This window comes from Butyrivibrio sp. NC2007 (genome assembly GCF_000421405.1).
Taxonomy (GTDB): domain Bacteria; phylum Bacillota; class Clostridia; order Lachnospirales; family Lachnospiraceae; genus Butyrivibrio.
Genome location: NZ_ATWY01000001.1, coordinates 57,672 through 173,014, shown reverse-complemented (window position 1 = coordinate 173,014; position 115,343 = coordinate 57,672). Strand labels below are relative to the sequence as shown.

Genomic DNA, 115,343 nt, shown 5'->3' with positions numbered 1-115,343 from the left:
TTGCATTCTGAATAATATCCTTTTGAAACACCTCCAAGTCTTGTGCTAAAGAGATGATCTACCATACCAAGTTCTTCGATTTTCGGAAAAACAAGGTATTTCAGTCCGTTGTGGTCTCGAAGTTCCAAGGTTTTTTCACCGCCACAGCGCTTTATCCTAATATTGTTTTCCATAGTAAATCCTTTCCAATACTCATTTTAAATATAATCAAATGCATTCTTGATCCATTTGAACGCAAATATATTGTCTTTCTGGGAAATTGCTATTACATCGTATCTGATGGGAATATCTAAAGACTTATACTTAGAATATAAATAGAATTGTGAGACTTTGCAAATATGCTTTTGCTTTTTTATATCAACGGCCTCTTGCGGAGCGCCGAACCTGTCGTCTGTCCTGAACTTGACTTCAATAAAACACAGGTAATTTTCGTCTTTTGCGATAATATCGACTTCTCCGAACCTGCATCTGAAATTGCGATGAAGGATTACCCCTCCGTTTTCGACAATATACTTGCAGGCAAGAAGCTCTCTTGTTTCGCCAACTACTCTTTTATTCAATTATTTAAACCTCTAATGTCTTGATTTATCTTTTGCTTTAATCTTGTCCATGGCATCGACAAATACCAGAATTTCTGCCACTACTTCGTAGAGCTCGGGAGGGATCATTTCGCCGATTTCAAGGCGCGATAATGTCTCTGCCAGTTTGTCATCCTCATGAACAGGGATTTTGTTGTCCTTTGCCTGTTCAATGATCTTTTCTGCCAGCGCACCTTTACCTGATGCTATGACCTTGGGGGCTCCGTCTTCATTTGGGTCATAAGCCAGAGCCACAGCGGTTTTTACTTTTTGCTTTTCATTATTATCCGGCATTTATAATCCCTACGCCCTCGCATCAAATGATGCTGTTGAAAGGAGCGGTGTTTTCATTACATCCAGCATTTCATCAACTGCCGCATCCTGTCCATCCATTTCATCGTGGAGCATCATCTTGACGCTCATGGTATAACCACGCTTTTCAAGCCTTTCATTAAGAATATGGATATTGTCATTGATAAGATCCAGTATACTCTCATCTGCCACGTAGAAATTGGTAGAAACCTTGGTATCCTTCATTTTGACATATACATCAAGAGGACCTAAATGCTCCATATCGAGGTGAAGAACGGCGCTTACTGATCCATCTTCACTGACTTTTTTGTGCTTGTTCTTATATACAAAAAGGTCTCCGTGGACATTTTGTCCGGCCATCTGCAGAGGAAGCTGAACATATTGGAACATCTGATTGAGCTGATCCATGAAATTCAAATTGTTCTGCAGGTTATTTGCTGTCTGACCAAGCTTGGACTCTGCTCCCAAATGTTGTTCAATTGCAGATGTCAGACCTTTTACCTGATTACCAAGTCTTTGATAGAGCTGTTCAACATTCTCCTTTTTCTCAACTTCACCGGGCTTTAAATGCCATTGCGCTGACATGTTGTCCTTGAGGAGCTTTGTATAGTCATTATTGGAAAAGACATTTTTCCAGGTTTGAGCAGTCTGATCAGAGGTGATATCTGATTTTTCAAAGGCTGTTGACAGCTCTTTTAAAATCTCTTTTTGCGCAGTCTCAAGTTTGGCCTGTGCTGCAGCATTATCGCCATCGGGATTTTGCTTAATCTCCTTAAGCGCATTTTCATAGTTTTTAATTGACTCTTCAGGAACTCCAAGATTCTTGAGATCTTTTATGAAACTATCAGATAGAACATTTCCATTTACTGCTGTATCAGTAGTCTGAGCTTGATTACCATCTGTTACAGCTTTCTCGCCTTGTACCTGTGCCTGTGCTGTTTCAGGATTTACAGCTTCGCCCTGCTGTGCTGTTTCAGCAGCATTTGGTAATAGAGCTTCCTCTGACGCTGCTAGAGTCTCTGAAGTAACCTGTCCTTCTTCCCCGGAAAAGAGCTTCAAAACCGACCCATAAAGGTCAAGGGCAGCCTTGTCATTCCCCGCAGCTGTAAGCTCTGAAAATGCGCCCGGAAGCTCATTCATAATGTCTTCCATGGCAGATGTAACCTGATGCTCGTAGTTTTTGTAGCTCTCAAACTGGACTAAATTGTTGTCATTGATTGGAATTCCCAGACTCTTCATCTCAACCAGGGTTGAAATTGAAGTATTTGGATAAGTAGACAGGTTTTTGTTCATTTCAAGAAGCGCATCCTTCCCAATGGGAAGTCCTGCTTCCATCATATCCTTAACCATCTGAACAGTGTCGTTATTTATTTCAATCCCGGCAGCTGTCAGAGCTTTTAAAGTACTCTGATCAATAGATGTATTCGCATAAAGAGGAGTTATTGTAACACCTGAAGAACCCGTGCTTCTAACAGAAAAATTAAGGGTTTGGCCTTCTCTAAGGCCCATTCCTTCTGAAAGCTTGGCATTTATAACATTATCACCAACGCTGATAGTGGCGATTTTCTCGCCACCTTCGCCGTCAGCTACAGACACAACCGTACCCTGGATGGTTCCACCTCTTTTTAACTCTAAAGGCTGCTCTTCAGCTTTTTGATTTCCGAAGTGTCTGCCATCAATTACGACGGTATTTTGTTGTGATACATTACTTATGACATTCATACGAAGTTTCCTATAAATGACCTTCTATGTATTTCACAGGGACCATATTCTTTTAAAGCTGCAATATGAGCTGCTGTTCCATAGCCTTTATTGGAATCAAAAGCGTACTGAGGGTACTTTTGAGCCATTTCTTTCATCAATCTGTCCCTTGTCACTTTGGCTATAATACTTGCAGCGGCTATTGATACGCTCTTTGCATCACCTTTTATAATGGATATCTGCTTATATTCCTCTAGCTGTGGTATATGAACAGCATCGATCAAAAGAGCTCCGGGCTTAACCTTTAGGCTATTTACAGCCATAGTCATGGCTTCAAAGGTTGCCTGAAGAATATTGATCTCATCAATGCGCTCGGGAGAAGAACATCCGATTCCAACAGCAAGAGCCTTCTCCATGATTTCATCATAGAGGGCCTCTCTCTTTTTTTCGGATAATTTCTTAGAATCATTTAGATATAAGATTTCTTTTTCCGGATCAAGGATAACGGCTGCAGCATAGACAGGACCGGCAAGAGGGCCTCTTCCCACCTCATCTATTCCACATAACAGGCCATAGCCTACGTTTTCTCTCTCATATTTGCTAAGTTCATAGATGCGCTCTCTCTCCTTGTTTAAGCGCTCTATTTTCTTTTGCTCAGAAGCTGAAGGCATCAGTCAACACCTCCGAAAGCAGAAAATGGATAGATCCTTATGAAAGCTTTTCCCAAAAACTCACTCTTTTTGATGCTTCCAACGGTGATATCTCTGCTGTCCATACTGTGATTTCTGTTATCTCCCATGACGAAATATTCATCGGGGCCTAGTTTTACACCGTCTATGGCCCTTCCGGGGTCTAATATAACCTCGGCACCATAATTCTCAGATAAAAGAGTATCATTAATGTAGATATTTCCATCGGTATCAACTCTAACGGTCTCACCGGGAAGTCCAATGACACGTTTGATGAAATATTGTCTGTTCCCGTATTTATAAGGGAAAATAACAATATCAAATCTTGCAGGATCAGAGAATCTGTAAGTAACCTTATCTACAAGCAGAGAATCTCCATCATGGAGAGTAGGCTCCATTGACTGTCCGCTAACTTCTGTTCTCTGAGCAACGAATGTGATAAACAGAAATGTTAGAGCAAAGATAACCAGCAGATACAAAACTGTACTTAGTATTTCTTTTAATACTTTATTCATGTCATCATCTCTTTTCCGTGCTTAGCACTTTTTATGGTCTTTCTATAGATAGTCTTCCAAGTCTTCCGTTTCTGAAATCATCTAAAATAAGTGCGGATGCTCTGTCTATATCCGGCATGGCACCTTGTTTTATCAGCTTTCTACTCTCGGCGATGGCTGAGAGATATGCGCTTAGAGGAGTTGCATACTGTTCCTCCTCAAATTTCCTTATTTGATCTTCGGTAATATTGTATTTGGACTCTATAACGCCGGGATAAAGCTCTTTTAATATCTTTATAAGTTCACATGCAAGTTCTGTTGTATCGAGGTTCTCGTCGTTCATTGAACCTATCAACGCAAGATGAAGTCCTACTGTTTCATCCTCGAACTTGGGCCAAAGGATACCGGGAGTATCAAGCAGCTGCATGTTCTTGCCAAGTGAAATCCACTGTTTACCCTTTGTAACACCGGGTTTATTACCGGTTTTGGCAGAGGATCTGCCTGATAACTTATTGATGAAAGTGGATTTTCCGACATTGGGGATTCCGGCAACCATAGCTCTTATGGGTCTGCCAACGATGCCTCTCTTTTTATCCCTCTCAATCTTCTCTGCACAGGCCTTTAAGATCAGATCTTTTACTTTACCTGCTTCGTTGCCGGTCTTGGAGTTCATTTCAAGGACAAACATGCCTTGTGACTGGTAGAGATCTCGCCACTTAGCTGTGATCTCAGGATCGGCAAGATCAGCTTTATTAAGAATGATAAGTCTGAATTTATTCTTGCCAAGCTCATCTATATCGGGATTTCTTCCTGAAGCAGGGATCCTCGCATCGGTAAGCTCAATTATTATATCGATCAGTTTGATGTTTTCCTGCATCATTCTGATGGCTTTTGTCATATGTCCGGGATACCACTGATAATTCATAAGTTAACCTTTCTTTAGTAGTGATTTAATATAGGACCACCTTGGGCATTTTCGCTTTTTAGCTTAAACCAGGCCTTTCCTACAATCATACCGGATTTAACAATACCAATATTAGCGCTTCTTGAATCTTCAGAGCTGTTTCTGTTATCGCCAAGGACAAAGTACTCTCCGCTCTGAAGCTTGATCGGATTTGCTGCTATCCCTTCATCTTCCATTTTATCATAGATATCGCTATCTTCCATCCTAATCTCATCGTTGACATAGAGATTGCCGTCTATGATCTGAACCTTTTCTCCGGGAGTTGCCACAACTCTTTTTACATAATAATGGGAATTAACATTGCCGTTTGGCAAAAACACGATAATATCGCCTGTCTTAGGACTAATTATCTTAGAAAGCGCTCTATCTACAAGTACTGCCTGTGAATTATACAGAGCAGGTTCCATGGAATCGCCGATTACCTTAACCTGCATTCCAAATGCAAAAACAAGCGCAAATGCAATGACTGTTGCAAGAATGGTTATAAACAGCCATGAAAAGATTTCACGTATAAGCTTTGAGGTTATTCTCTTTTTCTTCTGGTGAAATGTAAAAGTATTCCGTCTTGATCTCATATTTACCCCACTGCTTTATAACACGTAAAAGGGCAATTACTTAATAGTAACTGCCCTTCAAAAAACATATTATCTGGTAACAAGCTCTTTAACCTTAGCCTTCTTACCTGTAAGTCCCTTAAGGTAGTTCAGCTTAGCTCTTCTTACCTTACCTCTTCTAACAACCTCTACCTTCTCAACGATAGGTGAGTGAAGTGGCCATGTCTTCTCTACGCCAACACCGTAAGACTCTTTTCTTACTGTGAAGGTTGTACGGTTGCTACCGCCCTGGATCTTCTTGACAGTTCCCTCGAAAACCTGAACTCTTTCACGGTTTCCTTCTTTGATCTTAGCGTGTACTCTTACAGTATCACCTGTGTGGAACTGAGGCGCGTTAGCGTTCAGCTGCTCTTTCTCGAGCTCTTCGATAATAGTACTCATATCTTTTCTCCTATTCAATGGACGTTCTTAAATGTAACATTTGTACATCAGAGGACCGTCTGATTGTCACAACGCATTTTAATATAACATATAAAGCGCGTATTCGTCAACCCAAAAGATTATTTGGAGTGAATCTTTCAGGTACAAGCTCTGTAAGAGTATACTCTTTATATTCAGTTTCTGATTTTACAAGGTATATTTTAAAGTCATCCTTGCAGAATTCACTCATAACCTGTCTGCAGACTCCGCATGGCGGACAATAGTCCAGTTCTGTGGCATCCTCTTTTCCGCCTGCGATGGCAATTGCGGTAAAATCTCGTACTCCTTCACTTACTGCTTTGAAAAAAGCTGTTCTTTCGGCACAGTTTGTGGGTGTATATGAAGCATTCTCGATGTTACAACCGGTATATATCTTGCCATCAGCAGAAAGCAGTGCTGCTCCCACATTAAAATGCGAATATGGTGTGTAGCTCATTTTCCTCATGGAAAGAGCTGTTTTTACTAATTCCTGTAGCTGTGAATCCATAGTTTTTTCTTTCTTTATTACCTTGATCCCTTATCGTAAGGAATACCCTCTGCCTTAGGCGCTCTTGAGTTGGATGATGTAAATGCAAGAACGATAAGTGAGATGATATAAGGCATCATATTATATACGGAGCCCGGAATATTGAGGGCTGCCAGGAAGTCAAAGCCTGAGTAAACGTTTGACAGGGCTCTGAAGAAACCGAATAACAAAGCTGCAAGTCCAATGTTTAATGGTTTCCACTGTCCGAAGATCATAACTGCAAGTGCAAGGAATCCAAATCCGGCAACACCGACTTCGAACTTCCACTCACTTACGCCGGCTGTGATATAAACAATTCCACCGATACCTGCCAGCATACCTGAAATAAGTACGCCTGACCAGCGCATCTTGTAAACGTTGATACCAACAGAGTCAGCAGCCTGAGGATGCTCACCACAGGCCATGAGACGAAGGCCGAATCTTGTCTTGTAAAGAATGATATATGCCAGGATAAGCATTATCAAAGCAACAAGCATGAACCAGTTGAACTGGAATGATCCGAAATTAACAACAAGAGCTTTCTTACCTGCCATGTACTGTACTGTAGATGATACGTTGTCAGGGTTCTCTGCCATGTTGATGGACTTAACAATAACTGTTGCTGCTGCAGCTGCGAGCATGTTAAGAGCTGTACCTACAAGGGTCTGATCAGCCTTTAAGTTAATGCAGGCAACGGCAAGAAGTACCGAATATAAAACGCCGCAGACTATAGACGCGCCTAATACAGCAAAGAGAATAAGTGCCTTAGGGGTTGCGGGATTTATGTACTTAAGTGTCAGAGCACCACCAAGAGCTCCGATAACCATGATTCCCTCAAGTCCGAGGTTGATAACACCTGAGTGCTCAGAAAAGCATCCTCCCAGAGCTACCAGAATAAGAACTGATGCAAATAAAAGTGTGTATTGAAGAAGCAGTACCATTAGTTGTTACCTCCTTCCTCTTTATTTGCTTTAACACTTGGTTTTTGCTTTTCTCTCTCCTCTTTTGATCTCAAATAGCTGTTGAGATGAAGCTTGAAGAAAAGAACAAAACCGCAAAGGTAAATAATGATCGCAGAAATGAAATCTGAAATCTGTGAAGGATAAATATTCTTATCAAGATATGATCCTCCACTGGTAATATGCTGAATAAAGTATGATGCAAAAATGGTTCCGATAGGATCAAGTCCGCCAAGGAATGTAGCAGCGATTCCGTTAAAGCCCATGCTTGGAACGGATGACTGTGTTACTGACCACTGCTCGTATCCTGAAAGGAACAAAAATGCAGCACCAAGTCCTGCAAGAGCACCACCGATGAAAAGAGTTATGATAACGTTCTTTTTCTCTTTCATACCGCTGTATCTAGCAGCATCCTTTGCAATACCGGTTGCACGGATCTCATATCCGAATACAGTCTTGCTGAGAACGATCTTCAGCACGATTGCAATGATAACAGCTAAAGGAATGGCAATTGTTACATACTTATTGTTGGAAAAGAGCTTTTCCATTCCAAGTGATGGTAAAAGAGCGCTTGGATTGGTGCTTGCAAGCTGAACTGTATATGGGCTGGCTGTCTCTTTTACTCCTGAAAGAAGCATGTTGACTGAATAAAGTCCGATCCAGTTAAGCATGATTCCCGAAATAACTTCGTTAACGTTGAGGTAAGACTTAAGAAGTCCTACGATGATTCCGAATACACCGCCTGCTACAAATGCAGCAATGAGGCATACAATCCATGGAAGGTGAAGAGCAAGTGCACAGTAAAGAGCTGCTCCGGCGCCTGCTACATACTGTCCTGCTGCTCCGATATTGAAAAGACCGGCCTGATAGCAGAACTGGATTGAAAGAGCACACATAAGAAGTGGTGCTGCTTTAACAAGTGTATTTCCAAGGTACTTCATAGCTGCCTTGGGTGACGGATATGTAAAATAGTTTTTAAGGATTGTTATAATAGCTTCGGTTGCACCCTTTGGATTGATAATAAGAAGCGCGATATAACCTACCAAAAGACCTATTACAATGCACAATAAAGCTGCTAAAGTTGACTGAACAGCGGGCTTTGATAGGAAACTGGATTTAGTTTTGTTATTCATTATGCGCCCACCTCCTGTCTCTTAGCACCGGCCATGTAGAGACCAAGCTCTTCCGGTGTTGTCTTCTTAGGATCAAATTCTCCTACAATCTCACCCTCGTACATTACAAGGATTCTGTCTGAAACACTCATAACCTCTTCAAGCTCGAGAGAAACTAAAAGTACAGCATGTCCTTCATCTCTCTGCTTGATGAGCTGCTTGTGAATGTATTCAATAGCACCTACGTCAAGACCTCTTGTAGGCTGAACTGCTATAAGAAGATTAGGATTCTTATCAATCTCTCTGGCGATAATGGCTTTCTGCTGGTTACCACCGGACATTGAACGCGCAATTGTAGACGCACCCTGACCTGATCTGATATCATACTGCTCTATGAGCTTCTCGGCGTATTTATTGATTTCAGCTTTCTTAAGGAAACCTGCCTTGGTTGAGAACTGAGGCTCAAAGTATCTCTGAAGCACAAGGTTATATGCAAGAGAATAATCAAGAACAAGACCATGTTTATGTCTGTCCTCAGGAATATGACTCATTCCACTGGTTGATCTCTCTCTTATTGATGCATGAGTTATATCTTTGCCTGAGAGTGTGATTTTTCCGCTTGTGCAGTTCTCAAGACCTGAAAGTCCGTAAACAAGCTCAGTCTGACCGTTTCCGTCGATACCTGCTATGCAGACGATCTCTCCTGCTCTGACATCGAAAGATACGTTCTTAACTGCATTATTGTGATGGAGCTTGCTGGGAACAGTCATGTTCTCGACATGAAGAATTACATCTCCGGGTTCCTTGTCTTCCTTGGTTGCAACAAGCTGCACATCACGACCAACCATCATTCTTGAGAGTTCGTCCTGATTAGTATCAGCGATGTTAACTGTTCCGATATACTTACCTCTTCTGAGTACGCTGCATCTGTCAGCAACTGCCATGATCTCGGCAAGTTTATGAGAAATGAAAAGAATTGACTTTCCTTCCTTGGAGAGATTTCTCATGATTTCCATTAGCTCATCAATCTCTGCAGGTGTAAGAACAGCTGTAGGCTCATCAAAAATAAGAATCTCATTATCTCTGTAAAGCATCTTGAGAATCTCAGTTCTCTGCTGCATACCTACTGTGATGTCTTCTATCTTGGCATCAGGATCTACCTTAAGGCCATACTTATCAGAGAGTGCAAGAATTTTCTTTCTTGCCTCATCTTTCTGTAAAAATCCATATTTGGTTGTCTCATCTCCGAGGATGATATTGTCAAGTACAGTAAAGCACTGTACAAGTTTGAAATGCTGATGAACCATTCCGATTCCAAGGTCATTAGCATCATTGGGGTTATTGATCTTAACCTCAACGCCATCCTTTTTAATGATTCCCTCTTCTGCCTGGTACAAACCAAACAGAACACTCATAAGGGTTGACTTTCCTGCTCCGTTTTCCCCAAGGAGAGCATGGATTTCGCCTTTTTTGAGCTGCACTGTAACATTATCATTAGCGATGATTCCCGGGAATCTCTTGGTAATGTTCAGCATTTCGATAGCATATTCGCTGTTTCCTGCCACCTGTTTTCCCTCCACATTATATTTTCTTATTGTCAGAAAAAAGGCCGGAAGACTATGAATCATCCGGCCCTTATTAACTTAGGGAATTAATTACTTAATGTTACCCTGGAAGTTGATCTTAGCTGTTGTAGCTGAAGGCTGCTCAGCTGAAGAATCGTTAGATACTACAACCTTACCGTTTACCATATCAGCAACGAGCTGCTTGTAATCAGCCTCAGTAAATCCGTCAGTCCAGATTGTGCTGTCAGCAAGACCTACATAGTTGAGGCTCATGTCATCAGCAGATACAAGACCAAGGTTAAGGATCTTGCCAGCGTAAGAATCCCAGTTACCATCCTTGATTGCTGTAAGAAGTGTGTTAACTGTTGCCTGAAGGCCCTTCATAGCTGAAGTTACAGTCATGCCCTTCTCGAACATTCCATCGATTGTTGCAGCCTGGTCAACGTCTACACCGATAACCTTGCCACCAACCTTAGCAGCTGCCTCACCAGCAGATGTGAAGATACCACCACCGCAAGCGAATACAACTTCTGTGCCGCCCTGGTACCATGTATCCATAGCTGCTGTGATATCAGCATCGCCGTAGAACTGGTTACCATAAGCATAGTTGATCTCTACATCAGCGCCGAGCTCAGCTGCAGCTGCGTCAGCACCCTGTACGAAACCATAACCATAACGGATAACAGCAGGAACTGCCATTCCGCCAAGGAAACCGAGCTTTGTGTAGCCCATCTTTACTGCTGCGTAACCAGCCATGTATCCGGGAAGCTCTTCCTGGTAAACTGCTGAGAATACGTTAGCAAATGTCTCATTGTTGAAGTCTGAAGAATCACCTTCAAGGTCATACTCAGAAACGTCAAGAGCAACGAACTTAACATCAGGATAAGTATCAGCTGTATCCTTGATAGCGCCTGCGAAAGCGTAACCAGGCATAACGATTACGTTGTAGCCATCAGCTACAGCCTTATCGATCATAGCCTCTCTCTCAGCATCTGAATCACCTTCAGGCTTGTAGTATGTGAAGTCAACACCATTAGCCTCACCAAATGCCTTACAAGCTTCATAAGTTGACTGGTTGAATGACTGGTCTGTGATATCGCCGTAGTCAGTAACCATAGCAACTCTCATGTCAGTTGCCTCTGCAGCAGGTGCCTCAGCTGTCTGCTCTGCAGCAGGCTCAGCAGCAACTTCTGCTGTCTGCTCTGTTGTCTCTGCAGTATCTGTTGTTGCAGCAGGAGCTGTATCGCCACATGCTACTAATGAAGATACCATTGTTGCAGCCATAAGAACTGCGAAAAGTTTCTTTTTCATAATTTCCCTCCGTTTGTAATGAAATAATAGAAACATTTATAATAAAACCTTTTCAGGCTTTATCCAAAGCTATGAGGTTCTTGATACCCTCGATTGTGGTCTTGTAGACCGCATCCATATCATGAACCTGTGGATTTGAAAGACCTTTTTTAGCTCTTTCCTGATTGGCAACTACCAAAAGTACGGCTCCGGTACGAAGTCTTAAGTAGCTTCCGACGATGAAAAGTGTTGAGCTTTCCATCTCTGAGCAAAGGCATCCGCATTTGATCCAGGCATCCCACTTATAAAGGAGCTCCGGTCCTACTGGTTTGGTTTCAGGTTCGTGCTGTCCAAAGAATGAATCCTTGCACTGGGCAACCCCGACGTGATATTTAGCTCCTACGCTCTTAGCACCGTTTACCAGTGCATTGACCACATCAAAATTAGCTACAGCAGGATATTCTATAGGAGCATATTCCTTGGATGTTCCTTCTGCTCTGATGGCTCCGTTGGCAATAACAATATCGCCACCGATCACTTCTTCCTGCATTCCACCTGATGTACCCATGCGAATAAAAGTGTCAGCTCCACATTTGGCAAGCTCCTCAACGCAGATAGCTGTTGAAGCACCGCCGATTCCATGGGATATAACACTTACCTTCTCACCACAAAGTGTACCTGTATATGTAGTATATTCTCTATTCTGAGCGACAAATACGGGATTATCAAAGAGTTTTGAAATAGATTCACATCTTCCGGGATCTCCTGTCAAAAGGACATATCTTCCTATATCTCCCGGTTTAACATGTGTATGGTACTGGTATCCGGCACCTTCTGTATAATCTACCATAATTTTTTACCCCAACATCTTGTATGTGCAAAGTTATACATACTAAATATATTTAACTTATATTATAATCCAAATATTGATTTTTAACAACTCTTGCGACCTATTTTAAGGCAATAACTCAGCCAAGAAGCCCAGGCATCACATGAATAGTGATCTTTCCTGCATCAATATCGATTTCTTTTACACAGTCTTTTATCGCAGGAATATAAATCTTCTCTTCACTGCCTTTTAAAGTCATCTCGTAGACATCATTGGCACCTGTCTGAAGAATTTCTGTGAGTGTACCAAGTTCAGCACCTTCCTCATCTACAATTGTAAGTCCGATGAGATCTGCACAGTAATACTCGCCTTTCTCCAGCTTAATGGCATCTTTTCTGTCAATTGTCAGTTCACATCCCCTGAATTTCTCAACTTCGTTTATGTTGTTAAACTGCTTGAACTTAACAATAACAAACTTTTTAAAGAATCTTGCACTAACGACATCCAAAAGGATCTCCTCACCCTTCTTTGTATGGAGCGTAACTTTCTTTAACTTTTTAAATCTATCGGGGTCCTGTGTTGTGGGAAATACATTTACTTCCCCCGCAAGACCATGTGTTGATGCAATTACTCCAACCTGAAATGATTCTGTCATTTATTCTCCTTCTGTTTCCGGCTTAGGTTTTCTCTTGCGCTTCTTTTTCTCCGGTTTTGGCGGATTGTCGATCATATACTGCTCATAGAGATCAGGCCTTCGCTCTTTGGTTCTGATAAGGGACTGCTCAAGTCTCCACTCATCAACTTTCTTGTGATCACCCGATAAAAGAATCGGCGGTACTTTTTTACCCATCCATTCCTCAGGCCTTGAGTACTGAGGGTATTCCAAAAGACCGTTTCCAAAACTCTCTGTCAGTGCTGACTCATCGTTGTTTAAAACACCGGGTACCAGCCTTGATATTGCGTCTATCATGACCATGGCCGGAAGCTCTCCTCCGGTAAGGACATAGTCTCCGATTGAGACATAGTCTGTAACTATCTCTTCCAGAACTCTTTCATCTACGCCCTCATAATGTCCGCACAAAAACACAAGGTCTTTTTCCTGTGCAAACTCAGCAGCCATCTTCTGTGTAAATACCGAGCCCTGTGGAGTTACATATATAACTCTTGGTTTTGAATCTATTTTATCTTCAATTGCTTTATAACAGTCATATATAGGCTGAGCCTGCATAAGCATGCCTGCTCCGCCGCCATAGGTGTAATCATCCACCTTGTGGTGTTTGAGATCACCTGAATAGTCTCTTATATTTATAGCCTCAAAAGAAATGAAGCCCTTTTCTATTGCTCTTCCTATAATGCTTGTGGAGAGTCCCTGTTCTATCATTTCAGGGAAAAGAGTCATAATGTGGTAGTTCATTGTTCTCCTTAGAAAAAAAGCCGAATAAGAAATATATCTTATTCGGCTATCCTTAATTAAACAATTTCTACATCAACCTTAATGTTTTCTCTTGTTGATGCTGCCTTGACTACAGCGCGGATTGCCTTTGCAATACGGCCCTGTTTACCAATTACCTTGCCCATGTCTGAAGGTGCAACATGAAGCTCGATCATTATATTACGCCCGTCCTTTTTCTCGGTTACAACAACCTCATCGGGGTTATCAACAAGCGCTTTTGCGATAACTTCAACTAAATCTTTCATGATTAACCTCCGGCATATTTATGAAAAAGAAAAATATTATTTCTGAATGCCGGCCTGTCTGAATAACTTAGCTACAGACTCAGTTGGCTGTGCACCGTTTGAAAGCCACTTCTTAGCAAGCTCCTCGTTAACCTTAACTGTGCTGGGATCTGTGTTAGGATCGTATGTTCCGATCTCCTCGATGAACTTACCCTGTACAGGAGCCTTTGAATCTGAAACGATGATTCTGTAGAAAGGAACCTTCTTCTTACCAATTCTCTTTAATCTGATCTTTACTGCCATTTTAAATTTCCTCCATTTAAATAATTAAATTATTGTTGTCAGTTTTATATGTATCAAACAGCTATTGCTGCAATGACATATCGTTAGAATAATTTACCACCGCCGAAAGGATTACCGAATTTACCGAACTTACCAAATCCTCTCTTGCCGCCCATAAGGCCGGGCATCTGTTTCATCATCTTGTTCATCTGCTCGAACTGTTTGATGAATCTGTTAACAGCTGCAATGTCATTACCTGACCCCTTGGCAATCCTGTATTTCCTCTGAGGGCTCATAAGTTTGGGATTCTTGCGCTCCTGTGGTGTCATTGAAAGAACAATGGCCTCTAACCTTGCGAGTTCTTTCTCATCGGGAAGCTGATCATCACCGATCTTGCCCATTCCGGGAAGCATTCCCATGATAGCTCCAAGTCCGCCCATGTTTCTCATCTGTTTCATGCTCTCAAGATACATCTCGAAATCGAGCTTGCCCTTTTTCATCTTCTGGGCCATCTCTTTTTCTTTTTCAGCATCCATCTGAGCGTTGGCTTCAACAGCCTTGTCGATGAGACTTAGTACATCACCCATTCCAAGGATTCTGCTGGCCATTCTGTCAGGATAGAACTGCTCAAGATCTGAGAGCTTCTCACCCATACCAACATAGAGAATAGGCTTACCCGTAACTGCTTTTGTCGAAAGAGCCGCACCACCTCTTGAGTCGCCGTCCATCTTGGAGAGGATAATTCCGTCAACTCCAACCTTCTCGTTGAACTCAGATGCAACATTTACTGCATCCTGACCGGTCATTGCATCAACTACCAGGAGGGTCTGATGAACAGTTACCGCTTCCTTGATGTCAATGAGCTCCTTCATCATTGCTTCATCTATCTGAAGTCGACCAGCTGTATCGATGATAACAACGTTATTGTTGTTCTTCTTAGCGTGATCGATTGAAGCCTTAGCTATTTCAACAGGACTTATGTCAGTTCCCATTGAAAAGAAATCTACCTGCTGTTTGTCAGCATTGATTTTCAGCTGATCTATAGCTGCAGGCCTGTAAACGTCGCAGGCAACCAGAAGTGGTTTTCTGCCTTTAAGTTTGATCTTACCGGCTATCTTGGCAGCTGTAGTTGTTTTACCAGCACCCTGAAGACCGCACATCATGAGAACTGTTATCTCATTTACAGGCTGAAACTGAATCTCAGTTGTCTCAGATCCCATAAGGCTGGTCATTTCTTCATTAACAATCTTGATGACCATCTGTCCGGGATTAAGGCCGTTTAGTACTCCTTCACCGATAGCTCTCTCCTGCACGGAGTTAATAAATTGTTTAACCACCTTAAAGCTTACGTCAGCTTCAAGAAGAGCCATCTTTACTTCTTTTAAAGCAGTCTTAACATCTGCCTCGGTGAGGACGCCCTTACTCCTTAGGCCTTTAAATACGTTTTGAAGTTTATCAGTAAGACTTTCAAAAGCCATCAACCAAGCTCCTCTAATATCTTTTCAGAAATATCCAAGAGATCTTTATCTCCGCCGGATGCATCCTTTAGTCTCTCGACCTGAGTCTTGATTGCCTCAAAGCGTCTGATCATGTGGAGCTTATCCTCATATTCCTGAAGCGATTTCGTGCATCTCTTTATAAGATCATGAACACCCTGTTTACTGATACCGTGTTCATCTGCGATCTCGGTAAGTGACATATCGTTGTAAACAGCTGCTTCATATATCTGCTTTTGATGTTCTGTAAGCAGTTCGCCGTAGAAATCGTACAGCAAACCCTGTTCAACGATTTTCTCCATAGTTAACCTCATCCTCAAATATGCACAATGAGTATAATATACAAAAAAGATATAGGTGTCAAGTATTTTTTCTTGACGCCTATATCTTAACCTCTGAAGGCATTATCCCAAGCTGGTTTTTAAAAGCTCTGCTGAAGGATGAATAATCACGAAAGCCACATTCTATGCAGGCATTTGTGGCAGGCATTCCGCCCATTATATAGCTTCTTGCAAGAAGAATGCGCTTCTCCGAGATGTATTGATGGATTGAATACCCGGTCTCATTCTTGAATGTACGCATCATATGATACTTGCTCATGTAGAACTTATCAGCTAAAAGATCAATCGAGAGGTCTTTATTTAAGTTATTTCCGATATACTCGATTATCTCAATTATCTTGCGATTATACCTGGCTTCAGGCTTAAATCCGAAGTCTTCCATAATGCAGGCCTTATTAAAAGCAATGAGAGCCTTCATCAGATCCAGCCGTGTTGTAAGTTTTCCGGCATATTCCTTATCCTGTTTCTTTTCATCTGCTTCAACAGTTTCAAACATATTAAAGATTTCTGCACTGATATTTGCAGGAAACCTTACCACATAGCTCTTTAGCTCTTTTGCCTTGTCAAATGAATCCAAAAGGCCGTAATGATTTAGAAAATCATCAGAGAGATAAAGGATTATCCTGTCATACCCTTTGCCTTTTGGCTGTGCTCCAATTTCCGGCTTATGGATCATAAATCTGTTAACAAGCACAAAATCGAAGGGCATAAGATCATACTCAAACCCTTCGATGTTATATTTTACTGTTCCATCAAGTATTAAGATAAGTTTATGAAAGTCGTGATAGTGAAAAGGTATATCAAAGGACTCTTCTGTCTTAATATGAAAGAAGTGAAAATCCTCGTTCAGATATCCTTTTTGCTCATAAGCTTCATAAGATAATGAAGCATCATATCCATTTTCCATATCAATAATCCGTTATACAGATGTTAAGGTCTACGTCTCCGTCGATTCCATCGACCCTTCCGGATGATGTGTACTGCCAGATATCAAAGTGGTAAGGATAATAAAGAGGCGTTCCGTAATATGCGATCCAGATATCGTAATTGTCGACATCAATTGCATCCATCAGCAGGGTGAAGCTCTTTACATTACCATAAATCATAGGTGTATAGCCTGCATTTGAAACCATATCACAAAAAGTCTTCACAACAAGCTCATAATCGTCAGTTGAGAGGTCAACGGTTCTTGCTGAATCAGACTCTGCAGACTCTACATCGATAACAACAGGGTACTTGATCTTGTAGGGCTCGATAAGGTCAAGAATAAGCTGAACTTCCTCTTTTGCCTCATCTTCATCAAGAGCCTGTGAATAGAAATAAACGCCTACATCGATGCCGTTTTCTGTTGCGCCTTCAATATTGGCCTCGAAGAAATCATCTACAAGAAGCTTACCCTCTGTTGTTCCGCGAAGGCCGGCTCTTATAATTGCAAAATCAATGCCTGCAGCCTTAACCTTCTTCCAGTCGATCTCTCCCTGAAATCTTGATACATCGATTCCGTTTTTGGCTTCAACGGTAGAATCATCTCCTACGTATGTAAGAAAACCGTTCTCATCAAACTCAAAATCTTCTTCTCCGAATCCATGATGCTCAATCTCATCAAGTATCGGGAAGAAATAATATCTTCCGGAACTTGCTACAACTATCTGATCCGGGAAAAGAGATCTGATAGTGCTTGTAGCTCCGTCGCCATTTTCAAGTTTTTGCTGGATCATTGCTCTGATGGAGTTTTTTGTCTCTTCCGCAGCTTCTTCTTTTGCGTCTTCAACAAGCTTTGATGCCTCTGCCTCAGTATAGTAGCCCTCCTGATTCAGTGCATCAAGCTCACTCCTTATGGCATCTTCCTGTCTCTGAAGGTTGGCATTTCTGATAAGAAGAACAATGCTGAAGGTCAGCGCCATCAGCGCAACCAGACTAAGGAAGATAATAGATACTATATTCTGTGTATTTCTGACACCCCTGCGAACTCTGTAATCCCCTGAATTATTCATACCTTACATTCTCTCGTCGAAATAGCTTTTGTATCCCTCACCGAAGATCTCACTTGCACTGGTAATGATCATAAATGCGTTTGGATCCTCTTCTCTTACAATGTCTTCTGCAAGAGGTGAAAGTCTCTTTTTAATAGCGCACATTATTACTTTCTTTTTTTCTCCGCTGTATGCCCCCTGAGCGAATACGTGTGTTGCACCGATATCCAGCTCATCTAACAGCCTTGCGGTAATAATGTCCGGTCTGTCTGAAATGATGTAAATAAGCTTGGCACCGTCTCTTCCGTACAGAACAAAGTCAACAACAGCGCTGACAACAAGTACTGATAAGAAAGAATACATAGCAGCTGCCAGATCGTTAAATACGATGGCTGCTATTACCAGAACTATCATATCGGTCATGATATATAGAATTCCGGTCTTAATATGAGGGTACCGAAGCCTTAACAGTTTAATTATAACATCCGTACCACCACTTGTGGCATGACATTTAAATATCAGTCCGATAGCAACGGCTGTCATGGCACTTCCGATGGTAACAGCCAGTATCATATCGTGTATTATGTACTGCCCGAAGTATTTGGTACACAGATCCGTAAATACAGATATCATTGTTGTGGCATAGATTGTAGATATGGTAAATCTTATGCCAAATTTCATGATGGCTATGAGAAGAATAGGTATGTTCAGTATAAGAAACCACATACCTGTTCCTATTCCCACAAGCCTGTTAAGAACGATTGCAAGACCGGTCATTCCACCGGGTGCAAGGTTATTTGGGTCTACCAAAAGACTCGTTCCAACTCCGTAGATAAGAGCTGCAAATGTTATTATCAGATACTCCTTGAGTCTCTTCTTTGGTGATATTTTCTTTGAATTCATTAAATATTGGTCCTTACGATTCTTGGCTTGTAACCGTTGTCGTTAAGAGCATTCATGATCTGCTCCTTATGCTCGGTTCCAAATGCCTCCAGAGTGATTCTGAGCTCAACTGCAGCGTTTCTGTTGATGGAAACAAACTGGTTATGCTCTAATTTTATAACATTTCCTTTTACTTCGGCTATAATTCCGGAAACTCTTGATAATTCACCTGGCTTATCAGGTAAAAGAACTGAAACCGTAAATATACGGTCTCTCATGATAAGACCCTGCTGAACCACTGAAGACATGGTAATGATATCCATGTTTCCACCGGAAAGTACGCATGCTACCTTTTTGTCCTTAAGATCAAGCTGCTTGAGTGCTGCAACTGACAAAAGGCCGGAGTTCTCAACAACCATCTTGTGGTTCTCAACCATATCAAGGAATGAAACTACAAGATCTTCATCGGGAACAGTGATTATCTCATCAATATTCTTGCGAAGATAAGGGAAAATATGCTCTCCGGGAGTCTTAACAGCTGTACCGTCAGCAATTGTGTTTACTGAAGGAAGTGTTACTACGTGACCTGCCTTAAATGACTCCTGCATGCAGTTAGCGCCGGCCGGTTCTACACCTATTACTTTTATCTTGGGATTAAGAAGCTTAGCGAGTGTTGAAACACCTGTTGCAAGTCCGCCTCCCCCTATTGGTACAAGGATCACATCAACTGTAGGAAGTTCCTTTATGATCTCCATGGCTATAGTGCCCTGGCCTGTTGCTACATCGAGATCGTCGAAAGGATGAACCAGTGTATATCCGTTTTCCTTGGCAAGCTCAAGGGCTTTCTGGTATGCTTCATCGTATACGTCTCCGTAGAGAACAACTTCTGCACCAAGCGCCTTGGTTCTGTTAACTTTGATAAGAGGAGTTGAAGTAGGCATACAGATAACAGCCTTTACTCCGTACTGTTTTGCAGCATATGCAACACCCTGTGCATGATTGCCGGCAGATGCGGTAATAAGTCCCTTGCTGCGCTCTTCGTCTGTAAGAGTCGTAATCTTGTAATAAGCACCTCTTACCTTGTAAGCACCGGTCCTCTGAAGGTTTTCAGGCTTTAAATAAACCTTACCACCAGTAACTGAGCTCCAGTAGTCACTGTAAATGAGCTTGGTATCAAGGGTTACTTTCTTGACATCTTCATACGCTTCTTCAAATTTGTCCAGGGTCATCTTGTTTTCGTCAGCCATTGCTATTCTCCTGTTCCTCTTTATTTTCTTCAACTTTATCATTATTAGTCTCTGCATCATCTCTATCTACATCAAAGAGTGCATCGACAAATTCATCTGAATTAAATCTTTCAAGGTCATCAATACCCTCACCGACTCCCACATATTTAACGGGGATATTCAGCTCGGATACGATAGCAACAGCGATACCGCCTTTGGCAGTTCCATCAAGCTTTGTAAGAACTATACCTGTAAGGTCGGCTGCTTCGCCGAATTCTCTTGCCTGATTAATGGCATTCTGGCCTGTTGTACCGTCGAGTACAATAAAGTTCTCGCGCCATATTCCGGGAAGTTCTTTGTCAATGATCCTGTTCATCTTGGCAAGCTCTTCCATCAGGTTTTTCTTGTTATGAAGTCTTCCGGCAGTATCAACAATCAGAATATCGCAGTCTCTTGCCTTAAAAGCTGATGTTGCATCATAGATAACGCTGGCCGGATCTCCTCCCTCACGTCCTGTGATGATGGGAGTCTGAGCTCTCTCAGCCCAGGTAGCAAGCTGCTCGGTTGCTGCAGCTCTGTAGGTATCGGCTGCTGCAATAATTACTTTCTTGCCTTTATTTCTGTAGATGGAAGCAAGCTTACCAACAGTCGTTGTCTTACCGACGCCGTTAACACCAATGATAAAGATTACTGTCTTCTTGTTCTCAAAGCTGTAGTCATCACCATCAGTTCTCATCTGTTCTCTGATATTCTGAACCAGGAGCTCTTTGCACTTGGCACGGTGGATAATTCCTTGTTCCTTGACTTGAGCCCTTAGTTTATCAATGATCCTGCTGGTTGCATTTATGCCGATATCAGCCATGATGAGGACTTCTTCGAGTTCTTCATAGAATTCCTCATCTACAAATGCATCGTCGTAAAAGACATTGTCCATTCCCCAAAGAAATTTATCTCTGGTTTTGGCAAGTCCGATCTGAAGTTTTGCAAAAAAGCCTTTTGCCATTAGTTTGTAAGCTCCTTATCAATCAGGTTTACGCTGACAAGGGTAGATACACCCTTCTCCTGCATTGTGATTCCGTAGAGTCTGTCAGCACTTTCCATGGTTCCTCTTCTGTGAGTAATAACGATGAACTGTGTACTTGCAAGCTTGTGAAGATACTTGGCAAAACGTACAACGTTATTTTCATCAAGAGCCGCCTCAATCTCATCAAGCAGACAGAATGGTGAGGGCTTAAGGTTCTGAATAGCAAACAAAAGAGCTATTGCAGTAAGAGCCTTCTCTCCACCGGACATCTGCATCATGTTAACAAGTTTCTTGCCCGGTGGCTGTGCATTGATCCTGATTCCTGCTTCAAGAACGTCTTCATCCTCAGCAAGTTCAAGTGCACCGTGTCCGCCTCCGAACATCTCTTTGAAGACTTTATCAAACTCTTTGTTGATGAGTTCGAACTGCTCGATGAACTGCTTTCTCATAGATTCATCTAGGTCTTTGATGATCTCTTTAAGCTGCTCTTCTGCCTCAATAAGATCATCATGCTGTGTCTTCATAAAGGTATATCTCTCCATGAGGTTCTTGTAATCCTCGATGGCATTTACATTTACATCACCAAGCTTTTTGATGGAATCCTTGAGAGTATGTGTCTCCTTCCTCATGGATGGAATATCCGTCATCTCTTCATCTCTCATCTGAGCTGCATCTGCAAGAGTAATCTCATACTCGTTCCACATGTAGTTGATCTGAGATTCGATAGCTTCCTGAGCTCTCTCTTTCTTTCCGACAAGTCTTATTACCTCTTTTTCGAGGTCTGACATCTGCTTGTTAAGTTCCTGTGTCTTGTCAAAGAACTCCTTCTGAGAAACAGAAAGCGCATTCTTGGCTTCCTTCTTTTCTTCAAGTTCCTTGGTTGCATCGGTCTGGACATCTGTAGAAGCTTCTATAGTGAGCTTGATCTCTTCAATATCCTTTTTGCTCTGTGCAAGTAACTCATCATTTTTCTTGATGGTCTCGAGGATCTCTTCCAAGGCATCCTCTTCGCTTTCGATATCAGCATTGATACGATCAAGGTTCTGCTTCTGGAAATCCTGCTTCTGTACAAATTTCTCGTACTCGATATCCCATTTTGCAACCTTTTCGTTCTTAACTTCTTCGTCCTGATGGAGAGTTTCTAGCTGTCCTTGGAAGGTCTGAACCTTCTCGGAGCACTGTTTCTCAAGTTCTTCTGATTCTTTTAACTGCAAAAGAGCCTGTTCCTTCTCGGCAGCTATTTCGCTAAGCTTACTCTCAATCTCGGCGTTTTCTGTCTTAAGGTCTGAGTATGAACCCTTTTGCTCTTCCTGCTTCTTCTCCTCGTTTTCAACGTTAATCCTGGCAGTGTTCTGAGCAATGAACTTGCCCTGAAGTTCAGTTCTTAACTCTTCTGCAAGGGTACGAAGCTCATTTCTCTTAGTCTTAAGGCCATCTATCTCAGCCTGTGTATCTTCTACCTTTTGCTTGTATTTCTTAACGTTAGCTTCAAGATCTTCCATTTCTCTTCGTCTTCCGAGGAGGTTTGAGTTGTTCTTGAAAGCACCACCACTGATAGCTCCGCCGGGTACTAAAAGCTCACCCTCTAAAGTTACCATTCTGACTGTGTATTTATATTTCCTTGCAATCTTTACGGCATTGTCGACATTATCAACTGCGACAATCCTTCCAAGCATTGCCTTTGCAACTTTTTTATACTTGGGATCGGTCTTTACAAGCTCATCAGCCATACCAAGTACGCCGGGCTCTTCCAAAGCTTCTTTTGCCTTGAGTTCAGGAGGATTATCAAGAGATGTAAGCGGAAGGAATGTAGCTCTTCCGGCTTTTGACTGCTTCAGATATGCGATCATCTCTTTGGCTGTCTCTTCATTGTCTGTAACAATATTCTGGATATTTCCTCCAAGAGCAACTTCGATGGCTGTCTCATATTTGGGCTCGGTCTTGATAATATCCGCAACGACACCGATAATTCCCTTGGTATCTTCCTTGCGCTCCATGACCTTTTTTACACTACCGCCGTAGCCCTCATATCTCTCAGTCAGGTTTGCAAGAGCTTCAAGCCTTGATTTCTCCTGCTGGTAGAGTTCCTGGGTCTTTCTGAGCTCAGTATCCTTGATACTCATGGTTTCACGGATGCTAAGCACTTCTTTTTCTGTCTCTTTCTGCTTCTTGTTCATCTCAGAGATCTCAGCAGTAATACTGTCAAATTCATCTCTGAGTTTCTTTAGAGTTTCTTCCTGCCTTGATTCGTCGGAACGAGCACGAACAAGCTTGCCGGTAAGTTCAGCCTTTCTGATGTTTACCTGCTCTTTCATGGTATCAAGGGAGCTGAGCTTGGACTTGATGTTAGATCTTGTGTTAATGGTATTGATGATAGTGCTCTTGCACTCTTCAATTTCGTTGTTGATGTTTTCAATCTGAGAAAGGGTTGCCTCGAGTTCTTTCCTGGCACTTTCTCTGTCTGACAAAAGACCTTCAGCCTCTTTGTCTATTTTCTCTTTTTCTTCGAGATACTTATCTCTTTCTGCGTATCTTACTTCGAGTTTTTCACGCTCATCCTTCTCTCTTTTCTTGAAATGAGCGTCATTATCGGTTGCGGACTTGATCTTCTCGTTCAGGATACCGATCTGTCCCTCGAGCTTTTCTCTTTTGACCGATGAATCAGTGATCTTAGCTCTTGCTTCATCGATCTCTTTATCTATTTCTTCCAGCTGTTTCTGGATGTTTTCATATTCTTCTTTTGTCTTTTCGTAGCTGCCTTTTGCTTCTTCCAAGGACTCTGTAGCTACGTTGTAGTTGTTTTCAGCTTCTTCAAGCTGCTGTTTCTGGAGCTTGTTCTCAACCAGGAACATGTTTACATCGAGGGTCTTAAGTCTTTCACGAAGTCTTAAAAACTCTTTGGCTACTTCTGACTGCTTCTCTAAAGGTCCGACTTGTTTCTCAAGCTCTGAGAGAATGTCTGATAGTCTGGTGAGGTTGATCTTTTCCTCTTCGAGCTTCTTGATGGCTGTTTCCTTACGGGTCTTGAACTTAACGATTCCGGCAGCTTCGTCAAAAAGATTTCTCCTGTCCTCAGGCTTACTTGAGAGGATCTGGTCAATCTGACCCTGTCCGATGATGGAATAGCCCTCTTTACCGATACCGGTATCCATAAAGAGCTCGTTAACATCCTTAAGTCTGCAGGATGATCCATTAATCATATATTCACTCTCTCCGGAGCGGTAAAGACGTCTGGAGACAGTTACTTCATCATAATCAATAGCCAGGGAATGGTCAGAATTATCCAATGTGATGGCAACATAAGCATAGCCAAGAGGCTTACGAAGTTCTGTGCCTGAGAAAATAACATCCTGCATGGATCCGCCACGCAGCTGTTTGATTCGCTGTTCACCAAGAACCCACCTTACGGCGTCAGCCACATTACTCTTACCTGAGCCGTTAGGTCCTACGATTCCGGTTATACCGTTGTGAAAATCGAACTTTATCTTATTGGCAAAAGATTTAAAGCCATGAATCTCAATACTTTTTAAGTACATTACTGCTTATTCTTTAATACAAGAAGAGCCTGACTGGCGGCTTTTTGTTCCGCAGCCTTTTTGGTCTTTCCTGTCCCCTCTCCCAAATTCTTATCTCCGACATAAACGCGGACCTCAAATATTTTATCATGTTCAGGTCCACTTTCGCCACATATTTCATACCTTACTTCGCCCAAATTTTCTCCCTGGGCTACTTCCTGGAGCATCGATTTGCTATCTCCAAACATAACCACAGCATCGGTGTTTGTAAGGATATAACTGTCAATAAAACGCTTGGACTGCTCTATTCCCCCGTCAAGGAAAAGAGCTCCAATAACAGCCTCCATTACATCTGCTATGATTGACTCTTTATCACGACCTCCTGTTGCTTCCTCTCCCTTTCCCAGAAGAATATAGCTTTTAAGGTCAAGTACTTTTGCATCAAAGGCCAGAGCACCTTCACAAACAAGAGATGCTCTCATTTTGGACATTTCGCCCTCTTTTTTATCAGGAAATTTCCTAAACAGATAGGCACTTGAGATCATCTCAAGCACAGCGTCACCGAGAAACTCAAGTCTTTCATAGTCAGGGTGTTTGTTTATTTTCTGCTCGTTTACAAAAGAGCTGTGAGTAAAAGCCTGAATCAGAAGCTGCTTGTCTCTGAATGTGTAGCCAATGAGCTGCTCAAATCTGCTTATATCTTCATCCTTAATCATAATTTCTCCAATATATAAATAATGAGGCAGCTACTATAGCCGCCTCAAAGTCATCTTATTTACTTGCGATTGCGCTCTTAAGGAGTTCTACGGCTTCTCCTACAGTGGTGATATTCTCTGTCTTCTCAGGATCGATCTGAACATCAAATTCATCCTCAAGCCCCATGATGATCTGGAAAAGATCAAGTGAATCAGCCCCAAGGTCCTCAGTAAAGGTTGTCTCAGGCTTGATCTCCTCAGGATCAACGTTAAGTACGTTTGCAATAACTTCTTTCATCTTCTCGAATTCCATTTTAAATCTCCGTTCCTTTTATAAATATTTAGTACTAATTATCATTCTGATATCTTTGCGCTAATCTTCTCACTAATCTTCTGTTCTGTAAAGGTTACACACTGTAAAATTGAATTTTTTACTTCAATTTCGTTGGCACTGCCATGTGTCTTAACAACAAGACCTTTAAGTCCAAGCATTGGTGCTCCGCCGTACTGATCCAGGCTGTAATTAGCAAGTGATTTCTTGAGGTCGTCCTTAATAAGAAGCGCTCCTATCTTGGTCTTAAGACTTCCCATGAGTGAACCTTTTATAATGTGCATCATGGATTTAGCGACACCTTCATACATCTTAAGTATCACATTTCCGGTAAATGCCTCACATACTATAATATCAGCTCCGCCGGCAGGAATATCTCTTGCCTCAACACTTCCAATAAAGTTGATATCGGGACAATTCTTAAGAAGAGGGAAAGTTTCTTTTACTAAAGCGTTACCCTTCTCCTCCTCAGCACCTATATTGACAATTCCAACTGTAGGATTCTTGATTCCTAAGATGTTCTCCATATAAACGGTTCCCATCTTGGCAAATTGTACAAGGTGTGATGATCTGGCATCTACGTTAGCACCGCAGTCGATAAGAAGTGATGTGCCTTTCTCTGTGGGGATAAGAGGTGCAAGAGGAGCTCTCTCTACCCCTTTGAGCCTTCCGATGATAACCTGGCCTCCAACGAGTGTTGCTCCGGTACTTCCGGCAGAAACATAGGCATCAGCCTCTCCATGGCTAACCATATACATGGCCTTAACTATAGAAGAATCTTTCTTCTTACGGATTGCCATTACAGGTGGTTCTGCCATCTCGATCACTTCTGTGGCATTTACAACCTCAATCTTGTCCTTGGGATAGTCATATTTGGATAGTTCTGCATTTACAGCCTCTTCCTGACCCACAAGAAATACCTTGAGGTTACTATTCTCCTTAACAGCATCAACGCTGCCTTTTACAGTCACAAAAGGAGCATTGTCTCCGCCCATGGCGTCAACTGCAACTCTAACAAGTTCAGACATATTAAGTCCATCCTCAAATTATTTTGCGCGTAAACAAATTCCGCAATCTTTAAACATTCTACTAAAGTGCTATACAAAAATCAAGGCTTTCAAGCATAAGCCTGAAAGCCTTTAATTCTTTGTAAAAATGAGGTTTTACTAAAAATTAATCCTCAACTTCAACAATGCTCTTCTTATTGTAATAGCCGCACTTCTTGCATGCACAATGTGGCTGCATAAGAGCTCCACAGTGACTGCACTTTACCAAAGTAGGAGCTGTCATTTTCCAGTTAGCTCTTCTCTGATCTCTGTGGCCTTTTGATGACTTATTCTTTGGGCAGATTGACATTTCAGTAACACCTCCTTACTGTATCCGTATAAGAAACTGCCTTTTTATGGGCAATCAATTACGTTTAATCATTTGCATACCTATGTATTGTAACTAGCAGGTAAGTATTTGTCAACAGTTTTTTAATCCTCTCATATTATATTTTTTTAGATATGAGAAATACATCATTTTTATAATTTCTCACTTTTTGATAAAAACATATCAAATCTTGAAAATAATGAAGTCTTACTGTATCATAACTTCTGTCGGTATATATTTTATCATAAGCGGAGAACAATCATGAAAGAACTTAATTCCTGTAAGGAAGCAATGGCTAAAAGTATTGAGAATAAGTATTTTGCCGTTGCACATTTATATAAAGATGAAAAAGCCATGGAAATGCATATCCATGACTGTTATGAAGTCTATTTTTCAATTTCAGGTGGGAAACAGTTCCTTATAGATAATCAGGTATATGATATCGCTCCCGGAGATCTTTTCCTTATTAATCAGTATGATTCTCACTATCTTACTCAGATTGATAAAGAGCTTCACGAGAGGATCGTTATCATGATCGATCCCGAGTATATGCGAAGCATATCCACAGAAGAGACCAATCTTGACGCTTGTTTCCAGGGAAGATCAGAACACTTCTCTCACAAGGTAAGCCTCACCCAGGAACAGCAAGGCAGATTTTTATATTTTATCAACAAGCTTGTAACCAGCAACGGCTATGGTCATGACCTCTTAGAACGCGCAACCTTCACGGAACTCTTCGTCATGATCAACAAGATCGTCGCTGACAGAGAGAATAACACAGAGGCCGAAAAATCAACCACTTATAACGAACAAGTAGATTCAATACTCTCCTATCTAAACAATAACCTTCAGTACCCGGTAAGTATTGGTGATCTTTCCAAACACTTCTATATAAGTGAGTCTTACATCTGCCGTATATTCAAAGCCGCTACCGGTACTACTATTAACAAATATATGACTGCAAGACGAATCTCTATTGCGAAATCATTACTTGCTGAAGGCGTTGGTGTTAGTGATGTCTGCGAACGTTGCGGTTTTTCAGACTACAGTAACTTCCTAAAAGCCTTCACCAAGTCAGTCGGAATATCACCAAAGAAGTATTCTCAGTACTGCAACAAATGAACAAAAATAGCCTCAGGCTCTTGGCCTGAGGCATTATTTTTTTACATTTTGATTTCGTGGATCCATCCTTCGGGAGCTTCTACAGTGCCCATCTGAATACCTGTGAGGGTGTCATAGAGCTTTTTGATTACTGGTCCCATCTCATCCATTCCGTTTACGAAGCAGATCTCTTTTCCGTGGTCATTGATCTTGCCTACAGGTGAGATTACTGCTGCTGTTCCGCAAAGTCCCATCTCAACGAAATCTGAAACCTCTGAAAGCTTAACAGGTCTTTCTTCTACATTCATGCCAAGGATCTCTTTTGCAACATAAACGATTGATCTTCTTGTGATTGAAGGAAGAATTGAATCTGTGTGTGACTTAGGAACTACAAGTGAGCCGTCCTTGGTAACAAAGATGATGTTAGCTCCACCTGTTTCCTCGATGTAGGTTCTTGACTCAGCATCAAGATATACATTCTCTGCAAAGCCTTCTTCATGAGCTGTTACGATAGCATGAAGACTCATTGCATAGTTAAGTCCGGCCTTGATGTTACCTGTTCCGTGAGGTGCTGCTCTGTCGAAATCACTGATCTTAACGACGATTGGCTTAGCACCGCCCTTGAAGTAAGGTCCTACAGGTGTTACGAAGATTCTGAACTGATATTCATCGGCAGGCTTAACACCGATTACATTGCCTGTTGCAAACATAACAGGTCTGATATAAAGTGTTGCTCCGCTTCCGTAAGGTGGTACCCAGTCAGCGTTTGCTGCAACAACTTCCTCTACTGCCTTAATAAATCTATCTTCCGGGAAAGAAGGCATCTCAAGTCTCTTTGCGGAATCAACCATTCTCTTGGCGTTGAGATCAGGTCTGAAGGTAACAATTCTTCCATCCTCTGTCTCATAAGCCTTAAGGCCCTCAAAGCACTCCTGTGCGTAATGAAGAACTCCGGCATCCTCACTTAAGGTAATTGTGGAATCTTCTGTGATAACACCGTCATCCCATTTTCCGTCCTTGTAATTGGATACAAATCTCTTGTCGGCAACATGATAAGCGAATCCAATATTTGCCCAATCTAAATTTTTCTTAGCCATAATAACAGCTCCCCTTCCCGTACTTTAACACGTCAAAGCACTAATTAGTAACAATTATAATTCAAAATAAATTAACGTCAAGTGCCCATTATCCAAAAATCACTTCTTTGTAGTCTTCTTTCTGTCAAAGAGCTTTTTGAGACCGGATACCTTTTTTCTACCCGCATTATACTTCGTATTTGCCTGATCACTTAAAAGCTTATACTCACCGTTTTCAATATATGCAAGGTCGTAATAATCACTGGTATCGGTACTCAAGCTCTTTTTGCGCAGATAATGGTTGGTAATCCTTGCAACAAAGGCATAGAATACAGCAAAAATCGGAACTCCGATGAGCCATCCAACTATACCCCATAGACCTCCAAAGAACATGATTGAGAATATAACCCAGAAGCTTGAAAGACCTGTTGAGCCTCCAAGTATATATGGTCCTAAAATATTTCCGTCAAACTGCTGAAGAACAATAACAAAGATCAGGAATATAAGGGCCTGTATAGGATCGATCAATATCAGCAAAAGAGCTCCTGCTCCGCCTCCGATATATGGTCCAAAGAACGGAATTACATTTGTAACGCCAACTATAACCGAAATCAGCACAGGATAATCTATCTTCAATATCTTGCATCCTATATAGCAAATGATACCGATAATTATAGAATCAACAATCTTACCGCCAATAAAGCTCTCAAAGGTTCTGTGTGTAAATCTGAATGCCGATATAAGCTCGTTGGCTACATTTTCTTTAAAGAAAGAATAAGCAATCTTTTTGCCCCTGGTCGTAAATCTCTCTTTAGAATTAAGAACATAAATAGCAACAATGACACCGACTATAATGTTGATTATCGCGCTTACGCCTGACATTACACTTTTTGAAGCAACCTTAAGAACCGTCTGCCATTCAGGAAGATAAGGTTTAATATTCCTTGTGATGAACACAGATAATGTTGCATAGTATGAATCCAGCTGCGAATCTATAAGTTCCTGCAGATCGGGATTATTATCAAGAAGTGAATTGGAGTAGTCATCAACCTTTTTGATATAATCCGGCAGATTATTTATGATCTCTCGAATACTGCTTACAAGCTGAGGAATAATGATGATAAGAAGTGTATAGACCAGCAAAATAAATATGGCAATAGTAATAAGAACTGCTATGCCTCTCATCTGCTTTCTCTTTTTCCAATCTGCATCTTTGGAAAAAGAGACATCGATTCCTCTTCTCTTATATATAGGGATCAAAATCGTTCTCTCAATGCCATTTAGCATAGGTATCAGTATATATGCCAAAACCACGCCCATAATTACGCCGGAAATTGAATCCAGCATGTTATTCAGCGTTGAAAGGAATGTCCTGCCATGGAAAATAATGTAATAAGCAAGAAGTGTCCCTACAGCAACAAAAAATATTGTGATGCCCCAGGTTATTTGGTTTTGATTAGGCTTATTCTTCATCTCTTTTCCCTCAAAAGAAATATGAACATTATTCTGTCATTCCATCAAGCACGTAAACAAGACTATCAAGACAGTCTACTTCGATATTCTCTGCCTTACCTGCGTCACACTTCGAAGCAAAATCAGGGTTCATGGGGATTCTGCCAAGTACATCAAGGCCTCTTGAAGCTGCGTAAGCATCGAGCTTGCTCTCACCGAAGATGTAGATTGGCTCACCACAGTGTGGACATTCCATATAGCTCATGTTTTCAACAATGCCAAGAACAGGAATATTCATCATCTTGGCCATATTTATAGCCTTATCGACTATCATTCCCACAAGCTCCTGAGGAGTTGCTACCACAATTATTCCGTCAACAGGAAGTGACTGGAATACTGTAAGAGGCACATCACCTGTTCCCGGAGGCATATCAACAAACATGTAATCTATATCGCCCCAGTTTACATCTGACCAGAACTGTTTAACGATTCCTGCGATCACAGGTCCTCTCCAGATAACGGGATCAGTCTCATTTTCCATGAGCATATTAAGAGACATTACCTTCATTCCGCCTTCTGTTGTAGCCGGAAGCATATTCCCATTCTCATCGGCAAAGTTCAGCTTGCCTATTCCAAACATCTTAGGTATGGATGGTCCTGTAATATCAGCATCCATAATTGCTGTCTTATAGCCCTTTTTATTCATCAGAGATGCTGAAAGACCTGTTACAAGGCTCTTTCCTACGCCTCCCTTACCACTTACGATTCCGATAACCTTTTTAACCGAAGAGTTCTCATTTAAGGGAGCTCTCATGCTATCTTCCATCTGTTTCTTAAAATCTTCCGGCTTCTTGCCATGTCCGTTTGCCATAATTTCTACTACCTCTGTTTCTGAATTTATTTCTGATCCTTCTCGTCACCGAGATAAGATTCTATGATAAACCTTGGCCTGTTCTTGGTCTCAAGATAAATCTTGCCTATATACTCGCCAATAACCCCAAGGGAGATCATCATAAGACCTCCGATGGCCCATACTGAAATCACTGTTGTTGTCCAGCCCTGAATAGTATTTCCTGTAAAGTATCTTACAAGCGAATAGATCAGAACTGCAATGCTCACAATAAAGATGAAAAAGCCAAGTCCTGTGATCATTTTGATTGGCTTTGTTGAAAGGCTTGTTATTCCTTCAACTGCAAAACTAAGCATCTTTTTTAACGGATACTTGCTCTCTCCTGCAAACCTCTCGGCTCTTTCGTAGTAAACAACGTCGCTCTTATAGCCAACCATGGGAACTATTCCTCTGAGGAACAGATTAACTTCACCAAACTCTGCAAGGCCTAAAAGAGCTCTTCTGGACATCAGTCTGTAATCCGCATGGTTATAAACCGTCTTGGCACCAAGCTTGTCCATTAGTTTATAAAAGCCTTCTGCTGTTGTTCTCTTAAAGAATGTGTCAGTTTTTCTGGCGCTTCTAACACCATAAACAACATCGCAGCCCTCGTTGAACTTATCGATCATTTCATCAATGGCATTTATGTCATCCTGAAGATCCGCATCGAGAGAAATGGCTGCATCACAAAGGTCTTTTGCAGTCATAAGTCCGGCAAGGAGCGCATTCTGATGGCCCATATTCTTGGAGAGATTGATTCCCTGAAAAATCTCATCCTCATCATGAAGAGCCTTTATTATCTCCCAGGTTGCATCTCTTGAACCGTCATTAACAAAAACAATTCTGCTATCAGAAGAAATCTTGTTTTGTTCAATTAAAGCGTGTAATTTGTCCCGAAGAAGGGATGAAGTAGTCGGCAGAACCTCTTGCTCGTTATAGCAAGGGATAACGCAGAAAAGCCTTCCCATATTATATCCTCCAAATAATTCTCATACCCTCTTATAATAATACATTTAGCTAAAAATCACCATAGATACTATGGAAATTCAAAAAAGCGCCACAGTTTGCTTAAACTGTGGCGTTTATAAGTCATGGGGGACGGTTCTTTTGACTTCCTTAGTTGCTAACAACTGTGAGAGGTTTAACTCTGAACTGGGTATATGCCAGAGCCTTTTGTTTAGCCTCAGCAGCTGTAAGAGCTCCTTTAGAGGCATCATCAACCCAGAGTGTTACTATGAATACTTGATCTGTGCTATTCCACTGTATTGCGTTTCCATCAAGATATGCTTTCAGGAAATATGTATCACTGCTCTTTACTGCAGCCCTGTTTGCTGCGGTATAATTCGTCTTAGTCACAAGAGGATAATCTTCACCCAGAGCATTCTTGATCCTTATCTCACCGTTGGAATCGACTACAATCTGGCTGCCTTCACCCATTCTCCTGGAGCTGCTGAAATACGTCTTAAGCTTTCCGCCTTCAATCTCTATGTCCCTTGCGTAGGTCAGTTCATTCTGAAGAGATGACGCCAGCGCAGAACACAAAAGCTGTGCCTCTGATGCCCTTGTCTCTCGTACTACATTTCCAACGCCTAAGTTAAAACACTGTATTATCACTGAAGTTGAGAGCATCAGGATAATAACCGAAAACAACAGCTCGGCAATAGTAAATCCTCTGTTTTTCTTTAATTTGCTTTTAATCTTCTTCGCAATATTTTTCATACGTTTACCTGAAATAATAATAGATTGACTTTTTGCCATCGGCATCAGTTTCATTGCACCAGCTGATAGATCCGGTAAAGCTGACAGCACCGGAACCTGTTATGCTCCCTGCTGTGCCGGTCGTCTCGGTAAGTTCCGGTAGCGACGTGGCTTTTGAATTTCTGGCCTCGAAATTTATCCTTGCTGCTGTGACAATAGCTCCCGCAAGCATTACCATGGCAGGCACGATTATAAGAAGAGACGACAACGTTTCTGTCAGGGTCTCTCCACATTTTGACCTTATCTTTTTTCTTAACAGTGCAATAATCTTCATATTACCTCACCACTTCCAAATCTTTAATGGGATGTTGAATATACGCTTCTCATCTGGTCAGCAGGCCATGTAACGGAATAGCAGGAAACTTTAACAAGTTCCTCCGAACCATCTGCAACATTATCTGTAAAATCATTAATTTGAATTGCGCTTACACCGCCACTTTCGCTTTTAATTCCTGCACATATCACCTTGTCGGTCCTAACAGCTGCTGCTGCATCCATTCTAACAATATATTTGGACAACACATCTCCGCCTGCTGTCTTAAGAACCTTTGCTTCCGTCACAGCATTTATAGAATAGGAACTATTCATGGTAAACATTGTCTCAACAGAAAAGTATTCATTGGTGTCCGGATTGGTGAAGTTAGTTGTAAGAGTTTCCTGGACCTCAGTTTCGCCGCGATCGATCTTTCTTGCCAGATCACGGATCATATTCCGCACTGCCTTGCTGACATCCCTCACATCCGCAGTATCCTTAGCCTTGACAATGTCATAAAATGTCGGCTTCGTATCTCCGGAAGCAACACTTTCAATAAAAGCTCCACCATTTTCTGTAGCGTTGAAGTACATGGTGATACTTCCATCTGAAGGGTTCTTTTGCTCAATGTACTGATAATTCAGGGTCAGTGCATCATACTTAAGATATTCATCCGGGTCACCTGCCGCTTTATCAGGTCTTCGTACTTGAGAGTGATCAGGAAGCTCCACTAAGTTACCATTGCCTGTAAGCGCTTCCGTAATGATCCCTGACATAGATTCTGCAAGGAGGAATGACTGCTCATCATATTTTAGTCTCTTTACTCTGGTGGCGGCGCTGTATGCCGCATTGATAACCACAAAGGCTATCATTGCGGCAAACATAAAGCCGACAAGGGCAAAGACAACGGATGCCCCCTTTGAGGATCTCAATCTTTTAAACCATATTAGATTTTTCTGAAAAAGAAGTTTTTTCAATTTCATAACTCCATCATCGTTAATCATTGTATAAACAGATTAAATCCACACTTCTATCGTGCCTGTCTCTTCACCATTTACATTGTACAACTTAATAATATATTTGGTGGTTCCGCTGCTGGCTTCAACATAAGCCACAAGATCATTATTAAGCTTATTGCCATTGCCGAGTATTCCATCGCTGTCAACAACTATAAATGCTTCTGTACCATTGACGATGAAGAAGAATTTATACTTTCCTGTATCAGTATTCTTCGTTGCCTCAATTATGTTTTGAACATTTTGAGCATTTTTTTGAATTCCTGTCGGTAATGTACTTATATCATAAGTAACTATACTTGTACCATCTGCACCGATTTCATACTTAAGTTCTTCATCCCAGTACCATAATCCTGTAGTTCCTTCTTTACCCGCAAACTTATAGTAAATGAAGCCATCATCTTCTTCTGTTGTGCCTGCAAACTTCAATGCATAAGCGGACTTATTGATTGTCACTGAAGTCTGTACAACAACATCAATCTCACTTGTGGTTTCATCATCGTTATTAACTGAAACCTTGATCGGTAGATATGAAGAAGTATCATTTCTGTTCATCGCCACAAGTTGCATTGTGACAGGATATGTGCCTGGTGCGATAGCAGCTATTGCTTCAATTGCAGCAGCGTTGGTTGCATCATTATCTAAAAATGTAGATGTAGTCACACCATTAACATTGTAAATGATAGCAGGACCATATGCTTCATCAGCCCATTTAAATGAATTCGAAACATCTTCAGAAACATAAGTAATCCAGTCAATCGGATCATACTTGTAATAATTTATTGAATTTCTTGCAATTATTACATTTGGTTCCAGCTTGTATCTAACTGTTATCGTAACAGCATCTGCTGAATTTTCAGGCCTGTTAACAGGTATATAATCACTGGTATCTGCTATAGTCGTGGTATCCGAATCAATCTGATATTCATAGATTGAATATCCTGGAATATCAGTCGGGGCTACCAATGCCCGTGCGTAAGTGACATCATCTACCTGATATGAACTGATTATAATATCCTGACCATCGATATTAATACAGTTATTAACAATATACTGCCATGCCGAGGCCTCCTTATATCTGAATCTCAGTGTCATTCCGTCGATTATGGTCACTTGGACAGGATTCGACAGAGCTTCGTAGTTCTTAAGATTCTCATAGGATCCACTGAGTATCCTGATATCCTTACTTCTATCATCAGTACTGATAGGAGGATTTATTGTTATACTCTCTCCCGGATTGCCTGATCTTATTACGCTGAATATCTCCTCATTTCCACTTGTATAATCAGAGCAGATTATTGTATATGTCGGATTTCCAACAATTAGTTGCCACTTACCATACAACGTAGAGTGATTTATAATCTCGGTTTGTCCAGCTATAACCTGCTCTGTAAGATCACTCATATCTGTAGGTTCATTAAGTCCCGAATACAGGTACCATCCCAGGAACTTGTACTTTTTGACAACATCTCCGGCATCATTTTTGATCACATAGAAGTAATCGTCTCCCTCCTTAACCATAATACGATTTTCGTCTAAGTCTCTTGGTTTTTCAGGAAGACTTGTGATTGTCGTTTTATATGGTACCGGATTAGGATTGCATATCAGCTCCGTATCTACCTTATTATTTGTTACATCAGGATAGAACGGATTGAACTGAATATTACACTCTTTTGGTGCCCAGTATGCGAATGCCTGCAAATTCTGACAGTTCATAAGAAGATTATTATTACTATCTACGAGCGTCGATGCCAGTTGTTTGTATGATTCACATATAGTGCCATCTGCTTCGGCAATTTTTGTCGCAGGATCATGAGCACTGGATGCATACCATCCATCAAAGATATAATCGTCACTAGGAGCAGTTATCTCCGGTTCAAGTACTTGAGTACCTTCAGTGACTCTTATTCCTCTTGGCAGCCTTGGAATTTCCTGCTTATATAAGTAGTCTGTAGTAAAATTAACCCCGTTCTTCAGAGTGGCATCAACAAAATCCAGAGTAAATGTATTACGTTTAAGCCATACTTCTTGATTCAGATATCCATATCCGGTGTATTCCGGAATATTATTCTCATTGTAAGCATGATAAGAATATTCATCGTTGTAATTTAAAATATAGTATGTGGTATATCCCTCTACAAAAATACGCATTGCATCGTTGGTGATGAAGTATGTATTTGTATTGGCTGTTCTGCCATAATTTTCAATTATTGGACTATTATTAATATAATCTGATCCGAAATCATCTGGCATATTTGCAGTCGTTCGTTTTTTAGTAGCAGTATCCCATGCATCATCACCGGGTGTTATTTCGGTATAGAATCTTGTATATCCTATAGAAGTTCCACCATTAACATTATTAAGATAATTAGGGTACAGGTCTTTACCTTTTCGGTCATAATCTGCCAAATCTTTATTTATGTCCTGGAAAAGACGTAAGCTGAATTCTGTGTAGCTCGTACCTGAAGTACCACCTAACCTGTATTCCTGCAACTCAAACGGCTCTGAATCACTTAAGCTCGTATAATAGAACCATGTCGGCATCAGGTTGCTGCCATCTGAAGAGAATACTGCCGGAGCACCATAAAGCCCTCTAATATAAACAATTACTCCATAATTTACTTTGCTTGTATCCGTAATATTATTTCGGAACGCATATCCTCTTGATCCTGTGTATTCTACATAATCAACCGAAGTTCCAGTTGCAGCTTTATGATCTCCGAATACTACTTTCACTTTTGCATGATTTCCTACAGGCACAAAATCAGACATAGATGATGTACTGTTTAATGCCGTACTGAATGCTTTTTTATCTGCAGGAGCACTCTCATCATCAGCAGCAATATCGTCGAGTGTGCTGTATTTATGGAAATCATCCCACTGAGACCAGTCTGCATCATCATGATGTGTAACAACCCTGCTGTTTATATATGTCTTGGTCCAGGTGTAAGCAGTGAAATTATTCCCATAGTATGATAATTTCAAATAGATCGTTCCCGTATCACCGGAAGTATTATTCGCAATATATGTTATAAGATCATCGTAATCGCCTACATAATTTTGGCGGCCATTATTACCACGTCTATATATATTGTTTGAATTTCTCAGATCGTCTATATATGGGCCATCAATATAAACCTGATCCAACACTCTATTCGAGGAAACAGAGTTATCAGTAGCGGTAATAAAATGGAACCTGTATTCCACCTCAATACGATCATAATACAACGCAACAACCATCGCATTGCTTCCGTCAAAGTGCGGTTTGCCATATCTGGCTGAGTTTGCCTTATTGGCTTCATAAGGATATTGTTTCTCGATATTATGATCATCTTTGATATCGAAACAATTATTCTTTACGAAGGGTTCAAGATAATCTACAAAAGAGGTATCACTACTTTTCATGATAAGATCAGTAACCTTAAGTGTATTGCCCTGAGCATCTACCGCTCCGGAAGCTATACCATTATTAACACCGAAAGTAGTTCCCTTGTATAACTCATACTGCTTTGTTGATGCGTTAATATTGTCATATGCACTCTGATAATAAATTTCGACTCTAAGGGTAAGGGGATTTTCTGTCCAAATCGGAACTACAAGCACATCCCTGTCAGGCATAGTCAATATTTCTTCTACGCTATTTGTCTCGCCGGCTTCTCTAAATTTTTCACCATCATACGTAACGGTTCCGTTATCTGACTGATAATAGTACTTAAATCCCGTAAGAATAAACCCTTCACGTGTAAATGCATATGAAATCACATCCGTTTTATACCAATTGTAAGTATTCGCTGACGCCCAATATCCCGAACCAATCCTAAGCCTGATTGTTCCGGAATTACCTGATAAATTATTCTTTATATATGTTTGTACTGCTTCATAACTGTCAAACCGTGTATAATAACTCCATCCGCCTCCGTAATTCCTTGTTCCCAACCATATTTCATCAGATCCTTTAAGCGCATTGATATTAGGACCTGTAATACTGATTTCAACACCCGAATTCTTGTCTTCCCACAGCGTATCCTGATATGTCTGCCCATAATAAATATCAGTCTTAGGAGCCCTGGCTTCACTACCGTTATATTTCTCAGGGGGAGTCAGTCTTTGAGGCCAATTCAGCCCGAAATAAATCTTATACTTGTTCCGCTGATAATAGTGCGTAACTGTATATACACCATTAACATAGCCGGCATCAGTTTTTGATTTTGTAAATCCGGCAAATGTCGGAGCAGTCTTTTCGTCCATCAATTTCACAAGAGTACTGCCCTCTATATCCGTAAAACCTTCATCACCAACCCTTACTGTATACTTTTTCGAAGCATCAGTACTAATCTCTCTAGCCGCAAGAGATTCACTAAAACTCTCATAATTATTTACCACAGGTATGGTACTTGATTCATTCTGCTTCGTGTTCTCGAATACAAGGTTAAGTCTTCTGTTAGCATAGTCTGAGTTGTACAGAATTACATAGTCAAATGCCTTATAAGTCGACATACTGATTTTGTTATCACTATCTTTTGTAACTTCCGTACATCCCCTGTTTTCAAAAGGCACAGTATTACCGTCAGAATCCTTTTCGGGTCCAATTCTGACTATTGTATATACCGGTTTTTGAAGTACATTATCTCTATACGCCCTGGTGATTACACCATTCTGATATAATGCCTGAAGATCGAGCAGCTCAAATCCGGCACTCTTAAAATTAGGAATTTCTCTGGTAATAACCTTATTTGCAGCAGCTCGTTTTTCATCCAGCTGACGTAGGAGTGTTTCATCACTCAATATCTTCTCTGCAATATAGTCTTCAATAAGTTCTTCATCATGTGCAAGTTTACTGTGTGATGCTCTTACCTTTTCTCTTATATCAGGCTGATTGCTGTAAATTACATCGCAACCATCTGAAGGTTCCTTGTAAGCAACCTGGAATTCATCTGTAGATGCGACTTTAGATCCTGTATATATCTGCCTAAGCGTTTTTGATTCAGATGTTGCATTCTTGGCAGGAAGTACATATTCAATATAAGATAGTCTTACTGAATACGGTTTATTAAATCTATAGACAGCGTACATCTTTTTTGTTCCGTTGCTGTCTGCTCTAAAAATTGATGAGTGAGTGGAACATGTTTCACCGAATGTATTAGTTCCGTTTATAGAAGTCTGAACCACTCTGTCACCAGTCTTCATGGTACTCTTAACAGAATCCAAAAGAGCATCATCTGTTTTGGCAAGATAATCCAACTTCTTAGCTCTGTCAAAAGAAGTTGATCCTACCTTATAAGCTGTATCGGGATCATAATATCCCACAAACTTATATCCACTGAAAGAAGAATGTGATCCAACATTTATCTGATATTCTGTACCGGATGCTGTTGTTACCGGAACAGCTTTAGTTTTTCTTGCAAATCTGACATCTGTCCTAAGTTCTTTAAGGTTCTCATCATACATCATGTACCATATTTCGATATCGTTCTTACCGTCAAATGTAAGCCAGTCATTGTAGTGACCAAGTTTTACATTATCAGTAGGAGTACTATCTACAACGGTAACCTTGCTGACATTGAGCTTAGGGAACGGATAGTCAACCAAAGTTGTATCCAGGAACGATGAAAGTGAATATGGATAGGTACTTCCACTATCTGTACCTGTAACAAAATTGCCGCCTAAAAGAGTTCCGCCGCCGGTTTTTGTGTTTTCTGCAAGTTCTGTTGAAGTTACAGCTACTGCATTAGCTGATTCTGTGAAAGTTGTAGCTGTATATACATAATATGCTACTCCTTTTGATTTAGGAGCTATCGGGTAGCAGTTGTTATGAACATTCACATCAGGGTAATTGTTAACTGTACCGTTTACATTTACATTATGATCAGAGTCCTGTCCTGCTTTTCCGGAAAAATCACAAACATTGTCAAAATTGAATACACTGTAGGAATCAGACACATCGCCAATTTCCACAGGAGCAAAACCTGCTGCAGTATCCGCAGTACTTGTGAGGAATCCGGCTGTGTAGCAGGAATGGAATTCAGAACTACTGTTGCACGCTGCTGCAAAACCACCTACATTCTTACCGGAGATGTAGAAATCAGAGTATGAACTGTTTACTGATAGCTTACCTGTTGTAGTTCCAACAAAACCGCCTGCATTTGTAGCAGCAGAAAGAACACCTGCACTAAAGGTGTTTTCTATAGTTATATTTTTAGTTGATGCACCAACAAGGCCTCCGACATTGCCATAACCGACAATTGTTCTCTTGCTGACAACATCATCTGCTTTCAGATCCTCAATATACTTAAATTCAAACTTATCCTTGAGGTGGGCATATTTTAAAATAGCATTCGGAGTATTCGCACTAAGGCCCATGGTCTTAACAAATTCAGTCTTAACACTGCATACATCCTTATTGCTTTCAGATGAAGAAGGAATAAAATACTCAGAATCCTTTATGTTAATGACAGCATCTGCATTACCGATGAATCCACCGGCATTTCCGCTTGAAGATCTTACAATACCTGATGCTACTGCAGTATCTTCGCTTATTGTCATTTGAGCATTTTTAACATTTCCTGCGATTCCGCCCGCATTGCCATTTGAAGCAGCTACCTCAGTTCCGAAAACTTTACATCCTTTCAGGGTAATATCTTTAGATTCAGAATCAGAAGAACCGATAATACCACCGGAATTTGATGTAGCCCTTACACTTCCGCCCAAGACTGACAGGTTCTTTCCTTCCAAACCCGCACTGATCTTGCCGATGAATGAACCCGAAACAGCAGGTGATACGTCTGTTCCGACTTTTACAGCTGCAAATGAGCAGTTTTCTGCTGTTACATCAGAAGTAGCCTCTCCGATAAATCCACCCAGAGAAGCTGTATTTGAACCATCTATAGTCACTTTATTCAGATAGCAGTTTTCCAGAGTAACGCCATTAGAAGCTGTGACATTTGCAGCAAACATGCCTGCTTTTCCGGCTCCGGAAGTACTGCTTATGGTGCTGTCGGTTATAATGACGTTCTTAACGCTGACAACAGTATCTGCATAAGAAAGAGTTCCTAATATTCCGGAATCAGATGTACCGTTCACCTGATTGATATCAAGGTTCTTGATAAGATGATTCTGTCCGTCATAAGAAGCAAGGTATGATGAATCAGTTGGCTTAAAATTGGTGAATCCGCCTACATCGTCATATACAGAGAGCCAGAATTTATTGAACTTATCCAGATCGTTATCTCTGGTAACTCCATCCGGAGCCTTGGCATTGAAGTTAATGTCAGCAATCTGAATAGCGTTAAGACCGCTGACCTCTGCCTTGCCCACATTCTGAAGATGTCTTCCGTATTCAATATAGGCCTTGGTTCCTGAAGTTGCAGCAAAAAGGCTGTTGTCAATATCATAGTCCTGTACAGTCGGTGTGATACCATTAGCACCTTCAAGCTTAGCTATCAGATAAAAATCATGTCCGGGAGTAACAGCAGGAACATATCTGCTCTCACTGCCCGATACAAATGCACCATCATAAAGGCTGTCCAGAAGAACATCCCAGGACGCACTGATATATTTATCTGACACATAAGTTGTTACGCCGCCATCGGCATCTGATTTTCCGTTATAAATGCCTTCAGGCTTGTTGTTAAGTCCCGGGCCACTCAGCAGTTTATCTGCAGTAATACTGGGATATCCATATTCAGCACCTGTATCTGCATCCTTCAGAGTTAACTTTATGGTTACATTTTTCAAAAAATCGGGAATCTCAGTAGCAGTAAGGCTGTCTTCCCAGCCGACAGATACTCTTACATGTGCGTAAAGGTTTTCTTCGTTAACAATGTCTACATCAACAGAAGTATTTCCCACTTGTTTATTTTCAGAAAGAAGTGGAAGAATATCAGTTTCGCCGTACCAGCCAAACTTGTCCTTGCGGTCAGCTAAAGAGAATGCATGATTTGAGATCGCATTTTCCAATGTTGTGATTGTTATGCCTTCGTTAATGCCTCTGCCAAAGCCTCCAAGACCACTGTCATTCCTGTCGGCATACACAACATTTAGCACGCGGCAGGTGGATGCCTGGTATTCAATAACCCAATAATTGGCAAATATCTCGCCATTTACTGTGTCATCACCCATGATTGCAGTATTGGCCTCACTTGACACACCGCTCTTTATATAAAAGACTTTTTTATCTGCGTATCCGTCTACCTGTGTTCCGCCGTGATCTTTATCAATGGTGTCTTCTTTTCCGTAAGCATACAGTTCGCTCAACCTGTCCTGAGCAGCATGGAATATTGTCTCGGCAGTTTTATCCAGCTGGGTCTGCTTCATGTTTTTGTACATTGAAACAGCACTGACACCTCCTACAGCTGCCAGAATGCCTAATATAACAATTACAACCAGAACCTCTGCCAGCGAAAATCCCGCCTTTTTCCGTTTTGTTCCGGTAAAAAACCTGATTCCTCTGTTCATAATATCACCCCTCCTGAAAGAAAAAATTCCAGAAACCTCTTTCAGTTAATAACTTTAGTTTAGTTGCCCTCTGTCTCATCTTCTGATTTGGGCACATTCATGTCTATTCCAGTATTATCGCCACCCTGCTCATCGGTGCCACTATTATCGGAACCATCTCCACCGGTTCCACCGTTTCCATCATCTCCACCGTCTCCGTCATCTCCGGAATCAGACCCATCAGTTTTCTTCGTACTATCGTCATTAGGCTTGGCATCCTCTTCTATGCCTTCCTTATTCTTATCTTCGCCATCCTCTGAATTGGTATTTTGAGCAGTGCTGTCTGTGCCCTCAGCTGCGGGAACACTGATAGCAGGTTCTGTGGAAGCTGCATCTTTTTCTTCTTCCGGGATTACATCTTCGGGATTTTCCGGTTCTTCAGTTTTCTCAGTATCCTCATCGAGTTTGGTCTCGTCAGTTTCCTCATCGACTTTGGTCTCGTCAGTTTCCTCATCGGCTTTGATCTCGTCAGCTTCCTCGCCGATCTCGACTTCTCCGTCGTCCCATACCGTCACCGTATACCAATTCTGATAAACAGCCATATCACCATCAAATGAAGGCGCTTCATCAGGATTAAATACAATGTTTCCGTCCCTGTCTGCAAATTTAACTTTGTTGATCTCTACAGCCGAAGGGTCAAATCCTTCCTCCTCATATTCGGAAAGAAGCATCTCTTTTTCATCAGCTTCTTCATCTGCCCCGAAATCGGACGCAAAGTAATAACCAATGAAATATCTGGTGGTAATACCATCCATTTCTTTTTCATCGCTATGTACATCTTCCGTATAATCTTCGGGTATTCCACCTGTAATATCAGCAATATTGGAGACTTCAGTTGTAAGTTCAGAGTCGCTGTATGTCTTTCCGTCTGAATAAAAGATTTCTCCTCCATTACCTCCATCAGCAGTAATGACATGATAGAAGCGGGCAAAGTAGTCTCTGTTTCCTTCTGCTTCTCCATCTTCACCTGTCAGGTTTCCTGCACTATCAATAAACTTCAGAGTACTTTCTTCATTTGCTGAGTAAAATCCTGCAAAATGTCCTCTGGCCGTATTGTTTTCGTATGAAAGCTGTGAGAGCATATCGCCACTTAGATTTTCAAAAGCTGCTTCTTTTCTGTAATCGCTGTAAAGACTTCCACTTTCGGCATCTGAATAAATCGTAAATGTATCAGCGCCGTCAGCATTCAGATTAACAGTGTAGCAGTATTCCGGCTCGATGCTTGCACCGCCTATTATTGTCCTGTACTCATCCGGAGACATCACAACTGAGCCATCAACATCGACAAACAGCCTTCGATCACTGCCGTTCTTGATGTAATATCCGGTAAACATGGGGGCACTCTCATCTCCCGGTTCCGAAATAATTGCGCTCATATTGTCTATCTGATTTAAGTTCTCATCGTAGAAATAGTTTGAATCATATACAAAAGAAATCTCGCTGCCATTACCCGAAACTGAGCCTCTCTCAAAATATCCGATATTACCGTCTTCAGATATTGTGAATGCAGGAAGTTTCTGATAATCTCCGGCAACTCTTGCCACATAGACAGAATCACCATTTACCTGTAGCGGACTGATAAATACTGTTCCGTTACCTGCTTCAAGGGTGTATCCCGAATCAATGATGTCATATTTAAAAATTGACGGCATTACTACAGAAAGATCAGCCAGCTCCTCCGAGCCCGACTCATCAAGGTATAGCTTTCCGTCAATGAGGAAGAACTCTTTCTCTTTCGCAGCAAGCTTATTATTTCCGTCCTTATCGGAGTTTTTCTTTAGAAATTCCTTGACATCATCATTATGGGCAAGAAGATTACCCTTTTCGTCAAAGAGCTGAATATACTCTCCTCCGGCATCTGTAGCAAATTCACCGTTCTCATCGACCATGAGATATGTGGTGAACCTTACAGGTCCTGCCGCCATAACATGACAAAGAGCCTGGGGGGAACAAAACGCCACCAGGCTTCCAAGCACGGAAATTGAAACAATCTTAAGCCCTCTATGAAATCCTCGACTCAAAATCCTTCCGAAATTTCTTTTCATAATAATACTCCTCTGTAAATAATTTGGACCACTAATTACCGAGGGAGCCCGGCTCATACTCGTATGTGCCTATGGCCTCCTCCTGCTCCTTGGCAGAATCAGGCGGAAGCTCAGCATCAGCAACTCCACCAAACATTGTCTCATAGAAGGTTGCCACGCAGTTAGCCTCCACTTCATCGGTTTCAACTCTGCCGTCCTGCTCCACAGGTTTAACAGAGAAATCACTGATAAGACACCGAAGATCACTGTGCTCGAGAATGTTTATGATATTCTCGGCATCGCTGTAACGATCCACGGTAAACTTCAATGAAAACTCTCTTCGGATCTGATTTCCCTGTCTTGTGATGTTTGTAAAACCAACATAATAATCCTCTGAAGCTGCCAGAGTGCTGTTCAAAAATACAAGTTCCTGCTTGCCTGCATTATAGCTGGGCATGATGCTGACGATATGTCCGTTGTCTGCATATTCCTCAATGGACTTCTGCATGTTTTTAATCTGTTCAACCTTTATATCAAGTGCAACAAGCTGTTGCTCAAGAGCTTGGGCATTTGACTTTGAATTATTCAAACTTGCAGTCAGAGGCTGATAGATGAACATATAATAAAGTGCTGCCACAATGATAATTACAAGTACAGACAACAGTATTTTTTCTCTTGTCGAAAACTTTCTGGTTAAAATATTCATTGTTCTCCTCCCCTCTCTTCTGAATTAAGCGTTGTCAGATAGATGTTGATCTCAGCATTCACGACGCTGTTCAGGTCAACAGTCTCGACTGCGTAATCCTCCTCAGCCACCTCCTCATCAGAAGATGTTGAAGATACCGGTACGCTTGTATTTGTATCCTCTGCGCTTTCTTTCTGCGCCATGGAGAGGGAACAGCTCTCAACTATATCAAGATCTGTCAGTGCTGCAGTAAGTTTACTCATGGTATTAAGAGAATCTCCGGTAACACCAACAACCAGTGTCTTCTCTTTAAGGTTAATTGATCTTACAGATACTCCCTGACTTACGATGAAATCAGCCAGGTTTGCCACATCCACGCGGCTGACTCTTCCTTTTTCTTCTTCAGTCATGTCATCCCAGGTGTAGTGATAATACTCAACAGAGAGTTCCTCAGCCTGTTTAATGAACAGGGTATCTGCATTCACCTTGGCCTGAAGCTCAGCCTCATAAGCCTGTGACCTTACCAGCTCGTTATACTTGTCAAGTATACCTACCTTTACTGCAAGGACAACTACAGCAACAGCTGCAATTGCTCCCAGGAGCACAAGCTTCCAATCAGTCTTTTTAACATCGGTATACGCAGCGCTCTCAAGTATACCTATCCCGTTTGCAGCACTGGTAAGCGCTATGACTGAAGGTGATGTCACATTCAGGTCGGCATTGTTTTCACCACCCGGGAACATATCCTGTATGGTGTAAACCGACTTATCAATTCTTTCCTGCAAAAGAGCTACCAGCGGACCTGTCATTGCTCCCGGGCCACAGAGTACCACATCCTTGAGCTTGGAGGTGGCATCGGACATATCGTAATAATTAAGGCCCTTTATGATCTCCAGAGAGATATCCTTGTAGGCATTAACAGCACCTTGGCAGTTCTGGCAATCCTGATAGTTACTTCTTAAATATGTTTCGGCTAAATTGACGTCACAGTTTAGTTCATCCGCAATAGATTGAATTATTTTATTTTCGCCTAAATCAATGATATGGCTGAGCCTGTAGTCCCCATCTCTGAATATGCGCATGGTGATATGGTTTGTGCCAATATCAAGAAAACACCTCTCTTTATTAGCATCCTCAGGATCACTGAGGCTCTCAAGGAGTGTTTCATAGCAAATAGTCTCAGGAACGGCTCTTTCAAGTTTAAGACCTGCATTTCTCAAGGCTTCGCCGACTTTCCTGATATATTCCACACGAACAGCATAAGCGATCAGATTCACCTGTCCCGAAGCATCCTCAGGTCTTGCATCTCTTTTAACATAATCGAAGATATACTCCTTCATATCCCCGGAGATGAAGTCGCTGAATTCAAAGGGCACATTCAGTTTCAGCTGCGAATCATCCATGGCAGGCATGCTGAAGCTGCGGATGACAAGATCGGTGTCAGATATGACAACAACAGCCTTTTTGGCTTTAATCTTGTATTCCTTCATCTTGTCCTTGAGAAACTCAGAAAAAAGATTCTCTGACAGGATCTTATAATCATCTACAATGTTGCCGGGTACGTCCACCCAGACGGTTTTGTTGATCTTGCCGCCCCTGATGATAGAAAGAGAAAGTTTACCATGTCTTACATCAATTCCAAGAATTCCATCAGTTTTTGCCATTTGTTTTCCCCTTGCAATATACTTTTATGTTCTTTATGTCAAAAGTCCCAAATACCAGCCTGTAAGCGCATCCCCAAAGATCAGGAGAATATATCCGCCAAGTGCTATAGCAGGTCCGAAAGGAAATTCTTTCGATGCCGTCGGAAGAAGGATCTTCCTGGCCCCTGCATACAGTAGTCCCAACAGGCAGGACAATATGATGAGTTCATAACTGCCTGCGTATCCTAGGTAAAGTCCAAGCAATGCATACAGCTTTATGTCGCCTCCACCCAGGCTGTCCCTTCCAAGTATCTTGTCCATGATAAGGCTTATCAGAAGCATCGCTCCGCCGATTATCAGGCCTGCAAGCAGATGATGAAACGCCCATTTCAGATCATGCACTCCCATCATCACCTCTAAAGCTGTGAAGATAACCCAGGAAACACCTCCCAGTAAAAGCGCTCCGTCAGGTATATCAAAGGATTCAAGATCCGTAAGAGCTATCAGATATAGACACCCGGTCAGAAACCAATACTTAAAAAATGTTATATAGGGTCCAAATCCAAAGCCTATAAATGCTACATAAAGTCCCAAGCTGAAGAGCATAAATACAAATTCAGTGATTGGATATCTTACAGATATCTTGGCCTTGCAGTATCTGCATCTCCCTTTGTGCACCAGGTAGCTGAACAAAGGTATCAGATCCGGTGCAAAGAGCTCATGACCACAGCTCATGCAGTGGCTTCTCCCCTTTACAAAATCCTCTCCTCTTACTATGCGCATAGCCGTACAATTCAGGAAGGAACCGAAGATCAGCCCCAGTAGACCTGCGCATACTCCGTAATAGATCAGCAATTTCTTTTGTCCCCCTAATCCTTGTTGTGCGCTTCAATAATATTTATGATCACATGCTTGAATACATGCTGAACATTGACATGTAGATAGCTATTACAATAAATCCTGCTACGATAGCAATGAAGATCAGAAGCCCAGGCTCCAGCTTTGAAATTGCACTCTGAATTGCCTGTTCAAGCTCGTTGTCATAATACTCCGCAGTCAGATCAAGAGTGTGCTTCATTTCACCGGTCTCTTCACCGACACCCACCATATCACACAATATGTCAGGCATGATTTCTGTCTCTCTCATGGAATCAAGTATTGTACGACCTTCCTCAATCCTGGTCACCATACCCGCCACCTTTTCCTTGAAAAGCAAATTCGTCATAACCTGACTGGTTATCTGTACTGCCCTTGTTACGGGAAGTCCTGCTCCTATCATGGTAGCCATGGTGTTGGCAAAAAGACTTGCGGCATTGAGCTCAGCAATATTGCCAAGAACAGGGAGCTTGAGCTGCAGTCTTGCAAGATTCATTTCTCCCTTAGGGGTTCTCTTATACAGGATGTAAGCCAAAATTAACACCGCAATGATCAAGATCATGTAGAGGATATTATCCTTGAAAAAATTGGATATTCCGATGAGCATCCTGGTCATCAGCGGAAGTTCTCCTCCAAGGTCATTGAAGATTGCCGTAAATGTGGGAACAACCCTGACCATAAGTACCATTACAACAACTACCGCTACAGCAAGTACGAAAAGAGGATACCCCATTGCTGCTCTAACCTTGGCACCCATCTTGGCCTGTTTGTTAAAGTGTCTTGCCATGGAATCAAAGGCTCCGGCAAGGTCACCGGCAGCCTCTCCTGCCCTTATGGTCTCTATAAAAGTAACGGGAAAGAGATTGCCTCCATGTTCCTCAAAGGATGAGGAAACCGTACGACCCGCTTCAACATCTTCACCTGCCTGGGTGAGGATCCTCTTAAGAGTCTTGTCTGAAACCTTATCTCCTATAAGTCTTATGGCTCTGGAGATAGGTATTCCTGCGGAAAGAACAGTGGCAAGCTGACTGCACATCAGAGTAAACTCCTTGTTATTGAGCTTATTGCCTCCGATGTCCATGTTGAGGAACCCGGGAAGTGCCCCTACCCCTTTGATCTCCTTGATATCAAGGATCATGCTGTACTGCTGTCTTATCTTTGAGGAAGCATCAAGCCGGTCAACCGCCTCGATCATTCCGTCAATCTTTTCACCTGTAGCTGAAAGAGCTGTATACTTATAGCTGTTCACTTATGTTACCCCCCGTTTACATCATGTGTCGTGTGACGTAGTCTTTGTTTACAGCATAATGCAGTGCATTGTCTCTTGTGATCAGTCCCTTCCGCACCAGCATTACAAGCGCTTGGTCCATGGTCTGTCCGCCTATCTCGGCACTGGTAGCAACAGCATTGGCAATCTGCGGAGTATTTCCTGTTCTGATAAGGTTCCTTATGGCATCGGTAACTATCATATATTCAGCTGCAAGGACTCTTCCACCGCCCTTTTTCTGGATCAGCTGCTGTGTCAGTACAGCCTGAAGGACCATGGAGAGTTGGAGCCTTATCTGCTGCTGGGCAGCCTCGGGAAATACCTGTACCATACGATCTATGGAATCCGATGCAGATCCAGTATGAAGTGTTCCGAACACAAGGTGTCCGGTCTCAGCTGCTGTAATGGCTGTTTCTATTGTGTCTCTGTCACGCATTTCACCGATGAGAATGACGTTTGGATCCTCACGAAGGGATGCCCTCAGTCCCATTGCAAAACTCTGGGTATCTTTCCCGACCTCGCGCTGATTAATGGCGCACAGATCAGGTTTGTACATATACTCTATAGGGTCTTCAAGAGTCACGATATGACGCTTGTAGTTGTGGTTGATATTATCAAGTATTGCCGCCAGGGTTGTTGATTTACCTGAACCTGTCTCTCCAGTCACAAGAACTATCCCTTTATGGAGTTTTGGAAGTTCCATAACTGCGATAGGAATGCCAAGTGTAGAAAGCTCAGGGATGCGCTCAGACAGAATACGGAGGGCAAGACTTGGAACCCCCTGCTGTTTAAACAGATGGATACGGCAGCGATTGTCTGCGAAGGTATCGGCAGCATCAAGTTCTCCTGTGGTCATCAGTTCCTCATAGGCTTCATCAGTCTTAGAGAGCTGTCTTGCTATATCAAGACAGTCATCTTCTGTGACCACGCTATCTTCCATATCCTCCAACTCTCCGTCTTTTCTGTACTTGGGCGGAAGTCCGCATATAATATGGATGTCGGAAGCTCCTTCTTCTTTTGCTCTTCTTACCAGCTCTTCAATACTTGTCATGACATATCCCCCGTTTAAGCTTTAGTCATTCTCGTTGGTTATTCTCATAACTTCATAAGCTGTGGTAATACCCTCCAGGACAAGCTTTGCTCCGGCATCCTTAAGGGATACGAAGTTGCCCGTCTTGTAAAGTTCTTCTTCTATAGCCTTTCTTCCTGCATTCTTATAGATCAGCTCCCTTACCTCTGGTGTTATCAGCATGATCTCAAATACTGCTATTCGCCCGGAATAACCGGTGTTGTAGCAGTGCTGACAGCCCTTGCCGTATCTGAATTTCATACCGGGCTGCATCTTGAGATTGAGCCTCTCCACCTCATCTCTCTGAGGTTCATACTCTTCGCCGCAGTAAGGGCATATACGCCTTATCAGTCTCTGGGATATAACTCCCCTGAGAGTAGCCGAAACAAGATAAGGTTCAACACCGATATCGATCAGACGGTCAATAGCACCAACTGCATCATTGGTATGGATGGTACTGATTACAAAACGTCCCGTGAGTGCTGCTCTCATACAGATCTCGGCAGTCTCACCGTCACGGATCTCACCTACGGATACGATATCCGGGTCCTGACGAAGTATGGCACGAAGACCGTTCGCAAATGTCATGTTGGTCTTGGGATTGATCTGTACCTGGTTAAGACCGTCAAGGTTATACTCAATAGGATCCTCCAAGGTTACAAGGTTCACGTCCCTTGTATTAAGCTCATTGAGCATGGCATACATGGTTGTGGTCTTACCTGAACCGGTAGGACCTACAAGGAGCATAACACCGTTCTTGTAATGGATTAGTTTCTCATACTTCTCCATATCATCAGGTCTGAGTCCCAGCATTTCTTTATCAATGTTTGTGTTGGATTTGTCAAGAAGACGGCATACTATCTTCTCACCCCAGGCTATGGGAAGAGTAGATACACGCATGTCGATACTTTTGTTTAGAACGCTTGCAGCAAAACGCCCGTCCTGTGGGACTCTCTTCTCAGCAACGTCCATTCCGGACATTGTCTTTACTCTGGCGATAACTGAAGCCGTGATATTTTTAGGCACTGTGAGGATTTCCCTCATAATGCCGTCTATACGCATTCGAACATCCATATCGTTCTCTCTGGGCTCGAAATGGATATCAGAAGCACGCTCCTGAACAGCGCGCTCTATAATGGAATTTACCAGACGGATGGTGGGCGCACTCTCGGCATCTCCACTGATCACATTTGATGAAATGATAAAGTCAAAGTTAGTAAGAGCTTCAGACTGATCTTCATCATCCTTCTGCTCTTTTTTAAAATCGGCAATAGCCTTGTTGGCAGTCTCATTGCCGTAAAGAGAATTTATGGCATGCTCAACAGCAGCCTGTGTAGCGATGAGAGGAACGACCCTTAAATTGGTGGCCTTTCTCACCTCGTCCATGGCAAAGTAATTAAGAGGATCCTCCATTGCAACATAAAGAGTATCTCCATCCTTCTGAACAGGAATGAGATGATTCTGTCTGGCGGTATTCCTCCTGACAATTCGCATTAAATCGGTAGGGATGGTTCTCTTGTTGAGATCCACATAGTCCACATCCAGCTGACTGGCCAGAGTCTGGGCTATATTCTCGGGTGTGACGATCTTGTTGTTTATGAGGACCTCACCCAATTTCTCATGCGTGAGTTTTTGCATATCAAGTGCAAATTCAAGCTCGCTGTCGGTCAAAAGTCCACGTTCAATCAGTAGCTCCCCAATTTTCCTCTTAGCCATGTTGTCCCCCTTTGCCGGTTCGAATATTTAAGTTTTCATGTTAAGTTTTAATTACATTTTCAAAAAACCAAAATATCCTCAGCAAGACCATCTGATCTTACCAAGAAGAACAGATGCTTGCTAAGGTGATTTTTTACTCCCCTTTCTGGACCATGGTCCAGAAAGGGAATAAAACAAAATGTTTACAAAATATGTAGTTATTGAAATGCTATAACCTGCATCAATTTACAGTAACACTTCCAGATGTGGTTACAGTTACCGTGTAACTTCCAGAAGTCTTAGCGTCATAACTATATACAGACTCTGTACCCTCTGTCTGAACAACAAGTGTTCCTTCGTTGCCGGTTTCCCAGCCAGAATTCTTCTGGTTTACTTTAACTGTCATACTTGCATCAGAACCCTCAGTCAAAACTTTCGTTACGCACTGTGCATAAGCGGAACGAACATTTGCGATATCAGTTGCCTCACGGCTCTTCTCCAGCTGTTTAGTAAACACAGGAATAGCGATTGCAACCAGCACTGCAATAATAGCTACTACGATGAGCAGCTCAGCTAATGTAAAACCTTTTCTCTCTTTTAACTTGTACATTGTTCCATTCTCCCTTCATCTTGATTATTTTTTGTTTTTGGGTACTTCTAACAATCGCAGAAGTACGTGTAAATTGTAACGGAAAGCCAGCAACAATCCGTTCAATATCTATAATAATTTTATATTGTATTTTACGTCATATCAATTAAAAAATTACAATACTTTGAAAATAAAATATAAAATTTATAGCATCATAAACTTATCTTCTTTTCACATTTCTAAGCGAAAGTGTGATAGTCAAGATCAATCCAAATGAAGAAATTATTGCGCCTTCCCTTAAACCGATTGGTACATATTTCATTTCAAAGAAATGTTCACCGGGGGTGGCATCCACTGCCATAAATACATCAAGAACCTTCTCGGGTTTTATCTCTGTTCCATCTATTTTCAGACTCCATCCCTCGTCATAGGGGATTGTAAACATGAGCTTCTGATCATTACCTGCAGTAAACGTCCCCCTTAGCATTCTTCCGCCATGCTTTTCTACTGTAGATGGCCTATCAAGGATCATACTGCTCATTTTTGAAAGTACATCCTCGTCAAGATATGCAATTCTAAAACGCCCGGCCACTTCTTCCAGCAGATATTTGGTTATAACAGAACCTTCTATCGGAATATATCCGATAACTTCATCACCCTTGTGGTAATAACCTTCATAATTAAGCGCATGTGGTATAGAACCGTTATCTTCCGTCATTCCGGATCTGTTATAAGAGTAAACTGCACCATCACGTCCTGCAGTAAATGAAAACTTAATGTAATTGGTGTTTTCCGGCTCCTCCTGACTCGTAGCCCAGGTTTCATCAGCATTCTTGGAGACAGTTTCCGGTAAGATATTTTCAGAACTGTTATCCCCCGAAACAGGTGAGCTGTCATCAGAATCTTGAAGACTTAACTTCTCATCTCTTGATGCAACTATCTTACCTGCTTCTATGCTGCTCAGAGTGATAGGATCAGTGATATTATGACTGCTAAAGTCTATGTTCTCTTCCTCTACAAAGACCTTTTCATCACTGCCACTAATAGCTGACCAGGTATTATTCAGATTGTCGAAGACATCCTCGATGTTTATAGAAACATCCTCAATATCCTTATTAACCACCATTCCAACAGGCAGTACATAGGGATTTTTATATATGGAATACTCTCCGATATTTACAAGTTTTTCATAACCCTTTTCAGATTGTATATCGTCTTTTGAAATCAGATACTTTAGTCCCAAAAGTGAATCTGTTGCAGAACTTACTCCTCTAGCATAATTATTGCGCATATTGAACCTGTGAACTCCAAGTTCACTTAATGAAAGTCTCACAAAATCCCTGTCATCGGAGCCTCCGTGGCTTACTCCATAATAACCGTAGAGCATTGGGTCATTGCCAAGTGTTCCGGAGCGCTGCTCTCCAACTTCCATACGGTAGAAGCTTTTGTCATATCCATGAACAGCATCCACCAGTGCACTTACAGGAAGTACCACCTCCTGATATTCAGTCTCCTTATGTCCCCATTCCATAATGTTCTTTACACTGAAATAATAGTTAAGGTACTGATCCAGGCACATCATTACCAGAACAACCATTGTAAGCATACGAACAGTGTTCTTCGCAGGATCTATTTGGTGCATATAAAAGGCTAAAATTATCAGGGCAAGAATCGCCAGGCCCAAAAGCACCATAGTGCCGCTTACATAGTCGAACTTTTTGTTGAACACCATCAGCGAAGCAACAACAAATATAACAAGAGCTCGTTTTATGTTTTTCCGGGGCTCATCAGCAAAATACTGCCACTCTTCAACAGCAATCAAAAGCACGATAAAGCAGAAAATGAAGGAATCACGATAGTTGAACCAGTTAGTCACAGTTCCACCATGCATTGCGATGTTAAATGCTGTGACATAAAAAGATAACAAATAAAACACAAGAAGAATTACAGCAGCCTTTTTCTTTGAAACAGATATGCTACGGTTCATGAAGAAAAGAATAACAAGAAAAACAGGGAAGATACCCACAAATATATTTGGAAGGCCGTTAACGAGCTCCGATGTTGAATTAGCACCTATAAAGAGTTTGGAGAATATATCCAGAAATGGCATATTCTCTTTAAAGGTTATAGCGTTAGTCAAAGACTGATCCAGGCGCCCTCCCCTTAAAGACAACAATGCCGGAAGCCATACAATTGCAGACATCATCCCTGCCAGTCCGGACGATACTACATATCTGATAGCTACTGTTTTTCTATTTTCCAGATTTTTCCACTCTATCAAAAAATAAACAAGGAAAAACAGAAGTGATGCCACGCATAACATAAAGCCAAAATAGAAATTCATGAACAGGCCATAAGCCAGGGCGACAGTATAAATGACAGGGCTTTTGCCCTTTAAGATCCGTCTCAGTCCCATCACCATGATAGGAAGGACAGGGATGTCCACAAAGAAATTAATCTGAAATACATTGGCCACAAGAAATCCATTCATGGCATAGGCTGTTGAGAAAATCAGGTTATCGGCCTTGTGTCCATAAAAGTCTTTAAGCATGATGTACATCGTAAGCCCGCAGAGACTAAAGCTTAGCACGGAAATATAAGTGTACATTTGCATATAGTTAGTGACATCCGTAAAAGCAAAAAGCGCAAACAGGGGATTTAGCAAAAACCAGCCCCATGATCCCATCATGTTAGCGCCAAGTCCCTTAGTAAAGGAATACAGGATCCCCTCCTGTCCTTTCAAGACTTTGCTTACATATCCAACATAATTAAGATACAGGGCATTTCCATCAGAAATAGCAAGGGAGTTATCACCAAAGGGCGTAACTTCAAGACCGGCAAGAGCCCCCATCATAATAACTGCAGGAATCAAAAAAGAAAGTACATAATATATGATATGTATCAACTTTTTGTTTTCCATTGTTAAGGGTTCTCTGCCGGTCATCTGCGCTCCTGTTATCAATTATTTTTTACCCTCTTTAGAAGAGCTATATAAGCCTTATACCTTATACGGAACTTGGCATCACCGGTAATCTGAATCAAAGCCTCCTCGGTCATACCGGGATTTTTGGTGATAAGTTTTGCAACGCGCCAGTCGCTGTCATTTTTAAGGTTCACAAGTGTGTCCACCGGTGCGCTTGGATTCTTAGCCACATTTTCACGAACAAGCCACTCTTCATCCTGAGCAAGCTTTCCCAGTGCTATCTGAGGAGTACTCATGTTGCTTGCAACTGCTTTTCTTACATATGTATCATTGTAGCCTGCAAGATACTCAAGAACATTGTCAGGTGTTTTAGTGTTCATTGCTATGCTCTCACAGACTCTCCAGTCCTCATCCTTAGCAAGTTTCTTAAGGACCAGTTCAGGAGTTCTCTCATTTCTGGCAACAGCCTTTCTCACATAGCCGTCATCATCTTCCGACAGACGTTTCAGGATAGAATCCGTGACATTGCTGTTTTGAGCAACCGCCGAGCGGATTGATTGCTTAACATCCTGAGAGAGCTTCTCTAAAAGCTCTGTGGAGGTCCCCGGATTCTCAGCAACAGCTCCTCTTACGCTGGTATCCAGATCTCCCAAAAGAGCATTTAATACTGTGAAGGGAGCGTTTGTATTTTTTGCAACATTCTCACGAACCACTGCAGACCTGTCCCTGGCCAGGACTGTGAATGTTGATTCCGAAGTTCCTCTATTGGCGGCTACCGCTGCCCTGACATCCTCTACAGTGTCTTTTGCAAGTCTATCCAGAACTAATGCGGAAGTCCCTGGATTCTCAGCAACAGCAAGCCTCACAACATCTTCAGCATCATTTGAAAGCTTATCAAGAACAGCTGAAGGAGTACTGGGATTGCCTGCGACTCCACTTCTGACCACCTCACTGGCATCAGAAGAAAGTTTGGCTATTGATTCAGCCGGAGTATTCTTATTCTTGGCGACCCTGTATCTGATGACATCGCTCTCGTCAACTGATAGCCTCTCCAGGATACGTGTGGAAGTATTGGCATTTTCCGCTACTCCCCAGCGTACAGCATCATTCATGTCTATGGAAAGAAGTTCAAGAATATCCTCAGATGCGTTGGGATGTGCAGATATTCCCCTCAGAGCAGCAAGATTTGTCTTATCCAGTTCATAGAGCTTATCAAGAATCTCAGTGGGTGTATCATCATCCCTAAGTATATCTTCACTCACAACATTCCACTCAGCATACTTATAATCATGATCGAACAATTCCTGCAAATCACTTATCAGTTTACTGTAATCCATAGCCACCCTCCAATTTAGTGTCAAAAAATGATACTTACTAATATAATAAAACAAATCCAAAAAGAGCGCTACGGTTTTATCGCCGTAACGCTCAATTTTTATCATCTTTTAATCATTATTATCATTATTTTTTATTAATGTAGTTGATCAGTCCTTCCGAATCTATGATCTTCTGCATGAACTCAGGAAAAGCCTGGCCCTTAAAGGTTTCTCCCGTTGTTTCATCAGTTATGATGCCTGTGTCAAAGTCAATTGAAACGATATCTCCAGCCTTGATATTCTCTGCAGCTTCCACACATTCAATGATGGGAAGTCCGATGTTAATGGCATTTCTGTAAAAGATACGGGCAAAGCTCTTTGCGATAACGCAACTAACGCCCGCTGTTTTGATAACAAGAGGCGCATGTTCTCTTGATGAGCCACAGCCGAAGTTCTTATCGGCCACAATGATGTCTCCTGCCTTTACATTATTTACAAAGTCTTTGTCGATATCTTCCATACAGTGAGTCGCAAGTTCTTTTGCATCAGAAATGGCAAGATATCTCGCAGGAATAATTACGTCTGTATCAACATTATCTCCATATTTAAAAACTGTTCCCTTTGCAGCTTTCATCTCTAATCCTCCTTAAAGTCCAAGCTCACTTGGCTCGGAAATCTTACCTGTGACAGCGCTTGCTGCTGCAACAGCCGGTGAAGCCAGATAAATCTCAGAATCAATTGCGCCCATTCTTCCAACAAAGTTTCTGTTTGTTGTAGATACGCATCTCTCGCCCGACGCAAGAATTCCCATGTATCCGCCAAGACATGGTCCGCATGTAGGTGTTGAAACAATTGCTCCGGCCTCTATAAAAGTCTTTAAAAGCCCCTCCTGCATTGCCTGCAGGTAAATCTTCTGAGTTCCGGGGATGATGATGCATCTCATGCCATCTGCAACGTGCCTTCCCGATAAAATCTCAGCTGCACAGCGAAGGTCATTAAGACGTCCGTTTGTACATGATCCGATTACAACCTGATCTATCTTTGTATCTTGGATCTCATCAAAGGTATGTGTATTCTCAGGAAGATGAGGGAATGCAACTGTTGATTTCAAAGCACTGAGGTCAATTGTGTACTCTTCGTCGTATTCAGCATCAGGATCAGCCTCAAATATCTTGTATTCCTTACCCGGCGCATGCTCTTTAAGGTACTCTATAGCAATTTCATCAACAGGGAAAATTCCGTTCTTACCGCCCGCTTCAATAGCCATATTGGCAATTGTAAATCTGTCATCCATTGAAAGGTTCTTTATTCCTTCGCCAACGAATTCCATAGACTTATAGAGAGCTCCGTCAACACCGATCATTCCGATGATGTGGAGGATAACATCTTTTCCGCTGACCCACTTGGAAGGTTTACCGACAATGTTGAACTTAATGGCTGAAGGGACCTTAAACCATGCCTTTCCTGTTGCCATTCCGGCTGCCATATCAGTAGAACCGATACCGGTTGAGAAAGCTCCGAGTGCACCGTATGTGCAGGTATGAGAATCTGCTCCGATGATAACATTACCGGGAAGTGTCAGTCCACTCTCAGGAAGAAGTGCATGTTCAATACCCATCTGACCTACTTCAAAGTAGTTTGTGATGTTGTTCTTCTTGGCAAATTCACGAACGCATTTGCAGTTCTCAGCTGATTTGATGTCCTTATTAGGAACGAAATGATCAGGAACAAGCGCGATCTTGTCCTTATCAAAGACGCTGTCAGACTTAAACTTGGTCATCTCCCTGATTGCCACAGGGCTTGTTATATCATTCCCCAGAACAAGGTCAAGGTCCGCCTCAATAAGCTGACCGGCACTAACCTCTGAAAGCCCTGCATGAGAAGCCAGTATCTTCTGGCTCATAGTCATTTTACTCATACCGTTAATCTCCTTCGATGTCTTAATATAAATCAAAAACTTTATAGCAAATATAACATAACTAACAAATCACGAACACATACAAATTTAATCGTTTTTCTTGATTATTTTTAACATGCAGCAATAAAGAGCCAGTAACAACAGTCCAAAACCTGTCATCAGTATGCCGGCAAATAGCCCTTCCGGTCTGTAATCAACTCTAATAACGTGTTCTCCTCTACTTACCGGAATTGCCATCAGACCGTAATCTGCTGTATATATCTGCGTCTTTTTGCCGTCAACTCTGCACTTGAATCCTTTTCTGTTTGGCACTGAGAAAAATACAAGGGTATCGTCTTTTAACTTAGCTGTTCTTGCAGTAAATCCATGAGTATCTGGTTCGAAGCTACTGCAGGAAGTCTGCCTTCTCTTTTCACATTCCTGCGTGAACTTCAGATATGATATATTCTCCTCAAATAAGTCCTCGGCTGTAATCTCCTTCATGGCTACAGTCTTTTCGACTTCCATGGCCACTTTATTAGGAAGAATAAGGAGTCTTGCCAGGTCGTAATCTCTCTCTTTTGCCTCAACATCGCTCCATTCCGACTCAGTTATATAGTAGTCATAAGTAAATCCCATAGGTATGAAATTGAGATTTTCAAATATATCAAAGCCGTTCTGGGTGTCCAGATACTGATAACCATCAGTACCTTCACCGTTATAATAGGTCCTGTTTTTGCTGATCTCAGCATTTTCGAAATAGTATTTTGCTGAAATTATTGCTCTTAAACCGGCTCTTTCAACAGGAATATTGGTTTCTACCGTTCTCTTTATATTGCCGGTGCCTTCAAGAAACGTGAATATTTGTGAAGGAACCGTACTCAGGAAGCAGTGAACCGACGGAATTCCCCAGACCATATCGTAATTAGTTGATGTAGAATCGACTTCACCTCTGCAGAAATCACTAAGGTCAACTGTGACAGTGTTTTCCAGCATCTGCTCCTGCCACATCTCTTTTCCCCTGTCACTTATTATCGAGCTTCCGTTCTTGACCGGAATATAGGTCGCAATAATGCAGCTGATCACTACCAGGAAAAAAGTTATAATCTTCCTCTTTTTATTGATAAAAAATGTGGTGACAATGAGGAAAATACATAGTACTGCAGTCCCAATCAAATCCCTGATAAAAATAGCATTATTATCGGACATTTTGAAAAATACTCTTTTTCCGTCTTCGTCTGTACTTGGCAAGAAATAAATTAGAACAAACAAAAGGAAGAACAAAACCGCAAAAATAGTTCCCTTCTTGAATTCCTTTGTCCTACCCCTCTCAACTGTAACAGCTGTCATCTGGCTCATAATAAGAACAGGCATATAGAACCATCTTGCATAGTAGCTTGAATTAAAGAAAGAAAAAGCCGAATTGAATACGGGTATAAGCGCAATCACAAGGCATACGATAAGAAGATGCTTCTGCCAGCTCTTTTTCTTATCTTCAAAGAGCATAAAGGCAACAACACCTGATAGGCCAAACATGGGAATGTAAGCCGCCAGAGATGCATTTTTAACTGTGCTTGTGTAAAAGAGTGTGCCCTTTCCTATAATGTCAGGAAGCATGGCCATACTCTTAAAGATATCCCAGATAAGTTTTTCGCTTGGATAGATGAGCATATCATAGCCGCTTATAAAATTATCAAGCCTTGTATTTCCGGACACACCTACAAAAGCAGGTACCAGGAAAAATCCGGCTATAAGAACACCTATTATACCGCCAAGTAACGCTCTGTTAAAAAGAACCAGATTCTCTCTTATGTGGTTTTTAATTCCGATTTTGACTACATAATATATCAGAAGAAAAAGAACCTGTCCGAAGAAGAAATAATAATTGACTATAGACATAAATGTAGTCATTAGAATAAAGCGAATCAATGACTTCTTCGGAAGGAATAAATTTCCGTCTTCATCAAAGGTCTTTTCTTCCATCAGCTTGTCAAAAAAGTGCAGATAAAGCGGGAAAAATGCAACAGAATCAGTAAAGTGATTAAATACTATATTGCATGCATTAAAGCCTGAAAAAGCAAAGAGATAGCCACCTATCATGGCATAAACATCTCGTTTAACATATTTTCTGATGTAGATGTAGGCACAAAGAGCAGCAAAAGCATACTTAAGAGCCATAAGCACAGGCATCAGATATGGAATTGCACCTTCAGGAAAAAGAACTGTCAGCCAAAAGAACGGACTCCCCCATAAATAAAATGAGAAATCTCCGGCCATACTTCCCCCGAGATCAATATTCCAATTCCAGAAAAGCTCTCCGCTTCTCACCGCCCTGTGGGCAACAATGTAAAAAGGAATCTGCTGAACATTGTAATCGCCGTAATAAAAGAAGGGTAATCCTCTTTGAACCAAAATAGGAAGAATTGCTATTAGATACATCAAAAAGCTGCTGGCAAAGACTATTATCGGAGCATACACCCTTTTACTCGTATTCTCTTTAATAGTGAGTTCCTTAGTAAGCAGCATTTCATTGTTTCCCCTGATAAAAATTAAGAGTACCATTTGCATGACACTCTTAAATATTAAGCCAAATTCAGGACTTTTTCAAATGTCCGAAAATCAGTTGTTGATGAGCTTATCAGACTCATTGTTCCAGCTGTAGAGCTTTCTGATCTCAGCACCAATCTTCTCTGAAGGATGCTCAGCATGAAGCTTACGCATAGCCTGGAAGTGAACCTGTCCGCCTGCCTCTGACATATCAAGCAGGAATTCCTTAGCAAATGTTCCGTCCTGGATGTCTGCAAGGATCTTCTTCATTGTCTTCTTGGTCTCATCTGTGATGAGCTTAGGTCCTGTTATGTAATCGCCGTATTCAGCAGTGTTAGAGATTGAATATCTCATTCCTGCGAAACCTGACTGGTAGATAAGATCTACAATGAGCTTCATCTCGTGTACGCACTCGAAGTATGCATTTCTTGGATCATAGCCTGCCTCAACAAGTGTATCGAATCCGGCCTGCATAAGAGCACAAACACCACCACAAAGAACTGCCTGCTCACCGAAGAGGTCAGTCTCTGTCTCTGTTCTGAATGTTGTCTCAAGAAGACCTGCTCTTGCTCCGCCGATTCCTGCACCATATGCAAGTGCAAGGTCAAGAGCCTTACCTGTAGCATCCTGCTCAACAGCAACAAGACAAGGTGTTCCCTTACCTGCCTGGTACTCACTTCTTACTGTGTGTCCGGGAGCCTTAGGAGCGATCATAGCAACGTCAACATCCTTAGGAGCCTTGATAAGACCGAAATGTACGTTGAAACCATGAGCAAACATAAGCATGTTGCCCGGCTGAAGGTTTGGCTCGATGTCCTCTTTGTACATCTTAGCCTGCTTCTCATCGTTGATAAGGATCATGATGATATCAGCCATCTTAGCAGCCTCAGCTGTATTATAAACCTTAAGTCCCTGAGCCTCAGCCTTAGCCTTACTCTTTGATCCCTCGTAAAGGCCGATGATTACGTTGCATCCTGAATCCTTAAGGTTAAGTGCATGTGCATGTCCCTGTGAGCCGTAACCTATAATAGCAATGGTCTTGCCCTCAAGCAGTGATAAATTACAATCTTCCTGGTAAAAAATTCTAGCATCCTGTGACATAACTAAATCCTCCATATTTTTGTTTTATATTATTCCTTACTCATCAAGGTAAATAACCTTGTCTGTGCCTCTACCAAGTCCTGCGATACCTGTTCTTGCAAGCTCCAAGATCTCATATCCCTCAAGTAGCTTAAGGAATGCATCAACCTTAGACTGACCACCGGTAATCTCGATAATGAGTGAATCAGGACTTACATCAATAATGTTACCTCTGAAAATATTGGCTGTAGCAAGTATGCTCTGCCTGTTGGTTGCCTCAGCTCTTACCTTGACCAAAGCAAGCTCTCTGTAAACCGAATCCTCAGGAAGCAGTTCGTGAATATCTCTGATATCAACGAGCTTGGCTACCTGTTTCTCAATCTGATCAAGAATGACATCATCGCCGGATGCTACAATTGTTATTCTGGTAAATCTGGGATCTGCCGTAACACCCGCTGTGATACTCTCGATGTTGTATCCTCTTCTTGAAAACAATCCTGATATTCTGGAAAGAACACCGGGGTTGTTATCAACGATCAGCTGAAAGACTTTTTTCTTTAATTCTTTCATTTTTCGCTCTCCAATTATGCCTTTAATTTCAGTGCCTGTCGTATACCTTTAGCACTTTAAAGTGCTGATTTCCATTGAATCAAAATCAAGTCATTTTCTTAATATTTTGATATTGTTTGGCTTGTTTTTTCATCAATTTAAATCAAATTATACCACTTGAAACACATAAGTCAATAAAAATATTTCATCACTTTACATTGTTAAATTCATGCTGTAAAAAATAAGGTCTCCCAGCATTCTGGGAGACCCATGTCATCAAAAAATATTACTGCTCCTTGCACTTTGTAAGTGCTACTGTTCCCGTGCGTGCGATTTCTACAATGCTTACACTCTTTAGCATCTCGATGAAAACCTCAATTCTGTCTGAAGTATCACAAATCTGGATTATCATCATATTTTTGGACATATCAACAATCTGGGCGTTCATGATGGTACAGTTCTCCATGATATCACGCCTGTTTTCCTTGTTGTACTTGACCTTTATAAGCATAAGCTCTCTGTTGATACTCATGCTTTCCTTAAAAGTCTTTACCTTGATGACATCTATCTTCTTGTTTAGCTGCTTCTCAATCTGCTCAATGGTGCGTTCATCGCCTGTTGACACAATAGTCATGCATGAAACAGCCTTATCAGCTGTCTCTCCCACTACCATTGAGTCAATATTAAAGTTTCTTCTTGAAAAGAGGCCTGCTACCTTTGAAAGGACACCAGCTCTGTTTTCTACAAGAACCGAGTAAATTCTCTTCATAGTCTTTACCTGCCTGTTTTTATCTTGTAAGTGCCATTGGATCAACCATAACTTCCATCAGTTCTGAGGAGTCATCCTTTAGAAAATCAGCAAGAGCTTTCTCCATATCAGTGTTTCCGTCGACCTTATAATAATCCATACCGTAGGCTGCAGAAATAAGAGAAAGATCAGGATCACCTTCAAGTTTTACCATGGAATAGTTGTCATTATATGCGTTGTGCTGATGTTCTCTTACCATTCCAAGATAACCGTTGTTCATGACAACTATCTTGACTTTAACACCGTACTGGCGCATGGTTGCAAGTTCCATCATAGACATCTGAAATGCTCCGTCGCCAATTACAGCAACAACCTGCCTCTTTGGTGCAGCTATCTTTCCTCCGAGAGCTGCAGGGATTGAATATCCCATTGTTCCCATTCCACCTGATGTCAGGAATCTTCCGTTCTTTACAATATGATATGCGCATGACCAGATCTGATTCTGACCTACGTCAGCAACGTAGATTGCATCATCATCCATTGCTCTTGAAAGAGCTCTGATGAAAGCTTCGGGATCAACAAAGCCTTCTGCAGCAGGAGCTCTAAGGGTCATCATCTGTTCCTTATAGCTTCTTAATGTTTCTACCCATTCTTTATGGTCATCTGCATGATCATCCTGTGCAAGGAATTCTGCAAATATATGCTTGATATCACCAACCAGAGGAATTGTGGGACCAACGTTCTTTCCAATCTCAGCAGGATCTACATCAATGTGAACCATTACTTTGTTCTCTGTGATCAGATCAGGTCTGTTCACAGCTCTGTCAGCAACTCTCGCACCAACCATCAAAAGAAGGTCGGACTCATTCATTGCCCTGTTGGCATAAGCCTTACCATTATTTCCTACCATTCCAAAGAACAGCGGATGGTCAGAAGGCATAGCTCCAATTCCCATCATGGTAGAAACTACAGGAACATCATTGAGTTCAGCAAATTTGATCAGTTCCTGTGTAGCACCACTAAGATGTACGCCTCCGCCAACGCATATAATAGGCCTTTTGGCTTTTTCAACTTCCTTAATGACCTTCTTTATCTGTACAGTATTTCCCTTGACTGTAGGCTTATAGGACCTCATGGAAATGGTCTCGGGATAAGCAAACTTCTCAGTCATCTCGTCATTCTGGATATCAAAAGGGATATCTATGAGTACAGGACCTTTTCTGCCGGTGCTTGCGATATAGAAAGCTTCCTTAAACACCTTGGGAATATCATTTACATCTCTGATGAGATAGCTGTATTTTACAAATGACTCTACAGCGCCGGTAATATCTGCTTCCTGGAATACATCACTTCCAATCATGTCGCTGTTAACCTGTCCGGTAATGGCGATCATTGGAATTGAATCTGCATATGCAGTAGCGATTCCGGTAATGAGGTTAGTTGCACCGGGGCCTGAAGTCACTGCGCAAACGCCAACCTTTCCGCTTATTCTGGCATATCCGCTCGCACAATGAGCAGCATTCTGCTCTGTACGGATAAGCACAGTCTTTATATCAGAATCTAAAATTTTGTTCCAAAACGGATCAATGGCAACTCCCGAATAACCGAAGATTACCTCAGTATTTTCTTTTTCAAGGCATTTTACTATGGCCTCTGCTCCAATCATGAAAGCTCCTCCGTTCTTATCAAGCTATGCTTAATATAGTTCTTACTACCTTAACAGCATCGGCTGCATCGGATGAATATCCGTCTGCACCGATCTCAAATGCATAATCTTCAGTAACTACCGCTCCGCCAATTATTATCTTGGATTTTATATTCTCTTTCCTTGCAAGCTCAACCACGTTCTTCATTTCCTTCATGGTAGTGGTCATTAGCGCAGAAAGAGCTATAACACTGGCGTCATTTTCTCGTGCAGCTCTGATAATTTCTTCCTTAGGCACATCCTTTCCAAGATCAATGACATTAAAGCCATAGTTCTTGAGCATAAGTGCCACAAGGTTTTTACCTATATCATGGATGTCCCCATGGACGGTTGCAATTATTATAGTCGGGAGTTTTTTAGAATCGTCTGCTCCTTCTGCAAGGAGAGGTTCAAGGTATCCTATAGACATCTTCATTGCCTCAGCACCTGCTATGAGCTGTGGCAGGAAGTATTTCCCCTTATCAAAATATTCCCCAACTTCATTTATCGCCGGCATGAGAGCTTCGTCCAGGATCTGCTTGGGATTTATTCCCTCTTCAACGGCTTTCTGGGTATCCTTAACAATGGTCCTCTTGGCCCCTGTAAGAACATCCTTTTTTATTATATCAATATAGTTGTCACCTTTAACAGAGTCGTTTTTAATTTCTTTACCAGTAGTCTGGCCTTGAGCTTCAGTGTTATATCTCTCCATTCTCTGGATATATCTGAGGTCAGCACCATCTTTTTTCTTCAGAAGGTCTGATGCAAATGCAGCATTTACCAGCATTTCCTGAGACGGATTGGCAATTGCCATGGTAAGTCCTCTCGAAATTGCCATAGTAAGGAAGGCTGTATTCACATTCATTCTCTGTGGCAGGCCAAAAGAGATATTTGACAATCCACAAATTGTTGCATAGCCTCTTTCATAGCAAAAACTTATAGTATCAAGAGTATTAAGCGCAGCGCTTGGATCTGCTCCAACAGTCGCCACAAGGCCGTCAACAACAATATCTTCTATACCAAGTCCTAAATCATAGGCTTTTTTGCTAAGAGTAATGATATTGTCTTTCTTTTCATCAAGATCTTTTGGAAGACCCTCAGGACTTAAAGGAAGAAGGACAAACATGGCTCCGTATTTTTTCGCGAGCGGGAGGAATTTCTCAGCCTTACCCTTCTCAAGCGATATCGAATTAATGAGTGCTCTTCCGGAATAAATACGAAGTGCTGCCTCCATAACCTCAGGGCTTGAAGTATCAATACAAAGTGGAAGGTCGGTAATACCTGAGACTTCTTCCATTACACTTAGCATCATTTCCTTCTCATCAATTCCACTCATTCCAACATTGATATCAAGAATTGACGCGCCTTCTTCTTCCTGATTTCTTGCAAACTCGGAAACCATATCAAGGTTCCCCTCTCGAAGCTCTGCCTGAAGCTTTTTCTTGCCTGTGGGATTAATTCTCTCACCGACGATCATAAACAGATCGTCCATGCCAAAGGAAAGCGCTCGTCTCTCTGAGGAAAGATATCTTCTGCCACATATCTTTCTGGGCACAGGATTTCCATCTTCGCCTGTTATATTTGCAGGATTTAAATCATCGTATGTTTTTTTCAAAAGAGCTATAAATTCCGGTGTAGTACCACAGCACCCTCCAAGGATTGATGCTCCGCAGCCGATGAGTTTTTTCATCTCGCTGACAAAAACATCGCTTTCCATGTCGTAGATGGTATTGCCCTCTGAATCCACCTTGGGAAGTCCGGCATTGGGCTTGGCAATTATAGGAATGCTTGTAACTGACGACATACTGCTGATGATATCCATCATCTTGTCAGGACCTGTAGAACAGTTTGCACCGATGGCTGCTGCGCCTAAAGCCTCAAGACATATTGCAGAAGCTGCAGGGTCTGAACCGAAAAGTGTTCTTCCGTCAGCTTCAAAAGTCATTGTGATGATCACAGCAAGGTCAGAAACCTCTTTGGCGGCAATCAGAGCTGCTCTGCATTCCTGAAGACTCATCATTGTCTCAATTACAAGAAGATCAACACCTGCTTTATCCAGAATACGGATCTGCTCTTTATAAACTTCAATAAGTTCTTCAAAATCCAGATCTCCTACCGGCTTAAGCTGTCTTCCTGTCATGGTAAGATCACCTGCAATCAGAGTTTTATTACCGACAGCTTCTCTTGTGATACTTACAAGATCAGTATTTATCTGAACTATATTCTCCGCAAGGCCGTATTCTTCAAGTTTAATCCTGTTACTGGTAAACGTTGGCGCATATACAATATCAGAGCCAGCATCTGCATAAGCCTTCGATAATTTCTGCATAACGTCTTTATGCTCTAAAATCCACTTTTCAGGGCAAACTCCTGCCGGCATTCCGGCTTTCATCAGATTACTGCCGGTTGCGCCATCGAGGAATACTATTCTTTCTTTGCAAAACTCAAGGAATTCATTTCTGTTCATTTACTCTTACCTTATCAATTAAAATAGGGATAGCTCCGAAAATCAAAATTGCTAAAACCATGACCAAAATCGGCTTTTGCCACATGGTATATGATGGTATTATGCCATTTTGAGATAATATATCAAGTGTTGAAATTATCATAACGTGATAAAAATAAATCAAGGAAGATGCTCTTTTCCCAAGATAAGCAAGCGCATTTACGCTATTTATACGGCATTCAGAGATCATCAAAAGTGCAATTACTATAATTACAGAACCTATATAGACTTCCTTACTTCCCAATACAAACTTCTCGATAACACTCAGAGCACATCCAAAAGCCAAAATCAGGAGATTCCTTGGCAAAAGAGCTTTTGCCTTCTCATTATACTTGTCCTGTCCAAGGTCATTATTTCTTTTTAAAGAAATGTCTGTAAAGACAACCCCCATCAAAACAAATGGCATACCAACAAAAAGCCAGTTTCTGAGTATATACCAGGTAGAAATGCTTATATCAAAAGGTCTTATTGGATAAACTGTCTGCAAAATCTCACCGAAGAACAGAATCCCTAAAAGCAAAACGATAAGCCATTTGTACCACTTCCGAAGTACTGGCGCGAAGATAATTATCAGAATATATACATAGATCAGCGCAAACAGGTACCAAAGATGATCAAAAACATAAGACTCATCATATATATATCTTCCGGAATTGAATAAAAAGAAAGTCCTTGTCTCATAAGCATTGAACTTGTCATGAAGCCAATATCCAAAGCTCCAGCCTTTTGAAAGAAAATAGCAAAGTGAAAAAATCAAATAACAGGCATAGACTATTGCCGTTACCTTTAAAAGCTTAATAAGTCTATCCTTTGTAAACTTACGGATTTCGGTAGTATTTCCAGCGTATGAACCATCTCTTTTAACCAAAAGAAATCTCCCGGAGATTGCAAAGAAGAAAGGAACTGCAAATCTTGAAAGAGCAAAAACCACATCTCCAAATGTCCCGGGAAAAGGCGCATGTATAGTTATCACAAAAAGACATGCTATGAACTTTATTGCATATATAAAACTATTATCGTTTGATCTTTCCATAGATTTCCTTGTATGCAAAACAAGCACTGATCATTCTCCATCAGTGCTTGAATCTATTGTTGAAAATTCGTAGGTACTCTGGGTTTCGACAGAAATGCCCTCGCCTTCAGGAACCTCTCCGTGAAGAACTTGTAATATTACCTGGGCTCTGCTGTTAGCTCTCTCATAGTACTGCTGAGCCAGCATCTCCGAGTCAGAATCAAACTCGTTGTCGTAAGCCATATGATAGAATTCATCGGCCTTCTGCATATAATCTGCAGCTTCTACAGATATGTCGGCTATTCCGGAGAATTCATCCGGAACAGGTGCCTCTGCCATAGTCTTATAAGTTAAATTCATCTGATCCAAAAGATCAAGGAGCTGAATCTTAGCAGCTTCGTCATCAGGATCTAAGGCGTTTATCTCATTGTCATACCTGCTTAGATCACTGTAGAAAGTAGTCATACTCTCCCTGTAAGCTTCAAGCTTCGGATCTTCCTTCTTCCCACAACCTGTAACAAGTAATCCAATTAAAACTATAGCAATTCCGCAAACATTTAATCTCTTATTATTAAACAATTATTTCCCACCAACTTTTCTTTTAATCTTTGTACTTAGAAGCCGCACTCAGCCTTGCCATAGCTCTGGCAAGTCCCGCCTGAGATTTTTTGAATTCTTTTATAGACTGCTTCTGATTAAGATGGTCCATTGCAAATTCATAGGCTTCCAGTGCTCGTCTCTTGTCGATATCAGCCGGACTTTCTACGGTGTTTACCAGGACGATGCACTCATTGTCAACAGTATACTGCACCGAGCCGATACTAACAACACCATAAATCCAATCTCCCTTAGGAGTTTTAATCTTAATGATGCCGTCATAGATGGCGTAGATCATCTCTTCATGCCCAAAAAGTATCGCGAGTTCCCCATCATGGCAGGGCAAAATGACCTCCAGTGCCTGTCCGTCATAAAATATTCCATTGATAGAAATGACCTTAAGACCAAAGGTCTTGCTATTTTCTTCCATATTCAGGCCTCGATATCCTTAGCTTTCCTAGCCACTTCATCAATAGTTCCAACATTGAAGAATGCTGCCTCCGGATATTTGTCCATCTCTCCGCCTATGATATACATAAAGCCTTTGATGGTCTCTGAAAGAGGCACATACTTACCCTTAAGTCCTGTAAACTGCTCAGCCACATGGAAAGGCTGAGACAAAAATCTCTGAATCTTACGTGCTCTGTGGACAGTAGCCCTATCCTCTTCGGAGAGCTCTTCCATACCAAGGATAGCAATAATATCCTGAAGCTCTTTATACTTCTGCAAAATCTCCTGAACCTTCATGGCAGTTGAGTAATGAGCCTTTCCTACAATCGTCTCTTCAAGGATACGGCTTGATGACTCAAGAGGGTCAACTGCAGGATAAATACCCTGTTCTACAATCTTACGAGACAGAACCGTTGTTGCATCAAGATGCGCAAATGTTGTAGCAGGAGCCGGATCTGTAAGGTCATCCGCAGGGACATAAACTGCCTGAACAGAAGTAATTGATCCGTTTTTGGTAGAAGTAATTCTCTCCTGAAGAGCACCGAGATCTGTTGCAAGTGTAGGCTGATAACCTACGGCTGAAGGCATTCTTCCAAGAAGTGATGAAACCTCGGATCCTGCCTGTACAAATCTGAAAATATTATCGATGAAAAGAAGCACATCCTGATTCTTAACATCTCTGAAGTACTCAGCCATTGTAAGTCCGGTCTCAGCAACTCTCATACGAGCTCCCGGAGGCTCATTCATCTGACCGAATACCAGTGCAGTTTTTTCAATAACCCCTGACTCTGTCATCTCAGTCCAGAGGTCGTTTCCTTCTCTTGAACGTTCACCTACACCTGTAAATATCGAGTATCCGCCGTGCTCTGTGGCGATGTTCTGAATAAGTTCCTGAATAAGAACGGTCTTGCCTACACCCGCTCCTCCGAAAAGACCAATTTTACCGCCTTTTGCATATGGCGCAAGAAGATCGATTACCTTGATTCCGGTCTCAAGTATCTCAACAACAGGGCTCTGATCCTCAAGCTTTGGTGGTTTTCTGTGGATCTCCCATTTTTCGCTTGCATCTACGCTTCCCTTTTTGTCGATAGCTTCGCCAAAGACATTAAAGAGTCTGCCAAGTACCTGGTCACCGACCGGGACTTTAATTGGACCACCTTCAGATACAACTTCCATATCCTTTGAAAGGCCCTCACTTGGAGAAAGCATGATGCATCTGACTATATCTCCGCCGACATGCTGAGATACTTCCATCACTCTCTTTTCTCCACCCACTGTTACAGTCAGGGCGTCTCTGATATATGGAAGCTGAGCATCCTTAAATTGTACGTCTACTACAGGTCCCATGACCTGAACAATCTTACCGTTTTCCATGCTTCTTTATTTCCTTGCTGCGCTTAAGCGCTTTGGCTCCGCTGACAACCTCAGTGATCTCCTGTGTGATCATAGCCTGTCTCTGGCGGTTATAGCTCTTTTTCAGGTCAACGATCATCATCTCTGCGTTCTTGTTGGCATTGTCCATGGCCATCATTCTGGACTGTTGAACGCTGCAGAAGGACTCGACCAGCGCTCCGTATATGTACCCTGTCACATAATTTGGAACAATATTGTCCAAAACTGCTGATGGCGATGGTTCCATTAGAAATTCTTCATACATATTTCCACGAATCGGTGCTTTTTTCCTCTTCAGCGCCGAAAGGAAATCAAGTGGCAAAATTCTTTCAATCCTTGCATCGCAGGTATTTCCTCTTATGGTCGTGAATATGATATAGAACTCATCAATCTTCCTGTTATAGTAATAATCCATTATCTCAGCAGATATTTTTCTTGCTCTGTGAAGCGTTGGATTCTGAGATGTGAAAGGGAAAAACTCTTCGATATCTACATTTTCCGAATTGAAATGATATCTGCCGACCTCTCCGATCACAAAAAGCTTGTTTTCACCCTTTTTATTAGCAAGTGCTTCCTCCGTAAGCTTTATAACATTATGGTTAAAAGCACCTGCCAGACCCTTATCATCTGTAAAAACGAGATAACCACGTTTCTTTTTGCTCTCAGGTATATCATCTCTAAGCTCAAGGAAAATATTCTTTGTTCCCTCAGGAAGGTTGTTAACAACTCTTTCGATCATGTCCTTCGTGGCGTAGAAGAAAGGCTCTGTGTCCGATAGCATCTTCTTTGCCTTTCGAAGCTTGGTCGAGGAGATCATATACATCGCATTTGTAATTTTCTTTGTGTCACTTACACTTGCGATCCTTTCGCGGATCTCTTTTATATTAGCCAAATTACTGTACCTTTATATCTTCGTTAAATTCATCAATAAGGTCATATATCCTCTTCTTAAGTTCATCCGAGAGGTCTTTTGTCTTCTTGATCTCATTGCATACATCTTTGTGTTCGTTGTTGAAGAAGGTAATAAGCTTTTCCTTGTATTCGTTGACTTTCCTTACAGGAACGTGGTCAATTCTCTTAGAGCCAGCTGCAAGTAGTATCAGTACCATTTCATGCATTGCAAGCGGATGCTCCAGGGGCTGCTTTAGAAGTTCCATCAGGACCTGTCCGTGATTAAGCTGATTCCTTGTCACCTCATCAAGGTCTGATGAAAACTGTGTAAACACAGCCATTTCCCTGTACTGCGCAAGATCTACTCTTATGCTTCCGGTAGCTTTTTTCATTGCCTTGGTCTGAGCTGCGCTACCTACACGGGATACTGAAAGTCCTACATTAACCGCAGGTCTCATACCGGCAAAGAATAGGTCACTTTCAAGGAATATCTGACCATCAGTAATAGAGATAACGTTTGTCGGAATATACGCAGAAACATCTCCTGCTTGTGTCTCAATAATAGGAAGCGCTGTAATTGAGCCTCCTCCAAGATCATCTGAGAGTTTACTTGATCTCTCAAGAAGTCTTGAATGCAGGTAAAAGACATCTCCCGGATAAGCCTCACGTCCCGGTGGCCTCTCAAGAAGTAGTGATAATGCCCTGTAAGCAACAGCATGCTTGGAAAGATCGTCATAAACGATAAGCACGTCTTTTCCTTTGTACATGAAGTACTCAGCAAGTGCAGTTCCTGAATAAGGTGCAATATACTGAAGCGGAGCAGGATCTGATGCTGTAGAACTTACAACAATTGTATACTTCATCGCTCCGGTCTTTTTAAGAGTCGTTATGAGCTGGGCTACAGTTGAAGCCTTCTGACCTATTGCTACATAGATACAGATAACTCCTTTGCCCTTCTGGTTGATGATTGTATCGAGAGCAATTGAAGTCTTGCCGGTCTGTCTGTCGCCGATAATAAGCTCACGCTGGCCTCTTCCAATGGGGAACATGGTATCAATAGAAAGAATACCGGTAGCCATAGGCTCATTTACCGACTGTCTTTCAACAATTCCCGGTGACCTCTCTTCAACGGCGCGATATCCACTCTCTTTGATATCTCCCTTGCCATCAATTGGTGCACCGAGAGCATCAATAACTCTTCCAATAAAAGCTTCTCCGACAGGAACACCGGCCTCTTTGTAAGTGCGAACGGCTCTGCTTCCCTGTCTTATGCTTCTTTCATCACCAAAAAGGATACACCCGATATGATCATCTCTGATATCCTGGGCCATACCCTTGGTTCCGTCTTCAAATTCAATTATCTCTCCGTAGAAAGCGTGCTCAATTCCTTCGACATTGGCTATACCGTCACCTATCCAGGTAACAACGCCTACTTCCCTGCCCTTTATGGAAAGGTCAAAGTCTTCAACCTTTTGTTTGAGCATAGGAATAATGTCTTTTGAATGAACGCTTCCAAGTTCGGTCCGTAGCTGTCTGGCTCTGCCCTTGTCGCTCCAGTCGTACTCTAAGCCGCCACAGGAAACTATAAAGCCTCCGCCTACTTCAGGATCATTTATAACCTTAAGCTTAACATCGGGATTGCCCAGCTTGTCTGCTATAAGCTGTCTAATGCTATTAAGCTGTGACTCCGTCGGCGGAGTTGAGGCATAGCGCAGTGTAGCTTTAATCTTTTTATCCATTATTAGCCCTTGCCTCATTTATGAATTTATCGTAGAGCAAACTGTCATCCTCTGAGCTGTGCTTGGTTGCAGCGATCTTGGCAGCTGCATCGATAACCATATCCTTAAGCTCATCGGCATGAAGTTCTCTTTCCTTCTCAGCCTCTGCTCTGGCGTTTTGTCTTGCCTCTTTTACTATCTTGTCGCCGGTCTTTCTGGCATCCATAACGATTCTCTCGTACTCTTCATAACCGAGCTTTTTGATATCTGAGAGAATCTGCTCTTTTTCCTCGTCGGCAAGTTCAATTTTCTTCTCATATTCTTTTTTAATGGCACGTGCTTCAGCAGTTGCCTTATCTGCAGCCACGGTAGCCTCGTCCACTTCTTCCTGTCTCTTTTTGATGATCTCATCGATCTTTCCGAACAGGAATTTCTTCACAAAGAATAAGAGTATAAGAATATTTATTACTGTGAATAATATGTTAATCAGGCTTATACTTAACACTTTGCTTCCCCTTTTCTTTCGGTGTTTATGAGAAAAGAATGATCATGATAGCTACAACGAAACCATAGATAGCTGTTGCCTCTGCAAGAGCACAACCAAGGATTAGAAGTCTCATGATCTTGCCGTCTGCTTCGGGCTGTCTTGCAACTGCATCTGTAGCCTTTGCTGTTGCAAGGCTGATGCCGATACCTGCTCCGATACCTGTGAATGCAGCGATAGCTGCTCCGATTGCTGTTAAACTCATTTCTTATGTCCTCCTTTTATTCAACTGCTTCCTTGATGTATAACGATGTCAAAAAACAAAATACATATGCCTGAATACAACCGTCGAATATATCAAAGTAAATACTAAGTGCTGCAGGCAATATTATTGGTACCACATGTTTGATCAGCTCCATAATGACCGTGGCTCCGAGGATATTACCGAAGAGTCGCATACACAGTGACAAAGGTCTTATAAAGAGCTCTAAAACATTCATAAATGTTATTACTGCCATGGGCTCTGTGAAACTCTTTAACCACTTTTTAGGACCTTTTTTAATTATTCCGGCAAGCTCAACAAGCACGATGCTCATAAGGGAAAGAGCCAATGTGACATTCAGGTCCATGGTTGGCGGAACCAGTCCAATCAGCCCGATCATATTTGAAAAAGCAATGAAGATCAGCACTGTAACTATATATGGTGCATATCCGATAGCCTCTTCTCCCAGCAGTTCTCCAACTACACCTCTGATCCATAATACGGCTGATTCTACTGCCGCCTGTCTTTTTGATATATTGTGGACCTTCAGATTACTGGTAAGTGCAACTATCATGACGATCAAAATCGCAAGCACTATCCAGGACACCACTACCGATTTGTAGATGTCAAAAAAACCGTTTCCAAAAGGCACATGGATCAAGGTCTTGTCTGCCATAAGCAGCTCATTAAGCATCTCTTTCATGGAAACATCTCCCTGATAAAATCTTTACTTCTTGTTATTCTTCTTTACTTTACGCCGAAGCTTTCTGTACTTTTTGCTGTCGAATTCCTTCTTTTGCGGAAGTTCTTCACCTTTTTCCTTGGCAAGTTCTTCCTTATACTCAGAGATTTCGTCGGTCAACTGCTCAAGTTCATCCTCTTCTTTTATTTCAGCTGCAGTTTCTGTAATCTTTTCACGTACCTTGGTTTGTAGCTCATCGGTGTCATCATAGAAGATTGTTTCCTTATTCTCGATTCTGTCAGAAACCTTCATAACAAATCTTCTGAATATCTTGGGCACTTTTCCGCCATGTCTCTTAATAATATTTACTATAATGATTATTATAACAATAATCATTACAATTGCTAAAAGAAATATAGCAATAATGATAAATCCAATATTTTGTGCATTGCTTACACCATAAGAAAGAGTATGGGTATTACCCTTTAGCTCGTAAGTCGAGTATGCACCCATTTTTCCTGTAGGTGTCAGTTTCACTTTGGAATTTTCTGTAACCTCGTACAGAGCGTAATCAGTGGACCTTGCAAATTTTCCAAAGACCTCAAGCACCTGATTGTAATTATTGTCAGGTTTAAAGCGTATCTGATGAACATCCTGACCGTCATCCGGTATAGTCAGCTCAATTATTTCCATTTCATCAAGGCTGCTGTTATTGTTTTCTTCATTTAGAAGAATTGTTCTTGTAGCCTCAATCTTATCGCCTTCCCTGAAGTTGCCGTCAACAAGCAGTATTGACTGATTCTTTTCAGCAGAATCTTCGATAGCCAGAGTTGTTCTGTAAAGCTTATAAGTTGCAGTTGCTGTAACATCACAGACAAGCCTGTCAACTTCCGGAACATCCCAGTCTACATAGTATCCTTCTTTTTCGGGTACAGATGGATATTCCTCCGGCTTTAAGCTCTCTCCGTATTTCTTATTGAGTCTGTCTACCTGTTCGCTTCCATCTTCAAGGTCTTCATCTTCAAGGACAAAGTTTACAGTGATATTAGAGAATTCATGAGGAAGATCTCTGTACTTTATTTCCTCTGTCACATCTTCATCAGTGCCGGTACTTAGAGGAACTACTTCAAGTTTTTCTTCGCTTTCTTCAGTTTCCTGCATGATTTCTTCAAAAACTTCATTTTTCTCAACTGCAGCATAACTGATAGGTTCAGCCTTTAATGCATAGCTTACTCTGTCTATTCCCGCAAGATCATCACTTACAAAGTAGTTATTTCTTACTTCACCCTTTTCTGCAATATGACCTGATATCGCGCCATACCAGTTCTCAGCTCTGGTTACACTGACCAATGTAAGGCAGTCCTTGATGTGCATTCCATCACCGGTTATTCCACCGACATAGGTATTTCCGTCAAGTTCGCCCTTTGCATAAGACTCTACAATGTAAGATACAGAAGAGCCTGCAACTCCGCCAACATAGTTACCGTCAGTTGACTCAATCTTTGCATAGCTTCCGCAGTTAAGGATGGTACCCATTTCCTGAAGTCCACAGATACCTCCTGCATAATCTTTCTGGCTCTCAATATTTCCGTAGTTTCTGTTATTTCTAAGAACACACTTGGTGATATAGGATGAATTGAGGTTTGCATCCTTTATACCTGTGATATCGCCCTCTTTATCAAACTCGTACTCAATTGCCATAGTTCCTGCAATACCGGAAATATCTATATCACCTTCACATTTCCCGAAATTAAAGCAGGAATCAACTGTCGCATCTGTTGTATATGATGCTTCCTGATAGGACTCATCTGAATACATGGTTGTGTAATCTTTATCAAGTACTCCGTCAAGAGCATCCGTATAAAGATTAAGAATATTGTTGAACTGATCGTTTACAGCCTGAAGATCTCCGACCAAAACTCCCGTTGCATTGTTCATCTCAGAGTTTAAAAGTCCAAAGTTATCATTCATTGCAGCCATGTTATCTGCAAGGCTGTTGGTGTGAGCTCTGTATTCCTCATCAAGTCTGGGGAACCTGATGTCATCTCTTCCGGCGACATTTCCCAGAATTGACTTGGTCTGCTGACCTGCCTTTGAGAAACTATCAGATGCAGCACTTAGATTATTCATGGCACTCTCTGCATCAGCTCTGGACGCATCAGACATCTCACCGACGTGATTACCGTATATTGTGGCGAGAGTTGTAGAATAATGCTGCAGATCATCTGTGTACTGAGAGGATCCACCCTGTTTTGTGACCGGATTTACATACTTATCTCTTGCGTAATTGTCTGCTTCTCGTTGAGCTTCTTTTACAGCTTGTTGATGAGCATTACTTTCCTCAGTTACGGATGAATCAGGAAATGCTGACTCGTCGGCTGTATGTTTCCAACTTCCCTTTGCATCACAATCTTCTCCTGACCCGATTACAGACCGGTCGAATTGGGTGTTTAATCCAGGATTTCTATCCCATTCAGATAAATCTGCTGTTCCTCCTGAGGAAAGATAGTATGCTATACCCGTAACATTTTCCTGCATGATCTGATAATTATAATTGGGCGTATATGCTGCATTATAGTTAGCATTGTATTGCTGAGCAGCACTTTCAAGTACGAGTTTCGCTTCATCGTACTGTTTTTTCTCATCCTCACTGACTATATAGTTCTCAACATTCAAATCTTTTACAGCATTTTTCAGATCATCAGCTGATTGTTTTGTGCTTGAAGCACCACTGGAAATATTGTCTATAGGGCCTCCGTTCTTGGTCGTCTCATCAAGAACATACTCAACCCTTGAAAATGCTTCATTAGTAGCGCCGGAAATATCATTGGCGTAGTCAATTGTGCCGTTTGCAATAAACTTGGTATCCTGAACAGCCTGACCTGTAAACTTCTGAATTATAGCAAGTCGTGCAGACACAACATCAGACTGATTCTTGGTATCGGCAAGGGTTGCAGATACTGTGTCATGAAGCTGAGCTATAGCTTCTGAAAGCTGATAAGCGATATCAGAAGCAAGATCTACCTGAATGTAGGGCTCTGCCTGTCCTACAATGCCTCCTACATCTTTTCTTCCCTTTATCTTGCCATTATTAGAACAGCTATACAGATATCCGGACTGTCTTCCTGCAATACCACCTACGTTATATCCAACGTGCTCGTATCCGATCTCACCGTTATTGATACATCTTGATACGATACCGATTGAGAGTCCGACAATTCCGCCTGTATCAGAAACAGTTACATCAGAACTTGCTTCGTCGTCTTCCTTGCTGATTCCATTCTTGATAAGTGTAAGAACCTTATTAAGGTTTTCCATTGAATCAACTGTAATTTCAGTATCAGTATTGGTGGTATTTACCATAGCTTCATTTCTGCAGTTTGCGATATTACCCATGTTCTCGCCGCAGATACCGCCGGTAAAATGTACACCACTGATAAAGCCTTCAGATGAACAAAATGAAACATTTCCTGAAAGCTGATTCATGCCGACAATTCCACCAATATAATCGTTACCTTTTACAACTCCTCTAAATGAGCAATCTTTGATAAGTCCGTAGTTTTCACCGGCAATACCACCGATGATAACAGGGTTTCCTGCAGGAATTACAGAACCTGAAACATTAAGATTCTGAATTACAGCATTTTTCTCAACGTGAATAAATAGTCCAACATAGGACTGGCCTTTTAAAATGTTTATCTCAGAGATTGTGTGACCCTGTCCGTCAAATACTCCCCCAAAGTCAGGGATTCCATAGAACTCCTTACCAACAAGAGAAATATCCGATGTCAGGAGAATTTTTTTGTTGTCTGACCACGTGTTTAATTTACAGTTATCTACAAACTCTAAAAACTCATCAACATTAGAGATCTCAATTGTTTCTATTTCGGCAGGAACAGCTGCAGCAATATCATCTTCAATATCTGCATCTACATCAACTTTATTTTCAGCAGCTCTCTCCTGCGTTCCTGTAGTTATAGCATTTTCCTGAGTCGTATCTTTTTCGGGATCATTTTCAGCAAAGCTGATAAGGCCTGAAGTTGTAAATAGCGTAATAGCCATTAAAGAAGCTAAGATCTTTTTTCTCATATCAAATGCCCTCCCCTTCATTACCATCCGGGGTGGTATCCTCATTTCCACTATTTTCATCAAGCATGGTAACGTCGCTATTCTCGATATAAGCACTGACATTACCCTTAACCACAGCATGAACTACACCGTTGATAGTTCCGTCGATGTGTCCTCTTACAATACCGTCAATACGCATAGCTCCTGCAACCTGTCTGGTCTGAAGGGGCATGTTCATAACGAAAGCTGTAAGCTCGATTACCTTATCTCCCACAAGAAGTATCTGAGGAAGAACAAACATGGTAACGATAATGGAAATAATTGTTCCTCGTCCAAGGCATTTACCGATTCCGTAAATAACCGCATCAGAAGTCATCTTACCTATAAGTATTCCGGCAACAGCCATCATGGTTCCGGAAGTAATGATTGTTGGGAATGATAGGTTCATGGTATCAATGATGGCATCTCTTTTACCCATCTTCTCACGAAGTTCAGTGTATCTGCCGGCTATTACAATAGCATAGTCGATATTGGCACCCATCTGAATAGAGCTTACGATAAGGTAGCCAAGGAAGAAAAGATTCTCATGCTGGATTGCAGGGAAAGAGAAGTTTATCCAGATACATCCCTGAATTACCGCAATAAGAAGAACGGGCATACCGGCTGACTTAAATGTAAAAAGAAGAACAATAAGTACCGCCAATATGGAAATGATGGATGTAACCTTGGTATCTCTTGCGTTACATTTCTTAAGGTCGTACTGGCTGACAGTATTTCCTACAACGTAGATCTTATCTTCGTCATAGTATTTCTCAGCTATCTTATGGAGCTTCTCTATAAATGCAAAAGACTCTTCTGACTCTTCGGGAAGGTTCATATAAACCAGTATTCTTGAGTAGTCAGGTCCCTGAAGCTGCTTCTTGGCAAACTCCATCATTGTATTTGCATCTTCGAGTTTCTGCATCAGTTCATCATCAAGTGTTACATATCCCTCTTTTACTTCCTGATATACAAACATGAACATATCAATAAGAGGAACTTTATAGTTGGCAAGACCGTTTACAGCCTTGGCATAATCTTTATCATTAACCGCATAGGCAGCATAAATAAGCTCTGCGATCTCATAGTCAATATCAAGGAGCTCGGAGAACTGTCTGGGAGAGAGCTTGTCTGTAAGAGTATATCCGCCAATAGCCTCAGTGTTAGCAAGACCTGTGATGCTTGAAACTTCATCATAGGTCAATAGATCATCGATAAGCTTTTTCTCTGTCTCGTAATCAACTGACGGGAAAACAAGCGCAACCATAGGGTTGGTCGGGAAGTTCTCATCCTGAAGGTTCTGAGCTTCCTGCACCTCATTGGTAAGAGGCGGATGGATCTTGGTATAACCGTAAACGTAAGGTGTTTTGGATGATACAAAATTGGCGATTATGATGATCACTACAAATAAAGGCGCAATAATGTATCTTGATGCATAGGCAAACTTACCTACAAAAGGAATAGGCGGCACGAAATTTCTGTGCTTTGTCTTTTCCATGAGCTTGGCAAATACCATGATAAGTCCCGGCATCAGAAGGAATACTGACATAAGACTCAGGATAATAGCCTTTATCAGAACGATACCAAGGTCTACACCGATACCAAACTGCATAAACAGCATAGCAACAAGACCGCCGATGGTGGTCAGTGAGCTTCCCGTTATCTCAGAAATAGATTTTGTAAGAGCTATAACTGTCGCTTCTCTGTAAGGAAGGCCCTTTGAGAGCTCTTCCTTATATCTGTTCAGGTAAATAATTGCATAGTCAACAGACAACGCCAGCTGAAGAACTATTGTTACAGAATCTGATACAAAAGAAATTGTTCCAAGGAAGAAGTTCGTTCCCATCTGTACCAGAGCCGCGCTACCGAAAGTAATAAGAAGTACCGGTATCTCAGCATAAGCTTCGCAGGTAAAAAGAAGTACTGCCAGTACGACAAATACTACCAGAACCGTGATAACACTCATCTCCTTCTCAATAAGAGCTGAATGTACGTCACCAAGTTCAGTTGAGAGATAAGTGTCATAAGGTTCAAAGTACTCTTTTACCGCATCAAGTGATGTAAGGCACTGTTCATCGTCTTCATCATAATCGAAGGTGATATTAAAAAGAGCTGATCCATTGTTGTAATGGTCTTTTGAATCATCAACTTCTGCGGAAAATACACCCTCAATATCTTCCACATCCTTCTGGATCTTCAGGGCCTGTTCATATGAGATGTTTGCCACCATTACTTTGGCTGTGCCATAGGTGGTAAACTGCTCCTCCATCAGATCAAGACCCTGTCTTGTTTCAGTGGTACCGGGAAGGTAGTATGCAAGATCATTTTCTACCCCTACCCAGTTACTGGCTACAAATGCAAAAATACCAAGTATTGCATAAATAAGAAAAAACAGATTGCGCTTATCTACGATAAATGCGCATATTTTCAGCATAAAACTGCCGGCTTTTTCATTTTCTTCCATAACAAAAACAACTCCAACACATTATATTTTTTGACAAGACCTTAATTGGTCTCAGAAATTTCTGCAGCAAGCAGATAGATAAGAGGTGAGTTCCAATAGATTGTGATCTCGTTGGTTGAATAACTCTGAGCATTATCCGCATAGCATTTAGCACTTGCTGCTCCTCTAAGTACATTCTGGACATAAGGGTCATTGAGTCCACTGTTAGGACCGCCTACAAGCATACCCGGTACAGTTACGCCCTTAGCCTGTGAAGGTCTGTGGTGCGGATGATCAGAGTAAATTGTTCCAAACTCTGTAAGGAAACAGTAGCCTGTAGCGTTATTACCAAACAGATAGTTAAGCTGCATGTCTGCAACGTTCTTGTTGTAAGTATCAATAAGTCCCTTCATCATGAACATATACTGACCATTATTGGCAATGGTAAGGTTACTTCCCCATGGATAAGCTCCAACTATTGAAGAGCCATATGCGTACTTGGCAGAATTGGATACCACTTCTTTTGCCATCTTGTTTGCTTCGGACTTAACCATTTCAAGTGTAGCTGCATCAGCATCCTTAGCTGTAAGATAAGCATATCCGCCGTATCCTGCTACGCCCTGCCAGCCAAGTGAGTACCCGTTATCAGGAAGCTCGTTCTTTAGAAGTTCCTCATAAGCCTTATCTCCGGTTGTCTTAAAGAGTTCTGCATACGCCCAGAATCTCTCATCTACGTCATTAACATCTTCATACTCACCTGTAGAGATATCAGCAGGATTTTTATAGCCCTTCGGATCGCGAGGTGTCTTTGCGATATATTCAGCGGCCTTCTTGGCAGCATCAAGGCACTTGTCAGCATATTCCTTGTCAATTCCGGCATAAACTCGTGATGCCATGGCCATTACACCTGCAAAGTCTGCAGTTGAAGTGGTTGTCACAGGCATGATAACAAGCTCATCAGTCTCTTCCTCAGGCATGATCTCTCCCGGGAAGTTTCTGCATGTTACCTTGTGATATACTCCGCCGTCTTCTCTTTGCATCTTAAAGAGCCAGTCGAGTTCATATTTTGCCTCATCAAGGATATCTGGTATTCCGTTACCACTCTCAGGAATTCCGACAGCATCATCAAATACACCGGGATAGTTCTCATAAGCAAGGAGAAGATCAGCAACAGCCTTAGCTCCTGCTACCGAGTATCTGCCATAATCTCCTGCATCATGCCATCCGCCTGATACATCGAGCTTCTTGGAAGCATCCTCATATAAAACTGCCATATCTGAGTGGCAAACAAGGTGAGCAAATTCGCCTGCAAGATCCTTTGTAAGCTCTGTTCCGCATCTCTGATAGTAAAGCATCTTGATTGATGCCTTGAAGGCATCATCATATACATTTTTGGAGATCTTAAAGCTGTGAGATACTGCATCTCCGGCTTCTACATGATATGTTCCTTCATCAGTGATATCAGAGAAATTAAAGATAGCTTCCTTCTCTCCGGTATCCGGATCATCAATGCTGTTCTTGATTTCTTTTTCAAAAACGCTTTCACCTGTATCTTCATTGATAAGAACAGCTGTCTTATTAAGAGCTGATCCTCTTAATGTAGCGCTCTTGTATGAACCTGGAAGATATCCAATCTGATTTACAGCAATATCAGGCACATCAACACCTCCACTGCTTGCAACTCTGTTGGTAGCATCTATCAAAGTAAGTTCAAAGTTATCGAAATATACATGGTGTTCAGGAGTATTCTTATCCATATCCTCTACGACGCCCATGTTAAAGCAAAATCTGGGAGCCGGATCTCCTGTCTCATTCATGGTAAATGTATATTCGTGGTTCTGTTTTTCTTTTCCTATCTTTAAATGGTCTTCAAAATATGCGTGATAATCACCGCTGTTTAGCTGAAAACGCATTTCGAGCCACTTGTCTTCTATATCTGAATAGCAATCAAAAGTAATCTTGTAAACACAGCCCTCATCGAGAGAAAAGCCATCATGATATAACTGAACCCCGTGTGCAACAGTTCCAAGGTTCTTAATATCTACATCAAGTTCACCGTCCCCTGTAACTGAAATCTCAGCCAATCCATCCTGGCAAAAAGTCCCCCAAAGTTCGGTGCCATTTGAAAAGTCTCCATTTTCCAGCATGTTTTCACCGGTAAGCTCAATGGGCTCCACTTCCTTTTCAGTCTCGGCAGTTTCTTCTGTACAAGACTCCTCAGTAGTAAGTTCTTGCGTCGCCTGTTCCTGCACTTCCGGAGTTTCCTCCGTTACTTCAGGCGTAACAGTTTCAGCATTTCCGCAGCCAATCATGCCCGCCGCCAAAAATGCGGACAAAGCCACAGAAAAAATCCTTTTCATAAAATTCCTTTTCATAACTTCCCTCTCTTTATAAACAGACCTTATTTAAGGTCATATTCCAGCTTTACTGTAATAGAAGCAGTCTTATTTCTGGATGTCGTATCGAATGCTCCGTCATAGGAGTAACTGCTTGTACCTGAATTAGTTGCAGTAATCTGGAATACTCCAAGACTTGAGTTTCTAAGTTTTCCAACTTTTGCACCGGAATTCTTGGCCATTATATCGATTCTCTCTCTTGCATTGGCAGTTGCCTGCTCGATAAGAGAGAGCTTAAGGTCATCAAGACCTGTGTAGTAATACTCGGGAGCCTGTGACTCGAATTCAACGCCGGTCTCAAGAAGGCTTGAGATATCTCTTGAGATCTTCTCTACCTTGTCGATATCTGTTGAAGTAACAGATACAGACTGGGACAGGCTGTATCCGTCCTGTTCTCTTCCGATGTAATTACCGTTGTCATCATAGATGTCCTTGTAAGTTTTCCAGATATCAACTGAATTGAAGATTATCTCATCTTCTGTTATTCCGTTGGCAATAAGGTAGTTCTTAACTACAGCACTGTCTTTCTTTATCTTGTCATAAGCTGCTTTTGAAGTGTAATCGGCAGCAGAAAAAGAGCCTCTCCAGATAATAAGGTCAGACTCAAAATCTACATTTGCACTTCCTGTTGCTGAAATTGTATGAACACTCTCTGATCTGAAATGAGACAGTCCAAGTGCTAAACATAAGCAGCTTGCCACAATACTAAGTCCAATGATAAGAGCTGTAAGCCAGCTCTTATTAGTCTTTGCATTTTCCATTTCCCTCTCCTCAAAAACAAACCCTTAGTTCTTAAAGCTGTGTACAGGTGCCGGTATTCTTCCTCCTCTGTTTACAAATTCATCACAGGAGAACTTGTTTACAGGCATTATTGGCGCATATCCCAAAAGTCCGCCAAACTCAACAGTCTCACCGACGCCTTTTCCGATAACAGGAATAAGTCTTACAGCTGTTGTCTTCTGATTGATCATACCGATTGCCATCTCATCCGCAATGATTCCTGCTATTGTTGTGTCCTTGGTATCTCCGGGGATTGCGATCATATCAAGTCCAACAGAACATACACAGGTCATGGCTTCGAGTTTCTCTAATGTAAGTGCTCCGGCTTCTACTGCATCGATCATTCCCTGATCCTCACTAACAGGGATGAATGCTCCGGAAAGTCCTCCGACATAACTTGATGCCATTACTCCGCCCTTTTTAACCTGATCATTTAAAAGAGCCAGAGCTGCAGTTGTACCGGGTGCTCCGGCGTGTTCTACTCCAATCTCATGGAGTATGTCAGCAACACTGTCACCAATTGCAGGTGTAGGTGCAAGAGAAAGATCAATTATTCCAAATGGAACGCCAAGTCTCTTTGATGCTTCCTGAGCGACGAGCTGTCCGACTCTGGTTACCTTGAAAGCTGTCTTTTTGATGGTCTCGCACAGCACTTCAAAGTTCTCACCTCTTACCTTTTCAAGCGCCGTCTTAACTACTCCGGGTCCGCTAACACCTACATTGATTATCTTGTCAGCCTCAGTTACGCCATGGAATGCTCCTGCCATAAACGGGTTATCATCAGGTGCGTTACAGAAAATTACCAGCTTGGCACATCCAAGTGAATCCTTTTCCTTAGTGGCTTCGGCAGTCTTCTTAACAATGGTTCCCATAAGCCTTACAGCATCCATATTGATACCGGTCTTAGTGGAGCCTACGTTTATTGACGAGCAGACAACATCTGTTGTTGAAAGTGCAAGTGGAATCGACTCTATCAGCATCTTATCCGAATCAGTCATTCCCTTGCTTACAAGAGCTGAATAGCCACCGATAAAGTTAACTCCTACTGCCCTTGCAACTTTATCAAGAGTTGCAGCTATTTTTGCGAAGTCCTCAGGGCTCTTGCATGCTGCTCCGCCGATCAGTGATATGGGTGTTACTGAAATTCTCTTATTTACAATAGGAATACCAAATTCTCTTGCAATCTGGTCTCCGGTCTTTACAAGGTCTTTTGCTGTGTCATAGATCTTGTTGTAAATGTTGTCACAAAGCTTATTAAGGTCACTGTCTATACAGTCCAAAAGGCTTATGCCCAGAGTAATGGTCCTTACATCCAGGTTTTCCTTTTCAATCATTTCGTTGGTCTCTACGACCTCGTGTATATTTATCATTGTTGCACCTCACTTAAACCCTATGCATAGAGTCAAATATCTCTTCGCGCTGACACTTTATTACTACTCCGATGTCTTTACCAAGAGTCTCAAGGTCATCAGCTACAGTATTAAATTCCTTGGCTGTCTTTGACATATCAACAATCATCATCATGTTGAAATATCCGCTGACTATTGTCTGGGAAATATCAAGAATATTGATACCTGATTCTGCAAGATAGGTGCAGACTTTGGCAATGATGCCGACAGTGTCTTTTCCGACTACTGTAATGATAGTTTTATTCATAACGCTCTCCTCCACTTCTAAATACTCAGAATTCAATTATAGGTGAAATACAGCTTCTCTCCGCAACCATTATATGAAAATCGTTGCCGTGATAAGGATTGTCACCCATTTCAATCTCGACTCTTACCGTTTCATAGGCAAGTTCGGGCAGATTGTTTTCCTTGGACAGGTGTCCCAAGAATATGCCTTTCATCTTTTCATTTAAAAGACTGCACAGAAGCTCTCCGCTCTTTTCATTGGAGAGATGCCCCTTATCGCCAAGGATCCTGGACTTCAAAACATAAGGGTAAGGCCCTGTCTGAAGCATTCTCACATCGTGATTTGCTTCCAACAAAAGAGCATCGCAGCCTGACAGAGCACTGACTGTATACTGGTCATAACAGCCAAGGTCTGTTGCGATGCCAACCTTTTTATCGCCACAATAAACTCTATAGCCGCAGGGCTCAAGAGCATCGTGGGAAATCTTCATTGGATTTATAATCATGTCACCTACTACAACAGCTTCATCTGCCCTGACAGGAACAAAGGATGAAAAGTCAATTTCACCCTTTTTGTCAGAGTTTCTGATGCCTGTAATGGTGCCTTCTGTGGCATAAACAGGAATGTGATGTTTCTTAAGGATAGTGCGAATGGCTGCTATATGATCTGTATGTTCATGGGTCACGAAAATTGCGCTGATATCATCAAATCCCAGATCCAGCTGGCACAATCCTTCTTCAATTCTTTTCTTACTAACTCCGGCGTCCACAAGGATGTGTGTATTATCTGAACCCACATAGGTACAGTTTCCGCTGCTTCCGCTGGCAATACTTGTAAATCGCATTATTTCCAATAAACCTCTATCTTATCGCCTTCTTTTATAGGCTGCATATAATCCGGTGTGGAGCCATTAAGTGTTGTTACGATGCTCCTTCCGTTTGGCTTTGAAAGATCAAAGTCGATGGCATCAAAAATATCAACAAAGATATAATCTGCCTTTCCATGAAGTGTTATAGCTTCATTGTTAACAATAATATGAAGGTCGTGAGCAAGGATATTTCTTACAACCTCAGGTTCTGCATCTTCGCTCTCGCTCTTTTCATATGTTCCGTCATCATCAGGAAGGTCATCAAAAGAGAGCTGACCATCTTTGTCAGTTTTTAGCCTTGCTTCATAGTCCATGTTCTCATAGGATTCTTCATTAGCCTGAGAAATAGCCATCTCATCGGCACTCGGAAAATCCTTATAGTAATCCATGATCATATCTTCCTGATCCTTGAACTCAACCTTAAAGTTCTCGTAAACAGGAGTGTTTATATCGCCTCTTTCATTGTTGACGATGATCACAGTATCTTCAGTAATGGTGATATCCATAAGTTCAGCAATCTGAGCTGCTGTGTTGTAGTCAAGGATCTTGACATCATCACCGGCAGAAATGTCATAGTAACCGGTCTGAGCTTCTCCGTTAACGGTTGCATATCTGGATGCTTCTACACTCTTTCCGTTTACATTTACATTGAACTTAGTCTTAAATTCAGGAATGCTCTCAATTGTAGCCTTACCGGGAGCTCCGGCAGTTGAAGGAGTAACATTTATAATGTCGTTGGCATGGATCTTGGAGTGAATATCTGCAGGCTTGCCGTTAAGCTGAATAACTGCAGCTTCACCTGGTTCACCTCTTGATGTTCTCTCCTTGCCGTTTACGGTATATTTAAGTTCTGCGCCTCTCTTAGGGAAAAGGTCCTCATTAGGGAATGCAGCCTGCATGGCAGCATCCACAATCTGAAGCTTACCATTGTCATAAATCTTGGTCTGTGTTCCGTTAAATGAAACAAAGATGAAGTTGTTGGCTTCCTCATAGTAGCTGATGCAGATACCAAGAGGAGTTACAAGAAGTGAATCCTTGTCTATTCCATCGTTGTTAAGGAAAGTAATGTTCTTCATTACTTCCTCACCTCTAAGAGCTACACGCTCCTCAGGAATATCCATATCCTTGGCTATAGCCTTGGTATATCCGGGCACACATCCGCCTCCACCAACGACAAATACAGCGCTGACAGCTCTATCGCCATTAAGGCGCTTTATTTCATCTGTAGCCTTCTGTGCCATTTCTTCAACCTTGGGCTTGATAAGACGCGAGATTTCCTTGGCACTGATGGTCTTGTTAAGGCCCATGATATCGACATATTCTACCTGATCCTGATGGCTGGCTTTGATCTTGATCTCATCAGCTGAATTAAAGTCAACCAGGCAGTGCTGGGCAATTATCTCTGTGATATCATCACCTGCTATAGGAAGCATTCCGTAGGCAGTGATTGAACCGTCATCTGTTACACAAATATCGGAAGTACCTGCTCCGACGTCTACAAGAGCAAGGTTCAACATTCTGAATCTGTCAGGGATTGCAACCATCATAGCTGCGATAGGCTCGAGAGTAAGATTTGCAACGTTAAGGCTTGCTCTCTCACATGCCTTATAAAGACCATCTACGCAGTCATCCGGAAGGAATGTAGCAATAAGCTCAACGCTTACCTTGCCTGCATTGTGGCCCTCAAGGTTTGCAATCTGATATCCATCAAGGTAGTAATGCATAACAGAATATCCGACCAGATAAAACTTAAGGTCAGATGTGTTCTTTTTAAGAAACTCCGAATACGCCTGCTCAACTGCAGCCGAATCCAGGTTATAGATATCTTCATCGGTTATGGTGTGGTTATCCGGATACTCGTACTCATAGGTTGTCCTTACAGTCTGAAGTACACGACCGGCAGCAGCTATGCATACATCTGTCAGATGGATATCTGTCTGCTGTTCAAGCTTATCCGTTACCTTTCTGATGGTAGCGCCAACCTTGCCGATGTCATGAATCTGTCCATCCAGCATAGCTCTTGTCTCATGCTTCTCAACAGCCTGAGCAATAACATTAAACTGGTTGTCATTCATATATCCGACAGTTCCAACAACACTTCTGGTTCCGATGTCGAGTCCGTAAACAACCTTCTGATCTGCCTGTTCTAAGCTTGCCATTTTGCTTTCCACTCCCCAAGTTTTTTGTCTATTTGCGCTTTGGCATAATCCAAATCGGCGCTGTTATCTATAACGAAGTCTGCATTCTCTCTAAAGGTCTTTTCATCAAGCTGCGAAGCAAAGATACTGTCTATCTTCTCGTCGCTGTAGCCTCTTGATGACTTAAGGCGACTTCGCCTTGTAGGCTCATCTGCGTAGACATACCACAGTTCATCCACAAATCTCTTATATCCGTTTTCAATCAAAAGAGCTGCTTCCACAAATACAAAGTCCAGCTGATTCTGTTCTCTCTCACTGTCTATTATATTAATAATAAATGTATTTACTGCAGGATGCAAAATATTATTAACCTTGGAAAGGAGTTTTTCATCAGCGAAAATGGCTTCTGCCATCTTCTTTTTGTCTATTTCTCCATCATCACCAACTATGCCATCTCCAAAGAGCTCAACAAGCTCATCATAGGCAGGATAGCCTTTTTTCTTGATGTCATTGGCTACAATGTCAGAATAAACAACTCTTGCATTATAATTCTGCGCAAGAAACTCCAGGATGGCGCTCTTTCCGGCGCCTACGCCTCCTGTTATTCCGATGATATTGGTCTTTCCATAGGTCAGCTTATTTTGCTTCATACCAGTCACTTCCTGTATGGCAGTCAACTTCCATCGGTACTGAAAGCTCTACTGCCTTCTCCATTTCTGTTGTAAGTATATCCGAAACCTTATCTATTTCATCAGGTGCGGTCTCAATCAGAAGTTCATCATGGATCTGCAATATAAGTCTGGATTTTAATTCTTCTCTCTTAAGTCTGAAAAAGACATTTATCATGGCAATCTTCATGATATCAGCAGCTGTTCCCTGGATCGGCGCATTCATCGCAACTCTTTCACCAAACTGCCTCATCATGTAATTACCTGACTTAAGCTCAGGGATAGGTCTTCTTCTTCCGAACATAGTCTCGGAATAGCCTTTGTTCTTGGCATCCTGAATGACTTTGTTCTGATAATCACGAACTCCCGGATAAGTCTCAAAGTACTTCTCCATGTACTCCTTAGCTTCTCCTACGGAAATTGAAAGATCCTGAGATAAGCCAAAGGAGCTGATTCCATAAACTATACCGAAGTTAACAGCCTTGGCATTTCTCCTCTGAAGGGGTGTAACTTCTTCAAAGGGAACATGGAAAACCTTGGAAGCTGTAATTCTGTGAATATCATCGCCCTCGTGATAAGCACTGATAAGCCCCTGATCCTCTGACATGTGAGCAAGAATCCTAAGCTCAATCTGCGAATAATCAGCATCTGCAAATACATAGCCATCTTTTGGTACAAAGACCTTACGAATGAGCCTTCCAAGTTCAGTTCTCATAGGGATATTCTGAAGGTTCGGCTCTGTTGAACTGATACGTCCTGTTGCTGTTATTGTCTGGTTAAAGCTTGTATGGATCCTGTCATCTTTTTCTATGAAATTAGCAAGGCCGTCGGCATAAGTTGATTTGAGTTTAGCAAGTCCTCTGTATTCAAGGATATCTGCTACAATCTTGTGCTCAGGTGCAAGCTTCTCAAGGACATCAGCTGCTGTTGAATAGCCTGACTTTGTCTTCTTTTCTGCAGGAAGTCCCAGTTTTTCAAATAATATTTCTCCCAGCTGCTTGGGTGAATTGATGTTAAACTCACAGCCTGCAGCATCGTATATCAGCTTCTCAAGCTCCGTAATACGAATCTGAAGCTTATCTCCGTATTCTTTGAGGGCATCTCTTCTTGCGATGATTCCTTCTTTCTCCATCTCAAACAGGATATATGAAAGAGGCATTTCGATATTGTAAAAGAGCTCTTCCATACCCGTCTTTTGCAGTTTCTTCCTGATGACAGGAGCGCTTAAGAAACATACTGCAGCTATCTTGCCTGCATAATCTGCAACGGTATTCTCATCGCTGTTTGAAAGTTTTTCTTTTCCAAAGACATCGCTCATCTTAGGAAGTGGAATGCCAAGATATTCATTGCTGATATCCCATGGCTGATAGTCGTTCTTGATTGGATTTATTACGTAAGCACCAATCAGAACATCAAATGTTCTTGCACTATTCTTATAGCTCTCATCAGATTGCTTGTAGCCTTCTGATCTGTTCTTCATCTCAGCAGGAACAAAGAATCTGAAGTCCTCCTTCATATCAAAGCCGGAAAGTGATACCAAACTGCTAAGTCCGGCTAACTTCTCTCCAAGGTAGGCGGCTGTTATGAAGTTAATTACAGGAATGTAAAAAGCCTTATCCTCACTAAAGCAAATAGAAAGTCCAAGGACTTCTACGTCAGATTTACCGTTTCCTGTTTTCTCAGTTACAAAATGATAACCTACATAGCTATCAGGATTGCCTTCGCATGTCTTTGCTGCGTCTGCAAAAATCTGCTCTACTTCGCCTAAGTCAGACGTTATGGTAAGTGCATGCTTAAACTTGGGAAGTTCCTTGACAGAACCTGATGGTGATAAATTCTTTAAAATCTCTTCTACAGCTGCTCTTACAGTTTCAGTCACTTCAAATTTCGCATCTATAGAAGCTCCCTCAATCGAGCCGATAAGTTCCTTAAACTTATTGACCTGCCAGGATACATCTTTGGTAAAAGAGCTTGTATCACCGTCAAAGGTTATCTCAAGGGAAGAAGCTCCACCCGCCATAAGCTCTTTTAACTTAAAAAATGCACCGTAGAGACCACTGATATGGTTACCCTCAGCATCGGTAAAATCAGGGATTGCATAAAAAGCATCTCTTATTAACTTGGTTCCATCAATTATCAGTTTGTTGTCAGACATATTTCTCCGGGTTTAAAGTGCGATTGCAAGCAAAAGACACAGTGCAAACATTGCTGCCACTGCGATCTCAAGTATGTAGCTTATAAGCACCAGGGTTTTCCTTCGGTGCATTTTCTTCTTAGCATCCGCAAGCTCTCTCTCAAGCTCCTTGACAAGGTTGAAGGTGTTACCATCCTCAAGTCTCTGCATACCTACGCGGACCAGGAACTGTATTGTCAGCTCCTCCTTGCACTCGGGGCAGTTATCAATGTGATCCAAAAAGTCAGCAAGGTCCTGATTATCCAGGTCATCATCAAGAAACTGCGGAATTAACTTTTCCATCTGTTTGCATTCGATCATAGTCAATCTATTGTCAACATGTTGTATGCCAAAAAGGGCTAATTTCAAATAATTCTACAAGATATAGAATACTACAAAACCCATGTTTTTACAACGAAAAGCTCCCTGATAATCAGGGTTTATTATCAGGGAGCAGTGTGTAGGGTATATTGAATTTTTGCTATTACCAGAACAGTCTTCTAAGAATGCTGAATACTGTTACTACAATCTTCTTGACCACTTTTACCACAGGAGCAATTATCTGAATGATAGGAGGGATCACAATTACAGGCTCCGGCTGTGGCTCAGGTTCAGGCTCAGGCTGATCAGGGTTTTCCGGCTCAATCACCGGATCATCTCCGGGCTGAGGGTCTACCGGCTCTACCACCGGATCATCTCCGGGCTGAGGGTCTACCGGCTCTACCACCGGATCATCTCCAGGCTGAGGGACTACAGGCTCTACTACAGCTTCATCAATCTCAATAAGAGAGATATCGTCGATAAATACATCGTGCTGCTGAACAATTCTCTCACCGTCGATTGACCCCATAGTCACATTAAATCTTGATTTTGTATCTGTAGGATACTCCATCTTAAATTCAGTTGTGAAGGTCTGCCATTCCGGTCCGATTGTTACAGGTCCGTTTCCTGAATAGTTAGCCCAGTCTCCTTCAAACTGCTGCATGCAGTACTTAACTTTTCTCTCGATTGAGGACTTCATTCTCAGGGACAATCTGTAGCTCTTTCCTTGCTCAAGAGTAACACCGTCCTGGTTGAGCTGTACGTACCAGTCGTTGGCAGCAGACTCTGCTACTGTGTCCTCAATAGTGATTGCAAATGTATTGTCGTTTCCATTCATATTATCAACAACATAATTTGCCTTTACCTGAGAGTCGATATATGGGCTGAAGCTTGCCATACCTGCGTTAAATGAACCATTCTTAATAAGAGCTGATTCTGTAAAGAAAATGTTATCCAGATAATATGTTCCGGCTTTCTCAAATTTGAGCTCTACATTTGATGCTGCCCTGTCAAGATCCTCATCATAATTAAGCTTTTTGGAAAATTTAGAGTCTGTGTCTGTAAGCTCAGGTGCATAGCTGTTTCCTGCCATATTAACTGTAAGTCCGTCAGCTGCGCCATTCTCAAATCTTGCGTTAAATGAAAGCTCATACTGACCCTTGCCAATCGGTGAAAGCTCTGACTGCTTAACAGTTACGCTCTTACCTTCAGGAACAGTTACTTTAAGTTCTCTCTTTGATCCTGAATTAGTTACTGAAATGTACTGCGCATCTTCTTCATCAAACTCCCAGTAACCAAGTCTTCTATCGCCCTGATCAAAGGATCCGTTATAGATATAGTTTCCATCAGGTCTGATAACCTTAGCGTTGTCGTCAACGATCTCATCGCCTGACTTGTGTGTAAGTCTTACGTTTGAAATTGTTACTGCTGATGCAGGAGTGTTCTTACCAAAGTTAAACTCAAGTGATCCGTTTGGATCATTCTTGTCATTCATTGTAAATGTGTAGCTGTAGCTCTGCTTGGTTGTTCCAACTCTTACGGTTGTATCCTGCATGTATCTGGTCCAGCCTCTGTCAGGACCTTCCACATCAATTACAATGTCTCTCTCTTCATCCGCTACAGCATCGAAAGAAAACTCATATTCCCAGCCTTTGTACATAGGAATGTTTTCCTGCTTGAGCTGTACGCTGTGGTTCTGTGAACCTGCTTTTTCAGGTGTTACTTTTATGGAATTATCTTTTATAGCGTATGTTGCGCCTGCAGCATCTGATTCTGTGTGGAACTTCCAATTGTCCCTATCAGCTGATGCATCGCCGTCAATTCCGATCTCCTTTGCAAAATCCCCGTTAATTACAAAGTTGCCGGTCTCATCTGCTTCCCTGAATTTAACTTCTTCCTTCTCAGGGCGCTTACATTCTGCTTCAAGTCTCTCATATTCCTCAGCAGACTTCTGATAAACTCTTACATAATCAATCTCATATGCCTGGTTGTTCATATCAGCATAGGCTGCATCATCAGGATATCCAACCCAGCTTCCGCCTACGGCGAGATTAAGAATGATGTAGAAGTTCTGATCAAAAGGTGCAGGATATGTAACCTGATTGTCATCATCGGTTCCTGTGTACCAGTCACTTGTTGTGTAAACTTCCTCGCCATCAACATACCATGTGAGCTTGCCTGGATCCCAATCAAGTGTGTAGGTATGGAACTCGTCTGAGAAGCTTCCGTCAGAAAGGACCTTTGTTCCCTGGTTCTCTTTATGTCCTGTTCCTGCGCTGTATCCGTAATGGATTGTGTGATAGGACTTTGATGTATTCTGTCCCATTACTTCCATGATGTCGATCTCACCACATTTTGGCCACTGTCCGTAGAATCCCTCATCTGTAGCCATGAGCCAGAATGCAGGAAGATATCCCTGACCTGCAGGAACCTTAGCTCTTGCCTCGAAACGTCCGTATGTGAAATCGTGTTTATTCTGAGTAGTAATACGGCCTGAAGTGATTTCTCTTTTTCCACTGCCGGCAGATCCACTATTTCCCTGAGCTGCGCTGCCTTCGATAAGAGCCTTTGTACCGCCGTACCATGCATATCCGTTGTCAGGATCAAGAGCGCTGAGTTCAACTGATCTGTCTGCATCAGATGATGCTTTCATATGGAAGCTGTACTTATGTCCTGTTTCGAAAGTAATACCGGTTTTTTGAATCTGAAAATTCCAGTTTTGATCACCTGCATTTTCGATCGTAAGATAGGCTGCTCCGTTATCGAAGCAAAAGCTCCCTGTCGCAGGAGATGTTACTCCTCCCATCCAGCTTGAATCAAAAGATGAGAAAACTTCGACTACATTCTCTTCATCTGTAATATCTTTTAATGAAACTTCTGAAATAGTTACGTTTGCAGCACCTGAGGTCCCTTCAAAGCCATCACCGATAAGACCAAAATTGATCTGAACTGCAATTGACTCTGATGTATCTGCTCCGAAATCAACAGTGAAGTCTACATCTGTTTCCTTAACTTCTACCGGCTCTGAGCTTTCTTCTTCGGTTACTTCAGGTTCTGTTACATGAGGCTTGATAACGAGATTTCCGTCTCTTACCTCAATGTTACCCTCGTCGAGAGAAGTATATCTCTGAAGCTCTGCATTAACCCAGCCGGGCTCATGCTGCTCTACGTTCCAATCCGATGTATTAAGGGCCCCATCCTCGAATTCATCAGACCAGACAAGAGAATAACCGTCATCTGCAGCATCTGTCTCTGCGTTAGCTATTACCGGAAACTGAATTCCTGTAAATGCCAGGCAAGCCGACATTGCTATAACACTTAAGCTTCTGCGTCTAAACTTTTTCATAAGCATCTCCTTACCCAAAACTTATAGTTGAATTACAAAGGTCATGTTAATACATTTTTTGTAATTTCTATATCAAAAGCAAAGAAAAAATAACATATTCATGACATTAAATTGCATTTTAAAGCATGGATATGTTATCATTTGCAGAAGCAGATAGGATGCAGGAGAAAACTATGGATACTGAAAAGCTCTTTAATCTTGATAAAGAAATGATACACAGAAGCCAGAACGATGAGCTATTGTTCTACAGACAGGTTGCAGGAGGCGATGTCGAAGCTATATTGGAAAACTGCCGCCAGCATAGATTTATGGACAATGAGGGTGTAGGTGTTTTGTCAAAAGACCCTGTCCTTAATCTTAAGTATCACTTCATTGTTACAGCTGCACTCGTTTCAAGAATATGCACCGAAAACGGTATGGAAATGGAGCTCTCTTTCAGGCTTTCAGACCATTATATTCAGAGGCTTGATTATCTCTTTACCCTTGATGAAATTGAACAGTGGCATAACAAAATGATCCTTGATTACACAAAGAGAATGCAGATACTAAGGCAAAATGCTGCCCTTTCAAGACCTATTTCCGAGTGCATCAACTACATCTATGCCCATATCAAGGAGCGTATAACCATTGAAGATCTTGCTGATTTTACAGGAAATTCAGCAAGCTATATCTCAAGACTGTTCAAGTCTGAAATGGGAATCTCTCCAAGTGACTATATAAGAAAAGTAAAGATAGATAAGGCCAAGAACCTTCTCAGGTTTTCCGATTCTTCTATGGTCGAGATTGCTTCTTATCTGTCCTTCTCATCCCAGAGCCACTTCATAAAGCTCTTTTCCGAAGAGACAAAAATGACACCAAAAAAGTACCGTAAAATGTATTACGGTACTCATTGGAAAGGAAATGAAGATGAGTTTAGTATGGAATGAGAATCACTTCTCTTCTATGCCTTCTGATTTTCTCATGACAAGCTCCATGGAGATTTCCTGAAGCTTCTCATCATTAAGTATGTATTTAGCCTTGAAGAATAAAAGCGCGATCACAAGTACGACTGTAGGTCCGATTGTCATGATCATTCTAAGGCCGATTACTGAGCTGTTATCAATTGATGCAAGCACACCTGAATTAGCGATTTTGTTAAGAAGACCTGCCATATCAAGAACTGCTGCGCTGCTCTCCTGAATGTTGAAGATTGTCAGGCAGATAGATGCAACAAGAGCTGCGATACCTGAAGCAAGCTTAACAACAAAGGTCTGCATCGAGAAGATAACGGACTCATCTCTTCTGTAGTTCTTAATCTCACCATAGTCAACGGTATTTGCAAGGAATACGGTAACTACAACGTTGAGGATTCCTGCGCCGGACATGATAAAGAATCCCGGAACAAAGAATGCGAATACATTGGTAACTCCGCTGAGAGCCATGGTAAGAAGAACTATATATCCTGCAATTTCTGCAATTACGCAAACATAGAATATCTTAAGTGTTGTAAATGCCTTTCTAAGGAGCGGGAACAGAAGCATCATAGCAAGGATCTGCATTCCGCCTGCAAAGGTGTTGAACAGTGTGTAGTTGCCCTGCCAGTTGCTTCCTGCAAGGTCATACTTAAAGAAGTAAATAAGAAGGTTTGATGTGATATAAAGCGCTGTGTTTACGAGAACGATGGTGATAACAATTGTCATGGCCTGATCATTCTGAACAAGAGCTCTGAACATCTCTCCGATTGAAGCTGTCTTCATATCAACTGTAGACTTCTCTTTGATGCAAACACAGGTAATTGTAATAAAGAGAATAAACAGTATGCCGATTATGATGGAGAAGTATTTGAAACCAAGTCTCTCAACTTCAAGTGTGGATGCAGCCATTATTTTAAGTGACTTATCCGATGCGGATGTAATGGCATTGTACTGCTCAGTTGGAACATAGACTGCAACTACTGCTTCTCCGCAATCCTGGCTATCCATGGAAATTTCAATTGCATTGTTTCCGTCTGACTTTCCAAGGGTTATACCGGATGCAGTAAAGGTGTAATCTGTGTTGTCATTATTGAGGTAAATAACACCGGCCTTGGTATTCTCATCACCAACAGCTCCGTCAAATACCTTCTGAGTCCCTGTTACTACGATATCCACTGAAGCATCTGAAAGCTCTGTCTTGTTGCTTGTTGCATTACCGTCAGCATCTCTCTCAATTACATAATATGTAAATGCTGTATTGCTTGCATCGAACTCTTTTACAATATTGTCGGTGCTCTTAGCTGCCATGCTGCTTCCGATTGCTGCAACGCTCATAACTGTAACGATTGTGATGATGGCTGAACCCACACCTGCGCAGGAACGGGCAAGAGCTGAAAGACCTTCTCTCTCTTTTCCGCTCTCAGTAAAGGCAGGTACCATTGACCAGTAAGGAATATCCATCATTGTGTAGGTTACTCCCCACATGATGTAGGTAACTGCAGCATAAGCAATGAGTCCCTTAGGTGATAATGAAGGCGGTGCTGCGAACATCATGATGAGCAGTACTGTATTTGTGATAGTACCGATCATGAGCCAGGGTCTGAATTTACCCCACTTTGTCTTTGTCTTGGCTACGATAACACCCATGATAGGGTCATTAAATGCATCAAACACACGGGCAACCAGAAGAATGATACCCATTGCGATTGCACTTACGCCCATGATGTCCTGGAAATAGTAAAGTACATATGATGCGGAAAGCATGTAGACCATATCTTTTCCAACCGCACCGATACCGTATGCAAATTTCTCAAGTCCTGTTAAAGTTCTCTTTTCCACGATTGTCTCCCTCGCCTTTTGGCTTATTTATTTTTCATTGCTACTGCCAGCTCTACTACTTTCTTTGCTCCATCGTAGATTCCGGCCTTTTTGTTCTCAATAATATTTGCACACATTTCATTGAGAAGATCTGTCTTTAAGAACTGCTCAAGCATCTGGATTGTATGAGGAATATCTCTGCACTCCAGTGTGCCGTCGCCGATCTCGGCTGAATGGATTGCACCCCACATCTCATGCTTACCTACTCTCTTTATAAAGAGCTTGGGAACCGGGTAAAATGCAAGTTCACTTGGCTTTGTAACAAGTACGTCGCAGCTTCTCATAAGGAGGTTTGTTGTATATACAGCCTTGAAGATATCTGCATGATAGAAGCCATGAATTCCTGTAACCAGTGTGTTCTCATCAAGGGCATCCTCTGCAAACTTGCAGGTGTCATCCCATTTATCCATATGCTCTGTTGCAAGTTCCTTCATTCCCGGGATCTCTTTTACCAGCTCATCCCAGACGTTTCTGTAATCACCAACATTTACATAGAGAGCTGCCTTGTTATCCCTGATGTATGGGATCAGATGCTTAATGATCTCAGCAAAGATTTCCTTCTGTGCTCCGGCTCCGCCGATGGTCAAAAGAAATCTCATAGGCTTTCTCATTTCTCTTCTGGCCACGCGTGCTTCGCAGTCTTTTTCAATGTTCTCTACAAGCTCGTAATCTATATAGTGGCCTGTATAAACAAGAGAATCCTGAGGCATTGGGCTACATACCTTTTTCTTGTTCATTCCGTTGAGGATCCTGTATCCCATGTATGCATTTCTGCACTGTATGGTGTGAAGGGAACCTTCTGAAAGGTGAAGCGCCATTGGCCAGTTATCAGGGATTGCATTTACAACATGCTTCATTCCTGCATGAATAGCTGCCTGGGCAGGCCATACATGAGTTGCGATAACAGGAATGTCTTTATCAATATTTCTGTATACAGGAGCCATAAGCTCTGCGTTCTTCTGATCTGATGAATTGTAGGTCAGGGCTCTGAATCCTTCATAATTTGTAGGCTCCCAGACGAGCTTATTGAAGATAGGATTCTTGGAAAGCCTTGAACCAAGGGAATAAAGGTCATTCTGAGCACTGATTACCTTGGTACAGGTTGTCTCTTTAAATGAATTAAGATCAAGCCAGTAAGGTGTATATCCAAGGTGCTGTGCGTAAGAAGCCATAGCCATTGAAATACGGTAATGACCAAAGCCCATTCTGATGTTTCCAACAATGATTGCTTTATCCTTGTCAATTGTGCCTTCGTTTGCAGGAATCTTAGCAGTTACATCTATATTCTTAACTCCGAGGATTGGTCCTATTACTTCGTTGTCAGATACTCTGATCTTATAATCGACGTTTGAATCATCTCCGTATTTCTTCATGAATTTCTTTTTGGATTTTAATGCTTTATTGTAATCTTTTGCATCAATGACATTACCGAATATTACTTTAGATCTGTCAGTCATATTACCTTCCATTCCGCCGAACATGGCTGTTTAAATGACATTTGTTTCTATACTAGGAAACCGATAACGAATTAATGGTTTCCACATGCTTATAGTAACAAAAGGCAATATTATAAACAAGAAACGCTTTTACCAAATTTCGTTTCCTGCTTTTGTGCAAATTTACTTTTAGATGACTGCGGTGATTGATAAGCCTTTATTGTGCGCAAGATCAACAAACTCATCTCCGCATTTAACTGTCGGCTTAGAAAGATGATCAGGATTGATAAAGATTATTTCGCCAACCTGTCCGTTACTGAGTTTTACTCTGTTGGCAATAAAGGTATTTACGATGTTACCCATAAAAGTCATGATGGCATTAGGTTCGTACTTATCTAAGCCGTTTTTCTCAAACTGTTCAAGCACAGCAAAAGGACATACAGGTTCTCTGTAGATTCTCCTGGATGTCAGGTTATCATAGACGTTTGCTACGGTAACAATAGATGCGATCTCATCGATCTTTTCATTTTTAAGATGAAGTGGAAATCCGCTTCCATCCCTTAGTTCATGATGCATAAGGATAGTGTTCTTGATATGTGAATCAATGTTCTTATCCTTGACCAGCTCATATCCCTTTATAACATGTTCATTCATAGCTCTCTGCTCATACTCGGTAAGCTCCTGCTTCTTGTTAAGGAGTTCTGACGGAACAAGCATTTTGCCTATGTCATGAAGAAGGCCTGCAGCTGTAGCTACCTGAATCTTTTCTTCAGGCAGTTTCATCCAGGTTGCCAGAGTATTGCTGATAAGGGATACATTAAGGGAATGCATGAAAACTGCATCGGAATTATCTCTCAGATTATGAAGCATATCAAAAATACCCGCTGTACCACCGGCTTCTACAAACAGGTGATAAACAGGCTCAGTAAGTTTCTCAACATCCAGAGGAATGGAGTCATTTGCGAGCATTCTAAAGGATTCTTCAAGCTGCTCAGAGTAGTCCTCGATGTGCTGCTTGAATATGATAAACTCCTCGGTGTTTCTTATCTTCTCTGCATATGACGGTGTCGCAAGAGGCCCTTCAGGCTTTTTGGCGCCTGTCCCGACAGGTTTCATCTCCTCTTCAACAAAGATATTGTAGAGCGAATAGGATTTTATTCTCTCAATATCCTTCTGATCAAGGACTGTATCCTTGGGAAGTACAAGCCTGTCATCCAGAGTATAGACATTCTCTGAAACAACCATTCCGGGTATTAACTTGTCAACAGATACCAGCTTCATATTCTAATTATAGCATAGTATTGACGTAATTGCGTTTAAATATACAAAAAACCTCGAAGCAATTTGCTCCGAGGTTTAAATGCCGGCAGTGGGACTTGAACCCACACGTGGTTACCCACAACAGATTTTGAGTCTGCATCGTCTGCCATTCCGACATGCCGGCTAACAACTTAATTAGTTTATCACAGGGGTTATTCAGATTCAAGTCTTTATTCTTTTGATAAATACCATGCCAGAACATGATGAGCCTGCTTAAAGTCCCCACCAAAGATGTGCTCTTTAAGCTCGTCTTCAGTTAAAAGTACTACATTCAAAAATTCAGAGTCATCAAGATGCTGTGCAGTCACCTTCCTACAGTCTTTTGCAGCATAGATATGTACATTATTGCTGGCAAGAGTTGCATTTGCAGGTATTGTAAGAAGATGTCTCCAGTTATCGGAAACATAGCCTGTCTCTTCTGCAAGTTCTCTCTTTGCTGCTTCTAAGGCTTCCTCTTCAGTTGCGATAGTATTCCTTGCTGTAATATACGGGTGGTTTTCAGTCTCTTTATACTCGATGCCACCGGCTGGGAACTCTGTTGTAACCTCATCTATTCCATGTCTGTACTGCTTGACACAGATATACTTTCCATCTTCATCTGTAGCTACAACCACTGAAAAGCTGTGTTTTGAAAAGTTATATACAGGTCCTATATCTGTTCCATTTGGAAGCTCATATATATTCTGGCGAAAATCGATCCATTTATCCTGCTTTAAATGTTCTTCTTTAACCAGTTTCCACCTTAAATTCTCTTCACTCATTTTGATGCCTCTGTATCATTTTTTAATAAGATCCATTACTACTTCTCGCCCTATTATAAGGCCTGCAACAGGAGGAACAAACGCTGAACTTCCGGGAACTGTCCTCTTTTGCGAACCGGATGCCTTTAGCTCAGCATCAATCATTTCCTTATCAGGCTTAATCGGCTCTTCGTTTGAATATACGACCTTAAGCTTTTTAATTCCGCGCTTTTTAAGTTCGCGTCTCATTACCTTGGCAAGTGGATCTATCTCAGTTTTGTAAATGTCTGTAACCTGCACTTTTGTTGGATCAAGCTTATTGCCTGTGCCCATTGAGCTGATGATTGGAACACTAAGTTCTTTACAATTCATGATGATATCTATCTTGGCTGTCACCGTATCTATCGCATCAACCACATAATCATATTCATAAAAATTGAACTCTGAACTCGTTTCAGGCAGATAAAAGCATTTATGACAAGTAACAAGGCAGTCCGGATTTATATCCAGGATTCTGTCCCTTGCCACATCAACTTTATCTTTTCCTACTGTGCTGTGAAGTGCGATGATCTGTCGATTTATATTGGACATAGCTACTTCATCATTATCAACTATATCAATTGCTCCTACTCCGCTCCTTGCAAGAGCCTCTACAACGTAGCCTCCGACTCCACCCACACCAAAAACACAGACCCTTGAGTTTTTTAATTTCTCAAGCGCCTGTGCACCAAGTAACAATTCAGTTCTGATCAGTTCATCTTTCATACGTAGCAATGTTCTTCTGTTAAATGCAGCCTCTTGTCATTGACTACAGCTCCGGTGATCTCAAGTTTAACACCTTTTTTGCCGAGTTTCCTGCGACCTTCCAATATAAGATGGACTTTCTTGTCCTCAGTCATATATTCCTCTGATACCTCATCAAAGCTCTCCTCTGAATCCAGTACCTTCTTGAAATCTCCGATAAATGCAGGAATGACTATAGCTCCTATTCCCTGCCCCTGTAAAGGTCCATATACCTTTACTATTTCGTGCAAGAGAAGCGTTCTTAATTCTTCCATTTACCCGTAACCCCCGTAATATAGTTTTTTACTGCTGTATGGTTTCTACAATAGCCGGTAGAAGCTGCTTCTTACGAGAAACAACTCCCGGAAGTAAAACCACATCCCCCTCTGAATTTATACCAAATGCCGAGTTAAGTGTATGAAGTGCCTTCGCCCCCGAGAAGACAACCTGTGAAGACTCGTCAATGATATTTGTAAGCATAAAGAACAGCATGTCCAGTCCGTCAGACTCAGCAACGTCCTTAAGTTCAGGCATTATCTTGTCCTTGATCTCAACAAGTTCGTCAGCACTCATGGAGTTGATCTGTCCGATACCGATTGTCATATCATCCACAGTAAACTTCTTGAAATCCTGATGGATGATCTCATCTGCTGTCTTGCTGCCAAGATTTGAACCTGCGTGGAACATCTCTTTTGCAAACTCTTCATAATCAATGCCTGCAATCCTGGCAAGTTCCTCACCTGCATCCCTATCTACTTTGGTACATGTAGGTGAACGGAACATCAAAGTATCTGAGAGAATAGCTGCAAGCAAAAGACCTGCTGTAGTAGGATCTATTTCCTGAGCATATTCTTTGTACATGAGGTAAATAATCGTACATGTTGAGCCAAGAGGCATGTTTCTGAAGTAAACAGGACCGGCTGTCTCAATGGTACGAAGTCTGTGATGGTCAACGATCTCTTTTATATCAGCTGCATCAGCTCCGTTTACGGCCTGATTCTTCTCATTGTGGTCTACAAGAATGAGCTGTTTCTTGTGAGCGCCGAGGAAGTTTCTTCGGCTGATCATACCGATGTAATTATCGTTTTTATCAAGAACCGGGAAGTATCTGTGCCTCATGGAAGCCATTACTTCCTGGATATCCTCAATGTAGTCATCCATATGGAATGTAACCAGATTGTCTTTTTTCATAATATGCTCAATGGGCATACTCTGGTTGATAAGTCTTGCAACAACGAATGTATCATGAGGTGTTGTGATTATCTTGGTGCCATGCTCTGATGCCTGAGCCTTAATAGTCCTTGCAACCTCTGCACCCTCGCAGACAATAATACATGCTGCATCCATCTCTATTGCGCACAGCTGTGTCTCATATCTGTTTCCAAGGATTACCACATCTCCGGCCTCAATTACGTTTTCCATCATCTCAGGGCTTGCTGCTGCGATAACAACCTTACCGCTTGTGAGTTCCTCGTTGATATCACCTTCGATAAGTTCTCCATCAAGCGTCTCAACGATATTCTTGTAAGAAGTCTTGGCCTGTGAAAGAATGTGAGGATCGATCACATCCATGTAGGTCTCAACAATGTCATTGGTTGTAATGATACCTGCCAGCTCGTCGCCCTCTGTTGCACAGAGTGTAACAACGTCTGCATCACGCATCTTGGCCCAGGCATTTTTAAGAGACATCTTTCTGCTGGTACCGTCAATACGCCTTATCTCCATGTCTCTGACCTGTGTTCTTACATCCTTTACATAAGCCGGAACATCAACTCCAAAGTGAGACAAAACAAACTGAGTCTCCTCATTTAAATGTCCAGCTCTGCAAGCTATATAATTGCCGCCAAAAACCTTGTTCTTGAGGTTAGCATAGGTTATGGCTGCACAGATAGAATCTGTATCAGGGTTCTTATGTCCTATTATAAATATTGGTCTGCTGTTTTCCTGCTCGCTCATAAATCTCCTTAAAAATCACCTTCATCATATGTATCCAGGAAATGATGTCTGCCTGTCTTGTTCGTCTTATAAGATATTATCGCATTAAGGTGGACATTTTCCACACTTTTAAAAATATTTGATTCAATATAGGGACTCTTTTCCCTGAGCTCTTTGATCAGCTCTTTTACCTCAGCTCTCTTACTGACATCTCCCGGGTTTACGGACGTATCTCTCTTCTCTGTCATCTTGCATGCGCAGGCAATGAACTTGAGCTCATTGTAATTGCACCAGTGCTTGATGTCCTCTTCCCTTATAAGGTACATGGGTCTTATCAGCTCCATGCCCTCGAAGTTTGTGGAGTGAAGCTTGGGCATCATGGTCTGGATCTGTCCGCCATAGAGCATTCCCATGAGAATGGTCTCGATAACGTCGTCATAGTGGTGGCCGAGGGCTATCTTATTGCATCCCAGCTCTTTGGCCTTGGCGTAAAGAGCGCCCCTTCTCATCCTCGCACATAGATAACAAGGTGAACCTTCAACAAGGCTACTGGTTACATCAAATATGTCCGACTCAAAAACCTGTACCGGAATACCCATTATTGTGGCATTTGTCATTATAAGGTCGTAGTTTAGCTTATTGTATCCCGGATTCATCACAAGAAAAACTACGTCAAAGTTCTTCTTCCCATGTCGAAGTATCTCCTGAAATAGCTTGGCCATCAGCATGGAATCCTTGCCACCGGATATACAGACAGCTATCTTGTCGCCGTCACTTATTAGTTTATAAGTATTTATGGCCTTTGTAAACTTGCACCATATCTCTTTTCGGTATTTCTTGATGATACTGCGCTCGATGTCCTTGCAGCGTTTTTCATCATAAGCCCCGGAAATATCAGGGTTTCTCATAGAACAGATTTCCTTTCATTAATAAAACAAGTGAGGATACTAATTTATCACCCAAACTGGCTCGTGTAAAGCTCATAATAAAAGCCTCTCTTGGCAACAAGCTCCATATGTATTCCCTGCTCGATGATATGGCCATCCTTCATGACAAGTATAAGGTCAGCTTCGCGTATCGTTGAGAGCCTGTGGGCAACAATAAAGCTGGTTCTGCCCTTCATCATCTTGTTAAAGGCCTTCTGGATCCTTATCTCTGTCCTTGTATCAATTGAAGATGTAGCTTCATCCAGGATCAGCATAGGCGGAATATCCAACATTACTCTTGTTATGCAAAGGAGCTGTTTCTGGCCCTGAGAAAGATTACCGCCATTTTCTGTTATAACAGTATCATACCCGTCAGGGAGCCTTTTTATAAAGCTATGTGCATGGGCAGCCTTGGCAGCTTCTATGATCTGCTCATCAGTAAAGCCCTCTCTTCCGAGAGTGATATTATCTCTGATGGTTCCGCTTCTGAGCCATGTTTCCTGAAGAACCATGCCAAAGTTCTCGCGAAGGCTTCCTCTCTTAAGATCTCTTATGTCAATTCCATCAATCAGGATATTTCCCTTATCTACATCATAGAATCTCATAAGAAGGTTGATGAGTGTGGATTTTCCTGCACCTGTAGGTCCTACGATAGCAACTCTCTGCCCCTTTGTTATGGACAGGTTCAGGTCTTCAATAAGGCTGGTTTCTTTATTATAGGAAAAAGACACATCCTCTATATCTACTTTACCCTTGACGTCCATAAGCTCTTTTGCATCATCAAGGTCATTTTTCTCAGGTGTTTCCTCAATCAGTTCAAAAACGCGACCAGCGCAGGCAAGTGCATTTTGAAGTTCTGTAATAACACCGGAGATTTCGTTAAAAGGCTTAGTGTACTGATTGGCGTAGCTAAGGAAAATAGTAAGTCCGCCGACTGTCATTCCTCCTGCTATACAGGTGAATGAGCCAAACAGTGCTACAGCTGCATATACAATGTTGTTAATAAACCTGGTCGAAGGATTGGTCAGCGAAGAAATGAAGGTTGCCATTACGCTGACTTTCTCAAGGTTATCATTCATGTCATCAAAGGCATCAATGTTTTCATCTTCATGAGCAAATGCCTTAACCACCGAGAGATTTCCGATCATCTCATCGACAAAAGATGTCTGCGCAGCTCTTGCTTCGCTCTGTTGTTTAAAGAGCTTAAAGCTTCTGGTCGCAACAAACCTTGCCACAAGGAGTGATAGCGGCGTCAACACTACTACAACAATAGCAATACCAAAATTCAAATAGAACATGAAAACAAGGGTTCCGACTATTGTCACTATTCCCGTAAAGAGCTGTGTAAAGCCCATAAGAAGTCCGTCTGCAAATAGGTCAACGTCAGCAATTATCCTGCTTACTATATCTCCAGTCTGCTTGTTGTCCAAATACTCAAAAGGAAGTATTTGAAGTCTTGCGAAGGCATCTCTCCTTACGTCTCTTACAACTCTGAAGGTTATCCTGTTGTTGACGGTATTCATTATCCACTGGCATATAGCGATAAAGAGTACCGTAATTGCCATTCTGATTAGGATCTCGGTAACTTTTTCGAAATCCACATTGTCTTTTCCAACAATACAGTCTATTGCATTGCCGGCAAGTATAGGAACATACAGTGATAAAAGAGCTGTCACAATAGCAAGGAACATGGAAATTGCTATTAGGAAGTGGTATTTTCCTGCATAACGAAGAACTTTTTTCAAAGCTTTCCTGTTCATTGTGCCACCTCCTTCTTGTACTGAGATTCATAGATCTCTCTGTACGCCTCGCAGTGTTTAAGGAGGTTGTCATGATTTCCTATTCCAACCACATGTCCATCATCAAGAACAACAATCTTGTCACAGTTCATGACAGAGGCTGTTCTCTGAGACACAATTATGGTGGTCGGAGGATTATCCATGGATGCAATAGCATCGCGCAGCCTTTTATCCGTCAGGTAATCAAGAGCTGATGCACTGTCATCAAGGATCAGTATTTCTGGCTTTCTAACGAGGGCACGTGCAATTGTAAGTCTCTGCTTCTGTCCGCCCGAGAAGTTCTTGCCTCCCTGAGCAACTACGGTATCAAGACCGTTTTCTTTGCCATCAACAATCTCTTTTGCCTGAGCAATTGTGAGCGCTTCATTTATCTCATCATCAGTGGCGTCGTTCTTACCCCATCTGATATTGTCACGGATGGTTCCATGGAAAAGAACTGCTTTCTGCGGAACGATACCGATTCTCTCCCTAAGGGCATCCATGCGATAGTCTTTGACATTAACACCGTCAATTGTAACACTTCCTGATCCTGTGTCATAAAATCTTGGAATAAGATTTACAAGTGTTGTCTTACCACTACCTGTTCCACCGATAATTCCAATCCTCTCGCCTCTTTTAATATTGAGTGAGAAAGGATAAAGTGAATCCTCGATGTCTCCTGCATATCTCATGGAAGCATCGGTAAATACAATGTGGTCCTTGGTGTTCTTAAATTCAGTTATATTACCGTCTGTCATAGAGGATTTCATCTCAAGCATCTCCTCTACACGGTTTCCGGACGCTATAGCCTTGGTCACAGTAAGGATCAGGTTTGCGAACTTAATAAGTTCGACAAGTATCTGAGCCATGTAGTTATAAAGAGCAACAACATCACCCTGTGAAAGCTGCCCTCTGTTAACAACAACTCCGCCTCTGTAGATGAGAAATGCTACAGCAAGATTAAGGATTGCGTAAGTTACAGGATTCATAAGAGCCGAAATGCTTCCAACAAAGCTCTGGAGTTTCATCTGAAGGTCGTTGTGCTCATTAAAATTCTCTTTTTCCTTCTCCTGCAGATTAAAGGCACGGATCACCCTTACGCCCGTGTGATTCTCTCTTGTAAGGCCAAGAAGTTTATCAAGCCCTTTTTGTATCTGGCCGTACTTGGGAATGCTCCATCTCATGATGGCGCCGACAACGATGAAGAGCAGGATTATGGTAACAAGGAAAATCAGTGACTGGCTCGGACTTATGGTATAAGCCATGACAAAGGCGCCAAACACAACAAAAGGCGAACGAAGAAGCAGCCTTATTGTCAGATTGACTCCCTGCTGAACCTGGTTTATATCACTGGTCATCCTGGTGATCATGGCAGATGTGCCGACTTTATCGATATCCGCGTAGGATAATTTCTGGATGTTGTCAAACAGCGCTCTCTTCACCTTGGCAGCAAATCCCGAAGCAGCTTTTGCAGCAAAAAACTGTGCTGTTACAGCGCAGGCAAAACCAACAGCACAAAGCAGCAGCAAAATAAGGCACATCCTTATGATGTGTGATTTATCTCCGTTTGCGATGCCGACATCAATCATTGATGCGATGACAAGCGGAACCAGAAGCTCAAAAGAAGCTTCCAAGAGCTTAAAGAGCGGTCCGAGAATAGATTCAAGTCTGTAATGTTTTAAGTATTTAAGGAGTTTTTTCATGTCAGTAATTTATTCTAAGTCCTTTTGGATAATGATTTTTCAGCATACCTGATGCAAGCTTGGCCCAGCCTATGCTGTAGCCGTCGGTGGTCACAAGACACCACCCTTTCGATTTGTCTTTTCCGGCAAAAGAGCTGTCGGATAGCCTAAGTGTCTGCCCGTTTAGATACTGCTTGATATCAGCAGAATCTGATGGCAGGTCTACTGAGAGCTTGACATTTTCCGGCTTACTTGCAAGAGCAAGTGCATGGGATGGCTCAAAACGGTCTTTTTTCACAGTTCCAAGGTGAAGTCCGGGTCTTATGACTTTCAGGCCGTTTATACCGGGCATATCAGATGGCGTTAGGTAGAGCTGATCTCCAAAAGATATTATAATGCCCTCGGGAAGCTTAAAGCTCTTATCAAAGCATTCTTCCGCAAATGTGTTAAACACTTTGATCATCTCGATTTTAGCTTTGATGTTTCTACCACCGGGAATGTATGAGGCAGCTCCTGATACCATTTCACCGTCTCTTTTAAATACACAGAGAAAATGACCTTCACCACGTACTCTGTGAGGCCATAGTCTTACTGAATCAGCGACTTCCGCATTGCAGTCAGAATCTGCAAACTCAGTTCGACCATTCTCCATTCCGCCTATCAGTTCAACGTGCATCACATGGAAATCATGGTTTCTCTCCAGAAATGATGAGACGTTCTTCTCATTCTCTTCAGGTGAAAATGTGCATGTGGAATAAACAAGCCTTCCTCCGGGGACAAGCATTTTAGCTGCATTGTCCAGGATCTCTTTCTGTCTGGCTGCACACATCTCAACATTTTCAGGACTCCATTCAGAAAAGGCTTCTTCGTTCTTTCTGAACATGCCCTCTCCGGAACATGGTGCATCAACAAGGATCTTGTCAAAGTATCCTTCGAAGACCTGAGAAAGATGACCTGAATCCTCGTTTAGAACAAGAGCGTTTTTTATGCCCATTCTCTCGATGTTAAGAGATAATATCTTAGCTCTGTCTCTGTTTATTTCATTTGTAACAAGAATGCCCTGGGAGTCCATTCTGCAAGCTATCTGTGTGGATTTTCCTCCTGGAGCTGCGCAGAGATCCAGGATCTTTTCACCAGGCTTGGGGTCAAGGAAATGGACCGGAGACATGGCTGAAGGTTCCTGAATATAATAGATTCCTGCCTCATGGTATGGGTGCTTACCCGGTGCCGAATCTGCATCATAATAAAAGCCGTTTTCTTCCCAAGGAACAGGCTCTTTGCAGAAGTCCGGTTTCTCTTTTACCTTAAGAGGATTAAGTCTCAAGGCGTGATGTCTTTCCTCATCTTCTTCGAAAGATGAAATGAATTCATCATATTCTTTTTCCGAAAGGAGACTCTTCATCTTCTCCTTGAATAATTCCGGAAGCATATTGTACCTCATTTACTAACTAATAGGACCATAACCTTTAGTTATGATCCTATTAACAGATTCTTATTAAAGCTCTTCTTTGTGATCTTTTACAAATTTCTTGATTCCTCTGAAAGTCTCAGGGCTTATTATATGCTCAATTCTGCAAGCGTCTGTCTCAGCGATCTCTTCGTTGACTCCTGCTGTGAGCATCAGGAATTTGGTTAGATTGGTGTGCTTCTCATATACCTTCTTGGCAGTCTTAAGACCTTCTTCGGTAAGCTTAAGCTCACCGTCATCTTCCATGATAACAAGGCCGTTTTCCTTCAAGATGCTGACGCCTCTTGATACACTGGGTCTCGAGAAACCAAGTTCATTTGCAACATCAATAGAACGTACAACTCCCTTTTTCTTCTTGAGGAGATATATGGTCTCGATATAGTCTTCACCTGATTCGTGCATAGTTGTCCCCCTTTATTTAATAGCGCACAATCTTTTTAAATATATAATACTATAGATATGAAGAATAAAAAAGAGGTTATCCAAAAAGGATAACCTCTTTTATGCATTTTTCTAAGCATAATGGATATCATTACTTAGCAAAGTCAGTTGCTCTGCTCTCTCTGATGATATTGACCTTGATCTGTCCGGGATATTCCATCTCGTCCTCGATCTTCTTGGCAATCTCACGAGCCATGATAACCATGTCTTCGTCAGTAACCTGCTCAGGAACTACCATTACCCTGACTTCTCGACCAGCCTGAATAGCGAATGAGTGATCAACACCCTTAAAGCTATTTGTAATATCTTCGAGTTCTTTTAATCGTGATGTGTATGTTTCAAGTGTCTCTCTTCTAGCTCCAGGTCTTGCTGATGAAATTGTATCAGCTGCCTGAACAAGAACTGCTATAAGGGACTGTGGCTCTACGTCACCGTGATGAGCCTCTACCGCATTGATAACAACCTGTGATTCCTTATATTTCCTACAGATATCAACACCGAGCTGAATATGTGAGCCTTCAAGCTCATGGTCAACAGCCTTACCGATATCATGAAGGAGTCCGGCTCTCTTCGCTACACGGACATCAAGTCCAAGCTCAGATGCCATAAGTCCACAAAGCTGTGCTACCTCTACTGAATGCTTCAGACAATTCTGTCCATAGCTTGTTCTGAACATCATACGTCCGAGAATCTTGATCACTTCAGGATGAAGTCCGTGAACACCTGCCTCGATAGCAGCATTTTCACCTTCTTCTTTGATCTTGGCAGCAACTTCTTTCTGTGCCTTCTCGACCATTTCTTCAATCCTTGCAGGATGGATACGTCCATCCACGATCAGCTTCTCAAGAGCGATACGTGCAACTTCTCTGCGGATCGGATCAAATCCGGAAATAACTACAGCCTCCGGTGTGTCATCAATAATAAGATCTACACCGGTCATAGTCTCGAGGGTCCTAATGTTACGTCCTTCTCTACCAATGATACGACCCTTCATCTCATCATTGGGGAGCTGTACTACAGATATGGTAGTCTCGGAAACGTGATCTGCTGCGCAGCGCTGAATAGCACCTACAACAATTTCCTTGGCCCTCTTATCTGCTTCTTCTTTTGCCTCAGCTTCCATGTTCTTGATCATGATAGCTGATTCGTGTTTCACATCATCTTCAACGATTTTTAAAAGATACTCTTTGGCTTGATCGGAGGTTAAGCCAGAGATTTTTTCCAGTTCCTGTAGCCTCTGTTCGTTTAACTTAGCAACCTCTTCTGTCTTCTTGTTCAAGTTCTCTTCACGAGCACTTAAACTCTGCTCTCTTCGCTCGATAGCCTCGGTTCTCTTCTCGACATTTTCCTCTTTCTGCTGGATACGTCTCTCAGAGCGCTGCATTTCATTACGTCTGTCCTTGACTTCCTTCTCAAGATCATTTCTGGTCTTAAGAGCTTCTTCTTTAGCTTCAAGGAGCTTCTCACGCTTTGTGTCCTCAGCATTCTTAAGGGCTTCGTCGATGATTTTTCTTGCCCTCTCCTCAGCACTACCGATCTTGGCATCTGATACATTCTTAAAATGTGTTGTTGCCAAAAACCAGGTAATAAGAGCAGTGATGACAAGAGTTGCTACTACTGCAATTACAGTGGTCATTACAGGAGCACCTCCTTATTCAATTTTCATTGTACAATATTTTGTATAGCTTGCCTTAAATAAGCGCACTAATATACAAGATTACAACAGATTAATTTTACCCTATATTTGTTTTGGGTGTCAAGGTGCACATGCCCACTATATCAATAATCATTTTAAATATTTTATCTACAGTTCTTAATTATATGAATAAATCTTATTTTGATGTGTAAGGTCTTCGCTCATAACTTAATTACATTACCCTCATGTCTAGTCCCAAAACTTGTTACCTCTCAAAAAGATTGATTTTCCTAAAATTCATCTATCAGTCTTTGAATATCTGCCTGTTCAACTACTTGTGTCTTTTTATCAGCTATTCTGTATACCCTGTCACACTTAGACAAGACTGTAGGTCTATGAGTTGTAAGTATAATGATCTTCTGCGGATACAGCGTTCGTATATTATCAATTATTCTTCTTTCGGTTGCAACATCAATAGCCGAAGTTGCTTCATCAAGTAGCAAAATCGGAGATCTTTTGAGTAATGCTCTGGCAATAGCCAGTCTTTGATTCTGCCCCTCTGACAGACCTTGTCCTTTTTGTCCAAGCATATGATCAAGTCTGTTAGGTAACTTTACAACAAAATCATAAATGCATGCTATTTTAAGAGCTTCATAAATTTCATCATCAGAAATCTCTGGTCTGATCATTTTCAGATTTTCACGTATTGTTCCCGCCATCATGGTATTGGTTTGCGGTACGTAAGAGACAATTGGTCTTGTCAGAATTCCCATATCAACTTCCCTGTCTCCATCTGAAATGTAAACCTTTCCGCAATTTGCTGTGACTATCCCAAGTAAAACTCTAAGCATCGTGGTCTTACCCTCTCCGGATGGACCTATAATTGCAATTGTCTCGCCTACGCCGGCTGTAAGATTTGCCCCCTCAAAGACATCATAGTCATTTCTATATTTGAAATACATATCCTTTATATAAATCGAAAAGCCTTTATTCGCGATATCACTCAAAAGCTTCTTATTTTCTTCAGAATCAAAGGTCTTTTCGTCTGGTATTAAAAGAAGCTTCTTAACTCTGTCAGACGCTGCCATATATGCCATTATTGTTGGTATGAGATCCAAAAGCTTTTCCATTGCTCTGGCTATCTGTAGTGCCAAAAATGCAATTACAGAAAGTGAGCCAAAAGATATGACACCTGAATGCACTCTATAAAACATCCAAATAAACAATATAAAAGCTGCTGCTATTCCGGCAAGAGAAGATGCAGCATAAGAACTCATTATATATTTATTAGTAGTTAAATCTATTTTTTTTCTGTCTATTTCTATCCGGTTCATTCTATCATAGAAATAATCTTTAATACCGAAAGCTTTAACAGCCTGTATATTGTCGAAGGTTTCAACATTATATGAGTTTATCTTTGATTCAATCTCACGTATTTTCCCTTCCGATTCATATATCTTTCCCATAAAAATTCGTGATGCGATAATTACAATCGGTGCTATTACAATTGCAAGAAAAACCATACTATAATCCAAGTAAATCATATAGATTCCCGCACTTGTAATTAAGGTCAACTCTGCCATAAGTGTAGGAACAAGACCACTGGTATTACCTGCAATAGTCTTTATGTCTGATGATAATCTCGTAATAAGATCACCTGAATGATAATCCGAAAGTTCTTGCCATGAGGCATCCATAATCTTGCGATAAATTTTTAACTCTAGGTCATTATACATTCCATTGTAATTTCTGCAGGCAAATCGATTACTGATAATTGAAATTATTATGTTTGCAATGTATAACCCCAATAATATCAGTCCTGTGCCAAGCATTTTTGATATGTTATCTTCAAGTGCCAGATCAACAATATTTCCTATTCTGCTAGTCATATAAATCTGATAAACTGCTTGCAAGATTAAAATGACAATATATAAATATAGTCTTGATTGATAGTTCTTTAAAACATTCAAAGCCCACTTCATTGTTCTAAAGACTTCAATAAACAGATGAACATTTGCTT

94 protein-coding genes, 1 tRNA gene and 1 pseudogene (2 of these 96 cut by a window edge) are annotated in these 115,343 nt (G+C 41.7%); 2 read left to right on the top strand and 94 right to left on the bottom strand.

The genetic code is table 11. From position 1 onward, the window contains the following. From pgeF to rpmF, 31 genes are all read right to left on the bottom strand, one after another. Positions 1-173: the beginning of a peptidoglycan editing factor PgeF gene (gene pgeF / locus G632_RS0100705; protein WP_022767112.1), read on the bottom strand. Its footprint begins 700 nt before the window's first position; the window shows 173 of its 873 coding nt (coding positions 1-173); the start codon lies at positions 171-173; its stop codon lies beyond the left edge, outside the window. Between the two features lie 24 nt (positions 174-197). Further along, the gene (locus G632_RS0100700) at positions 198-560 is read right to left on the bottom strand and encodes a YraN family protein (protein ID WP_022767111.1); all 363 of its coding nucleotides are present in this window, start codon (positions 558-560) and stop codon (positions 198-200) included. Positions 561-572: 12 nt separating this feature from the next. Beyond that, the gene (locus G632_RS0100695) at positions 573-872 is read right to left on the bottom strand and encodes an EscU/YscU/HrcU family type III secretion system export apparatus switch protein (protein ID WP_022767110.1); all 300 of its coding nucleotides are present in this window, start codon (positions 870-872) and stop codon (positions 573-575) included. 9 nt (positions 873-881) lie between these two features. Then, complete coding sequence (gene fliK / locus G632_RS0100690) at positions 882-2,612, bottom strand: flagellar hook-length control protein FliK (protein ID WP_022767109.1); 1,731 nt, start codon at positions 2,610-2,612, stop codon at positions 882-884. Further along, entirely contained in the window at positions 2,609-3,262 is a 654-nt protein-coding gene (locus G632_RS0100685; RefSeq protein ID WP_022767108.1) for a ribonuclease HII, read from the bottom strand. Before G632_RS0100685 ends, fliK begins: the two co-directional genes overlap by 4 nt. Next, complete coding sequence (gene lepB / locus G632_RS0100680; protein ID WP_022767107.1) at positions 3,262-3,795, bottom strand: signal peptidase I; 534 nt, start codon at positions 3,793-3,795, stop codon at positions 3,262-3,264. The genes G632_RS0100685 and lepB (G632_RS0100680) overlap by 1 nt, the downstream gene beginning before the upstream one ends. Positions 3,796-3,826: 31 nt before the next feature. Next, entirely contained in the window at positions 3,827-4,699 is an 873-nt protein-coding gene (gene ylqF, locus G632_RS0100675) for a ribosome biogenesis GTPase YlqF (RefSeq protein WP_022767106.1), read from the bottom strand. Positions 4,700-4,713: 14 nt separating this feature from the next. After that, positions 4,714-5,313 (bottom strand): signal peptidase I, encoded by a 600-nt coding sequence (gene lepB, locus G632_RS0100670; RefSeq protein WP_022767105.1) that lies wholly within the window; start codon positions 5,311-5,313, stop codon positions 4,714-4,716. Positions 5,314-5,382: 69 nt separating this feature from the next. Next, the gene (gene rplS / locus G632_RS0100665; RefSeq protein WP_022763985.1) at positions 5,383-5,733 is read right to left on the bottom strand and encodes a 50S ribosomal protein L19; all 351 of its coding nucleotides are present in this window, start codon (positions 5,731-5,733) and stop codon (positions 5,383-5,385) included. 106 nt (positions 5,734-5,839) lie between these two features. Then, positions 5,840-6,277: a cytidine deaminase gene (locus tag G632_RS0100660; RefSeq protein WP_442852339.1), complete on the bottom strand. Its 438-nt coding sequence runs from the start codon at positions 6,275-6,277 to the stop codon at positions 5,840-5,842. Further along, positions 6,277-7,218, bottom strand: a complete 942-nt coding sequence (locus G632_RS0100655) for an ABC transporter permease (protein WP_022767103.1) — start codon at positions 7,216-7,218, stop codon at positions 6,277-6,279. Before G632_RS0100655 ends, G632_RS0100660 begins: the two co-directional genes overlap by 1 nt. Further along, on the bottom strand, positions 7,218-8,369 hold the full coding sequence (locus G632_RS18410; protein ID WP_022767102.1) for an ABC transporter permease: 1,152 nt from the start codon (positions 8,367-8,369) through the stop codon (positions 7,218-7,220). The genes G632_RS0100655 and G632_RS18410 overlap by 1 nt, the downstream gene beginning before the upstream one ends. Then, positions 8,369-9,883 carry an ABC transporter ATP-binding protein gene (locus G632_RS0100645; protein WP_026512294.1) on the bottom strand — a complete coding sequence of 505 codons (1,515 nt, stop codon included), beginning with the start codon at positions 9,881-9,883 and terminating at the stop codon, positions 8,369-8,371. The genes G632_RS18410 and G632_RS0100645 overlap by 1 nt, the downstream gene beginning before the upstream one ends. 120 nt (positions 9,884-10,003) lie before the next feature. Further along, a complete protein-coding gene (locus tag G632_RS0100640) occupies positions 10,004-11,224 on the bottom strand; it encodes a BMP family lipoprotein (RefSeq protein ID WP_022767100.1) in 1,221 nt (406 codons plus the stop codon). 52 nt (positions 11,225-11,276) lie between these two features. Continuing rightward, a complete protein-coding gene (gene udp, locus G632_RS0100635) occupies positions 11,277-12,053 on the bottom strand; it encodes a uridine phosphorylase (RefSeq protein ID WP_022767099.1) in 777 nt (258 codons plus the stop codon). Positions 12,054-12,171: 118 nt separating this feature from the next. Beyond that, on the bottom strand, positions 12,172-12,687 hold the full coding sequence (rimM, locus tag G632_RS0100630; RefSeq protein ID WP_022767098.1) for a ribosome maturation factor RimM: 516 nt from the start codon (positions 12,685-12,687) through the stop codon (positions 12,172-12,174). After that, positions 12,688-13,446: a tRNA (guanosine(37)-N1)-methyltransferase TrmD gene (gene trmD, locus G632_RS0100625; RefSeq protein ID WP_022767097.1), complete on the bottom strand. Its 759-nt coding sequence runs from the start codon at positions 13,444-13,446 to the stop codon at positions 12,688-12,690. Between the two features lie 56 nt (positions 13,447-13,502). Beyond that, positions 13,503-13,730: a KH domain-containing protein gene (locus G632_RS0100620; protein ID WP_022767096.1), complete on the bottom strand. Its 228-nt coding sequence runs from the start codon at positions 13,728-13,730 to the stop codon at positions 13,503-13,505. 36 nt (positions 13,731-13,766) lie between these two features. Then, on the bottom strand, positions 13,767-14,012 hold the full coding sequence (gene rpsP / locus G632_RS0100615) for a 30S ribosomal protein S16 (protein WP_022763995.1): 246 nt from the start codon (positions 14,010-14,012) through the stop codon (positions 13,767-13,769). An 83-nt stretch (positions 14,013-14,095) separates the two neighbouring features. Continuing rightward, positions 14,096-15,469: a signal recognition particle protein gene (ffh, locus tag G632_RS0100610; protein WP_022767095.1), complete on the bottom strand. Its 1,374-nt coding sequence runs from the start codon at positions 15,467-15,469 to the stop codon at positions 14,096-14,098. Beyond that, complete coding sequence (gene ylxM / locus G632_RS0100605; RefSeq protein ID WP_022767094.1) at positions 15,469-15,789, bottom strand: YlxM family DNA-binding protein; 321 nt, start codon at positions 15,787-15,789, stop codon at positions 15,469-15,471. The genes ffh and ylxM overlap by 1 nt, the downstream gene beginning before the upstream one ends. A gap of 79 nt (positions 15,790-15,868) precedes the next feature. After that, complete coding sequence (locus G632_RS0100600) at positions 15,869-16,735, bottom strand: AraC family transcriptional regulator (RefSeq protein WP_022767093.1); 867 nt, start codon at positions 16,733-16,735, stop codon at positions 15,869-15,871. 1 nt (position 16,736) lies between these two features. Beyond that, the gene (locus G632_RS18405) at positions 16,737-17,822 is read right to left on the bottom strand and encodes a glycoside hydrolase family 25 protein (protein WP_022767092.1); all 1,086 of its coding nucleotides are present in this window, start codon (positions 17,820-17,822) and stop codon (positions 16,737-16,739) included. 3 nt (positions 17,823-17,825) lie between these two features. Continuing rightward, complete coding sequence (locus G632_RS0100590) at positions 17,826-18,704, bottom strand: YitT family protein (RefSeq protein ID WP_022767091.1); 879 nt, start codon at positions 18,702-18,704, stop codon at positions 17,826-17,828. Further along, positions 18,704-19,930 (bottom strand): threonine ammonia-lyase, encoded by a 1,227-nt coding sequence (gene ilvA / locus G632_RS0100585; protein ID WP_022767090.1) that lies wholly within the window; start codon positions 19,928-19,930, stop codon positions 18,704-18,706. Before ilvA ends, G632_RS0100590 begins: the two co-directional genes overlap by 1 nt. Beyond that, positions 19,923-20,912, bottom strand: a complete 990-nt coding sequence (gene ftsY, locus G632_RS18400) for a signal recognition particle-docking protein FtsY (RefSeq protein WP_022767089.1) — start codon at positions 20,910-20,912, stop codon at positions 19,923-19,925. The genes ilvA and ftsY overlap by 8 nt, the downstream gene beginning before the upstream one ends. Beyond that, complete coding sequence (gene smc / locus G632_RS0100575; RefSeq protein ID WP_022767088.1) at positions 20,912-24,469, bottom strand: chromosome segregation protein SMC; 3,558 nt, start codon at positions 24,467-24,469, stop codon at positions 20,912-20,914. The genes ftsY and smc overlap by 1 nt, the downstream gene beginning before the upstream one ends. Then, positions 24,469-25,164 carry a ribonuclease III gene (gene rnc / locus G632_RS0100570; RefSeq protein WP_022767087.1) on the bottom strand — a complete coding sequence of 232 codons (696 nt, stop codon included), beginning with the start codon at positions 25,162-25,164 and terminating at the stop codon, positions 24,469-24,471. The genes smc and rnc overlap by 1 nt, the downstream gene beginning before the upstream one ends. Positions 25,165-25,219: 55 nt before the next feature. Further along, positions 25,220-25,456 (bottom strand): acyl carrier protein, encoded by a 237-nt coding sequence (gene acpP / locus G632_RS0100565; protein WP_022767086.1) that lies wholly within the window; start codon positions 25,454-25,456, stop codon positions 25,220-25,222. A 41-nt stretch (positions 25,457-25,497) separates the two neighbouring features. Then, entirely contained in the window at positions 25,498-26,502 is a 1,005-nt protein-coding gene (plsX, locus tag G632_RS0100560; RefSeq protein WP_022767085.1) for a phosphate acyltransferase PlsX, read from the bottom strand. Positions 26,503-26,647: 145 nt separating this feature from the next. Then, on the bottom strand, positions 26,648-26,830 hold the full coding sequence (gene rpmF / locus G632_RS0100555; protein WP_022764007.1) for a 50S ribosomal protein L32: 183 nt from the start codon (positions 26,828-26,830) through the stop codon (positions 26,648-26,650). Positions 26,831-27,109: 279 nt separating this feature from the next. Between rpmF and G632_RS0100550 the strand changes: the two genes are divergently transcribed. Then, positions 27,110-27,970: an AraC family transcriptional regulator gene (locus G632_RS0100550; RefSeq protein ID WP_022767084.1), complete on the top strand. Its 861-nt coding sequence runs from the start codon at positions 27,110-27,112 to the stop codon at positions 27,968-27,970. 41 nt (positions 27,971-28,011) lie between these two features. Here G632_RS0100550 and G632_RS0100545 read toward each other — a convergent pair whose 3' ends face one another. From G632_RS0100545 to G632_RS18370, 47 genes are all read right to left on the bottom strand, one after another. Further along, complete coding sequence (locus tag G632_RS0100545; protein ID WP_022767083.1) at positions 28,012-29,046, bottom strand: branched-chain amino acid aminotransferase; 1,035 nt, start codon at positions 29,044-29,046, stop codon at positions 28,012-28,014. 99 nt (positions 29,047-29,145) lie between these two features. Then, positions 29,146-30,498 carry an AI-2E family transporter gene (locus tag G632_RS18395; protein ID WP_022767082.1) on the bottom strand — a complete coding sequence of 451 codons (1,353 nt, stop codon included), beginning with the start codon at positions 30,496-30,498 and terminating at the stop codon, positions 29,146-29,148. A gap of 28 nt (positions 30,499-30,526) precedes the next feature. Continuing rightward, positions 30,527-31,348 (bottom strand): Mrp/NBP35 family ATP-binding protein, encoded by an 822-nt coding sequence (locus tag G632_RS0100535; protein WP_022767081.1) that lies wholly within the window; start codon positions 31,346-31,348, stop codon positions 30,527-30,529. A 26-nt stretch (positions 31,349-31,374) separates the two neighbouring features. After that, positions 31,375-32,334, bottom strand: a complete 960-nt coding sequence (locus G632_RS0100530; protein WP_022767080.1) for a glycosyltransferase family 2 protein — start codon at positions 32,332-32,334, stop codon at positions 31,375-31,377. A gap of 148 nt (positions 32,335-32,482) precedes the next feature. Beyond that, a complete protein-coding gene (locus G632_RS0100525) occupies positions 32,483-33,085 on the bottom strand; it encodes a hypothetical protein (protein WP_022767079.1) in 603 nt (200 codons plus the stop codon). A gap of 4 nt (positions 33,086-33,089) precedes the next feature. After that, the gene (locus G632_RS0100520) at positions 33,090-33,398 is read right to left on the bottom strand and encodes a hypothetical protein (RefSeq protein ID WP_022767078.1); all 309 of its coding nucleotides are present in this window, start codon (positions 33,396-33,398) and stop codon (positions 33,090-33,092) included. Positions 33,399-33,421: 23 nt separating this feature from the next. Next, positions 33,422-34,354, bottom strand: a complete 933-nt coding sequence (locus G632_RS0100515) for a hypothetical protein (protein WP_022767077.1) — start codon at positions 34,352-34,354, stop codon at positions 33,422-33,424. Positions 34,355-34,393: 39 nt separating this feature from the next. Next, positions 34,394-42,847 (bottom strand): type II secretion system protein, encoded by an 8,454-nt coding sequence (locus tag G632_RS18390; RefSeq protein ID WP_022767076.1) that lies wholly within the window; start codon positions 42,845-42,847, stop codon positions 34,394-34,396. A gap of 59 nt (positions 42,848-42,906) precedes the next feature. Further along, entirely contained in the window at positions 42,907-44,931 is a 2,025-nt protein-coding gene (locus G632_RS0100505; RefSeq protein ID WP_022767075.1) for a hypothetical protein, read from the bottom strand. A gap of 31 nt (positions 44,932-44,962) precedes the next feature. Beyond that, positions 44,963-45,616, bottom strand: coding sequence for a type II secretion system protein GspM (gene gspM / locus G632_RS0100500; protein ID WP_022767074.1), 654 nt, complete (start codon positions 45,614-45,616; stop codon positions 44,963-44,965). Continuing rightward, on the bottom strand, positions 45,613-47,259 hold the full coding sequence (gene pilM / locus G632_RS0100495) for a pilus assembly protein PilM (protein WP_022767073.1): 1,647 nt from the start codon (positions 47,257-47,259) through the stop codon (positions 45,613-45,615). The genes gspM and pilM overlap by 4 nt, the downstream gene beginning before the upstream one ends. Positions 47,260-47,292: 33 nt before the next feature. Beyond that, the gene (locus tag G632_RS0100490; RefSeq protein WP_022767072.1) at positions 47,293-48,093 is read right to left on the bottom strand and encodes a prepilin peptidase; all 801 of its coding nucleotides are present in this window, start codon (positions 48,091-48,093) and stop codon (positions 47,293-47,295) included. A gap of 49 nt (positions 48,094-48,142) precedes the next feature. Beyond that, positions 48,143-49,363 carry a type II secretion system F family protein gene (locus tag G632_RS0100485; RefSeq protein WP_022767071.1) on the bottom strand — a complete coding sequence of 407 codons (1,221 nt, stop codon included), beginning with the start codon at positions 49,361-49,363 and terminating at the stop codon, positions 48,143-48,145. A gap of 16 nt (positions 49,364-49,379) precedes the next feature. After that, positions 49,380-50,432 carry a type IV pilus twitching motility protein PilT gene (locus tag G632_RS0100480; RefSeq protein ID WP_022767070.1) on the bottom strand — a complete coding sequence of 351 codons (1,053 nt, stop codon included), beginning with the start codon at positions 50,430-50,432 and terminating at the stop codon, positions 49,380-49,382. A 21-nt stretch (positions 50,433-50,453) separates the two neighbouring features. Next, positions 50,454-52,166, bottom strand: a complete 1,713-nt coding sequence (locus tag G632_RS0100475) for a GspE/PulE family protein (protein WP_022767069.1) — start codon at positions 52,164-52,166, stop codon at positions 50,454-50,456. 220 nt (positions 52,167-52,386) lie between these two features. Continuing rightward, the gene (locus G632_RS20785) at positions 52,387-52,755 is read right to left on the bottom strand and encodes a type IV pilin protein (protein ID WP_022767068.1); all 369 of its coding nucleotides are present in this window, start codon (positions 52,753-52,755) and stop codon (positions 52,387-52,389) included. A gap of 199 nt (positions 52,756-52,954) precedes the next feature. Continuing rightward, complete coding sequence (locus G632_RS0100465) at positions 52,955-55,654, bottom strand: YfhO family protein (protein ID WP_196802258.1); 2,700 nt, start codon at positions 55,652-55,654, stop codon at positions 52,955-52,957. A gap of 38 nt (positions 55,655-55,692) precedes the next feature. Beyond that, on the bottom strand, positions 55,693-56,994 hold the full coding sequence (locus G632_RS0100460) for a hypothetical protein (RefSeq protein WP_022767066.1): 1,302 nt from the start codon (positions 56,992-56,994) through the stop codon (positions 55,693-55,695). Between the two features lie 124 nt (positions 56,995-57,118). Then, entirely contained in the window at positions 57,119-57,607 is a 489-nt protein-coding gene (gene leuD / locus G632_RS0100455) for a 3-isopropylmalate dehydratase small subunit (protein ID WP_022767065.1), read from the bottom strand. Positions 57,608-57,619: 12 nt separating this feature from the next. Continuing rightward, positions 57,620-58,891 (bottom strand): 3-isopropylmalate dehydratase large subunit, encoded by a 1,272-nt coding sequence (gene leuC / locus G632_RS0100450; RefSeq protein ID WP_022767064.1) that lies wholly within the window; start codon positions 58,889-58,891, stop codon positions 57,620-57,622. A gap of 87 nt (positions 58,892-58,978) precedes the next feature. Further along, a complete protein-coding gene (locus G632_RS0100445; protein ID WP_022767063.1) occupies positions 58,979-61,396 on the bottom strand; it encodes a YfhO family protein in 2,418 nt (805 codons plus the stop codon). Positions 61,397-61,489: 93 nt separating this feature from the next. Continuing rightward, positions 61,490-62,518, bottom strand: coding sequence for a ketol-acid reductoisomerase (gene ilvC, locus G632_RS0100440; protein ID WP_022767062.1), 1,029 nt, complete (start codon positions 62,516-62,518; stop codon positions 61,490-61,492). A 36-nt stretch (positions 62,519-62,554) separates the two neighbouring features. Continuing rightward, a complete protein-coding gene (ilvN, locus tag G632_RS0100435; protein ID WP_022767061.1) occupies positions 62,555-63,067 on the bottom strand; it encodes an acetolactate synthase small subunit in 513 nt (170 codons plus the stop codon). Positions 63,068-63,332: 265 nt separating this feature from the next. Then, positions 63,333-63,815 carry an acetolactate synthase small subunit gene (gene ilvN / locus G632_RS0100430; RefSeq protein ID WP_022767060.1) on the bottom strand — a complete coding sequence of 161 codons (483 nt, stop codon included), beginning with the start codon at positions 63,813-63,815 and terminating at the stop codon, positions 63,333-63,335. A gap of 19 nt (positions 63,816-63,834) precedes the next feature. Beyond that, complete coding sequence (ilvB, locus tag G632_RS0100425) at positions 63,835-65,460, bottom strand: biosynthetic-type acetolactate synthase large subunit (protein ID WP_022767059.1); 1,626 nt, start codon at positions 65,458-65,460, stop codon at positions 63,835-63,837. A 19-nt stretch (positions 65,461-65,479) separates the two neighbouring features. Next, on the bottom strand, positions 65,480-67,945 hold the full coding sequence (locus G632_RS0100420) for a homocysteine S-methyltransferase family protein (protein ID WP_022767058.1): 2,466 nt from the start codon (positions 67,943-67,945) through the stop codon (positions 65,480-65,482). Next, complete coding sequence (locus tag G632_RS0100415; RefSeq protein ID WP_022767057.1) at positions 67,932-69,017, bottom strand: acyltransferase family protein; 1,086 nt, start codon at positions 69,015-69,017, stop codon at positions 67,932-67,934. The genes G632_RS0100420 and G632_RS0100415 overlap by 14 nt, the downstream gene beginning before the upstream one ends. A gap of 30 nt (positions 69,018-69,047) precedes the next feature. Next, entirely contained in the window at positions 69,048-69,575 is a 528-nt protein-coding gene (locus tag G632_RS0100410) for a hypothetical protein (protein ID WP_022767056.1), read from the bottom strand. Positions 69,576-69,597: 22 nt separating this feature from the next. Then, positions 69,598-70,023 (bottom strand): ATP synthase F1 subunit epsilon, encoded by a 426-nt coding sequence (gene atpC / locus G632_RS0100405; protein ID WP_022767055.1) that lies wholly within the window; start codon positions 70,021-70,023, stop codon positions 69,598-69,600. A gap of 2 nt (positions 70,024-70,025) precedes the next feature. After that, positions 70,026-71,417: a F0F1 ATP synthase subunit beta gene (atpD, locus tag G632_RS0100400; RefSeq protein ID WP_022767054.1), complete on the bottom strand. Its 1,392-nt coding sequence runs from the start codon at positions 71,415-71,417 to the stop codon at positions 70,026-70,028. Then, a complete protein-coding gene (gene atpG / locus G632_RS0100395; protein WP_022767053.1) occupies positions 71,404-72,327 on the bottom strand; it encodes an ATP synthase F1 subunit gamma in 924 nt (307 codons plus the stop codon). Before atpG ends, atpD begins: the two co-directional genes overlap by 14 nt. 1 nt (position 72,328) lies before the next feature. Continuing rightward, on the bottom strand, positions 72,329-74,065 hold the full coding sequence (gene atpA, locus G632_RS0100390; protein ID WP_242826693.1) for a F0F1 ATP synthase subunit alpha: 1,737 nt from the start codon (positions 74,063-74,065) through the stop codon (positions 72,329-72,331). Next, the gene (locus G632_RS0100385) at positions 74,058-74,549 is read right to left on the bottom strand and encodes an ATP synthase F0 subunit B (RefSeq protein ID WP_022767052.1); all 492 of its coding nucleotides are present in this window, start codon (positions 74,547-74,549) and stop codon (positions 74,058-74,060) included. The genes atpA and G632_RS0100385 overlap by 8 nt, the downstream gene beginning before the upstream one ends. Positions 74,550-74,574: 25 nt before the next feature. Then, positions 74,575-74,793, bottom strand: coding sequence for an ATP synthase F0 subunit C (atpE, locus tag G632_RS0100380; protein ID WP_022765699.1), 219 nt, complete (start codon positions 74,791-74,793; stop codon positions 74,575-74,577). Positions 74,794-74,809: 16 nt separating this feature from the next. Continuing rightward, entirely contained in the window at positions 74,810-75,484 is a 675-nt protein-coding gene (locus tag G632_RS0100375; RefSeq protein WP_442852499.1) for a F0F1 ATP synthase subunit A, read from the bottom strand. A 33-nt stretch (positions 75,485-75,517) separates the two neighbouring features. Beyond that, the gene (locus G632_RS0100370) at positions 75,518-79,561 is read right to left on the bottom strand and encodes a hypothetical protein (protein WP_035781833.1); all 4,044 of its coding nucleotides are present in this window, start codon (positions 79,559-79,561) and stop codon (positions 75,518-75,520) included. 1 nt (position 79,562) lies between these two features. Further along, positions 79,563-82,043: an efflux RND transporter permease subunit gene (locus G632_RS18380; RefSeq protein ID WP_022767049.1), complete on the bottom strand. Its 2,481-nt coding sequence runs from the start codon at positions 82,041-82,043 to the stop codon at positions 79,563-79,565. A gap of 41 nt (positions 82,044-82,084) precedes the next feature. Next, a complete protein-coding gene (locus G632_RS0100360) occupies positions 82,085-84,382 on the bottom strand; it encodes a glycoside hydrolase family 9 protein (RefSeq protein WP_196802257.1) in 2,298 nt (765 codons plus the stop codon). 41 nt (positions 84,383-84,423) lie between these two features. Continuing rightward, complete coding sequence (locus G632_RS0100355; RefSeq protein WP_022767047.1) at positions 84,424-85,179, bottom strand: SIMPL domain-containing protein; 756 nt, start codon at positions 85,177-85,179, stop codon at positions 84,424-84,426. 24 nt (positions 85,180-85,203) lie between these two features. Next, complete coding sequence (locus tag G632_RS0100350; RefSeq protein WP_022767046.1) at positions 85,204-86,568, bottom strand: PFL family protein; 1,365 nt, start codon at positions 86,566-86,568, stop codon at positions 85,204-85,206. Between the two features lie 13 nt (positions 86,569-86,581). Then, on the bottom strand, positions 86,582-86,854 hold the full coding sequence (locus G632_RS0100345; RefSeq protein WP_022767045.1) for an ACT domain-containing protein: 273 nt from the start codon (positions 86,852-86,854) through the stop codon (positions 86,582-86,584). A 25-nt stretch (positions 86,855-86,879) separates the two neighbouring features. Continuing rightward, a complete protein-coding gene (locus tag G632_RS0100340) occupies positions 86,880-87,677 on the bottom strand; it encodes an MBL fold metallo-hydrolase (protein WP_022767044.1) in 798 nt (265 codons plus the stop codon). Continuing rightward, the gene (locus tag G632_RS0100335; RefSeq protein ID WP_022767043.1) at positions 87,677-89,860 is read right to left on the bottom strand and encodes a cell division protein FtsA; all 2,184 of its coding nucleotides are present in this window, start codon (positions 89,858-89,860) and stop codon (positions 87,677-87,679) included. Before G632_RS0100335 ends, G632_RS0100340 begins: the two co-directional genes overlap by 1 nt. Beyond that, positions 89,848-90,489 (bottom strand): dephospho-CoA kinase, encoded by a 642-nt coding sequence (gene coaE, locus G632_RS0100330; RefSeq protein WP_022767042.1) that lies wholly within the window; start codon positions 90,487-90,489, stop codon positions 89,848-89,850. The genes G632_RS0100335 and coaE overlap by 13 nt, the downstream gene beginning before the upstream one ends. Continuing rightward, entirely contained in the window at positions 90,476-92,662 is a 2,187-nt protein-coding gene (polA, locus tag G632_RS18375; protein WP_022767041.1) for a DNA polymerase I, read from the bottom strand. Before polA ends, coaE begins: the two co-directional genes overlap by 14 nt. A 12-nt stretch (positions 92,663-92,674) precedes the next feature. Beyond that, positions 92,675-92,983 (bottom strand): zf-HC2 domain-containing protein, encoded by a 309-nt coding sequence (locus G632_RS0100320; protein ID WP_196802256.1) that lies wholly within the window; start codon positions 92,981-92,983, stop codon positions 92,675-92,677. Positions 92,984-93,164: 181 nt separating this feature from the next. Beyond that, entirely contained in the window at positions 93,165-96,347 is a 3,183-nt protein-coding gene (locus tag G632_RS18370; RefSeq protein WP_022767039.1) for a carbohydrate binding domain-containing protein, read from the bottom strand. A gap of 173 nt (positions 96,348-96,520) precedes the next feature. On the opposite strand from G632_RS18370, the gene G632_RS0100310 reads away from it, so the two are divergent. Beyond that, on the top strand, positions 96,521-97,273 hold the full coding sequence (locus G632_RS0100310; RefSeq protein WP_022767038.1) for a helix-turn-helix transcriptional regulator: 753 nt from the start codon (positions 96,521-96,523) through the stop codon (positions 97,271-97,273). A gap of 3 nt (positions 97,274-97,276) precedes the next feature. On the opposite strand, the gene G632_RS22570 is transcribed toward G632_RS0100310, so the two are convergent. The 16 genes and pseudogenes from G632_RS22570 to G632_RS0100235 form a co-directional block, all read right to left on the bottom strand. Then, positions 97,277-98,608 (bottom strand): MFS transporter, encoded by a 1,332-nt coding sequence (locus G632_RS22570; RefSeq protein ID WP_442852498.1) that lies wholly within the window; start codon positions 98,606-98,608, stop codon positions 97,277-97,279. Between the two features lie 6 nt (positions 98,609-98,614). Beyond that, positions 98,615-99,073 (bottom strand): annotated as a pseudogene (locus tag G632_RS22565) (MFS transporter); the annotation flags it as partial. An 89-nt stretch (positions 99,074-99,162) separates the two neighbouring features. Further along, positions 99,163-100,635 carry a DUF6937 domain-containing protein gene (locus G632_RS0100300; protein WP_022767036.1) on the bottom strand — a complete coding sequence of 491 codons (1,473 nt, stop codon included), beginning with the start codon at positions 100,633-100,635 and terminating at the stop codon, positions 99,163-99,165. 168 nt (positions 100,636-100,803) lie between these two features. Beyond that, complete coding sequence (locus G632_RS18355) at positions 100,804-101,895, bottom strand: HD-GYP domain-containing protein (protein ID WP_081647028.1); 1,092 nt, start codon at positions 101,893-101,895, stop codon at positions 100,804-100,806. Positions 101,896-101,975: 80 nt separating this feature from the next. Continuing rightward, a tRNA-Leu gene (locus G632_RS0100290) sits at positions 101,976-102,058 on the bottom strand. A 46-nt stretch (positions 102,059-102,104) separates the two neighbouring features. Further along, positions 102,105-102,695: an NUDIX hydrolase gene (locus G632_RS0100285; protein ID WP_022767034.1), complete on the bottom strand. Its 591-nt coding sequence runs from the start codon at positions 102,693-102,695 to the stop codon at positions 102,105-102,107. A 15-nt stretch (positions 102,696-102,710) separates the two neighbouring features. Then, entirely contained in the window at positions 102,711-103,439 is a 729-nt protein-coding gene (locus tag G632_RS0100280) for a tRNA threonylcarbamoyladenosine dehydratase (protein WP_022767033.1), read from the bottom strand. Next, positions 103,436-103,732, bottom strand: coding sequence for a hypothetical protein (locus G632_RS0100275; protein WP_022767032.1), 297 nt, complete (start codon positions 103,730-103,732; stop codon positions 103,436-103,438). The genes G632_RS0100280 and G632_RS0100275 overlap by 4 nt, the downstream gene beginning before the upstream one ends. A gap of 28 nt (positions 103,733-103,760) precedes the next feature. Beyond that, complete coding sequence (locus G632_RS0100270) at positions 103,761-105,413, bottom strand: putative manganese-dependent inorganic diphosphatase (RefSeq protein WP_022767031.1); 1,653 nt, start codon at positions 105,411-105,413, stop codon at positions 103,761-103,763. Positions 105,414-105,421: 8 nt separating this feature from the next. Continuing rightward, the gene (locus tag G632_RS0100265; protein ID WP_022767030.1) at positions 105,422-106,300 is read right to left on the bottom strand and encodes a tRNA 2-thiocytidine biosynthesis TtcA family protein; all 879 of its coding nucleotides are present in this window, start codon (positions 106,298-106,300) and stop codon (positions 105,422-105,424) included. Between the two features lie 47 nt (positions 106,301-106,347). Beyond that, a complete protein-coding gene (locus G632_RS0100260; protein WP_022767029.1) occupies positions 106,348-108,078 on the bottom strand; it encodes an ABC transporter ATP-binding protein in 1,731 nt (576 codons plus the stop codon). Then, complete coding sequence (locus tag G632_RS0100255) at positions 108,075-109,799, bottom strand: ABC transporter ATP-binding protein (RefSeq protein ID WP_022767028.1); 1,725 nt, start codon at positions 109,797-109,799, stop codon at positions 108,075-108,077. The genes G632_RS0100260 and G632_RS0100255 overlap by 4 nt, the downstream gene beginning before the upstream one ends. Position 109,800: 1 nt before the next feature. Then, the gene (locus G632_RS0100250) at positions 109,801-111,207 is read right to left on the bottom strand and encodes an RsmF rRNA methyltransferase first C-terminal domain-containing protein (protein WP_022767027.1); all 1,407 of its coding nucleotides are present in this window, start codon (positions 111,205-111,207) and stop codon (positions 109,801-109,803) included. Between the two features lie 66 nt (positions 111,208-111,273). Beyond that, positions 111,274-111,648 (bottom strand): metal-dependent transcriptional regulator, encoded by a 375-nt coding sequence (locus G632_RS0100245; protein WP_022767026.1) that lies wholly within the window; start codon positions 111,646-111,648, stop codon positions 111,274-111,276. A 130-nt stretch (positions 111,649-111,778) separates the two neighbouring features. Continuing rightward, positions 111,779-113,323 carry a ribonuclease Y gene (gene rny / locus G632_RS0100240; RefSeq protein ID WP_022767025.1) on the bottom strand — a complete coding sequence of 515 codons (1,545 nt, stop codon included), beginning with the start codon at positions 113,321-113,323 and terminating at the stop codon, positions 111,779-111,781. A 290-nt stretch (positions 113,324-113,613) separates the two neighbouring features. Then, positions 113,614-115,343 carry the 3' portion of an ABC transporter ATP-binding protein gene (locus tag G632_RS0100235; protein WP_022767024.1) on the bottom strand. It continues 19 nt past the right edge of the window, so the window shows 1,730 of its 1,749 coding nt (coding positions 20-1,749); its start codon lies beyond the right edge, outside the window — the gene reads right to left on this strand; its stop codon occupies positions 113,614-113,616.

Excerpts from the sequence above, each read along its gene's own strand:
- G632_RS0100415 (WP_022767057.1), bottom strand. The coding sequence starts at position 69,017 with ATGGAAAGATCAAACGATAATAGTTTTATATATGCAATAAAGTTCATA.
- G632_RS0100355 (WP_022767047.1), bottom strand. The coding sequence starts at position 85,179 with ATGGAAAATGCAAAGACTAATAAGAGCTGGCTTACAGCTCTTATCATT.
- G632_RS0100345 (WP_022767045.1), bottom strand. The coding sequence starts at position 86,854 with ATGAATAAAACTATCATTACAGTAGTCGGAAAAGACACTGTCGGCATC.
- ilvB (WP_022767059.1), bottom strand. The coding sequence starts at position 65,460 with ATGATTGGAGCAGAGGCCATAGTAAAATGCCTTGAAAAAGAAAATACT.
- gspM (WP_022767074.1), bottom strand. The coding sequence starts at position 45,616 with ATGAATATTTTAACCAGAAAGTTTTCGACAAGAGAAAAAATACTGTTG.
- pilM (WP_022767073.1), bottom strand. The coding sequence starts at position 47,259 with ATGGCAAAAACTGATGGAATTCTTGGAATTGATGTAAGACATGGTAAA.
- G632_RS0100520 (WP_022767078.1), bottom strand. The coding sequence starts at position 33,398 with ATGAAGATTATTGCACTGTTAAGAAAAAAGATAAGGTCAAAATGTGGA.
- G632_RS0100545 (WP_022767083.1), bottom strand. The coding sequence starts at position 29,046 with ATGGCTAAGAAAAATTTAGATTGGGCAAATATTGGATTCGCTTATCAT.
- rny (WP_022767025.1), bottom strand. The coding sequence starts at position 113,323 with ATGACCACTGTAATTGCAGTAGTAGCAACTCTTGTCATCACTGCTCTT.
- atpA (WP_242826693.1), bottom strand. The coding sequence starts at position 74,065 with ATGGATAAAAAGATTAAAGCTACACTGCGCTATGCCTCAACTCCGCCG.
- G632_RS0100270 (WP_022767031.1), bottom strand. The coding sequence starts at position 105,413 with ATGAGCGAGCAGGAAAACAGCAGACCAATATTTATAATAGGACATAAG.
- G632_RS0100465 (WP_196802258.1), bottom strand. The coding sequence starts at position 55,654 with ATGGAAAACAAAAAGTTGATACATATCATATATTATGTACTTTCTTTT.
- G632_RS18370 (WP_022767039.1), bottom strand. The coding sequence starts at position 96,347 with ATGAAAAAGTTTAGACGCAGAAGCTTAAGTGTTATAGCAATGTCGGCT.
- leuC (WP_022767064.1), bottom strand. The coding sequence starts at position 58,891 with ATGAGTAAAATGACTATGAGCCAGAAGATACTGGCTTCTCATGCAGGG.
- G632_RS0100695 (WP_022767110.1), bottom strand. The coding sequence starts at position 872 with ATGCCGGATAATAATGAAAAGCAAAAAGTAAAAACCGCTGTGGCTCTG.
- rplS (WP_022763985.1), bottom strand. The coding sequence starts at position 5,733 with ATGAGTACTATTATCGAAGAGCTCGAGAAAGAGCAGCTGAACGCTAAC.
- ylxM (WP_022767094.1), bottom strand. The coding sequence starts at position 15,789 with ATGGAGAAAATCGTTGAACAGGGTTTGCTGTACGATTTCTACGGCGAA.
- lepB (WP_022767107.1), bottom strand. The coding sequence starts at position 3,795 with ATGAATAAAGTATTAAAAGAAATACTAAGTACAGTTTTGTATCTGCTG.
- G632_RS0100245 (WP_022767026.1), bottom strand. The coding sequence starts at position 111,648 with ATGCACGAATCAGGTGAAGACTATATCGAGACCATATATCTCCTCAAG.
- G632_RS0100310 (WP_022767038.1), top strand. The coding sequence starts at position 96,521 with ATGGATACTGAAAAGCTCTTTAATCTTGATAAAGAAATGATACACAGA.
- G632_RS18380 (WP_022767049.1), bottom strand. The coding sequence starts at position 82,043 with ATGGAAGAAAATGAAAAAGCCGGCAGTTTTATGCTGAAAATATGCGCA.
- G632_RS0100685 (WP_022767108.1), bottom strand. The coding sequence starts at position 3,262 with ATGCCTTCAGCTTCTGAGCAAAAGAAAATAGAGCGCTTAAACAAGGAG.
- G632_RS0100620 (WP_022767096.1), bottom strand. The coding sequence starts at position 13,730 with ATGAAAGATTTAGTTGAAGTTATCGCAAAAGCGCTTGTTGATAACCCC.
- G632_RS0100335 (WP_022767043.1), bottom strand. The coding sequence starts at position 89,860 with ATGGCAAGCTTAGAACAGGCAGATCAGAAGGTTGTTTACGGACTCGAC.
- G632_RS0100460 (WP_022767066.1), bottom strand. The coding sequence starts at position 56,994 with ATGGATTACAGTAAACTGATAAGTGATTTGCAGGAATTGTTCGATCAT.
- atpD (WP_022767054.1), bottom strand. The coding sequence starts at position 71,417 with ATGGAAAACGGTAAGATTGTTCAGGTCATGGGACCTGTAGTAGACGTA.
- leuD (WP_022767065.1), bottom strand. The coding sequence starts at position 57,607 with ATGAAAGCTGCAAAGGGAACAGTTTTTAAATATGGAGATAATGTTGAT.
- atpE (WP_022765699.1), bottom strand. The coding sequence starts at position 74,793 with ATGAGTTTAACAGCAATCGGAGCAGCTATCGCTGCATTCACAGGTATC.
- G632_RS0100280 (WP_022767033.1), bottom strand. The coding sequence starts at position 103,439 with ATGAAAGATGAACTGATCAGAACTGAATTGTTACTTGGTGCACAGGCG.
- G632_RS0100600 (WP_022767093.1), bottom strand. The coding sequence starts at position 16,735 with ATGGAAAATGGATATGATGCTTCATTATCTTATGAAGCTTATGAGCAA.
- G632_RS0100550 (WP_022767084.1), top strand. The coding sequence starts at position 27,110 with ATGAAAGAACTTAATTCCTGTAAGGAAGCAATGGCTAAAAGTATTGAG.
- G632_RS18410 (WP_022767102.1), bottom strand. The coding sequence starts at position 8,369 with ATGAATAACAAAACTAAATCCAGTTTCCTATCAAAGCCCGCTGTTCAG.
- G632_RS0100590 (WP_022767091.1), bottom strand. The coding sequence starts at position 18,704 with ATGAATTCAAAGAAAATATCACCAAAGAAGAGACTCAAGGAGTATCTG.
- coaE (WP_022767042.1), bottom strand. The coding sequence starts at position 90,489 with ATGAAGCAAAATAAGCTGACCTATGGAAAGACCAATATCATCGGAATA.
- G632_RS0100445 (WP_022767063.1), bottom strand. The coding sequence starts at position 61,396 with ATGCTGCTTACTAAGGAACTCACTATTAAAGAGAATACGAGTAAAAGG.
- G632_RS0100655 (WP_022767103.1), bottom strand. The coding sequence starts at position 7,218 with ATGGTACTGCTTCTTCAATACACACTTTTATTTGCATCAGTTCTTATT.
- G632_RS0100525 (WP_022767079.1), bottom strand. The coding sequence starts at position 33,085 with ATGAAAAATATTGCGAAGAAGATTAAAAGCAAATTAAAGAAAAACAGA.
- ilvN (WP_022767061.1), bottom strand. The coding sequence starts at position 63,067 with ATGAAAGAATTAAAGAAAAAAGTCTTTCAGCTGATCGTTGATAACAAC.
- G632_RS20785 (WP_022767068.1), bottom strand. The coding sequence starts at position 52,755 with ATGTACAAGTTAAAAGAGAGAAAAGGTTTTACATTAGCTGAGCTGCTC.
- rnc (WP_022767087.1), bottom strand. The coding sequence starts at position 25,164 with ATGATTAAGGATGAAGATATAAGCAGATTTGAGCAGCTCATTGGCTAC.
- G632_RS0100505 (WP_022767075.1), bottom strand. The coding sequence starts at position 44,931 with ATGAAAAGAAATTTCGGAAGGATTTTGAGTCGAGGATTTCATAGAGGG.
- G632_RS0100320 (WP_196802256.1), bottom strand. The coding sequence starts at position 92,983 with ATGGAAAAGTTAATTCCGCAGTTTCTTGATGATGACCTGGATAATCAG.
- G632_RS0100640 (WP_022767100.1), bottom strand. The coding sequence starts at position 11,224 with ATGAAAAAGAAACTTTTCGCAGTTCTTATGGCTGCAACAATGGTATCT.
- G632_RS0100370 (WP_035781833.1), bottom strand. The coding sequence starts at position 79,561 with ATGAGAAAAAAGATCTTAGCTTCTTTAATGGCTATTACGCTATTTACA.
- ilvA (WP_022767090.1), bottom strand. The coding sequence starts at position 19,930 with ATGGCTGACGAAAACAAGATGACCCTGGACAAATTTGAAGAAGCGTAT.
- G632_RS0100645 (WP_026512294.1), bottom strand. The coding sequence starts at position 9,883 with ATGCTGAACATTACCAAGAGATTCCCGGGAATCATCGCTAATGATAAT.
- ffh (WP_022767095.1), bottom strand. The coding sequence starts at position 15,469 with ATGGCTTTTGAAAGTCTTACTGATAAACTTCAAAACGTATTTAAAGGC.
- G632_RS0100255 (WP_022767028.1), bottom strand. The coding sequence starts at position 109,799 with ATGAAAAAACTCCTTAAATACTTAAAACATTACAGACTTGAATCTATT.
- G632_RS0100265 (WP_022767030.1), bottom strand. The coding sequence starts at position 106,300 with ATGAGAAACCCTGATATTTCCGGGGCTTATGATGAAAAACGCTGCAAG.
- ftsY (WP_022767089.1), bottom strand. The coding sequence starts at position 20,912 with ATGGCAAAAGGCTTTTTTGCAAAACTTCAGATCGGACTTGCCAAAACC.
- atpC (WP_022767055.1), bottom strand. The coding sequence starts at position 70,023 with ATGGAAGAAAATAGCAAGACCTTTGGTCTTAAGGTCATTTCTATCAAT.
- G632_RS0100535 (WP_022767081.1), bottom strand. The coding sequence starts at position 31,348 with ATGGCAAACGGACATGGCAAGAAGCCGGAAGATTTTAAGAAACAGATG.
- G632_RS0100340 (WP_022767044.1), bottom strand. The coding sequence starts at position 87,677 with ATGCGATTTACAAGTATTGCCAGCGGAAGCAGCGGAAACTGTACCTAT.
- G632_RS0100480 (WP_022767070.1), bottom strand. The coding sequence starts at position 50,432 with ATGACAAGTATTGAAGAGCTGGTAAGAAGAGCAAAAGAAGAAGGAGCT.
- G632_RS18405 (WP_022767092.1), bottom strand. The coding sequence starts at position 17,822 with ATGAATAATTCAGGGGATTACAGAGTTCGCAGGGGTGTCAGAAATACA.
- rpmF (WP_022764007.1), bottom strand. The coding sequence starts at position 26,830 with ATGTCAATCTGCCCAAAGAATAAGTCATCAAAAGGCCACAGAGATCAG.
- ylqF (WP_022767106.1), bottom strand. The coding sequence starts at position 4,699 with ATGAATTATCAGTGGTATCCCGGACATATGACAAAAGCCATCAGAATG.
- G632_RS0100360 (WP_196802257.1), bottom strand. The coding sequence starts at position 84,382 with ATGAAAAGGATTTTTTCTGTGGCTTTGTCCGCATTTTTGGCGGCGGGC.
- rpsP (WP_022763995.1), bottom strand. The coding sequence starts at position 14,012 with ATGGCAGTAAAGATCAGATTAAAGAGAATTGGTAAGAAGAAGGTTCCT.
- acpP (WP_022767086.1), bottom strand. The coding sequence starts at position 25,456 with ATGGAATTCGAGAAGATGAAAGAAGTTATTGCAAACGTACTTAACGTT.
- G632_RS22570 (WP_442852498.1), bottom strand. The coding sequence starts at position 98,608 with ATGGCAGCTAAGAGCACCGACAATATTGTAAAAGAGTTCGATGCAAGC.
- smc (WP_022767088.1), bottom strand. The coding sequence starts at position 24,469 with ATGTACTTAAAAAGTATTGAGATTCATGGCTTTAAATCTTTTGCCAAT.
- G632_RS0100260 (WP_022767029.1), bottom strand. The coding sequence starts at position 108,078 with ATGAACAGGAAAGCTTTGAAAAAAGTTCTTCGTTATGCAGGAAAATAC.
- G632_RS0100300 (WP_022767036.1), bottom strand. The coding sequence starts at position 100,635 with ATGACTGACAGATCTAAAGTAATATTCGGTAATGTCATTGATGCAAAA.
- plsX (WP_022767085.1), bottom strand. The coding sequence starts at position 26,502 with ATGTCTGAACTTGTTAGAGTTGCAGTTGACGCCATGGGCGGAGACAAT.
- lepB (WP_022767105.1), bottom strand. The coding sequence starts at position 5,313 with ATGAGATCAAGACGGAATACTTTTACATTTCACCAGAAGAAAAAGAGA.
- G632_RS0100420 (WP_022767058.1), bottom strand. The coding sequence starts at position 67,945 with ATGAACAGAAATGAATTCCTTGAGTTTTGCAAAGAAAGAATAGTATTC.
- G632_RS18355 (WP_081647028.1), bottom strand. The coding sequence starts at position 101,895 with ATGAAGCTGGTATCTGTTGACAAGTTAATACCCGGAATGGTTGTTTCA.
- G632_RS0100530 (WP_022767080.1), bottom strand. The coding sequence starts at position 32,334 with ATGGGAAGGCTTTTCTGCGTTATCCCTTGCTATAACGAGCAAGAGGTT.
- G632_RS0100275 (WP_022767032.1), bottom strand. The coding sequence starts at position 103,732 with ATGGAAGAATTAAGAACGCTTCTCTTGCACGAAATAGTAAAGGTATAT.
- trmD (WP_022767097.1), bottom strand. The coding sequence starts at position 13,446 with ATGAACTACCACATTATGACTCTTTTCCCTGAAATGATAGAACAGGGA.
- G632_RS0100375 (WP_442852499.1), bottom strand. The coding sequence starts at position 75,484 with ATGCTTAATGAGCTGCTTATGGCAGACAAGACCTTGATCCATGTGCCT.
- G632_RS0100250 (WP_022767027.1), bottom strand. The coding sequence starts at position 111,207 with ATGCTTCCGGAATTATTCAAGGAGAAGATGAAGAGTCTCCTTTCGGAA.
- fliK (WP_022767109.1), bottom strand. The coding sequence starts at position 2,612 with ATGAATGTCATAAGTAATGTATCACAACAAAATACCGTCGTAATTGAT.
- ilvN (WP_022767060.1), bottom strand. The coding sequence starts at position 63,815 with ATGAAGAGAATTTACTCGGTTCTTGTAGAAAACAGAGCTGGTGTCCTT.
- G632_RS0100285 (WP_022767034.1), bottom strand. The coding sequence starts at position 102,695 with ATGAGTGAAGAGAATTTAAGGTGGAAACTGGTTAAAGAAGAACATTTA.
- polA (WP_022767041.1), bottom strand. The coding sequence starts at position 92,662 with ATGTCTGACAACAAACTGATAATTGATGGAACCAAGTTAATAAGAGAT.
- G632_RS18390 (WP_022767076.1), bottom strand. The coding sequence starts at position 42,847 with ATGAACAGAGGAATCAGGTTTTTTACCGGAACAAAACGGAAAAAGGCG.
- ilvC (WP_022767062.1), bottom strand. The coding sequence starts at position 62,518 with ATGTCACAGGATGCTAGAATTTTTTACCAGGAAGATTGTAATTTATCA.
- G632_RS0100350 (WP_022767046.1), bottom strand. The coding sequence starts at position 86,568 with ATGATAAATATACACGAGGTCGTAGAGACCAACGAAATGATTGAAAAG.
- G632_RS0100475 (WP_022767069.1), bottom strand. The coding sequence starts at position 52,166 with ATGGCTAAGAGGAAAATTGGGGAGCTACTGATTGAACGTGGACTTTTG.
- udp (WP_022767099.1), bottom strand. The coding sequence starts at position 12,053 with ATGGTAGATTATACAGAAGGTGCCGGATACCAGTACCATACACATGTT.
- rimM (WP_022767098.1), bottom strand. The coding sequence starts at position 12,687 with ATGACAGAATCATTTCAGGTTGGAGTAATTGCATCAACACATGGTCTT.
- G632_RS18395 (WP_022767082.1), bottom strand. The coding sequence starts at position 30,498 with ATGAAGAATAAGCCTAATCAAAACCAAATAACCTGGGGCATCACAATA.